Origin of the sequence: Magnetococcus sp. PR-3 (genome assembly GCF_036689865.1) — a bacterium.
Classification (GTDB): Bacteria; Pseudomonadota; Magnetococcia; order Magnetococcales; family Magnetococcaceae; genus Magnetococcus.
In genome coordinates, this window is sequence record NZ_JBAHUQ010000005.1 from 1 (window position 1) to 115,343 (window position 115,343).

The window sequence follows — 115,343 nt, forward strand, 5'->3', positions numbered from 1 at the left end:
TTCTTTTTCCATAGCGCATCGGTTTGAACGCCATAAATGTTTAAACATCTAGGGAACAGATCACTCCAATATCGCCACAGATAGACTGTTTTGATGGTTGAGTAGGCCGTGTCCACCGCCGCTGAAGGCTTTTGTCACACCAGCAAACGATCAAGGTTTTGTGATATCGATGGTACCCACGTGCAACCGATAACGCCGCCCTGAAAAGAGGGGGGGGTGTGTATCGCTAGGTGATCATTGTTCTGGGAGGTGAGCAGGACGATGAGGGACCCGTATGCCCTGCCATAGATCGAACGCCAGATCTATGAAAAGAGAGGAGTGTAAGAGGGCTTGGCTGGAACAGGGGATTACAGCTGTTCAATCACCTCTAACAGTCGGGCTTTACCCACTGGTTTACTGAGGTGCAGTGTACACCCAGCCTGCTGCGTCTGTTCCATATCGGCTTTCATGGCATGGGCGGTCAGTGCAATAATGGGGATCGGTTGTTTATGATGTTCTTTCTCCCAATTACGGATGGTACGGATGGCGGTGACCCCATCCATAACCGGCATTTGAATATCCATAAGAACCAGGTCAAAACTCTCTTCTTTGAATTTATTCACAGCCTGGGCACCATTTTCCACCATCACCAGTGTATGGCCTGTTTTGGCAAGAAATGCTTGAATTAAAAATCGGTTATCTTCGGCATCATCCGCCAAGAGTATATGCCGGATCTGACCGGCATGTTCATGGGGTTGATGTGCCGGTTTCTGCCGTTTTTTGGTGCTTGGTAGTTGTAGATTAAAAAAGAAACGGCTGCCTTGTCCAAGCTCACTCTCTAGGCGGATGTTACTCTCCATACCTTGGATAAGCCGTTGGCAGATGGTTAAACCTAGACCGGTACCACCGTACTGACGGGTTGCGCTTGAGTCAGCTTGGGTAAAGGGTTCAAAAATACGTTGTTGGTTTTTAGGGTCAATACCCACACCGGTATCCGAGACCGCAAAAAAGAAATGATCATGATCTCTTTGTTCAATGCTTAGTGTTACCCCGCCTACCGCAGTAAATTTAATAGCATTGTCCAAGAGGTTGATGAGAATCTGGCGTAGACGCTGTCCATCGGCCAATACAGCTTCTGGCAGGTGATTGTCTAAGGTCAGCTCCAGCTCAATACCCCGAGTTTTGGCAAGGTCGGACATCATGTCATAGACCTCGTTCGCCAGCTCTTTTAGGTCAACCGCTTGTTTCTCTAGTGCGAGCTCACCGGCTTCAATCTTGGAGAGATCCAAAACACTGTTAATCAGGGCCATCAAGCCAATACCTGCGCGTTTTAAGGTGGTCAGGTAACGCTGCTGTTGATGGCTGAGGTTGCTCTCTTCCAGCAGATCTCCCATACCGATAATGGCATTCATGGGGGTACGGATTTCATGGCTCATAGTGGTGAGAAATTCAGTTTTTGATAAACTGGCAGATTCGGCGTCTTCTTTGGCCCGTTGTAGGTTTTCAGCCAGACTCTCCTGGGCATTCCAGTGATCTCGGCTGTTGGCCAAATAGTGATTGGTGGTATGGGTCAGCAGCCCAAGCTCATCCTCAGCATGGCTGGGATCTATGGGCAGAGGTTTGGGCCGCTTAGGGTTCATGGTACCCACAGCTTGGGCCAACTGGTTAAGGGGGCGGGTAAGAATGATGTGGTAGGTGCTAAAGAGTAAAAGAACAAGCAGAAGATTACGTAGAATGCCCCCAATAATAATAAACTGAGCCCGATCCACAAAATCTACCAGGGCGATATCCCGATCCACCGTCACGGTAAGCGTGCCAGGTTTTTCCAGGGGTGTGTGGACGGGGTTAAGAGGTATGCGATACTTGGTCAATCCACCCGAGAAAGAGCGGGAGAGCCAGCGATGAGGGCTTGCTTGCTGACCTTTGCGCTGTTGGGTCGCCAAGACCATCTGCAGATCATCCAAAATGGTTGCGGCCTGAATAAAATCATACTCCAACAAGCCCTGCACCACCTCTTGAGCGAGGTCTGCATTGAGAATATGTACAGCGCGTGTGGCAGGATGCATGGCAACATCTAAAATCCGTTGAATATGGGCATCCAGCGCGTGCTCTTCGACCTGATAATCCCGGTAGACTTGAATACCACTTAAGATCAAGCCAAGAACAAAAGCTAGGATCACCCCAACCCGGGCCAGTTTAAACGAAAGCTGCTTGGTAAACGGAATGGTGGTCATGGTTGGGTGCCAGGCTGCGGGTTGCAGGCGGTGCTATCGCCTTGCCCATAGTGATCATAAATGCGCTGAAAGGTACCAGCTTGCCACAGCTGCTGAATGGCTTGGCTTAACTGAGGCGCCAAATGTTGCAGCTTAGACTGTTTGGAAATGGAGAGGTGGGTCTCCATGGTCTCCAATGGAATGGGTGTATCAATCAGATCTTGCCAGTTGTCGGGTAGTCGGGCATGGGTGGCTAACCCTTTGCGATACGCCCCCAAAACCGCCCCATTAATAATAAACCCATCCAACCGCCCCCGAAGGGTCATCTTTAACATAGATTCATTGCTGGGTACTTCAACGGGGATCAACCCATAATGGTGGGCAAATTTGATGTGAAAATAGCCACCGGTAATAAAGCCAATACGTTTACCTTTAAGATCTTTTAAGGTCGCAATATTGGCCTGTTTGTGGGGGATCATTAAGGCGGTTAAGCAACCGACATTACCTAAAAATTGAACCCCAGGTAGCATCTGCTCATCTTTATAGGAGATCATAAGATCTTCATGACCCAGGGTGACGGCCCGTAAGGCACGTGGAACCGGCATCAGTTTAACCTGGATGGGAAGCTTTGCCTGTTTGGATATGGCATGGATCATATCCACCATCGATCCAACCGGTTTTTGCGTGTGATCCAGACGGCCAAAGGGAAAAAAATCCAACAGCGCAAGAGAGAGGTTGGAGGATGCATGGGCCGTGGGGATAAGGCAGAGCAGAGCGATCAACAGACGCATGAATGGCAACGGATCCTCCTCTGCTTAGATAATGAATTCAATAATATGAGATCTGGTAGGCGCAAAGATGACCGATCGTCTCTCAGGGCCGGAAAGGGTAATTTACCATACTCCAGGTTCTCAACAACCCATCATTGTGATCTGTCTTTTTTTGTATCTGTTGAGATTGGAACCCTGCATTGATCAGCTCCTACCCACTCTTGGAGTGATCCACATAAAGGAGAGTTCAAAGAGAATGAAGGCTTGGTGATCGCCTAGGGTTGTATCCAGGGGAGGGCATGAGGCTGGGTTGCCGAGCAACCCAGCCTTTTGGGTATCTCTATGGTCAATAGCCTTTGAGATCATGTGGCGTAAAGGGGTGTCTGGGTTTTTGCCCCAGTATGGTTTGCAGTAGATGGTTCATACTGGGGGCATCATTATCAAACTGTCCATGTTGGGTTGCGGTGGTGTATTTGCTTGGTGAGGGGTGAATACGCATGCGCTGTGGGGGTTGGTGTATTAAATCTTCAATATCCTTTTCCATCCCCAATAGGGTCACTTTTTTGCGCTTATTCATAAAGGCGTGAGAGACAAGATAGAGCAGGGATTTTTGGTAGACCTTGGCAACATGGTCATCCTGCTCCTGTTGATCATTGAGTATGAGCAGCTCCAGCTTTTTTAAAAGACCCTGATGCAACAGAGGGGCATAGACCGTATCAAAGGTTTTACGTCGGCAAGCTGGGGCCATGAGGGTTAAGCTCTCAATGGGTGGCCCCTGCAGTGTTTGCCAACGTTTAAGCAGTTGAGCGTGCCACACGCCACCTGCACTATGGCCAGCTAAATGAAGTTTAGGGCGCTGGTTGGCGGGTAAGGCTTGATACCCCTGGAAAAGCCACTTCAAGGTTTGTGTACCTGCACCTTGGTTCTTAAAGGCATCCTCAGCATCGGTGAGCATCTCTTGCCAAACGGGATAACCCAGGGGTTTGGAAATCCGTTCAACCCATGCATCCCAAGACCAGTCGGCTAAAAAGCCAGCACGCTCCTGAGCCTGTTGTTTTTTTCCGCCTAGTAGATCAAAGAGTTCTGCGATCAGGCCGGTCTCCCAGATAAAGTGGAGGTCATAGACACCATTTTGCCCCATTTTGGACCGCCATTGTGCCACCCGCTTGGCTGAGCCCTTGACACTGTTTAGTCCCCCATGGGCAAAGAGAAGAATATGTTGGGCTTTGAGAGCTTGTTTAACCGCCGCTTTGGCCTCTTCAGGGGTGGTGCGGTAGGTACCGCGATCATCAAACTGGCCATCATCAATATGGATATAGTGTTGGGCAATGGCTGTACGTGGTGGGGCAAGTATGCGGCTTTCTGTGGTTTGTTGGTGACGTCGGTTAACGGCAGGGCGCAAATAGTTGGCCTGTTCAACTGGGCGAGCTCGGCGTACAACCCAACCATCGGTATAGTTGTGTTCAAAATCCTCATACTGCCAGATCGCAACCCCGGGTAGGTGCGTTGACCCTATCTTAAGCCCGCCCCACTTTTTGCCGTAGGAGTTCTGCACCAAAAAACCTGTATCGGTATAGCCCACCAGCGCAAAGGCATGGTGTCCCACACATTCACAGGTTGCATCATAGTCTATGGTGCCCTGGTGGGTTTGATCCCACCCCTTATGTACCCGTGCTGTTACCATCACCGCGCCGGTTTCTAACAAAGCTGCATGAAGATCGCTACGGTTGTGTTCAATACGGTAATAGGCACCAAGCGGGCGTTTGAGCGCATCAAGGTAGGCCCCTTTTTTAGGTGGGTTTATCTGTCTGGCTTTATAGGGCCAATAGTGCTCAGCACACACCCCGTTACGGTACCACCCTTTAATGGCGCCACGGGCGCTAGAACCCTCCATACCCTGATCATCTGGGAAGGCATCGTTGCGTTTGGCCTCTTCATACAGCATCCGGGAGCTAACCGGTGTTGTATCGCCCTCTTGGCGTAAGAGCAGATCAATAACCGCGGCCAGCGCAAACCCGGTACAGGCCCCCTCCTGCTTCTGGTTGCGGATATTCAACCAGGTTGGGTTGGGTAGGATCTCGCTTGGCAAAGGTGCCAGGGTGGGTTAATACATGCGATCTCGGATATCTCGAACATCTGGTGTCGCTGTGTAGGTGTACGGTGCTGGGGTCATGTTTTTTCCTCCTAATGATTAAAAGTAATTATAGAAAAAGAGTAAGCGAATGATGGGCTAAAAACACATACTAAAAATCTTTATGACACCATAATACGTATTAGAAAAAGGTGTTAATTCTTTAGTGCATGCTTTAAGTATTCAACGGTCAGTAAAGTGCTTTTTAAAGAGCGGTCGGTGGGGTAAGCATGCTCGATGATCTGGGAAATGGGCTCAGGCTGTGTGGTTAAGGGGTCTGTTGAGGTGCCTTTGGGTGTCAAACTGGGGGAGGCTATGCATAGATACGGACCAAAAGGGTGCGGCTTCTTACCCTGAAAGGTGCAGAGTGTTGCTTGGGTTGGTCTTAAAAGAAGAGCGTAGCCACGACATGGCCAGGTGCCATGTCGTGGCTGTGGTTTTAGGCTTAGTCTCGCTCTTTATGGTGTTCTACCGTTACGGTGGTGGTAATACCGCCACGTACGTTAAATGCACCTTGAACCTGCATATAGCGTGGATCGCAGGCTTCCACCAGATCATTCATAATCTGGTTGGTAACCGCTTCATGGAACGCACCCCGATCCCGGAAGCTCCACATGTAAATTTTTAGGGCTTTCAGCTCAATGCACTGTTCATCAGCCACATAGGTGATGCGGAAATCTGCAAAATCAGGCTGGCCGGTTTTGGGGCAGAGGCAGGTAAACTCCGGGCAGTGCATGTCAATTTCATAATCCCGTTCGGGATTGGGGTTGGGGAAGGTCTCCAGGATCGCTTTCTGGGGCTCTACCTTCTCAGGGCTGGACATGGCTTTTCCTTCTTCTAGATCAAGAGTATGTCAAACACACCCATCGGTGTGGGGTATCGGTTTTGTAAAGTGCCGCTATTCTAAAGCAAGGCCGCACGCTTTGCTAGATATGCTTATCACTGTCCATTGGCGATGTTTTCTACATTCACCTGCGTAGATTTGCACCTTAATCACGCAATCTTTCGTGGTAATAGATTTGACTTACACAAAAAATAGTGGATAATTAAGGCTCGGAAAAACATATCATCCAGGTGGTGTCCGTGGACTTTTGGCGGGATAAAAAGGTTGTCGTAGCGGTTAGCGGCGGCATCGCAGCTTATAAGTGTTTGGAGCTGATCCGCCGATTACGGGATAGTAGTGCGACCATCACTGGTGTGGTGGTGACACCGGCGGCCCTGAAATTTGTGACGCCACTCTCGTTGGCTGCCTTGGCAGAAGCTCCGGTCTATGATGAGCTCTTCTCTCTAACCCAAGAGCGGGAGATGGGTCATATTCGGCTGGCACGCGAGGCTGATCTGGTTATTGTTGCCCCGGCCACAGCAGATCTGATGGCCCGTATGGCACATGGGCATGGTAATGACCTGCTCACCACCCTGTTGTTGGCACGGCGTGGCCCTGTATTGCTGGCCCCAGCCATGAACAGTGGTATGTGGGAAAGCCCAGCCACCCAACGTAATGTGGCCCAGTTGGTGGCGGATGGTTTGTCCATGGTAGGCCCTGCATCGGGGGCGTTAGCGTGTGGTGAGACCGGGGTAGGGCGGATGTCTGAGCCTGAAGCGATCATGGAAGCCGCACGACGGGTATTGACCGCTCAACGTTTGGCGGGCCGGAAAATGTTGATCACAGCTGGCCCAACCCGGGAGGCCGTCGATCCAGCCCGTTATATCAGCAACCGTTCTAGCGGCCGTATGGGTTATGCCATTGCCCATGCAGCGGTACGTATGGGGGCCCAGGTTACTCTGGTGCATGGCCCCACGGCTTTAGTACCGCCAGAGGGTGTGCAGGCTATTGGGGTTGAGAGCGCCCAGCAGATGTATGAAGCTGTAACGGCGGTGTGGCCCCAAATGGATGTCGCCGTTATGAGTGCAGCTGTTTCTGATTACCGTCCCAAAACCATGGCCCAGCAAAAGTTGAAGAAGAAACACCAAAAAGGGCAATCGGTACAGTGGGAGCTAACGGAAAATCCAGATATTTTAGCCCATGTTGGTGCCCATAAAGAACCGGGACAATGGGTGGTGGGTTTTGCGGCTGAGACAGAGAATTTGTTGGAACATGGCCAGGAAAAACGTCAGCGTAAAGGGTGTGATCTGCTGGTGATCAATGATGTCTCCCGTGCGGATATTGGTTTTGATAGTACCCATAATGAAATTGTACTGCTTGGTCCGAGTGATGATGGTATTGAGCGTTGGTCCCGCACAGCAAAAAGTGAAATTGCTGAGCGGTTGATCTGTCGTATTGCCGACTGTTTGGAAGAGGGGACTCCTGATGAAAGGCGCTAGTGGTGGTACGTTACATATAGAAGTCAATGTACAGCAGCTGCCCCATGGTGAGGGCATGCCTTTGCCAAAGTATCAGACCGAGTTGGCAGCGGGTATGGATCTTATGGCGGCTGTACAAGCGCCTGTTACATTGGCGCCGGGTGAGCGGAAATTGGTACCGACAGGGTTAGCCATTGCTATGCCCCAAGGGTATGAAGCTCAAATTCGCCCCCGATCCGGTTTGGCCCTGAAACATGGGGTCACGGTTTTGAATGCACCAGGTACAATTGATGCGGACTATCGTGGTGAAGTTGGGGTGATTTTGATCAACCTAGGTCAGGAACCCTTTGCCATTGAGCGTGGGGAACGCATTGCACAGATCTTATTTGCCCCTGTGTTAAGGGGGGCTTGGCACCAAGCTGTCACGCTTAGCCAGACCGCACGGGGTACGGGTGGGTTTGGTCACACAGGGCGCTAGCCTCTGCGGGATCACCAGTTGAAAGAGATTAAGCAACAGATGTGTTGATGCGTGGGATCTGTTTGCTGGCTTTACCTGGATGATGGTACATACGGTCGGCTAAGAGATCTTGAGTAAGTTTTACGGGTCTGCCCAACTTTGGGCAGTGTGGTTACAGCCTTTGGGGTGAAACAGGCGGGAGGGTCGGTTTTTACCAGAGGGCAAGGCTGATAATAAGGAGTTTGGGCGTGCTGAAGTTTTCCAAGAAGCTGCTCTATGCCATGAGGCGGTGGTTGACATCGCTTACAACTCCGGCGGAGAGCCGGTACAGATTCGAGAGGTCACCAGTCGTCAAGGTGTACCTCAGCGCTATCTGGAGCAGGTAATGCAGCGGCTCGTTAAAGCGGGTATCCTCAAGGGCATACGTGGCCCTAAGGGGGGCTATCTGCTGGCCAAAGAGCGCTCAAAAATTAGTGTTGGTGATATTGCCCGTGTTGCCATGGATCTTGGGGATGAGACAGACCATGGTCTGCCCTCTGACGTGGCTACAGGTCCCATTGGGCAAGCTGTGATCCGCCCTGTTTGGGGCGAGTTTCAGGAAGAGATCCTGGTGATGATGGATAAAGTCACCGTGGAAGATCTGACCAACCGTGCATTCCGTAATGGTGTGCCCAGTGAGGTCTATAACCGCATCACCTACTCCATTTAACAACCTTGCCTGCTGAGTATAAGATACCTCTTCTTTTAGGGGCTGGCGGATTGGGTAGTGCCACGGCACTGGCACTGGGCGTTTTAGGTGTAAAACGCTTTATGGTGGCGGATGATGACCGGGTGGATCTATCCAACCTTCAACGTCAAGTGATCTATGACATGGCAGATGTCGGTCGTTTGAAGGTTGAGGCTTTAGCCGCGCAAATGGCCAGACGGTTCCCTGGCAGTGAGGTTATCCCTCTACCACAACGGGTTGAACCGGAACAGATGGGTGAGCTATTCGCCCAGCATACTCTGGTTGTGGATGGCAGTGATAATTTTGAAACCCGCTTTGCGGCCAATGATGCAGCCCTACAGGCCGGTGTTTCATTAGTACATGGAGCGATTACCGGTTGGCGCGGGCAGGTGATGAGTGTAACGCCGGGGCTCTCCCCCTGTTTACGCTGTCTGTTTGAAGCGCCCCCTCAAGAAGCGGGCCCAACCTGCCGTAATGCAGGGGTTCTGGGCAGTGGCGTGGGGGAAATTGGGGCGATCATGGCTGAAGAGGTGTTTAAGTTACAACAGGGTAGCTCAGATCCTCTGCACGGTGCCTTACTGACCGTCGATCTGCGACGTGGGGTACGGCGTTCCGTTTACTTTAAAACACGACTTGCGTGTCTCTGTCAGCAGGGTCACATTGAAGTGTGTTAAGTTTAACAGGTTGGGTTGAAGGTGTGGTCAACCCAGGTATTTACGCGCGATGGTCGTTTGCATATCTGCCATCGTAACCGTCAATAGGGTCGGAAATGGGTCGAATATATAACGATATCACCGAAACCATTGGCAACACGCCTTTGGTACGTTTGAATCGGATCACACAGGGCTTGGATGCAGAAATCCTGGTGAAGCTGGAGTACTTCAACCCCATGGCTTCGCTGAAGGATCGTATTGGCCTGGCCATGATTGAAGATGCGGAAGCCAAAGGTCAGATTGATAAAGATACCCTGATTATTGAGCCGACATCAGGCAATACAGGGATCGCGCTGGCCTTTGTGTGTGCATCGCGGGGCTACCAGTTGGTATTGACCATGCCGGAGTCTATGTCCATCGAACGGCGCAAGCTGTTTGAACTGCTGGGTGCCGAAGTGGTGTTGACCTCGGCAATGGACGGTATGAAAGGGGCGATTGATAAAGCCCAAGAGATGCTGTCTGAGACGGAAAAGGGCTTTATGCCCAACCAGTTTGATAACGCGGCCAACCCCGCAGCCCACGAGAACACAACGGCAGAAGAGATTTGGCAGGATACCGATGGCCAACTGGATATCTTCATGGCGGGTGTGGGTACCGGTGGCTCTTTGACGGGTGCCGCACGGAGCTTGAAAAAACGGTTGCCTGACCTGCGTGTGGTGGCAGTTGAGCCAGAATCCTCCCCTGTTCTTTCCGGTGGTATGCCCGGACCCCATAAAATTCAGGGTATTGGTGCAGGATTTGTCCCCAGGGTGTTAGATACTCAATTGATGGATGAAGTGTTACGCATTGGTGATCAAGAGGCTTTTGAGACCGCCCGCCGCATGGCACGAGAAGAGGGTATCGCCTGCGGTATCTCTTCTGGCGCGGTTGTTACGGCTGCCTTAAAGATGGCCAGTGATCCCCGTTTTGCGGGTAAACGCTTTGTCCTGATCTTAGCCAGCTTTGCCGAGCGCTATCTCTCCACCGAGCTGTTCCCTCATCAAATGCCCTAAACAGCGATCAGCTCTTGGATTTTACAGAGACACAGATCAACCGTTATGCCCGCCACATCATTCTTGATGGGGTGGGCGGCGGTGGCCAACAACGGCTGTTACAGGCACATGTTGTGGTGATGGGGCGGGGGCCCGCCTGGGCGAATGCGATCCTCTACTTGGTTGCTGCTGGGGTGGGGCGTCTGACGTTGTTGCAGCACCAACCTTTGCACACAATCACTTCCGTAGAAGCCGTGACAGGTCTGCCACCTGGTGCTTCAGTGACACAACTGCCTGAGCAGTTGGCACAGCTTAACCCAGATTGTACGGTATGTTTGCACGATCACGTACCCGATGATTGTGATGGTGTGTTGGGGTTTGATGGCGCACAGTGCACCCTTGGGCGCGTACCTTGGCAGCTGTGGGTTCAGCAAAAAGGGGCACAGGTTCTGTTATCCCCATCTCCGATAGAGGCGATCTGTTCAGACCCCTCCCCCTCAACATCTCCTTTGGTTGCACTGCATGGGCACCGTTTAGGAAGTGTGGCAGCCAGTGAAGCCATCAAGGCGTTGCTTATGGATCAACCACCTGGTGCTATCGAGCTGGCCCTATAACCCTGCGCGAACACGGGTGAGAGGTGGAGCTTAAGGGGTTTGAGCCTCTTCATCATCTCCAATGGACTCCCCGTTCTCTTCTTGTTCATCCTCATCATCCCACAGTAACTCCTCCTCATCTTCTTCCTGGTTTTTCTGCGCATGTTCAATGAGTAGAGTGTCTACCCAGTTGCCCAGCTGTTTGCTCTCCTGGCCAATCTCCTGCAATTTAGCTTGAATGGTCGGTTCCAGGTTGGGCTGTTTAAAGCGGATCATCTCTACCGCACGAAAAATACCACTGAGTGGCTGACGAAATTCATGGGAGAGTAGGGATAAGAAGGTGCGTTGACGGCGCCGAATACGCCGTTCCATCTGAAAGGCAGCAACAGCTTGTTGGTGGGTGCTTTCCAGTGAAATTCGAGCGGCGTCCAGTTCCAAGGAGCGCTGTTTAACATTGGCCTCCAACTCGGCTTCTGCCCGTTGGGTGGCTGTCAGGGCCTCCTGCTGTGCGTGTTTACGATCCTGTTGGATGGCGCGTAACCGATAGGCTAAGACCAGGGTAAAAAGTATGGTGTGGCTAAGGCTGCCAAATTGAAAGGCGTGTTGGGTCCAAAAATTGTGGGAAATTGAGCCTTCCAACATCATGCGATAGATGACCGCACCAATGGTTGTGGGCATAAATGCTAAAAAATAGAAAAGATAGATGCCATAGGTGCGGCGCCGCCAAGCAATGTAGAGTGCCAAGAGCATGGAGAGAAAAAAGGAAGCAAACGCCAAATTGATGATCTGTGGATTAATAATTTGAAACCAAGGGGTCAGAGAGAGGGGCATGCATAGCGCAACAAACAGAACAATATATTGATAAAATTTATAAAAAAAGGTGGTGTATTTTTTGAGCTCCAGCAGTTCGGACCAAAGTAAGTTAATGGATATTACAATGGCATAGAGGGCAAATGTGAGTACCCAATCATTAAACCATGGCCAAGCATTGGGGATAAGCATGACCAATAGGTTGGCTGTTGTTGCCTGAATAAGGGCCAAACTAAGCAGATAGAGGGCGTAGATACGCAAGGCACGATCGTGTGTCCAGTAGCCAAACAGGGTGTTGACCACAATGAGCAGGGTAAAAATGCCCAGATAGACCCCATAGATCAAATTATCCCGACGTTCATTTTCAATAAAGGCCTGTTCTTGCCAGAGTGTCCCAAAAAAAGTCATCAACTGCTTGGTCTGTAGTTTGAGATAGACCGTCATACGCTGCTTTTGCCCCATATCCACCACAGCAGCGTGTAAGCGACTCCCCAGTTCCCGTTGAGCGTAGGGATAGTGATCCCCTAGACTTTTTTTAAGATAAAGCCCGGTTTTTGGATCGGGATAATAGAGCTCTATGTCATCCAGAACCGCGGCACCGACCTCCAAGATCCACAGTTTAGAGCTGCCGGCATCGCGTTCAATATGAAACCGTAACCACCGTTCCTGTTTTTGATAACCGCCCGCGAGCTCCCAAGGTATGGGTTTAAACTGTTGTACCCAAGCGTGTTGCGTAACCTGATCAATGGTTAGTGGATGAGGCTGGGCGGGGAGCAGTTGCATATGTCCTTGAAGCCGGTGGTGGGGTGTGTCCGGCTGTAGAACGATCGGGGCATGGCGTAATTTGGTATCAGGCCCATTATGGGCAAGCAGTGGACCACTGATCAGACCAAACAGTATCAGCAAGCCAAGGTAACGTAGGGTTGCCATACCTAGCTTAAGCGGGGTTTTATGGTTGTAATTTGGAACAGTTCTGGCTGGTCTGTCGGTTGGGGGTCAGAGACAGGGTAGCCATCTTCCTTCAGGGATTGAGGGACGTTATCCAACGGTTCACCCTGGCGAAGTAAAATGGTGAGCTGCTGACCAGGCTGCATGGTTTCCAGGCGCAGTTTAACCTTTACATAGGTGATGGGGCATTGATCCTGGCTGATATCGATAAACAGTTCATTCATGGCTTGGTGATGTTATGTAGGGCGTGGATACGGGTGATAAAGGGGCGCTCGCCCATGGCCTTGGTAAAGGCTTCTCCCGCCTTTATGGCTTGTTGACGGGTTGCATATTTACCCATCCAGACAAAATACCAAGTTTCTTGATTGCTGTTTAGGTAGTGATTAAGCATGGTGTTATACCCCAGGGATTGTAAGCGATGCACCAGCTTGGTCGCCCGCCCCCTGTCTTGAAAAGCACCGACCTGAACGGTGTAAGCCTGAACGTTGGATTTTTTTTCAGGTGGGGTGGGGGGGGGTTGGGTTTGCTCTTGTGGTGGCGTTTGCACCTCTTCCTGGGGTTCTTCTCCAGGTGTGTGTAAAAAAGCAGGCAGCTCAAGATCTGATGAAAGGGGTATGTTATCGGCCCCATACATGGGGGTAGGGATCTGATCTTTAGGAGGAGATGCCAGCAGCAAAGGATTTTCCGGTGCGTCAGGAAAGGTCAAAAATGCGGTAGGTTGGGGTTCGAGAATAATCCATACCGCATCCCCCAAGAAGCGGTGTAAGCGGCGTTTCATCAGGCGCAGGGCCAAGACCAGATCCTGACTGTTAATATAACTGATTCTCTCTTGCCATAACGGCTTAGCCTGTTCACTGCTCCATATGGACAGTGCCACTTGACGGTAGGGGTTTTTAACCGTCTTCAGTAGCATGACATGATCAGCCTGTAGCCAAGCAATTTTCTCCCGCCCTTGCTCGGTCTTTGGGTTCAGTTGAGTCCAGTTTTCAGGTGCTGGAAGAGGTTGATACTCCAAAGAGCGTAAGGAACGTAGTTTTTTTACCCAGCGGCGCAGGGCATTACGTTCCGTAATATTATCTGCCTCAATAGGCATGGTCAGCAGACGGTAGGTCCGTGCTGGCGGTGGCATTTTTATAGAGGTTGGATCGGGGCTGGGTACACTCTTAACGGGTTGTGTACACCCACCGAGCACAGAGATAAGCACCAAGGCTACAATACCCATCCGTATAAGGTTGGGGTATGGCCTGGGGTGTCGGGTAAGTTGGTGGCCCATGGTGGCGACAGAGATCATATTGGTGGTCAGTAAGTTGAATTGAAATAAAGTGAATGACAGGCAGAATAGGCTGTTTAGGCAAAGAAGTACCATAGAAAAAATGATTCACCCCACTTATCGGGCAGGGTGAGTTGCAAGCTGGCTATGGTGAGGTTTTATATGGCAGGGGTTGGATCCCCTAAAAAAGCAGTTCCATTAGGGTGATATCATCCCAATGCATGGGCTGATGGGTGACCTTCTCCAAGGTATCTTTAAGAACCAGGAGGGATTGATCCTGCTGGCGTAGCTGCAGCAGTTGTTGCTCTAACCAGCGGTTGCGTTGGATCTCTCCCGCAATATCTAACCGATCGAACAGACCGTTGGAGTGGGCAAATAGACGGTCGCCCTGCGCCGTTGGTAGAACAACACCGCCCAGTGCTTGGGGTGGCGTGGTGGTATTCTCTTCTCCCAAAATGGGGCAGTTGCTGGGAATGGTTTGGATGATCTCTCCGTCACGAATCATAAACAGTGGTGGCATACCACAGTTCCAGAGTGTGATCTGCTGTCGCAGGGGGTCTTCCTCCATAAAACAGGCATGCAGCGGCATATGTTGTGGCAGGCGGTGTGCCAGTTTACGACGCATTTCCATAAGGATAATGGAGGCGGCAAAGCCTTTTTCTGTCATCTCATGAAAAATATCGGCAATCAATGGCGTACCCACAGCCACAGATAGACCCTGACCGGCGATATCCCCCAATAAAATATGGCGTACACCGTCAGCTCGGCGGGCAGAGAAAAGTAGATCTGTGGTGTGATTCTCCTCGGCATTGCTGTAGTAGCGCAGATTGGTCAGATCTTGCTCCATACGGCCATGCAGGTGAGATAAAGTCTGTGACAGCAGCGCCTGCTCATTCATCAATTGATTACGCTGTTTAAGAAGACGATGATTCAAGCGGTGCACACGATCCCAAGCCTGTAACCGAACCCGTAGGGCTGTTCGGGTAAAGGGCTTGTTTAAAAAATCATCCCCTCCTGCTTCCAGACACTGGATCGATACCTGTTCATCATCATCGCTGGCCGTAATAAACAAAATAGGGACAAACTGCTCTTGGGTGATCTCTTTAATTTCACGTGCCGCTTGTAAGCCGTCCATAAGCGGCATTTTAAGATCCATGAGCACCAAATCTGGCCGGTGTTGTTTAAAGGCGGCGATACCTTCATGACCATTCGTTGCCTCAATGGCTTGGTAGCCTTCCCAGGTGAGATAACGGTTGAGTAACTGCCGATTGTCCAGGTCATCTTCAACGATCAGAATTTTTTTCATGCCCGGGCTCCTGTCGAAGGGGTCTTTCTACCATGACTTATCTATAACCATAGCAATGAACAGGATTTGCAGGGTGTGTAAAATGATTATTCCGTTGGTTATTGATAGAAATGGATGTCGATTTTTTAAGGATAAAGATTGGAAAAATCGTGGCAATAGCGTGTTTTTTTCAGGATAGGGCTGTTGGGAGGAATGTTTCGTTATAAAGCAGGGCTATTGCTATCAACAAGGCCCAGGTTGTGTGTTACACTAGCGGCGTTTTTGACACGCAACGGTCAGAGCCCTGCAAGCAGGTCGGTGTTGGGCGCGTTACATCATTCTATTGATATCTGTGGGAGAGAGTGTATGCCCGGCAGGGGTTGGCGTTATCCATTGGATTGGATGCGCACGATGATACGTTTTCGACTGATCCGCCCCATGTTGCATGGGAGCCATCCGCCAGAATATGCCGCACGTGGAACCGCGATTGGGTTAGCCATTGCCATGACCCCAACCGTTGGGGTCCAAATTGCCTGGGTGATGGCATTATGGGCATGGGTGAAGGCACGTAAACCTGAATGGGATTTCAACCCGGTTGTCGCCATCGCTTGGACCATGATCACCAATGTGGTCACAGTTCCCCCCATCTATTTTACCTTTGTGGTTACCGGCCGCCTGATGACAGGTCATTGGGAGGGGCTGTCAGGGTATGATGAGTATACAGCCCGTATTGCCCAGGTGTTGTCGCCAGATGCTGGGTGGTTGGAAGCGATATGGATTCAACTGTACGAGCTCTTTTCCACCTTTGGTCTGCCGCTTATTCTCGGCTGCTTGCCCTGGGCCATTGTCTTTGGGTGGGGTGGGTATTTCTTTACCCTTCGGTTGGTGAAAAAAACCCGCGCAATGCGTGAAAATCGACGCATCAACAACTATGTTGGGCTCTATGAAAAGAGCCACCCTTATGCCCACGATGATAAGGATGACAGCAGCTCTTAGGGGTAACGCTTCATCGGCTGCCTGAGTTCGAAACGGTACAACACCTTGGGTAAGCGCCCCCCCAGCCATGTTTAGGTGCCATGGTTATCAATCTCCCTTTATGGTTTTTGTGCGTGTGATAAAAGGAGATTCTGATAAAAAGTTTCAGTTCCCCCCAGCCGATCATGGTAAACTAATTCCGAATGGTCCTGAATATGGTCATAACCTGCCGTTTTCACCTGGTTTATTCGGCTTATTGTCGATATTGGATGAAACCAAAGGTGGGCGGTAGAAATTTACCTTATAACGTGATGTTTTAAGCAATTTATTGTTGTGAGGCGAAAATGGGTGGTCAAAAGGAGAAACGGCAGCCAGATCAAGGGTTGATTGATCGGCTGAGAAAAGCGGCAGACCGTACCGGTGGGCCGGATGCGATTGCCCGTAAGGTAGATGTCTCCCGACGCACTTGGGGAAACTATCTACAGGGTGCGACGGAGCCAACCTCATCCACCATAAAAGAGGTCGCTAAGGCCGCTGGTTTGGATCCTTCGTGGATACTGACGGGTTTGGGGCCTATGGAGCCGCAACAAGGTGGACGCCCGAGTGCAGTGATGGATGATGTACTGCTCTTTTCTGTAATCTATGAGGTTGAGCACTTTCTACTGGGTGAAAACATCACCATTGCCTCCGCCAAAGATAAGGTGCAATTGATGAGGGCGGTGTATGAGTTGGTGCAGCGAGAGCAAGCCCACCAACCGGAAACATCCAGTGCAGCTTCAATTATTCAACTACCCCATGTGCAGGCTTTAATGCGACTGGCCGGTTAGTCTCCTAAACCGATCTTCAGCATTTTACCGTTAAAAGCGTCCTACGGTGTGCCATTGGTACAGAGGGCGCTTTTTTTGTGTCGGTAGCACCGGTAACCACCAAGCCACAACAGCTTACTCTCTGATCAGAACCCACAGGGGTAATGGCCGTGTGGTATCCATGGTTGAATGGGGATTAAAAAAGCTTTTTGGTGGGATGTCGTGACCTAAAGGCCCCTGTGCCCAGTTGCGCAATGGCCAGGGCTGTGTGGCGTGCCTAGTCATACCTCTGGAACCAAGTAGATGTGGGGTCAAAAAGGCGTAGCTTCACCGGTTGGTTCAGTTCTATCTCTTTTTATTCTTTTTGTTGGGGGGGGGGAGCCGCCAAGCTTTTTGAGTCAACATAGCAGGCCGCATACGAGGTGGGGGGCGGGGGCAAATAAAACGGGGTCTACCAGCTGGTAGACCCCGTTGTTGACTTATCCACCCATTTTTGAGGGATCTGGCAGATGCTTAAGGGCCTCTTCAATGGCGCTTTGAGGATAAGGATAATCCTCTAACTCCCCGGAGAAGAAACGGTCATAGGAGGTCATGTCAAAGTGCCCATGCCCAGAGAGGGTGAAGAAGATGGTCTCTTCTTTACCTTCCTCTTTACAGCGCAGGGCCTCTTCAATGGCACCCCGGATGGCGTGGTTGGATTCAGGTGCCGGGATAATACCTTCCGCCTGGGAGAAGGTAACCCCAGCACGGAAGGTATCCAACTGATCCACCGCACGGGCTTCAATAATTTTGTCATGCACCAATTGGGAGACCTGGCTGGAATCCCCATGATAGCGCAAACCCCCGGCATGGATACCAGGTGGGGTAAAGTCATGACCCAGTGTGTACTGCATCATCATGGGGGTCAGACCTGCCACATCGCCAAAGTCATAGGCAAAATGACCACGGGTCAGTGTGGGGCAGGAGCTGGGCTCCATGGCCAATAGGCGAATGTTTTTACCGGCGGCTTTATCCGCAATAAAGGGGAAAGCCGTACCCGCAAAGTTAGATCCACCACCGCAGCAGCCAATCACGACATCTGGGTAATCACCGACTTTTTCAAACTGTTTTTTAGCTTCTAAACCAATAATGGTCTGGTGTAGGCACACATGGTTCAACACAGAACCCAAGGAGTAGTTGGTATCGGCATCCTGCATCGCCAACTCAACTGCTTCAGAAATGGCAATACCCAAGGAACCGGGGCTATCTGGGGATTTTGCCAGGATATTACGACCGGATTCTGTACGGTCAGAGGGGCTGGCAAACACTTTGGCCCCCCAGGTTTCCATCATGGAACGGCGGAAAGGCTTTTGGTGATAGCTCACTTTCACCATATAGACTTCCACTTCCAAACCGAACATCTGCCCCGCAAAGGAGATGGAGCTACCCCATTGGCCAGCGCCTGTCTCAGTAGTCAGGCGTTTAATGCCCGCCTGTTTGTTGTAATAGGCTTGGGGTACGGCACTGTTGGGTTTATGGGATCCAGCCGGACTTACCCCTTCATACTTGTAGTAAATCTTGGCCGGTGTTCCCAGAGCTTTTTCCAGGCGGTGGGCACGGAACATGGGGGCAGGGCGCCACAAAGAGAGAATTTGACGCACCTCTTCTGGAATATCAATCCAGCGTTCATCGGTCATCTCTTGCCGCAAAATTTCAGGTGGGAAGATCATACCCATCATTTCCGGCGTAACCGGTTTGCCGTCTGGTCCCAGAGGAGGAGGGGGACGGTTAGGCATATCAGCGGTAATGTTGTACCACTGGGTGGGCATCTCTGACTCTTCAAGCAGAATTTTGGTTTGCATCTGCATATCCCTTTGTCTGAAGCGGGCAATAGGGGTTATTCGTTATGTAAATTGCAACCATAACGGAAACTTATAGCGATAAATCGGGCTGTGGGACTAATTTAAAGAGAACCGGCTTTGGCTGCAAGTCTCATATCTCTTTAGCCATGTATTGTCAGGTCTCTTGCAGAGGTTTAAGGTGGTTGTTGATGCAAATCAAACTCATGGGTAAAGGGAGAGTCTCACATGCGTAGTTTATTAAAATGGGCTGGGGTGGCCATGGCCGTGGTGTGGTCGGTGCCAGCCTGGGCCGCGATTCATGAACAGGAGATACCCTATAACGATGGTCAGACTCAATTGGCTGGGTATTTGGTTTGGGACGATCAATTTAGCGGTAAACGTCCCGGTGTTTTGGTGGTACATGAGTGGTGGGGGTTGAATGATTATGCCAAAAGTCGGGCGCGGCAGTTGGCAAGTATGGGCTATATTGCCTTTGCGGCGGATATGTATGGCAAAGGTCATGTGACCGAACATGCCAAAGAGGCAAAAGGTTGGATGAAGCAGGTCACCGCCAATGTGGCAGGGTGGCGTAAACGTGCCGATTTGGCGCTAAGTCAGCTTAAAGCTTCACCTTTGGTGGATGCTCAGCGGGTTGCGGCTGTGGGGTACTGTTTTGGGGGGGGGACGGTCATGCAGATGGCCTATGGTGGCTCAGACCTGTTGGGTGTGGCCTCTTTCCACGGTCCACTACCTCCACCGGAAGAGGCGGATTATCCGCAGATTAAGGCCAAAATTTTTGCGGCCCATGGTGATGCAGATACCTTTATCCCGGCCAAACGGATTGAGACTTTCCAGCAGCGTTTGAGTGCAGCCGGAGCAGATTGGCAGCTCTTACGCTATGGTGGTGTGGTGCACAGCTTTACCAACCCATCTGCCGATGGTAGCTGGATGCCCGTGGTTAAATATGATGAAAAAGCCGATCGGCGCTCCTGGGCAGCCTTTAAGCATTTTCTGGATGAGCTGTTTTGGTCTAAATAATAGCGGTGTATCAGAGGAGTGGGTCGCATGGGTGCGGCCCATTTTTTTGGCTAGCGGTACTGTTTGTAAAAGCGGATCACTTTACGCACGTAGTTTTGGGTTTCGCGGTAAGGGGGTATACGGTTACCGTAACGTCGAACGGCCCCTTCACCTGCATTGTATGCAGCGAGGGTGAGTTTAATGTTGTTTTTGTATTTACGCATCAGATAGCGCAAATGCCGACTACCTGCCTGGATGTTCTCTTGGGGGTCGGTACGGTCAGATACCCCATACATACGGGCTGTTTGTGGCATGAGCTGCATCAACCCTACGGCCCCTTTATGGGAGACCACATTGGGATCAAAATCAGACTCAGCACGGATGACCGCTTTGACCAAGCCGGCATCCAGACCATAGCGTTTGGCCATGTTGCGAATGGTGCTTTCAAAGCGTTTAGGATTGCCGCCACGGCTGGAACGTGCTGTAAACGTAGGGGTCGTTAGGCGTTGTCCATGCTTATTAATACGCATTAAACGCCGATAGCGGGGATCATTGGCACGGTCGGATAGGTGGATGACACCATTGGCATCGACAAAAGCGTAGATATCTGCCGCGGCGGGTGCGGCAGTGCATAGAACCATGAGAAGTGCTGAAAATCCCAGCAGGCGGATCATCGGTGTGTCACACCTCATGTTGGTGTTAGAGGTACCCGGGACCTACAATCCGATGTGGTCAGCTTGGGGGTTGGTACAGAAGCAAAAGGCTGGGTGTAATCCTTGCACCCAGCCTTTTACTATACCAGATCCTACACAACTGTGTGGCAAAACTGCCCAGACAGTTGCTGTAGATTATTCCTGGGTGGCTTTATTAATGAGGATGGGTGTAACCGGCACATCTTGGTGAAAGCCTTTGTTTCCGGTGGGCTGGGCAACCATTTCGTCCACCACATCCATACCTTCAATGACCTCACCAAACACAGCGTAACCAAAGTCACGACCACCATGGTTCAGGAAGTCGTTGTCGCTTACATTGATGAAGAACTGACTGGTGGCACTGTCGACAACCTGGGTGCGGGCCATGGCGATGGAACCACGCTTGTTGGTCAGGCCATTGTCGGCTTCGTTCTTAATTGGCTTGTCAGTTGCCTTTTCATTCATGTCAGCATCCATACCGCCGCACTGAGCCATAAAGCCAGGGATAATGCGGTGGAAGATGGTGCCATCATAATGGCCTTTTTTGACATAGTTCAGAAAATTCTCGGTGCTGATGGGGGCTTTGTCGGCATCCAACTGCAGTTTGATATCACCCATGGTGGTGGAAAGCGTCACGATCACAGGTTTGGCTCCTTTGGTTATATGCGTTGCCGCATTATCGGTGGTGTTCTTTGTGGTATTACCCGTTGCATTCTCGCCAAAGCAGGCGGTGAGCATAAGTGTTAAGCCCACCATCATCCACCAGGGAGAACGTTTGAAAAGTCGAGAGAAGAACATAGAGGTTCCTTTAGATTAAAATAAATGAATCCCTGATCTCTACAGGACTCTATAAAAGAGAGAAAGCACTATACCTTATCTGCCGGGATGCTCCAAGCGTAAGCGATATGACAACTGTGTGACATTATCAAAAGTTACGCAGTTGAACTTCACAGGGTGGATGAAATCCCGTAAACTCCGGCGCGGGTCCTGGTGGTTGAGTATCCTTGCCATTTCTGTTTGAAAGAGTAGCGTCGACCGTGAAATTTGCAGCGATTGATATTGGCTCTAATGCCGTTCGTCTTTTTATTGCCCATGTCTATGAGACGGGTCAGTCCATACCTATTGTGCGTAAGGATGATCTCTATCGTGTGCCCTTACGTTTGGGTGCAGATGCTTTTATCCGTGGTGAAATAACCCCACAAACAGAAGATCAGTTTGTGACGATCATGCAGGCATTTAGAAAGTTGATTGATTTTTTTCAACCAACGGATTGTATTGCTTGTGCCACCTCTGCCCTACGTACCGCCCGTAACGGTCGTGAAGTGGTTATGCGTGTCAGCCGTGAAGCCAACATCAATATTGAAATTATTGAGGGCCAGCGGGAAGCGGAGTTGATTGCACTTAACCGTTCCGATGGTCGATTTGATCAAGATGATTTTCTGTTTATTGATGTGGGTGGGGGTTCAACAGAGTTAACCTTGCTCTCCCAGGGTCGTCAGCTGGATGCACGCTCCTTTCCCATTGGTACCGTACGTTTGAAGGAAAATTTGGTCGACTCGGTGATTTGGGATGAGATGAAACGGTGGATTAAAGCCCAAACGGTCTCTTTCCCGAATCTTACCGCCATTGGTTCTGGGGGTAATATCAATAAACTGGTGCGCATGGGTGGGGATAAACGGGCCAAGAAAATGAAGCGGGATGAGATTAGTAAGGTGCTGAAAATGCTCAAGGGCATGACCTATGAGCAGCGTATGCGCGAGTTGGGTCTGCGTCCTGACCGTGCGGATGTTATTGTACCGGCCGGTGAGATTTTTGTCAGTGCCATGAAGTGGGCGAAGGTAAAGAGTATTGTCGTGCCACAGTTTGGTCTTTCAGATGGCATGGTCCACTACCTGTATCGGCGACATACGGAAGCGCAGGGTGGGCGGATTATTGACTAGTCTCGTTATGGGACGAGACCACAGCAGGGATTTTATCCGCCATAGGGTGTTTTTCAGCCCTTATCCCTACCAAAGGGGAAAGATGCTCCTCTTTCCCCCTATGCTTAAGCAACCCGGTGTTATGAGTTGACCATCTTCCAGGTTCCATCCCGTTTACGGCACGCACGCTGGGTGGCGGTTTCTGGGCGGCCATCAATCCACACCTTAATGTTCGCATCGCGGCAGACACGACCTCGCATGCGTTGGGCGGGTTTGGGGGTAACGGCATAGCGTCGCCCGGTATCGGGGTTAACCCACTTTGTGGTTTTATAGGAGGGGGTGGTCTCCAGGGTTTCATTCAGATGTAAGCGGTCCTGCTTATCCATCTCATTGCCAATACCATAGCCGATCAAACCACCCACAGCGGCACCGAGCAGGGCATTGCGCTCTTTATGTTTGCTTTGACCAAGCAGGCTGCCCGCCAAACCGCCCACCAGGGCCCCTGTTACGGCACCACTTTGGGCGCGGTTTTGCGGGGTTGCGCAACCGCTGAGCAACAAAAGGGCAGCCAGCCCCATGGTCATCCACTTAAACATGCCCTTATTGCTTTTCATGACGCTCACCTTTTGTAAAAACCGGCTCTTTTTCCCGGTGTACATTCAAAACGACTAGAAAATCACCCTAAAGCGGGTCACAACAACCGAATTTCACTTCCCATTGTCCCACGGATGCCGGAATATGACTCGATGGGTTCGATGCCCATACCAATAGGAAGCATAGTGGGATAGGAAATGCTTAGACCTTTTTTTGGCCAATGGCATTCTTGGTGTACTGTTTTTTCCCCTATGGCCTGTAACCGACTCTGGAAAAGCCCGGTGTAAACCGGTGGATAGCTGCAATGGACAGTGTGGACGATATCACCGTAGATCAAATCATGGAGCGCTATGACGAGCGTCGTTCGCTTTATGAGGATTTTAAAAACCGCCAGGTAACCCTGCTGACGGAATTTCTGAAAGAGAACGGCCCTCATGTCTTCTCTATTTCAGGAAGGGTCAAGGAGCGGGAGAGTCTGCGCCGGAAACTGAGCCGTCCCGGCAGCAAATATACCCGGCTGGAAGAGGTGCAGGATCTGGTGGGCATACGGATCGTGACCTTCTTTGAAGAGGAGGTTGACCAGGTTGCTGAGGTGATCCGCAAAGAGTTTAAGATCAATGAAGCGCATATTCTGGATCGTGGCGAGGCGCTGGATCCGGAGCGTTGGGGTTACCGTTCTCGCTACTACAATGTAGGGTTGCTGGATAACCGCCTGAAGTTGATTGAATACAAACGATTTGTGGGTTGTGCTGCTGAGATCCAGGTGCGCAGCTTGTTGCAGCACGCTTGGGCAGAAATTGAAACCCAGATGGGTTACACCAGTCGCGATACTTTTCCGAAAGAGCGCCGTCGTCAGTTTTCCCGGATTGCAGGTATGTTGGAACTGGCGGATCAAGAGTTTAATGAGACCAACCGTTTTCTTAAACCCTACCGGCAACGCATGGTGGAGCAGGTGGCGTCTGGTCACGATAATCCTCTTCCTGCGGATATGCAGCGTGACCCCATCGGTAACGATTCACTCACTCAGTTTATTCAGGAAAATGCGTTGGTCCGGGAGATGGACGCACGCTTGGCCCAGTTGATCAATGTCTCCTTGGAAGATAATGGTGATTTTATTGATGAGGTAGCCACCCACCTCTCTTATCTGAACCTTGGTACCATCACGGCACTGGAGAATGAGCTGCGCATGCAGCGCAAAACCATTCTGGGTATTGCCAAACAGATTTTTGATCGCCAGGGGAACAAGGAGTTCTCGGCGCTGTGGCGTGGTATCTCCATCTATATGCTGAGCTATACCCTATCGGCTGTGGCTGAAAAGTCCGAACCGCTTCTACACGGTTTAGATCGCACAGAAATTGGACCTCTTATGGCCCGCTCACCTTTTGATGATGATAGTGAGCTCGCCCCCTGGTAAGTGACGAGAGGCCATTGATGAGGGATTATCTAACCCCGAGGAAGCTACCTTCCTCGGGGTTTGTCTTTTCTACATAGATTCTGATCTTTTATAAAGATCAACAAAAGATGAGTAGAAAAATCATGACAAATCAAAAATATGTCTATCTATGGGCTCTATTGGGGATGGCGACTGGGGTACAGCCAACGATGTTGCTGGCCGATATTTATACCTGTAAAGAGCGTTCAGGTATCACGACGTTGCGTAATTCAGCCTGTCCAGATGGGCAGGTACAGATCGATCATATGTTTACATCCCCCGCTGTATTAACACCACCCTCTCCTGAGCCTGATCAGGGCAAGCCAGCCCCACTGGAAGCATCAGGTATGGCCCCGCAGCTCCCCCCCCAGCCAACGGGCCAAATGTTGCAACCTACAAAGGGTATGGGTGCGCAAATTCTCCAAAATCCAAGGTATTTCCAATCTCTTATGAGGTTAGGTGCAAACCCTGAGGTACAAAAACTGCTAAAAAATGCACAGTTTGTTAAGGCCATACAGAACAATACAGAACAAGTGCTTATGGGCCACTATGAGTATCGGGTATTGGCCAAAACCTATCCCAACTTACGGGCAAAACTGTTGCAGTTGATCGCAGGGCAGTGAGGCATGTGGTGAAAAAAAGGCTGCTTGGCCTGGTGATCGTTCTCTTTGTGGTGGTTGCTCTGTTCTATGGGTTACGGTATCTACCCCGGACAATCCATAAGCCTATGCCTAAAGCAGCCAAAGTTCTGGTACACAAGCAGGCGCGTACGCTCTCATTACTGGATGCTCAAAACCGCGTTATTAAGAGCTATACCATCGGCTTGGGTGATGCCCCTGTTGGGCATAAACAGCAGGAGGGGGATGAACGGACACCTGAGGGTGACTATGTGCTGGATTGGCGTAATGCCCGTAGCCGTTATCATCTCTCTTTACACATCTCCTACCCCAATGCAGAGGATCGTGCCCACGCCCAGGCCAGAGGCGTCTCACCCGGTGGGGCGATTATGATCCATGGCTTACCAAATGGTCTATCAGCTGCGGCAGATATGTTTGCCAACCGGGATTGGACCGATGGTTGTATCGCCGTCAATAATGAAGAGATTGAGGAGATCTGGGCATCGGTGGAGAACGGTACACCCATTCGCATCCTGCCTTAACCTGCTCGATATCTCTTTATCTTTCGTACTTGGAAGAGCCCATGACAGAAGTGGTTGATACATTATTTATCTATGACCAACGTGTCGATGCCCATTGGATCTGTGCAGAGCAACCCTCAGAGCATGCGTTGGTGGTGTTGGCTGAGTCTGGGTATAAAGGGGTGCTCAATCTAGGCTTGCATGAGGCCCCTTATGCCTTGGAGGATGAGGCGGCTTCGGTCACAAACCTAAAGATGCGCTATCATCACATTCCCGTCTCTTTTACCAACCCCCAGGTGGCGAGCTATGAGGCTTTTGCAGCATTTCTTGACACCATCAAGGGGCAAAAATGGCTGATCCATTGCGCGGATAATAAACGGGTTTCTATTTTTATGGCGCTTTATCAATTACAGCAGCAGGCTTGGTCGACACAAAAAGCGGTGTTGTGGATTGCACAAGCTTGGCAACCCGATCGTGTGTGGGCCGAGTTTTTGGGACAGGTACGGGAGCGTATGCTAGCGTGATGCGTGGCCTATGACCTGTTGTAGGGCATCGATGGCCATCTCAAACTGCTCTTCAACTTTGCTGAATAGAGAACCCATAGCTGGGCCTGATAGGGTGACCATTTGCCCATAAATACGAGCTGCTTCAGCCGCTTGGGCCAAGCGTAAAAGTCCCATATTACCTGCAGCCCCTTTTAAGGCATGCAGGCCACTTTCAAGGGCAGCATGATCGCCCTGCTCAAGTGCTTGTTGCATCTTGGTAAGATCTTGACGGCCGGTCCGTTCAAAGGTGGTGAGTAGCTCCCCTAAATTATCTGCCCCCAGGGTTTGCTTTAACATGGCCAAGGTATCCTCAGAGAGGATGGGTGGTTCATGGCTGGGCGCCGCTTGTGGGGCTGGCACTTCATGGGCCTGCTCACCACTGGGGAGCATTTTATTGAGGATCTTTTGTAGTTCATCCTTCTGCACAGGTTTGGAGACATACTCATCCATACCTGCTTCCAGGCAGCGCTCACGATCCCCTTTTAGCGCATTGGCCGTCATGGCAATAATGGGAATGGTAGCTTGTAGATTATCCTTTAGGCGGCGTATGGCTGCGGTTGCTTCAAAACCATCCATACGTGGCATTTGAACATCCATTAAAACCACGTCATAGGGCACCCGTTGGACCTGTTCCAAGGCTTCCTGTCCATCGGCAACCATATCCACCCGATGACCCAGGCTCTGTAACATACCCCGTGCGACCATTTGGTTAACCCGGTTATCTTCTGCCACCAAAACGCTTAAAGAGCGTGCGGTTTGTGCAGGTGCTGTGGTTTTTGGCTCAACAGGTTTGGCCATGTCATGCCGCAGACCGACGACTTCAGAGAGGGTATTAAATAGGGTGGATTGACGGACGGGTTTTAATAGATAGGCATCTACCTGTTTGCGCAGGGTTAGACCATGTTCAATGTTGGATAAAGGCATGGAAGAAGCCAGCACAACTTCAGGCCGATCGTCAGGGTGTTGCTGACTTAAACGGTCTAAAAAGAGCCGTCCATCCATTCCAGGCATATGCATATCCAGCAAAATTAAGGTAAAGGCACGGTCCGCCTTTTTGGCCCCAGAGAGCATATTCAGTGCACCTTCACCACTATCTGCACTGTCATAGTCGATCTTCCAACTGGCCAGTGTACGCTCAAAGATCTCCCGGTTCAGGGGGTTATCATCCACAATAAGTATCCGCTGGCGGGAGAGTGCGTCCCGTATAGCATCCGTATGGTAATGACCACCCGCTCCAATGTGTTTAAGTGGTATTTCAAACCAAAAAAGACTGCCCTGTTCGGGGTCACTTTGTAGACCAATTTCCCCACCCATGGCCTCAACCAACCGTTTACTAATGGCCAGCCCTAGGCCGGTACCCCCAAATTTACGGGTGGTGGAGGCATCTGCTTGGGTAAAGCTTTCAAAGAGTTTGTTTTGTACACGCTCAGGAATACCAATTCCGGTATCTCTGACTTCAAAACGGATGGTCTGTGTGGCAGAGGGATGGACAGTAACCGTGACGGTACCCCGTTCTGTGAACTTAATGGCGTTCCCCACCAGGTTCATCAAAATCTGCCGAAGGCGACCGGGATCTCCCTTAAAAACAGCATGTAGATCTGGGTGAATAAACTGTGCCAGGGTCAGCCCTTTGCCATGGGCACGGGGTGCCAGGATCTCAACCACCCCTTCCACAATTTCAGCCAGTTCAAAATCGCTAAGTTCCAACTCTAATTTATCGGCATCGAGTTTAGAAAAGTCTAAAATATCGTTAATAATCGTCAGTAACGCCTCGCCAGACTCCCGTATGGTACGGGTAAAATGGCGTTGGTCACTGTCTAGATCTGTCTCCATCAATAGAGTTGTCATACCAATAACACCATTCATTGGTGTGCGGATTTCATGGCTCATGGTTGCCAGGAAATCACTTTTGGCACGACTGGCCGCATGGGCCTCCTCCACGCTCTCTTCTAACGCACGGGTACGCTGCGCGACCAGATCCTCAAGATGTGTCAGGGTCTCTTGCAGTTTTTTATTGGCACCCCACAGCTCCCGGCTTTTTTCTTCCAGTAGCTGTTCAGCCTCTTCTCGTGCGGTACGCTCGCGTTGTAGGCGGCGTTTCCATCTCGCCTCATCACTCATGGGAGCGGTACACTCCTTAGGTGTCCAGTTTCACGGTAAAAACCATATCGTTTGCTTCCCCCTCATGACGAATGTGAGCGGGTTGGCCAAAATGTTCCACACACGCGCGGATCAAACCCAGCGCCAAAGGGGCCAAGGGACGACGAGATTGGTAGTGCATCTGCAGGGTTTGGTCATCGATGCGTGTACAGGTAAAGGTGGGTAGTTCAGCTTCAGGATAGAGCTTTTGAACCTCGGTATGGATGGTATCTTCAATACCCTCCAAAAAGGTTAGGCTGGAGTCTATGCCTTCAAAGAACTGCGCATAACGCTGGTGAAAAATGGTAAAGAGGTGTCCACCAAAAACTTCCACCAAATCCGGCACGGGAATACCACTATGTTTGCTCAATAACCCAACCATTTTGGCCAGATCTGCAAAGGGATAAGAACCCACAGCCGTAAAGGCACCATCATTATCTAAATTGGCTTCATCAAGGATATCGTCCAGCATATCCATGGAGAATTTCTCCTCCACCAGCTTTTCAAATTCAGAGAAGACAATCCCCAGCATAAAAGCCTCCGTTGGTAAAATTTCAATAGAATGAGAGTAGCATGTCAGAACGTTACAATACCATATGGATTGGTGGATTAATGATTCTGAAACATAAAAAAAAGGTGTGCCAGAGCACACCCTTTTTCAAAAAACCAGATTATATGCCCAGTTCTTAACGGCCCAGAGCGGCATCCAGTTGTGTTTTTAATTCACCGTTCTGATAGAGCTCACGCATGATATCCGCACCACCAACAAATTGGCCCTTAATGTAAAGCTGAGGAATGGTTGGCCAGTTGGAGTAGACCTTAATGCCCTCACGAATATCAGGGTTGGTCAGTACATCCACAGACATAAAATCATTCCCACTCAGTTCACATGCAGAGAGCATCTGTACCGCTGCGCCAGAAAAACCGCACTGGGGAAAATTGGGGTTGCCTTTCATGTAGAGCACAACGGTGTTGCCGTTAACCTGCTCTTGAATGGTCTGTTCTACGTTACTCATGGGTCGTGTTCCTTGTTCTGGCTGGATCAGCCGTTTTGCTCCGCCCATTTTTCGGGGGTATAGGTTTTCAGGGAAAGGGCGTGGATGGCCTCTTTCATATTTTCGCCCAGCACCCGATAGACCCGCTGATGCTGCTGAACCATGCCTGCATCATCCCGGAACTCGGGGCTGACAATGATCGCCTCAAAGTGACGGCCATCACCATCTACATGGATGTAGTCACAGGGCAGGCCTGTTTCGATGAGTTCTTTGACTTTAGCCACTTCCATCGTTGTTTAACCTATCTGGTGTGAGGTGTATCCCATCTGCAATGGGGTATAGGAGTCCTCAGGATCTGAAAAATTCCCGAGGGTGTGCATTTTATCTTCTCTTGTGCAGGGATGCCATAGCTTGAAACAACTTACTTGTCGCTTTCTGCGCACCGTTCATCCATCTAATCTTTCCAGGTATTGGGCACTTCGTCATTTTACAGGTGCTACTTTGCAGCCACAGGGTTCGTGTGTTAAGCCGATATGTCGCATCCCATCAGGGTGTGGGTCCGACAGAGATCCTGTATCGCAACGATTGAGGGCGGGTTTTCATCCAATAGAAACAGAGTGCTGGACCGCCATGATTAAACGGTTTTTTTATCAATAGGCTTGGTTGGTGGTCAAGCAAAGCAAAAGGGCCATCCGAAGATGACCCTTTGCAAACGATTACCGTCATCTAAAACTCAAGATCAGGAACCTTTTTCAGCGTCTTTTTTTTCAGCATTGCGTTTGTCAATAATACCGTTGTGGAGCGCCATGACACCCTGAACCTTCTTTAACATCTCTTTGTAGATGGTTAAGTCGGCCAGTGCTAAATGGTGTACGCCACTTTTGGTATAAAAATCCACCACCATCTTGTTGCCCGTTGCCATCTGTTCCATCAACGGCTTGGCCCGTTCAGGACCCAGCATAATGTTATTGGTTCCACGGGCAGGCACCACATGACGCTCGTGTTTATCGACCCCAATACGAATTTCAGTACTGTCGCGGAACTCCAGATAGGTGGCTAAGACAATACCCACCTGATCAGGGGCCCACGCAGGACCAAACTGTACAAAGTTCTTGCCACGGAACTCTGAGAAGGTCTCGATATAAAAGATACGGCAGTAGACTTTATCATCCGCAGGTACGCGGTCACAGGCTGCACGCCAAGGACCCGCCCGCTCCGTAAACACACTTACAGCTTGGGCTGACTTGAGGGGTACCCACAAGGCCAGCATCATCAAAACAGTAAACAACCAACGCTGCATGCTTAATCCTCCGTATTGGCACGGGCGCCGCGCAGTACCCAACCACTTACTTGTGTAAGCTGTTCAGGGCTTAGCTTGGTGTAACGGCGCATCTCTTTCAGGTTATTGGCCCAGTCTTGCTGGATAAACAGATCCCGCGTATAGGCGATATGGCACAAATTGCAGTCCAGCTTATAGAGCTTCTGTACATGGGTCCAGTAGGCTTGACTGTCTGCACCCAGAAGATCCCGTTTAATCCACCCTTTGATCGCAACTTGGCGCCATTCAGAACCATAATCTTCGTCTACTTTAATCTCACCTGCTTTGATCATGTCCATCCCATCAAAGCTCAGTTTGCCAAGCTCTACAGGTTGGTTAAAGTCGATGAACATCTTGGGTCCTTCATCGCGATCCCAAGCCTTAAAGGTTACTTCTACCCACTCACCCTGTTGGCGCTCAACCACCAACTCGCTACCGGCCAAAACATCGGCCAGCTTCATGGCACTCTCTTTGGTTTCGCTATAGAGCATCGCGCTTTTAAGAACCACAGCAGAACCCGCCAGTTTGGCTACTTTACCGGCAGAGACCAACTTATTTTCCATCTCGTTATAGATACGCTCCATCTGAGGAAGATTGTGCGCAATGCCCTTGTGGCAGTTAATGCAGGTCTGCTCTCCTGCCAACAATTTTTTATGCAGCTTTTGCGCTAGGGGGCTCTGCTTTGCCACCTTCATTTTGTCTGGCGTATGGCAGTTGCGACATTCGCGAGAGTCGGTCTTTTCCATGGAGCGCCATACATTTTGAGCCAGGTTGATACGGTGTTCTTCAAATTCCTCTGGTGTATCAATACTGCCCAAAGCCCAGTGCCACAGCTCATTACTGGCTTGGATTTTACGCTTTAGTTTGGCAACCCAAGGGCGGGGTACGTGGCAGTCGGAACAGATGGCCGGCACGCCTGATGCGTTATGGGCGTGGGGTGACTTTTCATATTCTGCCTGCACCACTGACATTTCATGGCAGCTGGTGCAGAACTCATACGTATTGGTGAACTCCATGAAGGTGTTGAATCCACCCCAGAAGATAATACCTGCAAAAAGGCCGGTCGCAAGTAGGATCCAGCGGGGGCCTTCACCATGGCTAAAGATCCATTTGAACATCCGTTTAATCATGACTGAACGTCTCCAACTTTTACTGATATTGGATGGTTACCCCCCACAGAAACCATCCGCCTGAGCACTGCCAAAATGGTAGTACTTGAACCAAAAACACATGCAAAAAAGCATGTTTAGGCTGAAAATTAAGAAAAAAAGGGGAGCCAGCCGTGGTGACTGGCTCCCGGGGGAATGTAGCGATTAAGGGTAGTAAATACCCAAGCTCGCTTTTACTTCATCTTTTTCATTTTCTTCATCTTAGCAATAGCTTCCAGAGCTTTCTTCATGAACTCCTGGTGCTCAAAGCTGTCCATCACACCTGGCTCAGCAACCTGTTTCCAGAAGTCAGGATCGAAGCGCTCTTCGTGACAACCCAAGCACACGCCGCTCTTCTCAATGGCGCCACGCTTAGCTTCAGGCAGAGGACCGGCCAGGGGCCAGTGAGAACCCACGGAGGTCAGCTGGTTGCCGTCTTCGTCGAGGATGGCGGACCAATCCCAAGTCAGGCCAGGAATACCCTGGATCTGAGTTTTGGCTTTCTTGGAGATGATCTTACCGTCAGAGGTCATCAGATCAACAACCATATCCTTGTCTTGCTTAAGCAGGAAGCGGTTGCCTTCAGTACCATAACCCAGTGCCTTAGGATTATCGTGGCAGCTTTCGCATCCACGGGCGCTACGGCCAGCGGTGTGAGGCTGTACAGCTGCGGTGTCGATACCAGGACCTTCAGGTGTATCCCAGATCTTGTTATTGACCAGGTTTTTGCCATCGGGGCCAATCACGGTGGTCACAACTTGACAACCAGGCATCATGGGGCTGACACGACCTTCACCATTCATACCGAGTACGGGAACTTCCCAACGCAGGTAGGAGCGGGTCTCAGAAACCTTACCAGGTGACTTCATGCCGTTGGTGCCGGGAGGGGCATCAGGGGTTTGACCGGTCTTAGGATCACGGTTGCTACCGTTGATCAACCAGTCTGTACCGGTCTTACCTTCGGAGTAATCAACCGTTACGTGACAACCGTAGCACTGAGGTACCCAGTCAGCATGACAGGCGTAGCATTCCATGTTGTTCTGATGCTGAGGGATCAGGAACATGGCCACTTTAGCCAAGGTAGACTTGAAGGTACCTTCTTCACCAATGGTCTTAAGGATTGGCACTTTAAAGTCCAGACCGCCAGCGGAGTGAACAATAACTTCATCACCCTTCTTGACGACGTTACCGAAGGGGTTACCGCGGGTTGTCAGCAGGTAGCCATCTTGAGCAGGATACTGTGTGGCATCCTTCATGAACTCAGGCCACTTGGTGCCTAGACCACGAGGTTCAGTATTGGCAGTCGGCAGACCATCTTTCATCTTACCGAACTCTTCACCACGACCCAGGGGAAGTTCCCAAGGAGCCTTGTTGTAGGTTCCGTGGCAGTCTTCACACTCAACTTCAACCTGTGCCAAGGTGGTACCGGGGATGTTGCCGTCACCGTGCATATCAACCGTGGTGTGGCAATCCTGGCAGAGCATACCGCCCTTGGGGTTGCCTTCCATGCTCTCTTGCTCATGGTGCAGGTCGGCTTTGATGTAGAGATACTTCTTGGTGTGGCTCTTTGGCTGTTTCTTACCATTCTCGTCAAAAGGAGAACCGTAAGGGAATTCCATCAGGCCCTGATAGCTTACACCCGCACGCTTACCACGGTTATGGCAGGATACGCAGGTCTCAACAGGAATACCGGAGTACTCAATGTCGTTATGCTTGATCTTGGTCTTACGGGTTGCCTGCATCTTGTGGGTCATCACATGACCGGCTTCCATCTTGTTGATGGTGGGGTCATTACCCTCATAGTAGCCTTCGTTGCTGTAAGGCACGTGACAGGCGGAACAACCAGCACCACGGTAGTCACCACGCTTGTCGCGACCCTGAACACCAACGTGACAACGCTGACAGTCATGACGGGAGTAGGTGATACCCGCGTGGTTGGGGTTCTTCTCTAGGTCAGCAAGATTCACTTGGGGGATCTGCTTCAAACGCTTAGGCATTTGATCAGGATGATCCTTAGTGAACTGACGCATGTACTTCTTATAGGCTTTGGTACCTACGGAAGGAACGGGACCATCTTCATCAATGATGTCGTAGTTGCCCCACTTAACCTTCATGTCCTTTTGCAGACCCCAAGACCAGAAGTTACCTTGCAACTTACCCGCTTCGGTATTCATCAACGCCTTATTCAGACGATCAAAATAACCAGCGTGGCATTGGCCGCAGGCTTGGTCATTCACAGGCATGGCGCCAGGATCGGGCAGGAAGTTCTTAGGACCACCTTTTTTGGCGATCATATCAGGCGTACCCATATGGGCCTTGGCCTTATCTTTCTCTTCAGCAGGATTACCACCATGACAGACGGTACAACCAGCAGGATCACCCACCTCGGCACCCATCTTCTCAATATCCTGCTGCATGGGTCCATCACTAAAGCGTTCAATACCTTCGTGACAGGCCAAACAGCCCTTGCCAGCATCTGCCGTTGACGCGAAGAAGAGTCCTCCCGCGGCAATGGCCACTAATGCCGACGCTACATATCTTCCCCAGCGTCTCATGACATTCTCCATGGTTTGAATGGTGTGCCCGTTTAAAGAATTTGCGCTCCGATTATGCTCTGCCAACCCATCCACATGGCACAACATACGTATAAATACGGATACGCGCTACGATGCACCATGGAGTATAAGTGCATAGCAGAGCAAGTAAAAAAAACTCTACAAAATAATATAAAAATAAGGTACCGATTAAATGAAAGCGATACGCATTAACACTACGTAAAAATACCGAGTCAAATATAAAGTATGATTTAACGTATAAGCTTAGAAAGTGTAACATTTGCTGGGTGACATGACAGAACAGGTGTTGATATACCAACGTCAATCAAGATCTGGCGAAGCATACATATTAAAAAAAGCACTGAAAAAGTACCCTTTTAAAGGATTATAAGATACAGAAAGCATAGGAGAAATAAGGTGTGTGTGAGCGAGGTTTACAAGGAGAAGAATAGACCGATAAAGAGAGCCGCAGTTAATCAAACAAAAGCTACATAAAGAAATATAAGAAGCGAAAACCTTACGTTCATCTGGCCATATCTTTTTATGCAAAGCAAAAATCGTCTTATCACTCACTTGATTCACATCAAGCGCAGGTGAATTAGGAAAATGTTCATAGAACTGAAAATTTTTATGTCAAACCATATGGAGGTTCATATTGGAATAATTGTGATTTTTCTTCCCTTGGTTGTGTGGCTTTGTCTCTCGTTAAACGCTCCCCACCGTCTAATCCTTCGCTCAAAAATAGACCTTCTGATTTCCGTGATAAGACAGAGAAAGCTAAACCCATTACAGGATAGCTAGATCGAGCTAGCCAGTGCTTTCAACGTTTAAATTGGTGAGACCAATGCGGGGAGGTTCGAGCTTGCTCCAACGGGCAGACATAAGAAAAGCCCCCTGCATTCATGCAGGGGGCTTTCTATAGAGCTGGTCTGACTTAAGCGAGACGCTTAGGGAATACGTGACCAGATGCGGCGTTTAACCGCGTACAGCATTGCGGTAAGCAGCAAGAGATAAAGAATAACCACTTTACCTGTGCTCTTACGCTTTTCCAGGGTTGGCTCAGCAGCCCAAGCCAAGAATGCGGTGACATCCTTAGATTGCTGCTCCAAGCTGGCGTGGGTACCATCCGCATACTCAACCTGATCTTCGGTCATAGGCTGAGGCATCGCAATGATATGCCCAGGGAAGAACTTGTTGAAGTTGTCCCCACCACCAATTTTAGAGACCGCTTCGCGGATCTTCTTCAGCTTGGCTTCTGCTTTGTCTTTACGCTTAATGACCTTCGCATCGGTATTGGCGGTTACTTCTAAAGCCAGATCCGATTTTGAGGGGGCAGGCATGTGCAGTGTGCTGGATAGTGCAATGGCTTCATCAACCGTGACACCATCTTCAGCAACTTCACTCACCTTATCCATCTCCTCATCGGTTAGATAACCGGTGAGAATGGCGTACAGGTAGTTTTCATAACCCTTACGGGCTTTGGTCATCAAAGAGAGATCCGGGGGCAGGGTACCATAGGTATCCTGTGCATCCTCTGCAGCGAGAGGAGAGTTCATAGGATCTTTCTTGTTGGCGTCGTTGGCGCCCGCCATCTCACTGACCTGTTCTTCCGTAAAGCCAAACTGACGGAGGTGGTCAAATTTGATGTATTTGATGGAGTGGCAGGACATGCACACTTCCACCGCAACTTGGGCACCACGCTTCAATTGGGCCTGGTCAAAGCGACCAAAAGGTCCGTGATGATTCCACTCTTCCTTGGGTAACTCCACACCAGCGCCACCCGCCGTGGCAGCCTGGGGGGCTAAAGCCAGACCCAAGACCAGAGCGGAGAGAGCAATTGCTTTCTTGAGATTCATGCGATTTGCCTCCGTTAACTTACAGGCTCTTGGGCACGGGTTTAGGTTTTTCAATATTCAGCGCAGTTACTAGCCACAACAAGAAGAAGTAGCCAAAGTAAATCGCTGTCGCCGCGCGGCCGATCAAGACGATGGGCTCACCGAATACTTCACGGTCAGCCGGGTTATAACCCACCCAGCCCAGCACGAAGCAGTCAATTACAAAGATCCAGAACAGCCCTTTACTGATTCCACGGTAGCGGAAGGAGCGCACTGGTGAGCGATCCAGGAAGGGCAGAATGAACAGAATGGCAATCGATGCAACCATGGCGATCACACCGGCCAGCTTGGAGTAGGTACCCAAGAAGTCGATGGAGCGCAAGACAGCATAGAAGGGCAAGAAGTACCATTCAGGCACAATGTGTGCGGGCGTCTTCAGTGGATCAGCGGGAATATAGTTATCCGCTTCCAAGAAGGCGTTGGGTGCAAAGAACACAAAGTAACTGAAGATGGTCAACGCAACGCCGTAGCCAAACAGATCCTTGATGGTGAAGTAAGGATGGAAAGGAATTGAATCCTTCTCTTCCAAATCAATACCGTCGGGATTGTTTGAATGCACCGCATGCAGCGCCCAAATATGCAGGACAACCAGACCCACCAGGACAAAGGGCAGCAGGTAGTGCAGGGAGAAGAAGCGATTCAAGGTGGGATCACCCACACTAAAGCCACCCCAGACCCAAACAACCAAGCCTTCACCTATAAGCGGTATGGCGGTTATCAATTTGGTGATAACCACGGCACCCCAGTAGGACATCTGACCCCAAACCAGCACATAACCGATGAAGCCGGTACCCATGAGCAGGAAGAAGATGATGACACCAATCCACCAAAGGATCTCACGGGGTGCTCGGTAGGATCCATAATACATACCACGTAGTATGTGTATGTAGATCACTACAAAGAAGAAGGTGGCACCATTTGCGTGCATGTAACGAAGCAACCAACCCCAGTTCACATCACGCATGATGTGTTCTACAGAGTCGAAAGCCAACATGGCATCAGGCTTATAGTGCATCACCAAGAAAATACCGGTGGCAAGCTGGATAATTAAAACCAACAGTGCCAAGGAACCAAAGTTCCACCAGTAGTTCAGGTTTTTCGGCGTAGGGTACTCAATAGCTTGAGTACGCATAAATTCGCTGATGGGTAGACGCTCATCCACCCATCCCATCATGGATTTGAACACGAGACAACCTCCTTTGACGTCGACCTATGGCCCTGTTAGCTCATTGCCTTACCGATAACGATTGTCTCGTCATCTTTGAACTCGTAGTAGGGCACTTCCAGGTTACGTGGAGCGGGACCTTTACGAATACGACCAGAGGTATCGTAGTGCGAACCGTGACAGGGGCAGAGGAAACCGCCAAAGTCGCCAGTACCTATAGGCTGAGGTACACAGCCCAAGTGAGTGCACGAGGCCATGACGATAAGCCACTCCTCTTTCTGAATACGATCTGCATCAGTTTGCGGATCAATCAGATCACTCGCACTGTCATCGTTTTTAGCCGATTCAATCTGCTCACCATTCCGGTGCAGAATGAAGACTGGTTTGCCTTGCCACAATGTGGTGATCATTTGACCTTCACCAATGGCACCCAAGCTTACCTCCGTGGTAGCTTGAGCCAGAACATCGGCTGAGGGGGACCAGGAATCGATGAAGGGCCATGCCGCACCAGCGACACCAACGGCACCCACCGCACCTGTGGCCATGATCAGGAAATCCCGGCGATTTTCATCGTGTTCGTTAACCGTGGACACAATCGACCTCCCGTTGGGGGGTTGAACGCTTGGATTCTCGAAAGAACCCGGGTAAAAAAAGCGACATCCCAACGGGGTGGCGCTTTGTTGATAGCCTGCAATATAACCAAATGATGATATTAAAACCCGCGTACTATGGCAGAAAGCTTGCCATGCGTCAAGATGATTCCCCAGATTTTAAATGTAAATGATGAGGGCCATGTATGAACCAAATATCTGAATCAAGCAATGTTGTGCAAACTGAACCTGTTACAGCGGAAGAGTTGCTCCATGTGGTGCTCTATCGGCCAGAAATTCCCCCCAATACAGGGAATATTCAAAGAATTTGTGCGGCTACGGGTGCCGTCCTGCATTTGGTGGGTCCGCTTGGTTTTCGCTTGGATCACGCTGCACTTAAGCGGGCGGGTATGGATTATCGCCAGTGGGTTGATGTGCAACGCTATGATAGTTGGGAAGAGTGCTTGGCAGCCCAGCCGAAGGATGCCCGGTGGATACCGGTGAGTACCAAAGCGACACAAGGGTACCATGAGATGGCTTTTAAGCCGGGTGATCGCCTGCTTTTTGGACGTGAGAGTGGGGGGTTGCCTGAGGCGCTTCACCAAAGCTATGGCCACAATGCGGTTCGAATTCCCATGACCCCACATGCACGCAGTTTAAATCTGGCCAACTCTGTTGCCATTGTGCTCTATGAAGCACTGCGCCAGCTGGAGTTTAAAACCCTCGGTTAAACGCATAGATGCCCCATGCGTAGGCTTTTTATACAATCGGTTGTCTCTTAGGCTCTTTTTTCCCATTTAGGGGTAAAAAAAGGGGGCAGCATGATGGCGTAGGGTGCATTCACGTTGGGTTTATTTTACTGTGGGCGCATCCCGCACTTTCACACTGTGATGAAGAGTGAATAGAAGATGACAAGCAAGGCCCCCGCAAAAAAGAGTCAAGAACGCAAATTTTTTGGTACCGATGGTATTCGGGGTATGGCCAACATCCATCCCATGACACCGGATATGGTCTTAAAATTGGGGCGGGCCGCTGGCCATGTTTTTCGTACAGGTGAAAAGCGGCATACGGTGATCATTGGTAAAGATACCCGGCTTTCTGGCTATATGTTTGAGTCAGCCTTATTGGCCGGTTTAACCTCTATGGGCATTCACTGTTTGCAAGTAGGCCCTTTGCCAACCCCGGCCATCGCTTTTTTAACCCGTGCCTTGCGGGCCGATGCAGGCATTATGATATCCGCTTCGCATAACGCGTATCATGATAATGGCATTAAATTTTTCGGGCCTAACGGTATGAAACTGCCCGATGAGCTGGAGCTTGAAATTGAGCGGGTTCTGCTTGCTGAACAGACGCTACCGTTACCCACACCACAAAATTTAGGGCGCGCACACCGTATTGAAGATGCGCTGGGTCGTTATATTGAGTTTGCCAAGAACAGTTTTCCGAAGGCCCAACGTCTGGATGGCCTGCGGGTGGTGGTAGATTGCGCCCATGGTGCGGCTTACAAAGTGGCCCCTGCTGTGTTGTGGGAGCTGGGTGCCGAAGTGGTGACCTTGGGTAACCAACCCAACGGAACCAACATTAATGAAGGGTTTGGTTCCTTACACCCCCAAGAGATGGTTAAAAAAGTGCAGGAGGTCCGGGCCGATCTTGGTGTAGCCTTTGATGGGGATGCTGACCGGGTTGTCATCTGTGATGAGAAGGGTGAAATCATGGATGGTGATGTGATCTTGGCCATGTCTGCCGTGGAGATGAAACGCATAGGTACCCTCCGTGGTGAGGGTGTGGTGGCGACGGTCATGTCAAACTTGGGCTTGGAGCGGGCGTTGGCCAAAGAGGGGCTCTCTTTAGCCCGCACCAAGGTGGGCGACCGTTATGTGCTGGAACATATGCTGGCCAATGGCTTTAACTTGGGTGGTGAGCAGTCTGGACATCTGATCTATCTGGATCACAACACCACAGGGGATGGGTTGATTTCCGCCTTAAGTGTCTTATCCCTTCTGTCTAGGCAGGAAAAGCCACTTTCAGAGCTGGCCAATGTGATGCAGCGGGTCCCACAAGTGTTGCAGAACGTCAGTATTGTACGGGGTGCCGACCCTATGGAAGACAGCCGGGTGGTGGACGCCATTGCCCAAGTAGAGTCGGAGCTGGGCGATCGTGGACGTATTTTGGTGCGTAAATCCGGTACTGAACCCTTGGTTAGGGTTATGGTGGAAGGGGATGATACAGCCCATATCACAGCCTTGGCCAGCGGCGTGTGTGAAGCCATCCGCCAAGCCAGTCATGCTTTTGGTTGAACCTCGTGACCAGAAAGTTGCCATTAAGAGAGCAACGGCAACTCAGCTGAAGAGTTGAAAAATAAGGGTATAGACCTTGTTTTTGCAGGGGTGAACAACCCGTTAGAGGGCGTGGGTTGCCCTTGACCTTTGTAAGTCAAGGGCGTATGATTTGCCACTTTTCTTCGTTTTGTACTTATCACGGCTTCCCGCCTCAGTGCAGGAGGCCGTGTTTTATCCAGGTGGACCATGGTAGAGATCTCACTTCCCGATGGCAGTCGCCGTTCTTATGATCAGGCGCAGGTAAGCTGCGGTGAAATTGCCGCTTCCATTGGCAAAGGTTTGGCGAAAGCGGCTGTTGCTGGTGTGGTGAATGGGCAGCAAGTTGACCTGACATCTCCTGTGCCCAATGGTGCTGAAGTTGCGATTATTACAGCCGACAGTGCAGAGGGGCTGGAGATTATTCGTCACTCCACCAGCCATCTCATGGCGCAAGCTGTGAAGGAGCTTTTTCCTGAAGCCCAGGTGACCATTGGTCCTTCGGTAGAAAATGGCTTCTACTACGATTTTGACTATGAGCGCCCCTTTACACCTGAAGACCTCACCGCCATCGAAAACCGTATGCGCAAGCTGGCCAAGCGTAACGAAAAGGTGGAACGTAAGGTCATGCCCCGCGATGAGGCGGTCGCCTTTTTTAAGGATATGGGTGAGATCTACAAGTCTGAGATCATTGGTGCCATTCCCGCTGGTGAGGATGTCTCTCTTTACAGCCAGGGTGCGTTCATAGATCTATGCCGTGGTCCCCACGTACCCAGTACCGGTAAGCTTAAAGCGTTTAAACTGCTGAAGGTGGCCGGGGCCTACTGGCGTGGTGATGCCAGCAATAAGATGTTGCAGCGTATCTACGGTACGGCTTGGAGCAACGAAAAAGATCTAAAAGCCTATCTAACCCAGTTGGAAGAGGCTGAAAAACGCGACCATCGCCGTATTGGTAAAGATCTGGACCTGTTCTCTATTCAGCAAGAAGAGGCGGGTGGTGGCTTGGTGTTCTGGCACCCCAAGGGTGCCCGTATTCGCCGGGTGATTGAAGATTTTTGGAAAGATCGCCATGTTGAGGCTGGGTATGAGTTTCTCTATACCCCGCATCTGGCCAACCGTGAGCTGTGGAATACCTCTGGCCACACCGATTTTTATTCGGACTCCATGTTTTCGCCCATGGATGTGGATGAGCAGGCTTACCAGATCCGCCCCATGAACTGCCCCTTCCATATCCTGATTTATAAGGATCGTCGGCGCAGCTATCGTGAGCTGCCCATGCGCTGGGGCGAGTTGGGTACCGTCTACCGCTATGAAATGTCTGGTGCTCTGCATGGCTTGTTCCGGGTGCGTGGCTTTACACAGGATGATGCCCATATCTTCTGTACCGAAGGGCAGATTGAGTCTGAGATCCAACAGATTTTGGATCTAACACTGGATATTCTGCGGACCTACGGCTTTAAAGATTTTGAGATCAACCTCTCTACCCGTCCTGAAAAGTCGGTGGGTAGTGAAGATATCTGGGATAAAGCTACCGAAGCCTTGCGTAATGCCATTATCTCCCGCAATCTAGACTATGTGGTGGATGAAGGTGGCGGTGCTTTCTACGGTCCTAAGATTGATGTCAAGATTACCGATACCATTGGTCGTAAATGGCAGTGTTCCACCGTTCAGCTCGACTTCAATCTGCCTGAGCGCTTTGACATGGACTACATTGGTGAAGATGGGGAGAAACATCGTCCTATCATGATTCACCGGGCCTTGATGGGCTCCCTGGAACGCTTCTTTGGTATCCTGGTTGAGCACTATGCCGGATGGTTCCCCTTGTGGTTGGCCCCGGTTCAAGTGGCTGTATGTACCATTACAGATGCGCAAAATGCATATGCTCAATCGGTGGTTGATGGACTGCTAAAAGCGGGTATCCGAGCAGAAATCGACGTGCGAAATGAGAAAGTGGGTTATAAAATCCGCGAACATACGTTAAAAAGAGTACCTTACCTTTTGGTTGTTGGTGATAAGGAACGTGAAGAGGGCACGGTTAATGTGCGTCTTCGTTCCGGTAAGAACCTGGGTAGTTTGCCTTTAGATACCGTGATTGCACGGCTTCAACAGGAGACTTCCAGTCGCGCCCTTGCTGCATCTGAGGATCAGGAAGAGGCGTAATATTTGCGGTTAAGACCGGGGTGGAATTATCACCTTTTGGGTGTCTGAACCGATAAGAGAGCCGTTTACCGCACTCATGCGGGAGGCTCGCGCCATCTCATAGGAGATATTGTCATAAGCAGGAACATGAGATTCGATCGGAGTTTGCCCCAGAACCAGGACAGCACACGCATCAATGATGCGATCCGTGTGCCAGAGGTTCGCCTCATCGATGAGGAGGGTGAACAGGTCGGCGTGGTTTCACGAAACGACGCCCTGTACCGTGCACAGAATGTAGGTCTCGATCTTGTGGAGGTGGCCCCGGAGGCCAAGCCCCCCGTATGTAAGATCATGGACTACACCAAATACAAGTACCAGAAGTCGGTACGTGAGCGTATGGCGCGGAAGAATCAGGTGCGTATTGATACCAAGGAAGTAAAATTCCGTCCTGGTACCGATACCCATGATTATGAAGTGAAACTACGCAACATCCGTAAGTTTCTGGAGGGTGGCAACAAGGTCAAGTGCACCATGCGCTTCCGTGGGCGTGAAATGGCCCACCAGGAGCTGGGCTTGGCCATGTTGAAAAAGGTTGAGGGTGAGGTGACAGATCTAGGTAAGGTGGAGCAGGAGCCTAAGCTTCTGGGCCGTCAAATTACCATGATGCTGGCCCCCAATGGCCTGGTGAAGAAATAATCTTTCTAACAGCTTAAGTTAGAAAGTCGATCCCTTTTGGTTGGTAAGGCCAAAAGGGGTCAGAGGGTTCGCCTTTACAGACCTTGATCGATGCAAGCGTCCGCAGGTTCCACCCGAACCGCAGGGGATTTTTATGCCCTGCGGTTTGTCTGTTGTGGATGTTTGGGTCCTTAAGGTGTGCGCTGGTAGGCAACTGTATGGGTGAGGTAGACACCGTAGATTTGTAGGAGCTTGAAATGCCCAAGTTGAAGACCCATCGTGGTGCTGCAAAGCGGTTCAAAGCAACCGGTAGCGGTAAAATTCGCCGTAGTAAGGCGTTTAAAAGTCACATTCTGACCAAGAAGAGCGTCAAGCGTAAGCGCGGTTTCCGTGCTGGCGGTCTTGTTGATGCGACGGATGTGGCAGCTGTACGTAAGATGCTGCCTTACCTCTAAGCTGATCTGCTTAGAGTGTGTTTAAGGTTTTAAAGTGAAAACGGCAACATGTGGACGACCTGACACCGAGGGTAGTCCCACCTATTGAGTAGAAGTGGAGTAAGATCATGCCGAGAGTAAAACGTGGTGTAACGTCGCAAGCGCGACACAAGAAAGTTCTGAAGCAGGCTAAAGGCTATACCGGACGTAACAACAGTTGCTTCCGCATTGCCAAGCAGAAGGTCGAAAAAGGTTTGCAGTACGCTTACCGCGACCGCAAAAACCTGAAGCGTGAGATGCGTCGTCTGTGGATTACGCGGATCAATGCTGGTGCCCGTCTGCATGGTATGTCATACAGCCAGTTCATGAACGGTTTGAATAAAGCGGGTATCGAGCTGGATCGTAAGGTTCTGTCCGAGCTGGCGATTAGTGAGCCGGAGAGCTTTGGTAACCTGGTGGAACAGGCCAAGGCTGCGCTGTAAGCGTTAGGAATCGGAACCATAGGTGTCGTCTACCTTACCAAATAGGGAAGAGGGTCCGAATGGACCCTCTTTCTTTTTATAAGCGGTTCAAGACGGTCGTGAGACCGCGTAAAGGCTTGATGCAGCGCGTGCGTGATGGGGATAACCCTACGCAGGCGGATAAACGCCTGTAGGCCCCCTGTTTAATCCCTACAAGACTTTAAGAGGGGCTAAGTGCCGTGACACGGTTGTCTATGTTTGCTAAGCCACGACCCAACCCAGCCTGTTCGCCGGATACATTCTCATAAGGAAGCTCTTTTTTTAAGGGATCTCCACCCGCCTAGTGGCTCACTCAAATTAGGTAGGTGTCGGCAAGCCGGCAGGAGACAGATAAGACCTGCGGTGATTTTTTTTACGTAAAACGATAACTTTCTGGATTACACAAAGAACCCCTGGGGCATGCTGTATTTCGCTTGAGCCCCAAACTACCATCCCATCTTGATGGATGTTCTTCCTTGAGATGCGATGGAAAGCCTGTGTACGCATTGGCTGCAGCAGGCCAACTTTAATAACCCTATACAACGGTCAAAACCATGCGCGACGTATTGCAAAAACTGGAACAAGAAGCCACAACCGCCATCTCCAGCACCGAGACCCTTAAGGATCTTGACGACGTCCGTATTCGATTTATGGGGAAAAAAGGCACCATTACCCAGCAGTATGGGATGATGAAAACCTGTCCCCCTGAGCAGAAAAAAGAGCTGGGTAAATGGCTTAATCAATTAAAACAGGCCTTCACTAAGGCCTTTGAAGTGCAGCAAGAGCTGTTAAAAAAAGCCGAACTCAATGCGCGCTTGCAAGGTGAGCGTATTGATATCTCCCTACCTGGGCGCCAAACTTCGACCGGTGGCATTCATCCCGTTACACGGGCGATTGAAGAGATTGCGACGGTTTTTGGATCCATGGGTTTTGAAGTAGCCTCAGGTCCTGAGATCGAAAGTGACTGGCATAACTTTGAAGCGTTGAATATTCCAGCAGATCACCCTGCTCGGGAGATGCATGATACCTTCTACATTGCCGATGATCCTAAGGGTGGACGCCGGGTTTTACGTACCCATACCTCTCCGGTACAGATCCGGGTAATGGAAAACCGTGAGCCACCACTGCGGGTGATTGCACCTGGTAAGGTTTACCGGTGTGACTCCGATGTAACCCACACCCCCATGTTTCACCAAGTTGAGGGTTTTATGGTGGATAAAGGGGTGCACTTTGGTCAGCTCAAAGGGTTGTTGGAAGTCTTTCTGAAAGATTTCTTTGAGCGGGATCTGCCCGTACGCTTCCGTCCCTCCTTCTTCCCTTTTACTGAGCCTTCGGCCGAAGTGGATATGGCTTGTCTGTTCTGTAACGGTAAAGGGTGCCGTATCTGTAAGGGCACCGGCTGGTTAGAGGTGTTGGGGTGTGGCATGATCCACCCTGAAGTGATGAAAAATGTGGGTATGGATACCGAGATCTACTCGGGCTTTGCCTTCGGTATGGGGGTTGAGCGCTTGGGTATGCTCAAATACGGTATCAACGACCTGCGCACCTTCTTTGAGAATGATGTGCGCTTCCTCTCCCGACATGCGGTGTCGTCCTAAACGGGATTGAGGTACTGGGTCGGGGCCTAAGCCCTAAGCAGAAAAGACCGGTGGAAACACCGTTTTAAGATAAGAGAGTAGAGAGCATGAAATTCACCGAACAGTGGCTACGTGAACAAATTGATACCCGTCTGACCCGTGATGAGATCAGTAAAACCCTGACCATGGCCGGTCTGGAGGTTGATGGGGCTGAAGATCTGGGTAAAGGGCTTGATAAAGTTCAGGTTGGTACGTTGGAAGTGGTGGCTCAGCACCCCAATGCAGACCGTCTTACCTGCTGTAAAGTGCGGGTAGGTGATGCGCTGTTAAATATTGTCTGTGGGGCCAAAAACCATAAACAGGGCGATAAAGTTGCGGTGGCTCGGGATGGTGCAGAGCTGCCCAACGGCTTAAAAATCAAAAAAGGTAAGCTGCGTGGTGAACCATCAGAAGGCATGCTCTGTTCCCTGACAGAGTTGGGCATGGCAGAAGCCTCTGAAGGGATTATTATTCTTCCACCTGAGGCCCAAGAAGGGGCCACCATGGTGGAGATCTTTGAGCGCAATGATATCTGCTTTGAGCTGGGCATTACGCCCAACCGTGGTGACTGTTTGGGGGTACGTGGTATTGCTCGGGATCTGGCTGCGGTAACGGGTGAGGCGCTAACACCTATGGCGGTGGCTATCGCTGAAGATACTTCCGTCGCGACGGTTGAGGTGCAGATTGAAGATGGCGAAGGGTGCCCACGTTACGCAGGGCGTGTGGTGGAAGGGGTTAAGGTTGGTCCCAGCCCAGACTGGTTACGGAACCGTTTGGAGTCTGTTGGGCTACGTAGCATCAATAATGTGGTGGATATCACCAACTATGTGATGTTGGAGCTTAACCAACCCATGCATGCGTTTGACTTAAGTACCCTGGCTGCACCCATTGTGGTGCGTCGCGCCGCGGCGGGTGAAAAACTCACCACGTTGGATGAGGCTGAGCGTGAGTTAACCGATCAAATGACGCTCATTGCCGACCAAAAGCGTGGTTTGGCTGTCGCCGGTGTGATGGGTGGCTTGAACTCAGGTGTAACCGAGCAGACGACCACAATCTTTTTAGAGTCTGCCTATTTCAACCCTGTTCGTACGGCCCGTACAGGACGCCGTTTAAACCTTATTACCGACTCCCGGCACCGGTTTGAGCGGGGTACCGACCCCATGGGTGTGCAACTGGCCTTGGATCGTGCCACACAGTTGGTGCAAGAGCTGTGTGGGGGTAGCGCGGGTGTGACAACGTTGACCGATGCGGGCACCTGGACCCGGAATGCCCCGGTTGCTTACCGTCATGTGCGGTGTAATGCACTGAGTGGTATGAACCTGGAGCAGCCCCAGCATGAGACCTATTTAAAGGCCATTGGCTGTGTGGTGGTTGAAAAACCAGCCGATGTTGATGAGGTAGAAGGTGCGGTCTGGTATCTGCCCCCCACCCACCGTCATGACCTGGTCCGGGAAGAGGATTTGGTGGAGGAGGTTGTTCGCCTGTTTGGCTATGATAACGTACCCACCGAACTGCCCAGTGGCGCGGTGGCCAGCCATCAAGACAGTGCGGAACGGCAACTGGCCAAACGTATGCGCAAAGCCTTAACAGGTTTGGGTTATCTGGAGGCGGTTAACTACGCTTTTGTGGCACCAGAGGTTCAGGCACGCTTTGATGCAGGGGTTGAGCCTGTTGCTCTCGTTAATCCACTGTCTGAAGAGCAATCGCGTATGCGTACCTCTATTATGGCAGGTTTGGTTGAAGCGGTTCGTCGCAATATCAGCCGTGGTAATGATGGTCTACGTCTGTTTGAAATGGGCCATATCTTCCTGCTGGACGGAGAAGGTCAGGTCCAGGAAGAGGAGCGGTTGGCGCTGGTCTTGGCCGGTAGTGGCACGTCGCGTATTTGGCATACCGATCAGCGTGTATGGGACTTCTTTGATCTAAAAGGTGATCTGCAGACCCTGGTCAGCCGTTTGGAGTCAGCTGAACCCCGTTATGTGCCCGGTGGGCCTGAGTTCTTGCACCCTGGTCGTAAGTCGGAGATCCATCTGCGGGGCAAGGTGGCGGGCTGGATGGGTGAAATGCACCCCTCTTTGCGTGAAGCGTTGGATCTGGATCAGCCCGTATTGATGTTGGAGATCCGTAGTGATGCGCTGGCTGCTGTGGCCAAGAAGGGGGCTGCGCAGGTCAGTAAATTCCAGGCGGTTACCCGTGATTTTGCCTTTGTGGTGGATCGGGATACCCCTGCCTCCTCTATTTTGGATAGTGCCCGCGGTGTGGCCAAACAACTTGTACGTGACGTGCAGTTGTTTGATGTCTATACCGGAGAGCATGTGGCAGAGGATAAAAAGAGTATCGCCTTTGGTCTGGTGTTGCAGGCGGATGACCGCACATTGGAAGAGGCCGAGATTAATGATGTCATGGCCAAAGTGACCGCTAAGCTGGAGAAACAGTTTAAGGCTGAACTACGTGCGGGCTAACCTGGCCAAGGTTGATCGGGTCGATATCCGTCTGATACATAGCGCCTGTTGACGGGCTTGCTCGGTTACATAATTTACGTATAAAAACCCCCGTTATCCTTAGATAGCGGGGGTTTTTTATAGAGTGTGGCAGCCTGCTCTCTCGCACTATGGTAGAGCCTCAGCGGGTTCCTGTGCCTGAAGCAGTGCGGTAATCTCGTGGGCAGGTTTGGGTTTGCTATACAAGTAACCTTGTACCTGTTGGCAGTGTTTTTCCTTCAGAAAGTCGGCTTGTTCCTGGTTTTCAACCCCTTCTGCAATCACCTCTAGCCCCAGGCTTTGAGCCATGGAGATCACCGATGTAACGATGGCGGCATCGTCTGAATCGGTGGTGAGGTCACGGACAAAGGTTTGATCGATCTTTAAGGTGTGAATGGGGAATTTTTTTAGATAGGTCAGGGATGAGTAGCCGGTACCAAAATCATCAATAGAGATATGGACACCCATGTGGCAGATTTCATGAAGCAGGCTGACCGCTTGTTCGGGGTCTTCCATCATCATGCTTTCTGTAATTTCTAACTCAAGTCCATTGGGGTCAAGCTGGGTTGTATGCAGAATGTCATGTACCAGCTGGGCAAGTTGAGGTTGATGAAACTGCCGAGCTGAAAGATTAACGGCCACCCGGTAATGTCCCATAGTGAGCGCTTGCCACGCTTTGCTCTGTAATGCGGCTGTGCGTAGTACCCACTCACCAATGGGGACGATTAAGCCGGTCTCTTCAGCAACAGGTATAAAATCAGCGGGAGAGATCATACCTTGTTGTGGGTGCTCCCAACGAATAAGGGCCTCCATGCCGACCATGTCACCACTGTGCAGCAGATATTTGGGTTGGTAGTACAAGACAAACTGATCCAGCTCCAAAGCTTGGCGTAAGTGGCGTTCTAACGTGATCCGGCGTACCGCTTTTTCGTTCATTTGACGGCGGAAAAACTGATAGTTACCGCGTCCTTGTGATTTGGCATGGTACATCGCCGTATCGGCATGCCGGGTTAAGGTTTCTACATCGGTACCGTCAACCGGATGGATGGCAATACCAACACTGGCCCCAATAAATCTCTCTTGCTCCATAAGGATAAAGGGCTTGGCCATGTGTTCAATAATTGTGTTGGCGACATGGGCGGCGGCTTCATCACTGGTTAGGCTGGTGAGTATGATGGTAAATTCATCCCCACCCAGTCGGCAGACGGCATCGGTTTGACGCAGGCAGTTGTTGATGCGTTTGGCCGCTTCAACGAGCAGATCATCCCCACATTTGTGGCCTAAGGTATCATTCACATCCTTAAAGCGGTCCAGATCGACAAACATCAAAGCCAGCTGTTTTTTCTCCCGGTCACAGTGCGCCAGCTCTTGTTCCAGTTTTTCGCGGAAAAAGGCTCGGTTGGGTAACTGCGTTAAAGGATCATAGAAGGCCAGTTGCTCCAACTTTTTCTCGGTGGCTTTTAACTCAGAGATATCGGTGAAAATGCCCACATATTTAGTACTCTGTGCATGACTGTCCTGAATGGCGGTGATGGAGAGCCATTTTGGGAACACATCACCATTTTTACGTCGGTCCCAGATCTCTCCGTGCCATGTACCTTCTTCTTTAAGCGTTTTCCACATCTGTTCATAATAGGTTTGGTCGTGATGACCTGACTGCAGCTTGTTGGGGTTGTGTCCTACCACCTCTTCTCGGCGGTAACCGGTGATGGTGCAGTAGGCATCGTTAATATCCAGGATAATACCCTGGGTATCGGTCACCACAATGGCTTCCTTAGCACTATCAAAGATCAACTGAGCCATATGTAGGCGGGCTTCAGACAGTTTACGTTCGGTGACATCAACGTTAAGGCCGACCATCCTTATGGCCTTACCTTGGGGGCTTAAAACCATGCCCCAAGCTGCAAATATATGGCGGATCTCACCATTGGGCTGGGTAATGCGGAACTCGACCTGTTCTTTGGTCTGATGATCAATGGCCTTCTGTAGAACGGCTTCTGCCACGGGTAAATCCTGGGGTAGTACCTGTTTGGCCCAAAAATCATAGCTTACGGTGCGTTGTTTGGGTTGGGCATAGATCTCAAACATTCGATCATCCCACACCACCTCATCGGTATTTAGATCCCAGTCCCAAACCCCCATAGAAGCGGCTTGGGTTGCCATACTTAGGCGCTGTTGACTGGTGATCAACTGCTCTTCATGGCGTTTGCGTTGGGTGATATCTTCCCCCGAACTTAGGGTGCCGATAATGCGTCCCTGTAGATCCCGAAGGCAGGCGTTACGCCATGCAAAAAGCCGCTGGCTTTGATTCCGGCAGAGGATACGGTTTTCAATATAATTATTGGCTTGGGTCTGACCGGTCATCAGTTTATGAAACACGGGATAGACAATATCCATCCCTTCAGGCTGGGGAAGGCAGACTTTGAACCAGTTTTTACCAAGCAGTTCGGATTCGTCATAACCCATAATCCGACACCCTGCTTGATTGATCATGGTGATGTGACCTTGAGGATCCAAGGCAACCATCATGGTTTGTGCGGTATCCAAATAGCTTTGGGCCCGTTGCTGGGCCTGTTTAAGGGCCTGTTCATCTTGCATGCGTTGGGTGATATCTTTGATAAAGCCAACCATGCGCTGGGTGGTATGGTTTTGGTCAATATGGAAGCGGCCACTATCTTCCACCCACGCATACCGTCCATCCTTGCGTTTAACCCGGAATATGAGTTGTGCGGGTTGGTAATGTTCACTAATACGGCTGATCTCCTGATCAAAAATAATCAGATCATCCGGGTGGATCAGGTGACGCCACTGATCTAAGTGGCTGCCCAGTTCCGCAATGGTATAGCCGAGTATTTGCTCAGAAGCACCGGCATAGGTCACGGCGTTGGTGGCGGAATCCCAGTCATAAAGTAGGTGTCCAGAGGCATCGATGGCAGCCTCATAGCGGGCATGCCACTCTTGAATAATCGCTTGAGCTTTTAGATCCTTTAACAGTGGGTTGCTGATCCGGTAAAAGAGCCAACTGGTTACCAAAACTGAGATTAAACCCAGCAAGGCAACCACGCTTGCCGTTTCAATAAAGGGTGCTCGGATCTCTTGCAGATCAATTTTGGCCACCACACCTAAATTAAGGACCGCGACAGGTTCATATGCGGCCAACACAGTTACCCCACGATAGTCCGGGCCAACCACTGTGCCGGATTGCCCTTGTACGGCACGTCGCATCGGCTCGGCCGGTCCATGATCTAAGGGCCAGCGCTGGGGTTGATCCATCACTTCATGGCGGTGACGTAACAGCAATACCACACGGTTTTTCTGCTTCTGTCCCACGGTAAATTCAGCGGTACGGCCCAGTTTGGGAAAATGTTGAAAGGCCTCTTTAATCTGAGCAAAGGTGGTATCAAAGGCGGCCTTTTGGCTCTCTGTCGTTTGATGACGATCAAACCGGGCAATAGACTCCATGAGGCGGGCTTGGCTTTGGGCGGTGAGTTGCAGCCGTTGGCGCTGTTCTTCAAACGCGGTGTGGTATAGGGTTCCTACCGCTAAACTGCCAATGAACAGAGCGACAATTGCCATCAATGTGGCCATTAGGATAATGCGCTGCTTACTAGGCATACTCACCCCCAAATGGGTTGGTGTCTTGGCAAACAGAGAGTGTGGTGGGGGAATAACGTCTCTTTATCCTAACGGATATTGGGGCATAAGTGTGACTTTTTGTAAGAAATGAAGAAGCACAGATGGGTGACGGATCTATGAGGTGTAATAGGGATGATACCTTATGGATGCATGCTATTCATGCATGGCCGATAGAATCACGGCATACCGTATGGTCTGTTCTTGGATATCACCAATGGATGAAATACGTATGGAGCATGGGGATGTCAGGCCATCTTTATGATGCAGCTGAACAGGGCCTTGCCAATGCCCCTGGGTCTGAAGTGCTTGGGTAATGGTGGTTTGTTGTGTATTTAAAACCCAGAAATAGGGTGTGGTCTGAGCCAGTATCTCTTGGTGTGTATAGCCAGTAAGTTGGCAAAAGGCTTCATTCATATCAACAGCTTGGTGCTTTATATCGGTAACCAGAATAGCAACCTGGGCATGCTCAAAGATCAGTTGACTAAGGTATTGGTGGCTCTGTGCCTGCTTCTGTTCCGTAACATCCATATTCAGGCCCGCCATACGCATGGGTTTGCCTTGGGGGCTGAGCATGACACCCCAAGCGGAAAAGATATGCCGAATTTGGCCATCCTGTCGCTGGATACGAAAGTGACATTGAACTTCGTTATGGGTATCCATGGCCTGTTGAATGACAGCCTTAACCCTGGGTAGGTCTGAGGATACCACACACTTTTCCCATCTCTCATAAGAGATGGTGGACTGTTTGGGCAGGGCATAAATCTCAAACATTCGGTCATCCCATGTGATCTCATTTTGGCTAAGATCCCACGCCCAGATTCCCATGGATCCTGCACGAATGGCCATAGAGAGGCGTTGTTCACTGGCGGTTAACTGCTCTTCATGGCGTTTGCGTTGGGTGATATCTTCCCCGGAGCTCAATGTGCCAATGATTTTTCCCTTATGGTCACGTAAAGGGGTGTTGCGCCAAGCGATTAAGCGTTGGCTTTGGTTTTGGCAAATGACATGGTTCTCATGATAGAGGCATGTTTGTGTTTGATCGGTCAGGAGCTGTTTAAAAACAGGAAAAACCTGCTGTTGACCTTCGGGCTGGGGAAGGCAGACCTCAAACCAGTTTTTGCCTAACAGTTCTGAAGCTTCATACCCAAGCATGTGGCAGCCCGCCTGATTGATCATGGAAATATGACCTTGGCTATTGAGTGCGACCATCATGGTTTGGGTGGTATCCAAATAGCTTTGTGCTCTGTGTTGGGCCTCCATTAACGTCTGTTCATGCTCAAGACGTAAGGTGACATCCTTGATCATGCCTGCTAGGTGAGAGGTTGATTCTGTTGCCTGTAAAGGGTAGGCACCGCTATCTTCCACCCAAATGATGCGTCCATCTTTACGGCGCATTCTGTAACATCTGGTGGCGGTGGTGGCCAGTTCTTGGGGGTTGGACTGGTAGTCAAAAATGGCCAGATCATCCGGGTGGATTAAGTTCCGCCAAACAGACGGCTGAGAACCGAGCTCCTCAATACGGTAGCCTAAGATATCTTCAGAAGATCCCGTATATTGAATGCTATTATTGGTGGTATCCCAGTCATACAACAGGTGCCCAGAAGATACTATGGCATGATCAAAGTGCCGCTGTTGGGCCTGCCGGCGTTTCTGCTTATCCAGTGTCTCGAACAGGGGGTTGGTTATATGGTAAAAAAGCCAACTACCGGTGAGAATAGCAACAATAGCCACTAAGCCAGCCACCATGGCCCCATGAATATACGGGGCCCGTAACTCTTGAATATCAATCTTAGCGACAATACCCAAGTTGAGAATGGCAATGGGCTCATAGGCAGCCAAAACCTGTACGCCTTTATAATCTGGTCCGACCACCGTGCCTGACCGACCTTGTACAGCACGACGCATGGGCTCCGCAGGTCCAGCTTCCAGTGAAAGTTGCTGAGGTTCGCTCATCTCCTCATGGCGATGGCGGAGCAGAAGAATAACCTGACCGGCTTGCTTTTTGCCCACGGTGAACTCAGCAGTGTTACCCAGTTTGGGGAACTGCTTAAAGGCTTTTTTAATTTGTGCAAAGGTGCTTTCAAAAGGGTGTTTATGGTGGGTGCGATCAAAATGCGCCATAGACTCAATTAAACGTGCTTGGCTTTGGGCAACCAGGTGTAAACGATCCCGTTGTTGTTCAAAGGCCGAAAGGTAGAGCGTACCAATGGCCACACTGCCAACCAGCAGGGTGGTTAGCACTAGAATAGCAATTAAGTGCAATACCCGTTTACGTTCGGCCATGCTGGTCCCTTCATATACAAAGTGAATACACGGTTGCGTCTACCGGGCACTCATGTGGTATCCATCGCAATCTTAGCTGACCCGGTGGGGTGCAGTATGATTAGATCATATGTCATTAAAATATTTAACCCTAAGATATTCCATAAAAAAATTTCTATGCCACGGACATAATAACTCAAGTGTAAGCTGGTCTCATAATCGATCTGGGTCAAAGCTTCTTTAGGAAAAGGCGAGACCCTTATGTTTGATTTTTTAAACAGGCTACCATCCATATTTGACGTAACGTGCGTTCCAATTGACGGGTAAAGCCCTGCTCATCCCTGAGTGGGGAGTTTTCGATCTTTTGACGGATCGTCTGACGCAGGGTCTTGAGTGGTGCATCCGGTTGAGCCAGGGCAACGACGCAAGATAGGTAGTCTTCTGGACGGTGGGTCACCAGTTCAGAAAGCCCGACCTGATGGAGCAGAGAACCTCCCACCCGGTTGACATGATGGTTACCCTGCATGGTCACTACCGGAACCCCCATCCACAGGGCTTCACAGGTTGTGGTGGTGCCGTGGTACGGGTAGGTATCCAGGGCAATATCCAGCTGATTATAAAGCTCTAAGTGCTCTTCAAAGCTCTCTGTTATGCCGAGGAAGGTAATCCGGTTAGGATCCACACCCAACTGGGTAAAACGGTGACGATAATCGGTGACCACATCCGCAATACCAAACCCCCCATTTTTTAAGGTTAGGGTGGCATCGGGTAGGTGTTTAAGGATCTCTGCCCAGAGCTTGAGTATCTCATCGCCCATTTTCGCCAAGGTATTAAAGCTGCCCAAGCGTATGCCTTGGCCCGTGGATCGAGGTTGGGGGTTGACCGCTGGCGCGGTAGAGAGTGGACGGTAACAGTGAAAACCTTTTTCCATATGAATCGGTTTTTCCGACATATAGCGGCCTTCACCTTCTGGGTCACTGATCAAGTCTGTCAAACGGTAATCCACGGCATCTAGGCCCGTGGTATCGGCATAGCCAAGCCAGCTTATCTGGACAGGGGCAGGTTTTAGGGCAAATAGGGGCAGGCGGTTCCCGCCGGTATGTCCATTAAGATCAATGAGAATATCAATACCATCCTGTTGAATCTGTTCGGCAGCTTGTGCATCGTTCAAGGTGTGGATATTACACCAACCCTCGCTCCAGGCCTGGAGTCGTTGGCTGACTTTGTCCATGGTGGGACTGTTGCTGTAGAGATAAAAAGCAAACTGTGTTCGATCATGATGTTCCATGGGGGCTTCTAAAAAAAAGCTCACAGGATGTGCGCGTAAATCACTGGAGACCAAACCAATACGTAGTGGTTTATCGGGGTCTTGGCAGGGGGGGTGAACCGGTTGGTGGGCTTGTAGCGGCACCTCAACCTGTTGATGATAATGACGGTGTATGGCGTAGAGCTGACTGGGTTCCACCGGTAAGTAGTGCAGGGCAAAAGCCAGATCACTACATAACCCCCGATTTTGGGGTTGAATGGTAATGGCCCGTTTAAGGTGCTCAATGGCCAATGGTATTTTACCGAGATCCAGCAACGTGGTGGCGTAGCCATAAAGGGCGGTAAAATAGTTGGGATCCAGAGCAATGGCCCGTTGAAACATAGCCCGTGCATCGGTACGGCGGTTATGCTCCCGCAAAAGCTGGCCACATAGGGTAAGTATGGGTAGGTGGTTGGGGTTTTGTGCGGTTAAGGGTTCGATCAAGGCCAGTGCCTCACGGCTCTGACCCAGACTCTTTAAGGCATTGGCCATGCCAATGGCCCCTTGCAGGGTGTGGGGCTGCAGGGTGTGAGCCTGTTGAAAATGTTCCAGGGCATCTACCCACGCCCCTTGTCGGTTGAGAAGGTTGGCGAGGTTGAGATGAAACCCTGCCTCTTCCGGGTGCAAGGCAACCGCTTTTTGATAGTAGGTTAGGGCCTCTGCCTCTTGGCCCAAGCCCGCGAGGGATACCCCTAGATTGAATAAGAGAAAGGGGTTGTTCGGTCGGTGTTCTAAACCTTGCTGAAACATCTGTGCAGCTTGTTGCAGCTTGCCCTGTCGTTGATAGAGAGCCCCCAGTGCGTTCAAGATATCGATACGCCCCGGCGCTCTTTTTTCCGCTTCCAGAAAAAGGCTCTCTGCTTTGGGGAGTTGTCCTACGGTTAAAAGCAGTTGCGCCAGCTGATACCATGCATCTGCTTGCTGTGGCTGTTGGGTAATGGCCTGTTTCAGGGCTTCAATCGCCGCTGCATGGTTACCGTGTTGTTGGAGCTGTTTTCCGCTGTTTAAAAGGCTTTGATACGCCTTGTCAGGGATATCCATGGGTACTCCTTCCAACTTGGTTTCCAAGGGGTGGCGTGCTATGTTACGGGCAGAAAATATGACAGACACCCTGCCTGGAGTTGCCTCAATGGCCCCCCCTCTACGTGAGCCAGTTGCACTCTCAAATATATTTGGTACCCAATATGATAAGAAGGTTGCATTGGTCTACATTACCATGCCCTTCGCCAATAAAAATATCCCACCTTGCCATCCCAGCTTAGAGACCTGCACCACCATGGCGCGGATTTTATCTCTAAAGGGATACAATGTAGATGTTATCCACTATTTGGCGGTCAAAGCACCCGATATTAATGGGTATGACCTGATCGTAGGGTTTGGCTACCCCTTTGAAAAGAGTTTTAATAAGCCCTTTGCCGGTAAGCGTATTTACTTTGCCACGGAGACGACCACCTTTCAACGGAATGGTTCTGAGATGGAACGCCTGCGGCAGTTACGGCGACGTCAGGGGGTTGCCTATCCTCCCCACCGGTTAAAACCGTTTCCAGACTACGCCTCTATCCTGCACAGTGATGCCATTTTTTGTACCGGTAATCAGTGGACCATGGATACCTACCGGGCACTCTGTGATGTGCCTATTTATAGAACTCAAACACACTCTTATGCCTTTTTTCGTGAGCCTGATCTCTCCAGGGATTGGCACCAGGCAAAAGATCATTTTCTCTTTATTGGTGGCGCCGGTATGATTTTAAAAGGTCTCGATCTGGCCATTGAGACCTTTTTACGTAATCCCCAATGGTCTTTACATGTGTGTACGCCACCCATCGACCCCACTTTTAAAGCCATTTATGGTGAGGCCTTGGAACAGGCCCCTAATATTCACTTTCATGGATTTTTAGATCTTTCTACCGATGCTTTTAAACAGCAGCTTGCCCAGTGTGGCTTTGTGTTCTTTCCATCAGCTTCAGAGGCGGGTGGTACCAGCTGCTTGGATGCCATGGTTGGGGGGCTGATTCCCATAGTGACCCAAGAGGCCAGTGTGAATGTGGAACCCTTTGGCTTTACCCTGCCTGGGGTAGAGATTGCGCAGATTGAAGCGACCCTTCACCATGCACTGCAACAGAGTGAAGCCGATTTAAAATTGCGTTCTGAAGCCAGCTATCTCGCCGTACGAAATAATCATTTAATTGAACATTTTATCCAAGCTTTTTCAGGGGCGTTGGATGCGGTGTTATCATCGTAGATAACGGATCCCTTCACATCTATCTGACACAGGTCACCATGGATATCACGTTAACACCCGAACAGAAGCAAAAACTCATTCGTGAACTGTGTGAGAAATATGACTCACGTGCACCGCTGACCTCGCTGTTGATGAAAATTCAGAATGTGGAGCGGGTTGTGGTACGGCGTGCCTTGGGGGAAGCTTCGATCCCTGAAGCCCAGCGGCCAGAGCTTGAAGTGACCTTTCCGGCCAATGATCAGGTTATATTTCCCCTGTTTGGGGTGCTGGGTGTGTGGGAGTTTATGGAGGTCGATTTTTTATTTCAAACCATGGCGGCACATCCGGGCGCTTATACGCTGCTGGATGTGGGGGCCAATGTGGGTATGTTCACCCTGCAAGCCTTTAAAGCACAGCCCTTTTTTCCTCAAACAGCCAACTCTACGCTGGAACACGCTTTACTGTTTGAGCCACAACCGCTGGTTCGCCGCTGTTTGCAAGACAACATGTTAAACAATGGTTTGCAAGAGTGTACAACCCTGTTCCCCATTGGCTTGGGCCATCAAAGTCAAAACAGTACCTTCTTCTGTGATGTGACCAACACCGGCAATAACTCGGTTTTTGCGGATGCCATGCGGGGCCATGATAGCCACCAAGTGGAGATTGAAATTCAACGCTTTGATGATCTCCTTCCCAAGTTATCACCCCAACAGCAGGGACAGAATCGGTTTTTAAAATGTGATACCCAAGGCATGGAACCTTCGGTCTTGGCTGGTTTTCCTGATCACTACCTGCAGGGTATTAAAGGGATGGTGTTGGAGGTGTGGCCTACCATGCTTCAACAGAGCGATCCGGCCCTGGAAGAGGGGTTACATCACTTGATTGCCAGTTTCCCCAAGCTATGGATTGATCGTCCCATTTTTGACCAACCCGCCGGACAGCTGAATGCCCTGGACTTTCATACCTATTTGGAACTGGTGCGGGAGGTTCAAAAACAGGCCAAGGGTCAGGTTAATCGTGCAGAGTTTAACCTCTATGCCATGCGCTAATGGATCGCTACCCTCGTTTATGAGGTAGGCTTTTGATGGAACATCTCTATAAGACAGGGGCAGTGCGCTTGGGTGCCTCTGATTGTGTGTGAGCACGCTGGAGCGATACCGCAACGGTTCGCTGAAGATCGGTTGGTGGAAAACAAGGCCTTACCCATACACCCTTCGCATCGCAACATGCGGCTTCATGGATTGGCCAGACAAGGTGAGGGGGACGATGCCACTTCGTTGCCCCATCAAGGTAAGCTCAAGGCCACAACAGGTCACAAAAAAGCCCACCATGGTTACCATGGTGGGCTTTTTATATACCAGGTTTGGGTGATTTAAATCACTTAAACCTTAGGTCCAGCTCCTTTGATGGCATCAGAGACGCGATCAGCAAAGTTGGCAAAGTTCTCATTGAACTGGCGGGCCAGATCTTTAGCTTTGGCGTCAAAAGCATCCGCATCTTTCCACGTTGCACGTGGTGTTAGGCGAATGGTCTCCACACCTTCAATGGTAGCAGGGACAGCCAGACCAAAGACAGGATCTTCATTGGTCTCCACACCGTTCAGGTCATTGGCCAGAATGCGGTCAATGATGGCGCGGGTCTCTTTAATCGGCATACGGTGACCTTCACCATAAGGACCTGCGGTCCAACCGGTGTTAACCAACCAGCACTTAGCCCCTGTCTCACTCAGTCGCTTACCCAGCATCTCGGCATAAACCGTGGGGTGGTGCACCATGAAGGGGCCACCGAAGCAGGCCGAGAAGGTAGCCTGAGGCTCTTTAACACCACGCTCAGTACCGGCCAGTTTGGCGGTATAACCTGAGATGAAGTGGTACATAGCCTGTTCAGGGGTCAGACGGGAGACCGGCGGCAACACACCAAAAGCATCGGCGGTAAGCAGAATAACATGGTCAGGATTACCACCCATACCGTCAGGCTTGATGTTGCCGACTGAGGTCAGGGGGTAAGCTGCACGGGTATTCTCGGTCTTGGCGTCATCATCCAAGTCCAGGGTGCGTGCCTCTTCATCCATCACCACATTTTCCAGCACAGTGCCGAAAGTTTGGGTGCAGTTGTAGATGACAGGCTCAGCTTCAGCACTTAGACGGATGGTCTTGGCGTAGCAGCCACCCTCAAAGTTGAAGACACCCTTGTCAGACCAACCGTGCTCATCGTCACCAATCATACGGCGCTTAGGATCGGTTGAGAGGGTGGTCTTACCTGTGCCAGAGAGACCGAAGAAGATGGCAACATCATCTTCAGAACCAATGTTGGCACTGCAGTGCATGGGGAACACACCCTGCTTAGGCAGCAGGTAGTTCATGATGGAGAAGATGGATTTCTTCATCTCACCCGCATAGGCCGTTCCACCTACAATGATCTCGCGCTGGGCGATGTTCATGTAGATAAAGGCTTCAGAGCGGGTGCCGTCCAATTCAGGATCTGCTTTAAAGTCAGGGCAGGCGATGACGGTGAAGTCAGGAGGAACCACTTCGGCATCAACCGTTTCAGGCGTAATGAACAGGTTGCGGGCGAACAGATTTTGCCACGCTTTAATGTTCACCACACGCACACGGCGTTGGAACTGAGGATCGGCACCGACGCGGACATCCTGCACAAACAGTTCTTTGTCTTGCAGGAAGGCCATTAGGCGGCCACGCACCTTGTTATAGTTCTCTTCGGAGACAGGACGGTTTACCGCGCCCCAGTCCACATCAGCCTGACTGGTGGACTCTTCGACGATAAACTTGTCTTTGGCCGAACGACCGGTATAGACGCCGGTCTCTACCACCACTGAGCCACCATGGGCCAGTTGGCCTTCGCCACGGGCAATGATGTTCTCATATAGCTTAGGGGTGGGTAGATCTAGGTTGACAGCGCTGGGGTTGCTGATGCCCCGTTCGGCCAACTGTTTGGTAACGGCTGCGACGCGTTCTTCATACGTCATGGTGCTGGACATGGGTGGAAACCTTTCTACGTAGCGATCATATGTGCGTACACGCCAAATCATGGCACGAAAAGGGCTTCGGTCATCCTTGATGATCGAAAAAGGATGACCTTGTCATTTCCCTAGGGATTACATAACCCCATCTTCGGGTTTCATTCCATGGTTGTGGGTTGTTTAATCAACCATCACAGACCACATACGCACCAACCATCCCTGACGCTCTGTCTGAGGGTAGGCAGGTGCGAACCTAGCGAGCTACCGATGGTTTGCCCTGTGGGGCGCACCAAGAAAGTAGTTCCCTATGGAATGCCATGCGGTTGGTAAACCATCCAGCACAGCCAGCCCCTGTTGCATCGTGTTTGACAGGCCTAACTTTATCAGTCAGCGACCCAAACCGGAAAAACAGGTGGCACATGATTTCGATTTCTAGGGGGTATTTTGCGGATCTAGACGACAAAAAGCCAGTGTAGAGTTTTGATGATGGGGATAAATATCAGTTATGCACGATCAGAACTAACACTCTACAACAACACGTGATTTTATACCCGTCATCACTTAGAAAGATACTTTAGTGGATTCAGTGGCTTGATGGGCTTGCGAATTTCAAAGTGTAGGCGGGGTGATCGAACACGTACCCCGGTGTTACCCACCCGGGCAATCATTTGACCCGCACGAATTTTTTGTCCACGCTCCACTAAGTTCACATCATTGTGGGCATAAAGGGTCTTAAAGCGCCCTCCGTGGTTTACAATAATGAGATTTCCAAAACTGTCATGACCACCCACATAGGCAACCACACCAGAAGCGGGTGCGACCACAGGTGTCCCTTTTTGCGCGGCGATATCTATGCCGGGATTAACCTTGGCACCCCGTTTACCAAACCGGGCAACCACTTTACCTTTAACAGGCCAACGCCAACGCCGTGGGGCCGGTGCCTTTTTGATATTAGACAGGTTGGCTTTTGCGGTGGCTGTGGTGACCTTTTTGGGGCGGGAGATAATCCCTTTTTTGTGTTCACTACCATCCACACGCACGACGATCCGTCGTTGTTTGGAGGGTGGTTTGGTTTTAGAGCGCTTTTTTTGGATGCCACGACTTTTAGGCGGTGGTGCGGCCTTGCCCATGTTGGTGACAGGAACAACCTGGGCGATGGTGTTCTTTTTACCCTTCGATGAAATGACCGCCTGATCCACCTTACGGCTGGTGGGCAAAATAAAGGATTTTTGTTTAATAAACCCACCACTGTGGCCCAAACCCATGGGGTCAGGTTGGGCAACTACAGAAGGTTGCGGTAGCCGCACAGTACGGGTGGGCTGTGTTTGATCCACAATAATCGCTTTACTCTGGCTCCCTTCGTCCATGACATCTGGCCCCGTTTGGGGCAGGGGTAGGTGTGGGGAGCGTACATAAAGAGGTTGTCCCACCACCACCTTATCGGGATCATCGACATTGTTCCAACGGGCCAGATCAAAAATATCCACATGATGGGCCATGGCGATCGACCATAGGGTATCGCCAGGTTGAACCCGGTAGGTGGGTGTGTTGCGTTGTGTTTTGTTTGGTGTGTGTGGGGTTGGTGCTGGGGGTTGCCAACCCAGCGCAGGGCCACGGGCCACCCGTACATTGGGGGCCGTTGGTTCTTTGCCCATCAGGGGGTCCATACCAACACATCCACTCAATAGCATAAGTGTCAGTAAACAAACCAACCGGTATTGTAAAGTCATACGATCCATTTCATGACCACCACAATGCCAATAATCACCACCACCACGGCGATGGTAAGAAGATCCAGGTGACGTTCTACCAGGTGACGCAAACGGTCACCCCCCCATCGCAATAAGGCTGCAACCAGGAAAAAACGTGCGCCACGGGAGAGCAGGGACATCAACATAAAGAGTGCAAAATCGGCGTGTAGCGCCCCGGCCGTAATGGTGAACAGTTTATAAGGAATGGGACTAAAGCCTGCCAGTGCCACAATCCAGGCACCATGGGTATCAAACAGCGCGGCCAAGTCGGTATAAGCATCCATTTTGCCATAAAAGTTCAAAATGGGTGTGCCGATGTAATCCCATGCCAGATAGCCAATGAGATAACCCAATGCACCACCCACTACAGAACCTACGGTGCATAGTGCGGCATAGATAAAACTGCGCATGGGCTCGGCCAAAGACATGGCAATGAGCAGCAGATCGGGCGGAATAGGGAAAAAAGAGGACTCAGCAATCGCAACGATAAATAGAGCAGGCATCGCTTTGGGGTGCATCGCCCAATGCATGGTCCAATCATATAATCCACGCATAACAGCCATTATTCCCACCCCTGCTGGCCGACCAGCGGTACAAAACGGCATGCCTCCAGCACCTCTCGGTGCCAGCTCTCCTGACCGGTACGGTGGATACGGATCATCTGTTGGTTAGCCTTGCCCCCTTCGGGGATAATCATTTGGCCACCAATTTCCAGTTGGCGCATCAACCGTTCTGGTACAGCAGGCGCACCGGCTGTCACAATAATCCGTTCAAAAGGACGTGGTTCCGGCCAGCCCAAGGTGCCATCTCCAACCCGGTAACGTACATTGCTTATGCCCATGTTCTCCAAACGCATACGAGCTGTCTGCGCCAAAGTGGGAATACGCTCAACGGTATAGACCCGACGGCACATGGCCGAGAGCACAGCCGTTTGATAACCAGAACCGGTACCGATCTCCAAAACATGCATACCATACCCTAACCCCAGGGCCTGACTCATCCGGGCCACCGTATAGGGTTGGGAGAGGGTTTGACCTTCTCCAATCGGTAGAGTGGCATCTCCATAGGCATGGCCAGATAGGGCTTCATCCACAAAATCGTGTCGTGGAATAGAGCCCATCACTTCCAGTACCCGTGGATCGGTAATGCCCCGTTCCTGGAGTGCGTTGAGCATGCGTGTACGGGCCCGGTCCCCACTGGCTGGTGGTGGAGGCGTTGTGGGCATTTTTAACGAAACAGCGACCATGCCTTCAATCTTTCCGTGGCGTGAGGATGGCGGAACATACATTGTAATGCGGTTACCGATGGGTGCCCCTGTTTCAGGGTCTCCTCATCGGTGGGCAAGTCGGCCTCATCTTCCCTGGGTATGGGGATGGTGGGGTCCCAAAAGGCCGGATTTCCCGCCTTCGTTACAGGGGGAGGGGGCCAGCGAAAACGCATACCTTGCCGGGTAGGCTTAGGATTTTTTAATTCATACTCCGGCACGTTGGGTACGTTCACATTTAAGAAGGTACCCGGTGGCAGGGGGTTTTCCAGCCATTGGCGTATGAGAATTTGTGTAACTTTGATGGCACTTTCAAAATGCCAGGTATCGCCCTCTCCACATAGGGAGACCGCAATAGAAGGAATACCTGAAAGCGCCCCTTCCCAAGCTGCACCTGCTGTGGCTGAGTAGCTTAGATCTTCCGCCAAATTGGAGCCCATATTAATGCCAGAGACCAGCAGGTCTGGTGGCCGACGTAACACATGCCGTAGGGCAGCCATGACACAATCGGTGGGTGTTCCACTGATGGCAACTTCATTTTCAGCCACACGGGTCAGCTTAATATCTTCTCCCCGAGAGATGGCGTGGGCTGTGCCACTCATATCCTGCACAGGGGCCAGGGTGACCACATCGTGGCGTTCGGAGAGCGCCTCTTTGATCGCCTTCAGGCCAGGGGAGGCAATGCCATCATCATTGGTGAGCAGTATCAACATGAAACACCCGATCCATGGGAAAAATATCTGATCCAGACCCAAACAATGCAAATTTGAAACCAGAGAATTGGTCGTTAGAAAAAACCACTTTATATAATGAATAAATAGCTGAAGGCATGAGAGAAAATCACACTCTGATAGAGGTGCTCTACCCGTTATGTCGGGGGGGAGACCGCAGCTTTTCGGCAAGCTTTGCCCCATAGCAGGTGGTGGGTTGCCGGACGAAATGCACCCAGTTGGGCGGATGCCGTAGGGTTGGTATCCGCCCCGTCATCACCCTTGTATCAGCCGATCTGTTTGGACCAGGGGGGGTGGTTACTGGTCTCTCTGTTCGGTCGTGCGCGCGTTAGCTCAGGGGATTAACGCTGTTCCCCACGGCTTGTTGGTGAAGGATACCATGTGGGGCTAGCGAAGAGAGGAAGGGTGTATAATCACGCCCCCCCTTAGCGTGCCAACCAGGGGGGCGTGGGTTCTGTTTATGGTTGTGCGATTAAGGCTTGGTATTGGGCACTCTCTTTAAGCCCTTCGGCCACATAGAGCGGAAGCTGAAAATACTCAGGCCGGTCCGTGCGCTTAAGGGTGTAGCGCTTGGTGGCTGCATGATAGCCCAATTGATAGGTTACCGGTGCTTTGCCTTTGGGGGTCACCGTTGCCTGCCAGACCGGTTTTTCCAGCCCATATTCAGGTTTGGCCTGCAGACCTAACACCTCTTCAATACGTAGATTGGCCAATTTGTTGGTCAAGCTCTCTAGGGCTGCAAAGTTAACCTGCTCACCCGCCTTCATGCCTTCTACCTGCCAACGGGGTTGGGGTGCTTGGGTTTGCTCATCGACCGGGTTGCGGGTGATGGTTAAACCGTGGGTCTTAATTTGGGTGATCTCAGGGGCGGGGATTTGCAACAGTGTTTTGTCTTCCCACGCTTTGGCTGTTTGTGGCACCTGATGAAGGGCTATGGTGACACTGTAAATGTTCTGTTCCCCCTCTAACCTAGCGGTACTGCGACGGGTGCCTTGACTGTTTCCTAAATAGAGTTTAGCCAGCTCTGTTTGATTCTGCTTAAGGGTAATCCGTCGATTATAGGCGGTATCGGATACCTTAAAGCGTGCTTGAGCCCCCGTAGTTGTCGCCATAGGGGTGCCGTGGTTGAGCCCTTTCAGTTGATTAAGTAGTGCGGTGACCTCACTGGCTTGAGCGGGATAGAGGTGATGGTTGGGTAGCACCCAGAGACCATCTTGTTGTTTTAAGATGACCTGCTGGTTCTCTTCCCCTTCAATGAAGATTTCATCAATCTGAGCATCTTGGAGCATGAACAGAGGCGCATTGGGGGTAACCGCTTTAAGGTCAGGACCGTTGCCCCATAACACCAAAGCCAAAATCAGTTGAGCCACCAGGGCCAGGGTGAGTAAACGGATAGGACGTGTCATGCTTTATACCTCCGCAAGAATGGCATGATGATGGGCCAACTGCTTAAGCCGGACCTGCCGACGCCACAGCCAAATGGCCAACAATCCCAACAGCACCAGGGCATAGTTCACATATTCAATCACGGCTCGGCTGCCATCGCTCATGGGGAGTAGGGTGCGGGCAAACTGCACACGACCACGAATTTTCATCAAAGCGGCATCTTGCAACGACCAATCAATACTGTTTTGTAGAAGCTCCAGAGGTTTGTTGTAGAGGGTGCCAGCCCCTTGTGAGGCAAGGGATAGCACACCATCTGAGGCAAAACCGTTGGAGGCGATGAGAATTAACCGCGCTTCAGGGGCTGAACGCTCAATAATGCCCCCAAAACGGGGTTTTTCATCGGCCTCTTTGGGCTTATGCTTGTCTCTCTCTGCGGGGGTATCCCCTTTAAGAAGCGGTGAATCCTTACCGGTGAAGAAGGAGTCAAAGCGTCCCTCAACCGCCATCGCCAGCAGGTGCGGTTTTTGGGATGGAGGTTTGGGAAAACCGTAATCAGGATAGGTCTGATAGTTAGGTAGAATATTTAGGGCGTCCGATGTCCAGCTCTCATCCGAGCTGTGTAGCAAAGGGGTGATACGGCGCGCCTTATTTTTGGCCTTATCCACCACAATGGGTGAGGCCCAGTTGATGGTTAACTGTCCTAAGCCAGCGGTAATGGGCGCATCTGGGTTCAGGCTTTCTCCCCGTAAGTCTGGGAAGTGAGGGTAGGGGAACTGCTGAATCTCCTCCACCGCCAGCGGGCCAATATACCGGGTGACCGGAACCGGTAGTGAGGCTTTTTGGTGATCAAGCACCATCTTCTCTTCCATAGAGATGCCGTGGTGCGCCAGCCATGCTGTCAGTCCCGCATCGTGTTTATTGGCCACACTTAATGATCCCCCTAGATCAACATCATAGGGGGAGGTCGCTAAGATCACCGTGCCGCCCTGCATAAGAAACTGATCCATGGCAAAGAGCTGTTTTTCATCCAGCTTATCTGGGCCCATGACCATAAGTAGATCGGTTTGAGCAGGAACCTGACCTTTATCCAACGTGCTGCTGGTTATTTTTAAAGACTCACCCAAGGTCTCTTGCAGCAGGCTGTAGCTTTTACCCCGGGGTGGCTGCATACCCCTCATACCTGGGGTTGCAGGGGTTGCCGTGGTCAGGGTGACATGTTTCATAAAGCCAGGGGCCATACGTTGCAAGGCGGCTTCGATGGTGCGCTTAAGACCCTGTTGAGAGATATCTTCCGGCAGGGGAATGGGAATGCCCTCTTCCCCACTTTCCAACACCATGTAAAACCAAAATGGGGTGGGGTCCAGTAAACTGGCGATCTGGGGTTTAAAGCCGTAGCTTTCCACCAACTGTTTGGTCAACGTTGGGTTGGTGCTGGGATCCTTAAACTGCACGGAGAATTTATTTTTGCCTTGAACTTTCAACTCAGCCAATGTGGCTTTCAGGTGTGCTTCGACTTGATCAAGCCCTTTAGGCAGGGGCTGCGAAAGATAACCGGTAAACGTAACAGGCTGGGTGAGGCTCTCAAATGCATTACCACCGGATTGATAGGCATGCATCACTTTACGGATGGATTGGGTAATGGCGTATTCAGGGTTTTTAAGAATAACATCCAGTTCACGGCTGCTTTTAGCTTTAACCTCAATAAGATCGGCATAACCCAGTTTGTGATGTTGGTCACCATAAGCAATGACCAGATCAAAATAGGCGTTGACCACAGAGGCCTGATGGCGGCTGGCCATCTGGAACGGAACAGGACGAATGCCATAGCGGCTGGTTGCTTCTTCCTCCAACGACGGGCTGCGTTGTGGATCGATAAACTCTACCTGTACACGGCCATGGCTGATCTGGGCATACTCTTCGAGCAGATCACGAATCTGAGGCACCAACGGTGCCAGCAGGGGGTGGGTCTTGGCGCTGAAGTAGCCACGAATCTGTAACGGTTCCTGCAGCTGGTTGAGCTGTTGTTCGGTGGCTTCAGAAAGGGAGTGTCGTTGGCCAGCGGTCATATCAGCCCGCATCCAACCAATAGATCCCAGCCACAGATTGCCGGCAACAAAGTTGGCCACCAAAAGGGTGGTGAGTATGGCCCAGCGCTTATGCCGTTGTGTGGGGGGGTTGCCGGCCCACTTTAGTCGTTCCAGGGTTAACAGGTTAAGTGCTAGAAAAACCCCAACGACTGAGAGGTAGTAGTAGAGGTCTCGCAGATCCAACACACCCCGCGTAATGGATTCAAACCGGGAACCGGTACCCAGTTGCGCCAAAAATGCGCTCACTTCATGACCAAACAGGTTGGTTAGGGTAGGGCTGCCGATGAGATAGAACAGACCACAAATGGCGGATGTCAGGATCAACGCCACAATGGGGTTATCGGTACGGGCACTGGTAAACAGCCCAATGCTGACATAGGCTGCGGCTAAAAATAGGGTGGCGATATAGCCGCCCATAACCGGCCCCCAATCCAAAGGGCCCAATAGTGCAACGGTTAAGGTAAAGGGTAGCGTCAAGGCCAGACCAACCATCACCAGCGCGACACCGGCCAGGAACTTACCCAGGATAAGATCTAAAGGGTTAACTGGGCTGGTAAGCAGGGTCTCTAGGGTGCCGCTCCGCCGTTCTTCAGACCAACTACGCATGGTTAAAGCGGCCACCAAAAAAATCAACAATAGGGGCATCCACTGAAACAGTGGGCGTAGATCGGCAATGTTACGGGCAAAGAAGGTCTCTACCCAAAAAACAATGAACAGTGTGGCTGCCAGAAAAGCCCCCAAAAATAGAAAAGCTGCAGGAGAAGCAAAAAAGCTCTGAAACTCCTTTTGGGCGATAAGACGAATTTTATCCATGGCTGCTCTCCTGCAAAGCTGTTTGGTTCAGTTGGCTTACCTGTGCAAACAAGCTCTCCAGATCCTGTTTTTCAAAGTACAGACTATGCAGGCCCAAGTTTGCCTCAACCACGGCTTGGGCAATGTTGGGTGCATTATCTGCAGTTGTGGTTATGGCATAGTGGTGCTGATTGGTGCTGGCAGGGAGAATTTCTATTTTTCGAATATGGGGTACTTTAACCAGTGCGGCTTGGGCATCTTCAGTGGTGGTCAGGCGTAGCTTGCCCCCTTGTTGTAGTTCATCCAAGGTAGCATCCACCGCCAATTTACCTTGGTTGAGAATCAACACCCGTTCACAGACAGCTTGTACTTCTTGCAGGATATGGGTTGAGAGGATCACCGTTGCATCCTGGGCTAATTCACGAATGAGATCGCGCATTTGGCGGATCTGGGTGGGATCCAGCCCATTGGTGGGTTCATCCAAAATAATAATATCAGGGTTGTGTAAAATCGCCTGTGCCACACCGACCCGCTGACGATAGCCGCGAGAGAGGGTGGATATGGTGTCGAGTGCTTTCTCTTTAAGCGCCGTGCGGCGAATGGCACGGGCGATGGCACGGGGTTTTTCAAGTTCAGAAAGACCCCGCAGATCGGCGTGGTACTCCAGATACGCCATGACCGTCATCTCAGGCCATACGGGGCAGTTTTCTGGTAGATAGCCAATACGCCCTTGAATAGAGGTGGTCTCGCGGCCTAACGCCAGACCATCAATATGAATGGTACCGGAGGTAGGCTCCAGAAAGCCGGTGAGCATTTTCATAATGGTGGTTTTACCCGCACCGTTATGGCCCAACAGCCCGACGACCTCACCACGGTTAATGGCAAAGCTGCAATCCTCAACGGCCTGAAAGCTACCGTAGACGCGGTTTAGGTTGGAGACTTCGATCATCCAATCCCTCCCATAATTCCAGATATCAATAATGGTTTGAGTTTTTAAACGTCCAAATCCCGCTTTTCCTTCGCCATAAGGTTGGTTCAGAAGAAAAGCTGCCAACTATGTAAGCATGGTTGGCAAACGTTGCAAGGGGTTGGGTTAAAAAAAGGGTTCAAGCCACTGTATTATTATGATGTTCATGGGCGTGGTCGATATGAGGTGTTTTGTTTATTATGCCATCGCCGTTCTAAAGAATAAGGGGGGCATGATGATATGTTCAAACACAGACCATGGCCTTGTAGGCTATACCTCACCCTTCATGGCTTCTCACAAAATAGGGGCATCATGTTCTAAAAGGGGTTGGTTTGAAGATAAGATCTTATGGAGGGGGGGAATGCGATGGGGGCATAGGATGACCCTGTGGAGAAGGGGGGCATTCACCAAGCCTGAACCACAATAGGATCCTGCGACACGTTCTACTTCACCCCACGGGTATGTTTGGATACTGCCCATCTATACCCATGTTTCACATGCTTTCGCATAAAAGGTCGTATGCCAGAGCGAGAAAGCGTATGCGGAAAATGGCTTTGTAGCCTGTGGTTTAAATGCAAGGTTACCCGCAAAGCATCAACTTCGGTTCAACCGCATAATTTGCCGTGTAAGGGCTTGTTGCCACGCTGGTGTCTTGGTCGTGGCATAACTTTCATCCCCTACCGATGCGCTGCTAAAGACGACATCCGGTACAAAGTTTTGCAGTTTCTCTAGACTTTCGGCAAGAACTTTGGCGTTGCCGCCATCTTTTTCAATCACAATGGTCGACCACTCTCCATGGTTCAAATAAAAGCTGTCACCTGTAAATAAATAGCGTTTGCCATGTGGTGAATCATAGAGATAACACAGCCCACCACGGGTATGCCCAGGGGTGCGAACAATATATAGATCTTCAATTATGCCATCGTCAGGGCCAAAGGTGATGTCGATCGTGCTCTGTGCTTCCATCGCCTCTGCTTCCCATGCATCACAACAGAGTTTTGATCTAAACCGCGTCCGTAGTTCGGCTATGTTTTCACCATACTCATGGCGGTGACTGAGCAGTTGATGGGTAAATCCGCCTAACTGCTCCATATGGTCCAGCTCCTGGGGATGTGAGCTGTTATAAATAAGCAGATTACCCTGGGGGCGCTGTAATAAATAAGCGTGGGTGTTGAGATCAGAAAACGGATTTTCAACCTGGGTTTGCCAGAGATCTGGATATAGCTGTTGCATGAGACACCCCAACTCAGAACAAAAGTGAATATATCGACGGATAAAGTAGGCCACCCTTATTGTAGTGTACTGGGTTCAACTAAAAGTCGATACACCTAGGCTGAATACCGTGGGCCTTTCTATGGTGCATTTATGGGGTCATGTTCGGTCTGTTCGGTAGAGTGCTTCTCATGATTGCTAACTGTAAACACGCTTTTTGGGTCTATGAAAAAGATCAATCTTGGTTGATCGGGTTATCTAGGCCATACCGGAGATAAGCTGTGCGTGGCTGAACCGCTTTGTCGGATTCAAACCAACAATGAATCTGCAGGGGGCATGACCGCTGATCCAGCAAAGGTCATAAGCCGTTAAGAGGGTTCTTCTTGTACGATCGCCAGGGAGTGCCGTGCTTACGGGTAAACATGTATCGTTGGGATCTGGCTGTTTAACCATGGCCTCTGAACCTGCAAGTCTGGGCGTGACGGGTAGCTTATTGAGGGGCCAACCGACCGTTTTGTCCGAGGGGGCTCAACATCTCTACCAAAGCCGCGCATCAGTACCCCGGCAAGATCAGCGTGGAATATCCCCTCGATCGCCCTGACATGTGAGGGATGCTCGGCTTAAAAACAGCGTATCGTGGAGGGGGGGGATGCCTGTGTGGGCGATAACGGATGGCATGTGACCATGACCCTCGACCAAGGCTTTGCCCTGGACCCACGGGGCGCTGCCCTCGACCCGCCAGAGGCCGCGGCCCCTGGACCCGCAAGTCTGGGTGTTACGGGTAGCTTATTGAGGGGCCAACCGACCGTTTCGCCCAAGGGGGCTCAACATCTCTACCAAAGCCGCGCATCAGTACCCCGGCAAGATCAGCGTGGAATATCCTCACGATCGCCCTGACATGTGAGGGATGCTCGGCTTAAAAACAGCGTATCGTGGAGGGGGGGCTATAAAGGATGGTTTGTGACCATGACCCTCGACCAAGGCTTTGCCCTGGACCCACGGGGCGCTGCCCTCGACCCGCCAGAGGCCGCGGCCCCTGGACCCGCAAGCTTAACGGCCATAAAAAACCCCCGTTGCCATAGACAACGGGGGTTTTCTTTCATGCAGCTTGTCTAAACAAATTTAGCTCTTACAGGCCTCTTTGATCTTATCCAGAGCAGAGGCATCTTCAATCGTCGGCAAATCACCAGGATCACGACCCTCATTGATCGCCACAATCGCACGACGCAACACTTTACCCGAACGTGTCTTCGGTAGAGCCGTCACAACACGCACAAAATGTGGACGGGCCACAGGACCCAACTCACTACCCACATGGGTTTTTAGATCCTTCTCAGTCGGCTCATCCACACCCGTGGTAAGAACCACAAAACAGCTAATAGCCTGACCACGCAGCTCATCTTTAATACCAATCGCCGCAGCTTCAGCTACCGCAGGATGTGAGCAGAGTGCCTCCTCAATTTCCCGCGTACCCAAACGGTGACCCGCAACGTTAATAACATCGTCATCACGGCCCATGATGTAATAGTAACCATCATCATCATACACCGCAGAATCAAAGGTTGCGTACATCGGCTCCTTCATCCGGCTGAAGTAGGTCTGTACAAAACGCTCATCGTCACCCCAAATGGTGCTCAAGTTACCAGGAGGTAGAGGGGGGCGGATCATTAAGGAGCCTTTGGTGTTTGGCTCCGCAGGCTTTTGGGTCAGATCATCAATCAACACCACATCATAACCATAAGCAGGACGGCAGGGAGAACCAAACTTGGTCTCCATTAAACCCATACCTTTAAAGTTGGTCAAAATGGGCCAGCCCGTCTCGGTCTGCCAGTAGTTATCAACCACAGGTGAATTCTTCAAAGCACTGGTGACCCAACGGTGGGTCTCACGATCCAGTGGCTCACCCGCTAGGAACATGGATTCCATACTGGTTAGATCATATTTCCAAATCCACTCTTCACCAGACTTCTTAAGCAGACGAATGGCTGTGGGGGAGGTAAAGAGGCAGTTAACCTTATACTTCTCAACCAGTGACCACCAAACACCTGGATCTGGACGGATGGGTAGACCCTCATAGACCAAAGTAGTTGCACCCGTTAACAGAGGTGCATACACAATGTAGGAGTGACCAACAACCCAGCCCACATCCGAGCCCGCAAACATTACCTGACCAGGCTCAACACCATAAATATGCTTCATAGAAGCACGCATGGAGACCGCATGGCCACCGGTATCCCGCTGCACACCCTTAGGTTTGCCCGTGGTGCCGGAGGTGTAGAGAATATAGCTTGGATGGGAAGATTCAACCCACTCAGGATCAACCACAGCACCCGCATGCTTGGCAATTTCCGTCGCAAAATCATAGTCGCCATCACCCATTTTTAGATCGGGATCCAGCTCACGATTAATCAGGAGTACTTTAGGACGCTCAACCTCAATCTGGGCAAGGGCCTCATCCAGCAGCGGCTTGTAAGGGACCACTTTGCCACCACGAATACCGGCATCAACTGTCACCACCAACTTGGGTGAAGCATCATCAACACGAGAGGCCAGGGCCGTACTGGCAAAACCACCAAACACCACAGAGTGAACAGCCCCAATACGCACACACGCAAGCATGACGGGAATCACTTCAGGAATCATCGGTAGGTAGACCAGTACACGGTCCCCTTTACCCAATCCCATATCCTTCAGCAGTGCGGCATACTCATTAACCTGACGATAGAGTTCGTTATAGGTGGTGGTGGTCTCTTTATCCACTTCTGTAGAGACCCAGATAATCGCATTCTGGTCACCACGCTCAGCAACATGACGATCTACCGCGTTGTAGCACAGGTTGGTGGTGCCATCAGGAAACCAGTTGGCAAAGGGGGGCTTGTCGTATTCCAAAACCGTTTCAAACGGTTTTTCCCAATGAATCAGCTCGGCTTGCTCTTTCCAAAAGCCGTCGCGGTCTTCGATAGAGCGCTTGTGAAACGCTTCGTACTTTTCGCGATTTTCCATACTGGTCATCTCCTAAGTACCTGTGATGCATCCCATAACGGGTAGGTTAAGTTTTGGGTTTAATAGCCCGGAAGGGTTTCCTGTGTTGCCCAGGTTTTCCATATGTTGAGCTTCCAGACTGTGCCCCTCTACGCCTAAAACAAAGGTATGAGGGGGGCAAGGAGAGACCTGCTCTGGTCCCCCCTCGGTTTTCTGCTTAGAGTGATCCATAACATGCACACCTAGAAACAGCGTATTTACATCAGTAAGTGTTTGCTTTAAGGGTAAATATACGGCTCTAACAGTTCTAGGTTCTACATGTTTGGCCAAAGGTCCCATGGTGGTTGTGTGCAACCACCATGGGCTGTTCTTTAGGCCTGTTCCAGTTCGACCAATGTTCCGCAGAAGTCTTTGGGGTGCAGAAAAATGACCGGCTTACCATGGGCGCCAATTTTAGGCTCTGTACCCAATACCCGTGCCCCTTCTGCTTTCATTTTATCCATAGCTGCATGGATATCTTCCACTTCATAACAAACATGATGCATGCCGCCTGAAGGGTTTTTCTCCAAAAACTTGGCGATAGGGCTGTTCTCTCCAAAGGGGTGTAACAGCTCAATATTGGTGTTCGGTAAACGTACAAAGACGGTGGTTACACCATGCTCTGCAAGATCTTCCCGTTCACTCAACGTACCCCCTAAAACATCGCGATATTGTTTTTCAGCCGCATCTAGATCCGCCACCGCAATGGCAACATGGTTTAAGCGTCCAATCATCATGTGCTCCTATTACTCAAAGGTCATGATGACACTATCGGCCTCAACCGCATCACCAGGCTCAGCCTCAATGGTTTTGACGATCACATCCTTCTCCGTGCGCATGATGTTTTCCATCTTCATCGCTTCAAGTACGCAAACCGCTTCGCCAGCAGAGATCTTATCCCCAACTTTAACATTGATCTTAAGAACCAAACCGGGCATGGGGGTGATGAGCATTTTGGAGGTATCGGGTGGTACCTTCACCGGCATCAACTGAGCAAGCTCATGTTGATGTGGGGTGCGCACAGCAACTTTGACCTGACGCCCCCCGCGGGTAATCAGATACCCCTCTTCCAGCTTCTCCACACCAAAGGTGCAGGCATGGCGTGCAATATGGAACGTGACCTTTTTGGCGCCGGGTTGGTGAACACCAGCAACCTCAAAGGTTGGGCCATCTTCAAACGCAACAAGATCTTCACCATCAACCTCTTTAAAGGTTAAGGGAACAACCTCATCATCAACCGACACAACCCATGCTTTTTCTGGGCCCAGGTCCATGAGCAGCTCTTGCTCAGTCTGCTCAATGTAGCTACCCGCTATGGCAAACAGTTGAATATCCGCCTTGGTCAGGGGTGCCCCTTCAAAACCATCGGGATACTCCTCCGCAATAAAGGCGGTGGTGATATTGCCTTTGATGAAGCGGGGGTGCTTAAGGACGGCATTGAGGAAATCAATGTTATGACCGGGACCCTCAATAAGGTAGGCGTCCAAGGCATCGCGCATATGTTCAATGGCTTCACCACGGTCTTTACCCCAGGTGATCAACTTGGCGATCATGGGATCATAAAACAGGGACACTTCCCCCCCCGCAAAGACACCGGTATCCACCCGTACATGGGCACTCTCTTCCGGTGGTGTATAACGGACCAAACGTCCGACGGATGGCAGGAAGTTACGGTAGGGGTTTTCTGCATAAACACGGCTCTCAATGGACCAGCCATCGAGCTTAACATCATCCTGGCTAAAGGAGAGTTTTTCACCCCGAGCAACACGGATCATTTGCTCAACCAGATCCAGCCCGGTGATATACTCAGTAACAGGGTGTTCCACCTGCAAGCGGGTGTTCATCTCCAGGAAGTAGAAGCCTTTGTCGGCACCCACCACAAACTCAACGGTACCGGCAGAGACATAGTCTACAGCTTGAGCCAAGGCAACAGCCTGTTCACCCATGGCTTTACGCATGGCGGGATCAACAAAAGGTGAGGGGGCCTCCTCAATAACCTTCTGGTTTCGACGTTGAATAGAGCACTCACGCTCATTCAAGTACACACCATTACCGTGGTCATCGCACAGCACCTGAATCTCAATATGACGGGGGCTCTCAATAAACTTCTCAATAAACACCCGGCCATCGCCAAAATAGGAGAGACCTTCGTTGGTCGCCGTTTGCCACCCTTCTGCGGCCTCCACATCATTGGTGGCAATACGCATACCCTTACCACCGCCACCCGCACTGGCTTTGATCATAACGGGATAGCCAATTTTTTGGGCAATACGTACAGCTTCATCGGCATTTTCAATAATGCCCATATGGCCAGGAATGGTGCTGACGTTGGCATCCTGAGCCAGCTTCTTAGAGCTGATCTTATCTCCCATGGCATCCATCGCATAGGGCTTTGGACCAATAAAGGTAATGCCTTTTTCTTCTAAACGACGGCCAAACTCGGAGTTTTCGGAAAGAAAACCATAACCGGGGTGCACGGCATCTGCGCCGGATTTCTCAATCACTTCTAGGATTTTATCCATCACCAGATAGGATTGATTACTGGCTGCTGGGCCGATCAAATAGGCTTCATCCGCCATGCGCACGTGTAGCGCTTCTGTATCGGCTTCAGAGTAAACGGCCACGGTCTTAATGCCCATTTTACGGGCGGTTTTGATCACGCGGCAGGCAATTTCGCCGCGGTTGGCGATGAGAATCTTCTGCATGACTGTCCGCTCCTTACAGGGGCATGTTGGCGTGTTTTTTCCAAGGATTTTCGACATTCTTGTCCTGCATCAGACGCAGGCCCCGAATCACCCGATATCGGGTGTTGTGAGGCATGATGACATCATCGATAAAGCCCTTGTTGGCAGCAATGAAGGGATTGGCGAACTTTTCGGTATACTCGTCCGTCTTTTCCTTCAGCTTGGCCTCTGGATCCTCTGCATCTTTGATCTCGTTACGGAAGATGATTTCCGATGCACCCTTGGGTCCCATCACCGCAATCTCTGCATTGGGCCATGCATAATTTAGATCACCACGTAGATGCTTAGATGCCATCACGTCATAAGCGCCACCGTAGGCTTTACGGGTAATGACGGTAATCTTGGGTACGGTACACTCCGCATAGGCATAGAGCAGTTTTGCCCCATGTTTAATAATACCGCCCAGCTCTTGTTGGGTACCGGGCAGGAAGCCAGGAACATCCACAAAGGTGACAATGGGAATATTAAAGCAGTCACAAAAGCGTACAAAGCGCGCAGCTTTAATGGCGGAGTTGATGTCCAGGCAGCCGGCCAGTACCAGAGGTTGGTTGGCGACAATACCGACAGAACGACCTTCCATACGGCCAAAGCCGATGATGATGTTCTTGGCATAGCCCTCCTGCACCTCCATAAAGTCGTTGTTATCGACAACCTTCTCGATCAACTCCTTCATGTCATAGGGTTTGGTGGCATCGTTGGGTACCAGATAGTCCAGGGTCTCATCCTGTCGTTGCGCTGGATCCTTGGTCTCAACGATGGGGGCTTCTTCGGTATTGTTAGAGGGCAAAAAGCCCATCAGGCGGCGTAACTGCTTGAGCATGCCCATATCGTTATCAAAGGCAAAGTCTGCAACACCAGATTTGGTAGAGTGGGTAACGGCTCCACCCAGATCTTCGGCGGTTACCTCTTCATGGGTCACGGTTTTCACCACATCGGGCCCGGTGACGAACATGTAAGAGGTATCTTTGACCATGGCAATAAAGTCAGTCAGGGCTGGGGAGTAGACGGCACCCCCTGCGCAAGGACCCATAATGGCCGAAATTTGTGGAATAACGCCGGAGGCCATCACATTCCGTTGGAACACTTCCGCATAACCAGCCAAAGATCCCACACCTTCGTGAATACGTGCCCCGCCAGAATCGTTCAAGCCAATGACCGGTGCGCCAACCTTCATCGCCATATCCATGATTTTACAAATCTTGGTGGCATTGGCTTCAGAAAGTGAACCACCGAACACGGTGAAGTCCTGAGAGAAGACAAAGATCGGACGACCATTAATGGTGCCATGCCCTGTAACAACACCGTCACCAGAGATCTGTTTGTCTTCCATACCAAAGTCGGTACAGTTATGGGTGACAAACATATCCAGCTCTTCAAAGGAGCCTTCGTCCATCAATACTTCAATACGTTCACGGGCGGTAAGTTTACCCCGTGCGTGTTGGCTATCAATACGTTTCTGACCACCACCAAGGCGGGCTTGGCTGCGCAGATCGTCAAGTTTTTGAATAATTTCCTGCATGGCGAGGATATCTCCCGTAGGAAAATGGGGGCTTTTGCCCAGGTTTTGTTATCACGTGTATGTACGTTTTGCCCCTTATCTCATCTCACGCAGGTAGCCTTGGGAGAAAGATAAGCGTGCTGGGGTTGAGACCATTGGCTCACACCCCATTTAATGTTCCTACCTCTAAGAGCTTAGGGTGCTTTTGTAAAACGATCCAACAGCTCTTCAGCGGCGCCAACCGCGGTGGTTTTGCCAGCTACAACATCAGATTCTAAATGCGTAAGAATCTCTTGTACCTCAGGGTGGGCCATAAACCGCTGTTTCAAACCATCCTGTACCAGATCCCACATCCATGCTTTTGATTGCTCTTGGCGCTTGTGGGTTAAGGCTCCAGACTCTTTCATGGTTGTTTGAAAGCGGGACAATAGCGCCCACACATCATCCAAACCGCTCTGTTCAAAGGCACTCATGGTGGTGACTTCAGGATCCCAACCAATAGAACCCCCATGCAACAGCTTTAGGGCAGAGCGAACCCCCGCAGCGGTCTGTTGGGCTGCATCAACAAAAGCACCATCACATTTGTTGACCAACACCACATCGGCCAACTCCATGATGCCCCGTTTCATCCCCTGCAGCTCATCCCCTGCATTGGGTAAAGCGACCAAAGCGAATAGGTCAACCATGCCCGCAACGAGGGTCTCACTCTGTCCTACACCGACGGTTTCAATGAGTATGATATCAAAACCTGCGGCCTCTAGAATTAACTGAGACTCCCGTGTACGACGCGCCACCCCTCCTAAACTACGCCCTGCAGGTGAAGGGCGAATAAAGGCCTGTTTGGCCCCGGTTAGCTGTGCCATCCGGGTTTTATCACCCAAAATGGAACCCCCACTCCGGCTGGATGATGGATCAACCGCCAACACCCCAACCTTGAGCCCTTGTTCAATGAGGTAAAGGCCGAATACTTCAATAAAGGTGCTCTTTCCCGCACCGGGCGGGCCACTAATGCCCACCCGCAAAGCCCCACCTGTATGGGGCATCAGCCGGGTGAGTAGGGCACGTCCTAATTCGGCATCCTGGGGGCGGGCGCTCTCTACCAGCGTAATCGCCTTGGCCACCATACGCCGGTTGCCATCCAGCACACCTGCAACGAACTCATGGATTGTATGCCGAGCCATGGATATGTCTTAACCCCGAGCGGCGCGAATAGCTTTCAGGACGCGTCCGGCAGCATCCACAACAGAGGTGCCAGGGCCAAAGATCTCCGCAACGCCTGCGGCCTTAAGCTTTTCATAATCCTGTTCAGGGATGACACCACCGGCCACCACCAAAACATCTTCCGCTTGTTCTGCTTTCAATGCGCTAACCAGAGCGGGAATTAAGGTGTGGTGAGCACCAGCCAGGGTTGAGACACCCAGTACATGGACATCGTTTTCAACCGCTTGCTGCGCTGCCTCCTCCGGTGTTTGGAACAAGGGGCCTAAATCCACATCAAAGCCTAAATCTGCAAAGGCACTGGCAATCACCTTGGCACCACGGTCGTGGCCATCTTGCCCCATTTTTACCACCAGCAGGCGGGGGCGTCGGCCCTCTTCCTCCGTAAAGGCATCGATATCTTTACGCAGGGCAATCCACGTTTCATCTTCTTCCCACACTTTGCCATATACCCCTGTGGTTGCCTGACCTTTATCCTTAAAGCGGCCATAGACCTTCTCCATCGCCATGGTGATCTCTCCACCGGTGGCGCGGGCTTCGGTTGCTTCAATGGATAGAGCCAGGAGGTTGCCTTCACCCGATTCGGCAGCTTGGGTAATGCGACCCAGAATATCCGCGACCTTGGCGTCATCTCTGCTGGCCTTGATCTTGGCCAAACGTTCCAGTTGTGATTTACGCACCGCTTCGTTATCCACCACCAAAACATCCACAGGATCTTCTTCAGGTGGGCGGTATTTGTTGACCCCTACAATGACATCCAGGCCTTTATCAATACGGGCTTGACGTTCAGCAGCAGAGGCTTCAATACGGCGGCTGGGCAAGCCGGCGGCAATGGCTTTGACCATGCCACCTTTCTCTTCCACTTCTTCAAAGATCTCCCACGCTTTGTCGGCCAGCTCTTTGGTGAGAGATTCCATCATGTAGGAGCCAGCCCAAGGATCAACCACATTGGTAATGTGGGTCTCTTCCTGCAAAATCAGCTGGGTGTTCCGCGCAATACGGGCAGAAAAGTCGGTGGGTAGAGCCATGGCCTCATCCAGGGCATTGGTATGCAGCGACTGGGTACCCCCAAAAACAGCGGCCATGGCCTCAATGGTGGTACGAACCACGTTATTATACGGATCTTGACTGGTCAGCGACCAACCGGAGGTCTGGCAATGGGTGCGCAGCATGGAAGAGCGGGGGTTGGAAGGGGAGAATCCTTCCATAATGCGGGTCCACAGCAGGCGGGCCGCGCGTAACTTGGCCACCTCCATATAGAAGTTCATGCCAATACCAAAGAAGAACGACAGACGAGGTGCAAAGTCATCGACCGACAAACCTCGAGAGATGGCCGTTTCCACATAGGCTTTACCATCCGCCAAGGTATAGGCCAGCTCCAGGGCGGCATCGGCACCAGCCTCTTGAATATGGTAACCAGAGATGGAGATGGTATTAAACTTGGGCATATGCTCTGAGGCATAACCAATGATATCCCCAATAATGCGCATGGAGGGCTCAGGGGGGTAAATATAGGTATTGCGGACCATGAACTCTTTGAGAATATCGTTCTGAATGGTGCCGCTCAGTTTATCTGCCGAAACCCCTTGCTCACGGGCTGCCACCACATAGCCAGCCAAAATGGGCAAAACAGCGCCGTTCATGGTCATGGAGACCGATACTTTATCCAGTGGAATATCATCAAAGAGGATTTTCATATCCTCAACACTGTCAATGGCCACGCCAGCTTTACCTACATCCCCTACCACACGGGGGTGGTCAGAGTCATAACCACGGTGTGTGGCCAGATCAAAGGCCACAGAGACCCCTTGACCACCCGCAGCGAGTGCGCGCTTGTAAAAGGCGTTGGACTCCTCCGCAGTGGAAAAACCGGCATATTGTCGGATGGTCCAGGGACGGCTGGCATACATGGTGGGGTAGGGGCCCCGGGTATAGGGTTCCATACCGGGCATACTATCAGCCTGCCACGTATCACCAGGGATGTCCGCTGCGGTATAAAGAGACTTAACCTCAATACCTTCTGCGCTTTGCCAGTTTAGGTTTTCCAGGGGTTTGCCCTTTAAACTTTTACTTGCCAGTGCTTGCCAATCCGCGACCGTGGGCTTGCTGTCAGCCATGTACTATCCCCCTTGTTAATGCTACTTACTGGTGTGGTTTTTACAGACCTTAATGGTCTGGTTGCCTTAGGCAAATATTCCACACGACCAGAGTCGTAAAGCCGTATGGGCCTTCCCATTTTCTGGTTTAACTTACATTTGTATGATCATCTATCCAATCACCATATATGAAACGATTGGAATTAATCAATACCCTGATTTTACACTATTTTTAAGGCTTATATCGGGTGTTGACGTATGTGATATTGATCGAGTTTTATATACCTGAAATAAACTGTGTTTTGCTTTGCATAATGTGTATGAAAGATGTGATGATTTTGATAATCATCGGATTTTATGCGCTGCAAAAACCTGGATGATTATTTAGTGAATGAATGTATGGCAAAGGCTATTTTAGAGAAAAAATGAGATGATTTTTTTTCACTTTTTTTCCTCTTAATCTCCTGAAATGTCCGATACCGCACTCTTTTTCACCCTTTTGCCCCATGTTGGGTAGAGGGTATTTTTATAGGATATATAAAAGCGTGTATAAGCGCCTTCCTCATCACCCTGAAAAATGGGTACAGAAATGGTCCAGTTGGTAAGGGTGTGGATATGGGATGAAGTGATATAAAAAGGGTCTGTCATGGTATGAAGACTTGGGTCACCCCCTTCCCTTGGTTATGCTGTCGGTAGCCCATGAAGGGGTGAGATCAGGATTACCGAATTGGAACACACATGCGTCTTTCGTTTCTTTGTCATGAATTCCCCCCAACAGGCGGTGGCGCGGCCTCTGCATTGGATCATTTTACCCGCGTTTTGGCCACAAGGGGCCACCAGGTACAGATCCTAACCATTGGGTTGGGTGGTCAAACCCAACGTGAGGCCCTGCATGATCGGCAAGTTATCCGCTATGGCGTGGGGCGCAAAAACCTGCTTTCGCCAACGGTTTGGGAGCTGCTGCGTTCCTACTGGGCATTACGTTTTCGTAGTTCAAAAGATCTTAAAGCCTTTAAGCCAGACTGCTCCGTAGCTTTTTTCGCCTTCCCCGCTGGGCATGCCATACTTAAACAGCGTCGGGCCATCACGGGCCCCATTGCAGTCTCTATCCGTGGTTCGGACATTCCTGGTTTTTCCAAAAAACGGTGGGGGCTATTCCAGATGTTACAACCCTGGCTGACCCATCCGGTGTTACGGGGTTCGGATCGAATTTTTGCCAATGGTGAGACCTTGGCCGGTTTAACCCGTGCCTTTGAACCGGATGTGGAAGTGATGAGTATTCCCAACGGTGTTGATACCACACTCTTTCATCCTGCGCCTGGCATGGTGGGGGCGCACGGGGGCCCATTAAAGGTATTATCTGTCGGGCAATTAATCGCCCGTAAACGGGTGACGCAGCTGTTGGAAGGGGCGGCCCATGTGGCTAAGCAAGGGCGCAAGTTGGAGATCACTATTGCAGGGTCAGGGCCGTTGGAGCAGGCGCTGAAAGCACAAGCGGCACAGCTGCCGGAAGCGATTAAAGTCTATTTTTCCGGGCATACCAGTCGTGAGGCCATGCCACAGCTCTATCGGGAACATGATCTGCTGGTGCATCTATCGGGGGCAGAAGGGGTCTCTAATGTAGCGCTGGAGGCTTTAGCCAGTGGCCTACCCATGATTGCCACCCCGGAAGCTTTGGGGCCAGAGTTTATGGATGGAGAGGGAACCTTGGTGGTGGAGAACCCCACTGGTTCTGCCATAGGGGATGCCCTGTTGGTGCTGGATGGTGATCATCACAAACTGGCCCACATGCATTCAGCAGCCCGTCAACAGGCCGAGAGCTTTGACTGGAACCGTGCCTGTGGTCTGTTTGAAGCACAGATGAGCCGTATGTGGTTGGCCTAAGCTGTGTAAGCGATGGTCTGTGGGGGGAGAGGTTCAGAGCGTAGGGAGATCCCTGGTTTTACCCCAAAGAGGTCTTGGATCCAGGCTATAGATGATGGCTCAGGCTTGATCGGTCAGCCCGTTTAAAGCCAAGAGTATCAAGCCATGCGCTAAGCATGACATATGAAGGTGTGAATAGGGTGCACCCCATGGGTGCACCCTATGCTTTGACCGTTAGGATCCGCTGGCGACCTTGGTCAAGGTTTCAGCAATGGCATCGGGTGCGCTGGAGATTTCCATAAAGGTTCCCATCCCTAGGTCTGGAAAGCTTTGGGCGATGCGAAACTTACCATGCAGCATCAGTACTTTTCCGCCACTGACCAAAATATCATAAGGAAGGTGAGCGGTATGTTTCATCTCACCTTTATCAATGATCTTCATAATCGCTTGGTCTGCAGCCTCACCTTGCTTGCAGGCCACCCCAAACAGGCTCTCTTCTTTGCCGGGAATATCAATACGGTAGATTTTAGCGGTCCCACCCATGCCTTTGAGTAGACCAGCCTCTACAGCCGCTAAAGCGGAGGCATGATCACCATGTTCTGCCAGCTCCACTTGATCGGTAAAATCAGGCATAAAGATCATATATTGATACTTGCGCAGACGATCTTTTTCGATACCAGTAGCCGAACCAAAGCTGTTCTGGTTGCCTAAAGCTGCCGTGAGTCGGTTAAGCAATGGGATCCCATCACTCTCCAGCCGGTAGATGTGTGACATCCAGCGGGGGTCGGTATAGGCAATTTGTACGGTACCGTTAACAGCTGTCACGGATATCCGTGTGGCCACACCAAAGCCACCCTGTTCACTTTTTGTAGCCAGCGCTTTTTGCTCACGGCTGGTGGCGATAAGTACCTTCGCTTCCTTATGCACTTGGTAGTGGCCGGCAATCTCAAAACCTGCCGCCGTCAATCGGCTACTCACCTGTTTAATCCCATCATCCACACTCTGCGTTGGAATGTTGGCTAGAATATAGGGAAAATACATCTCAGCGTGTGCTTTGGGGCTGGCTATAAAAGTGGTGAAACAGAGCGCAAACAACAGGGACCACAAGCGGTTTTGCATGCTAATCTCCATGAGAATGGTGTTTTTTATGGGCAATTCCTTGATACGGACCTGTAGAAAATAAAGCAACCAGAATATATGCATGGCGGCATGTGCTCTGAATGATGAGATGAAAGAATGAGAGAATAGGTGGGGCAGAAAAATAGAATAATCTGATAATACAAAGATATGGGTCGTAGGTGCGGGAAGATTCTTTAGGGTCATGTTCCGCTGTAGGGTCGATACCCTATAGTCAAGGATGATGGCAGGTTTTGTAGAGTTTAAGCGCAGACGTATGGAGGTTTGGGCCCTGTTTCTGAATCTTCAGCCAAGGGTTGAGCGGCTTGGTGTTGGTCGAACCCTAAAGCACAATCCCATGATCAAAGCGAAGGGGTCTTATCCCGTCTCAGGTAACCGTAGCCTGCGGCTTTTCTCATGGCTGAAGACACTGTGTAGGGTTTGGCTCTATGGGTGTAAAACCCTTGGTGGGGGCCGGGCTTTGGCAAAAAAAAAGGGTGGGCTCTGTGCCCACCCTTTGCTGTCTGTATACCTTTTAACCCCAGCGTCTTAGATCCAGAGTATGGGGGAACTCGCCACTACGTTCTGGCAGAGGCGGTGTGGGTTTAAGGTCCTTGCTGCCTTCAGGCACAAACTTACCAGGGCCAGCTGGCGTTGGTGTGGGGGTAAAGGCGCCAATGGTATGCCCATGATCCCAGAACTGGCTAATACGGCGAGACTCAGCCTCATACGCATTAACGGGGAAGGTGGGGTAGTTGCGCCCACCGGGGTGGCCTTCATGATAGGTACACCCCCCTAAAGAGCGGCCATTGCGTAGATCCACAATATCGATCACCAGCGGCGCATGCACACCGACCAGAGGGTGCATGGCTGACCAGGGTTGCCATGCCTTATAACGAACACCCGCGACATATTCACCATTAATACCGGTACTATGTAAGGGGAGACGGTGACCATTGCAGACCACAGTGTACTGGTCGGGGCGTAGGCCATTGACTTTGATCTGCATGCGTTGGAGTGAGGAGTCGACAAAACGGGTTGTGCCGCTCTGTCCTGCCTCTTCGCCCAGTACATGCCATGGCTCCAACGCGGTGCGCATCTCCAGATAGATATCACCGACCTGAATTTCACCCGTTTTCGGGAAACGGAACTCAAAGAAGGGCTCCAGCCACTCCATTTTGAAAGGAAAACCTTCACGGTTTAGATCTTCAACCACCTCTTGCATATCGCTGTGTACGTAGTGACCCATTAAAAAACGGTCGTGTAGATCGGTACCCCAACGGATGAGGGGGTGCTGATAGGGTGATTTCCACATCCGTGCAATGATGGTACGTAACAACAACATCTGCACCAAAGACATACGGGCGTGGGGTGGCATTTCAAATGCCCGTAACTCCAAGAGGCCTAAACGTCCGGTTGGTCCATCGGGGGAGTAGAGTTTATCAATACAGAACTCTGTGCGGTGGGTGTTGCCAGTCATATCCACCAAAATATTGCGCAGCAGACGGTCCACAATCCACGGTTGCACAATCTCGCCTGCGGGGAACTGGTTTAAGGCTAACTCCAGCTCATACAGGGCATCATCTCGTCCTTCATCCACCCGTGGGGCCTGGGAGGTGGGGCCAATAAACAGACCAGAGAAGAGATAGCTTAAACCAGGATGGTGCTGCCAGTAGGTAATCAGGCTGGCTAACAGATCCGGGCGGCGCAACATGGGGCTGTCGGCGGGTGTCAGGCCACCAAGGGTGACGTGGTTACCACCACCGGTACCGTTGTGGCGGCCATCGAGCATGAACTTTTCCGTGCCCAGACGGGACTGGTGGGCCAGTTCATAGAGAGCTTCAGTGCTCTCAACCATATCCTTCCAGTTGGCGGCAGGATGAATGTTGACCTCAATCACCCCAGGATCCGGGGTGACATAGAACTTTTTAAGTCGGGGATCTTCGGGTGGGGAGTAGCCCTCAATCAGAATACACACCCCTAACGCTTCAGCTGTGGCCTCAATGACAGAGGTGAGAGCGAGGAACCCTTCAATATGGGTAATGGGGGGTAAGAAGATATAGAGTTTACCCTCCCGTGCCTCCACGCAAAGTGCGGTCTGCATGCCCGTTTCGGCTTCAGGGTGGGGGGGGATAAGCTCTTTCTTCTTCTTCTTTTTGGTGCTGGGGCTGGCCTTTTTAACCAGCTTTTTATACTTCGGTAGTTTCCCCAGGGTATCAAAAGGATCCTGTTCGGCCTGTAGGGGGCGTTCAGACTCAGGCACATGGAACAGGCTATCTAAAGGTAGGCGCAGACCCATGCTAGAGTTACCTGGCACCAGGAACAGACGGTCACGACGGAAGGACCATTTACAACTATCCCAACAGTTATCGTAGGGGTTCCAGGCCAGGGGCAGGGCATAGCCAGAAGGGCTCTTTAAACCTTGGTTTAACACCTCGGCCATTTTTTTGCGTTCCATGCCATCTTCCAGATCAAACTCAAAAGGATCTAGATTGACCGGCAAGTTGGCCTCTGACCAGACATAGTAGAAGGGGTCTTCATAGCCGGTACTGACAAATTTACCCAGATGACCTAAGCGACGGGCCAGTTCACCCATAAATGCTTCTGCTTCATCCGGGCCATAATCATAATCCACCGTGGGAAAGCCCAGTAGATTAGGGTCCGTCCACAAGGGCTGACCATCTGCCCGCCAGTAGCAGCCATAGCGCCAACGGGGAATGGGCTCTCCAGGGTACCACTTGCCTTGGCCAAAATGGTAAACCCCACCAGGGGCATATTGGCTGCGCATGCGCTTAAGCAGATCTACGGCCCGTTCACGCTTGTGGGGGCCATCTGCCGCTTCTGTCCACTCTTCAGACTCAAAATCATCCACCGATACAAAGGTGGGTTCTCCCCCCATGGTCAGGCGTACATCACCCTCTTCCAAGACTTCATCCACCTTGTCACCTAAGGTTAGGATCTCAGTCCACTGTTGGTCGTCATAGGGTTTGGTGACCCGGGGATCTTCATGAATACGTACCACCGAGTTGTCATATTCAAAGGTGGTTTCGCACTTATCCGTTGCACCGGTTACCGGGGCGGCTGACGCAGGGATGGGGGTACAGGCCAGGGGAATATGCCCCTCACCGGCAAAGAGACCAGAGGTTGGGTCCAGCCCAACCCAGCCAGCACCTGGAATGTAGACTTCGCACCAAGCATGGAGATCGGTAAAATCCTCCTTGGGGCCAGAGGGACCGTCCAGGCTTTTGACATCCGGGGTAAGCTGGACCAGATAACCAGAGACAAACCGTGCAGCTAAGCCTAAGCGGCGCAGGGCCTGTACCAGTAGCCAGCCTGTATCCCGGCAGGATCCCGTACCCCGTTTAAAGGTCTGTTCACAGGTTTGAACACCCGGTTCCATGCGGATGGTATAGCCAATGTCCTGGTTAAGCTTGGCGTTGATATCCACCAGAAAATCTACGGTTCCTTCACGACCTTCAAAATCCTTTAGCCACTTCTTTAAAGAGGCGCTCTTCTCATCGGTTTTCAGATAGGGTGCCAAATCCTTGCGCAGCGCTTTTTCATAGGTAAAGGGAAAGGTCTTGGCGCTATCTTCCAAGAAGAACTCAAAAGGGTTGATGGTGACCATTTCTGCCACCACCTCGACATCCACTGTCAGGTGGTCTGTCATCTCCTGAAACACCAAGCGGGCCAGATAGTTACCAAAAGGATCCTGTTGCCAGTTGATAAAATGGTTTTCTGGCGAAATTTTTAAGGAGTACGACTTAATAGGGGTTCGGCTGTGGGGGGCAGGGCGCAGCCGGAACACATGGGGTGAGAGGTTGACCATCCGATCGTAGCAATATTTGGTATGGTGACGAATAGCAACTTGGATGGACATAACCGACTCCTGAATTCGATAAACCCATGGCATTCATTCCCCTAAGGGCATGAATCACGTAGACTGTGCGTTATATGGGCTGGTATAGATACCCCATCCGCCCATGGTACAGGGTGATCACCCTGTTTTCTATGCCTGAATCATCAGAACTATCAAAGATTTGTAGCGTACTATGACGCCTAATTCTATACCACTTGCCTCAGGGACCAATGCTTCGGTCTATGATGAGGCATTTGAACAGCCCGGTCGACCCCGTTCTCATTGGCGGCAATACCTCGACCACCTCTATAGCCGTGGCCCCCAATTGCCTTTGCAGCTGGAGCGTGATGCTGACCGCCTGATGCGAGAACTGGGCGTAACCTATAACCTGCATGGTGGTTCAGGCCGTCGGGGTCAGCCCTGGCCCTTTGACCCCATTCCCCTCATTCTAGACACCAACACTTGGGGGGATCTAGAGCAAGGGGTTATCCAGCGACACCAGCTGCTGAGCTTACTGCATCGGGACCTGCATGGTAAGCAGGATTGTATCCGTCAGGGATTAATTCCAGCTGAGCTGGTTTATGGCAGTGGCTCCTACCTGTTTGCCGCGCATGGTGCCACACCAGATGATATGCCCCCCCTACCGCTCTATGCTGTAGACCTGATGCGGGATCAGGATGGTAGGCATAAGGTGGTGAGTGACCGTACCGCTTCACCATCGGGCCATGGCTATGTCTTACAGAACCGGCGGGTGATGAACCGGCTCTATGCTGATACCGAACAGTTTAACAATGTTCCGGTGCTGTTGCCCTTCTTTAAAAACATGCGCAGCCAATTAGCGGGTTTAACCCCCTATGCCAAACAGGATGCCCATGTTGTTCTGCTCACCTCAGGCCCAGCCAATGAGATCTATGTAGAGCATGCCTTGCTGGCCCATTATTTGGGGCTGATCCTAAGTCAGGGTGATGATCTGACGGTACGTAACGGACGTTTGTGGATTAAATCCCTCAGTGGTCTGCTGCCGGTCGATGTCATTCTCCGTAAAGTGGATGAAGCCTACTGTGACCCCCTGGAGCTTCGGGATGATTCTCTACTGGGGGTGGTGGGTCTGACCCAGGTTGCCCGTTCCGGGCGTTTGGCCCTGGCCAATGCATTGGGTACGGGCATTCTTGAAAATTTGGCCCTGCATGCCTATCTACCACGTCTGGCCCGCTTTTTTCTGGATGAACCGCTCCAGTTGGAGAGTCCTCTTACCCTTTGGATGGGGGATCCCATGCATCGGCAACAGGTGGCGGATGAACCGGATCGCTATGTCATTCTACCCGCTCGCCACGATCCAGGTACCCCTTTAAATGGTTTAAGCCGTGATGAGGCGTTGGAACAGGCCCTGGGGGAAAAACCCCACGCTTTTGTGGCACGTGAGCGGCTCGAGCCATCTCGGACCCCTTCGGTACAGCGGGGGCAGATTACCAGTCAGCCTGTGCAGATACGCCTATATCTCAACAGTAACGGTCAAAATAGTCAGGTTATGCCCGGTGGTTTGGCGCGGGTTTCTCCTCAGGCCGATCGTTTGACCTTCTCACCCCGTCAAGGGGGGCTGAGCAAAGATATTTGGTTGATGCACGATAAAGCCATTGAGGATCGTGGGGGGGTTATTACCGCTACTTCCATCGATCCTGCCCCCATGGTGGGGGTGCCCAGCCGGGTGGCAGAAAATCTTTTTTGGTTGGGGCGCTATGTGGAGCGGGCGGAGAGTGCCATTCGCCTATTCCGTGAGCACCTGATGCTACAGACGCAGGAGACCGGGTTAGGGGTGCGCCAGCGTATTCACTGTCGCAACCGTTTTTTGGTGGCTTTTACCCGTGTTACCGGTACCCGTCCAGGCTTTGATGGGGAGGAGGGGGCTCAAAATCTGGCCAATCCGGCCCCTGAACTCCGTTCGGCATTGCTGGATTCTGACCGGCCTGGATCTTTGGCTTTCTCCCTAAGGGCGATGATTCAAAACGCCTTTTCCGTGCGGGACCGTCTCTCAGCAGATACTTGGCATGTGGTAGATGATATTGCCACGGTGCTAGACCGGTTGCAGCAGGATCCGGATAAGGATCTGCAAAACCTGTTTTGGGAGACCGGGCCCCTGCTCCAAGGCTTAACCGCTTTCTCAGGGTTGATCTGGGAGAATATGTACCGGGATTTAGGTTGGCGTTTTTTGGATATGGGGCGGCGCATGGAGCGTGGGCTCTTTTTAACGCACCTGCTGGAGACCACCTTAGGCGAACATGCGGATGATCCTTTGGAAGGGGCGGTGCTGGAGCGTCTGTTGGCGCTTAATGACTCCTTGGCTGCCTTCCGTATGCGTTATCGTACCCAGCTTGGTATCCCCCAAGTGTTGGAAAAACTGCTGCAGGATGAGACCGATCCGCGCTCCCTGGTCTTCCAGTTGGAGTTGATGGAGAAGCATGCTCGCGCCGTCGCTGCAGGTTCTGATGAGAGTTTTTATAAGACCCACCTTGGCCGTGTGGTCTTTGAAGCACTGGCTGCGGTCCGGTTGGCCACACCTGAGGCCCTGGCTGGGCTGGATGAGTCATCTAACAGCCGAACGGAGTTAATTAACCTGCTGGAGCGAATGAAACAGTTTTTGCCCCTTTTCTCAGAGTCCGCTTCCAACAGCTATTTCCGCCATGGTAGCCCCACCCATTTGCTGTTTAAAACCGGGAGTGCCTGATGGAATATCGTATCAAACACACCACCCGATATAACTATACAGAGCCGGTGACGCTGTGCCACAACCGCGCCATTCTTATGCCGCGGGATGACCAGAGCCAGCAACGTCATGATTTTACCCTCAAGGTGGAGCCTGAACCCTCTTTGATGGAGTCGTATCAAGATGTTTTTGGCAATATGGTGCACTATTTTGAGATCCACGAACCCCATACTGAGCTGGTTATTACCGCCAGTGGGCATTTAACCCGTACCCCACTGCAACTTCCGATGCGCATGGAAGACTCCGTGCCGTGGGAGTCTGTTCGTACCCAATTTGAAGGGGCTGATTATGGGGAAGAGATGGCAGAAGTCGCTATGTACCGGTTGCCTTCTCCCATGATTCCCGTTGTGCCAGCACTCGCCCAACTCACGGACCCCATTTTTACCCCAGGTCGCCCACTGTTAGAGGCTGTTTTGACCTTTACCAAAGCGATCTATACCGACTTCAAATATGATCCTGAGGCAACCAATATTGCCACACCGATCCTGGAGGTGCTGGAGCAACGGGCCGGTGTATGCCAGGATTTTGCCCATATTGCGGTGGGTGCCCTGCGCCAGTTGGGGCTGGCAGCCCGTTACGTTAGTGGGTATTTGGAAACCCAACCCCCGCCGGGTCAAGAGCGTATGGAAGGGGCAGATGCCTCCCATGCTTGGTTTTCCATCTATCTTCCCGGTGTGGGTTGGGTGGACTTTGACCCCACCAATGGCTGTATGCCTGAGTCCCACCATCTGGTGGTCGCGGTTGGTCGGGATTATGCCGATGTACCACCGGTAAAAGGGGTGGTTATGGGGGGGTGGGAGCACTCTTTGGATGTGGCGGTGGATGTCTTGCGGCAGCAGGATAAGGATGTTTAAACGGGTTAACCTTTTGACCCTAAGCGCGATGGCAGTGAAGTGATGGCAAAACTAAAAATAGTGGTCGCTACGCGGGTGAGTGAAGCGGATTTCCATACCCAGACGGCTACCGGTCGTTCGTTGCGGTTTTATAATGACCCTGGTGTGGAGCTGATGCTGTTTCCAGAGAACACACAGGGGCTATCCACGGTCTACAACCGGGCGATCGATGCGTGTAAGGATGATCCTGCCATTTTGGTTTTTGCCCATGATGATCTTCACCTGACCAATTTTTTCTGGCGGCATGAGCTGGACCAAGGGCTACATCACTTTCCTATTGTAGGTATTGTGGGCAATCGACGACGGGTGGCGGGTCAGTCCTCCTGGGCTTTTGTGGATGACCGTTTTACCTGGGATGAAAAACGCCATTTCAGCGGTGTGGTGGGACATGGCCAGCCCTTTACACGACCCTTAAGTGATTTTGGCCCGAGCTGTTGTGAAGTCAAGCTGCTGGATGGCCTCTTTATCGCCGTGCATAGCCAAACACTTTGGCAACACGGTATCCGTTTTGATGAGCAGTTCCAATTCCACTTTTATGATCTGGATTTTTGTCGGCAAGCGGAGCAAAAAGGGGTGAAGATGGGCACCTGGAAGATTGCCATTTTTCATGAAAGCCCCGGTAACTTCAGCTCCGATGGATGGCGACAGGGTTATGCCCAATACATGAATAAGTGGAAAGGATAACCCATGCAGCAGACCCCCATGCATGATCGCCCTAATCCCGATTTGCTGGCGATGATCCCGCCCCATGCCCAACGTATTCTTGAGGTTGGCTGTAGTTCCGGTGCTCTGGCTAAAGCCCATGTGGCCCAACATCCCCAGTGTGATTATGTGGGGTTGGATGTCGACCCAGAGTATGTACAGGTTGCCCAGCAGTTTTGTCGGGAAAGCTATGTGTTGGATATTGAGAAGGCCGATGCCTTTTTTTACAAACACTATGCCGATCGAGAGTGTTGGATTTTTGGGGACGCCCTGGAACATTTGAAAGACCCCTGGGCTGTGCTGCAAAAAATCCGTGGGGTTATACCTCAGCAGGGGTGTGTATTGGCCTGTATCCCCAATGCCCAGCATTGGAGTTTACAGTTAAAACTGGCCACAGGTCAGTTCCACTATCAGCCGCAAGGGTTGTTGGATCGCACCCACCTTCGTTTTTTTACCCGTCAAACCATGGTGGAGATGTTTGAGTCAAGCGGGTTTCAGGTGGCCCAGGTCGTCCCCAGAATTTTTCCAGAACCTCAACGGCAGACCGTCCTGCCTATAATCGGCCAACTGGCTGCATTAACTGGTCAGGATGCCCGCCAAGCCATGGAAGCGGCTACCCCCATGCAGTATATCCTCAAAGCGGTTCCCCAGGTGTAAGGGGTTAACCCTGCGCCTTCAGCTTGGCGGCACCATCCACAAAAAAATGCTCTGAAAAACCGTTATGGAAACAGTTTTTACAGAAGTCATTGTTCAGCCGAACCTGCGCCAGTTGATCCAGATTCTGCACCGATGTGAGTGGATCATCCAAGACCACTTTGGTGGCACAGCAGGTCAATAGGCGCCCATCCACATGGTAAACCAGATCATGCAGTAAACGGCAGCGATTGGGGGTAAGGGATGCCTCAATGGCCTGACGTGCATCCTGTGCAGACTCAAAAATGGGGTCCCAAATAGAGGGGTCCACCAGCTCGGGGGTATCGATCAGGCGCAGAATATCATCAATGGCGGTAATGTAATAACGGGTTGGCACAAAGGAGATCCCACGGGCTTCACAATAGGCGTGAATATCTGGGGCTTCATGGCGGTTAAAACGGTTAACACCAAACAGCCAGATAAACTTGGTTTGACTGCCCATCTTCTGCTTTAAGGTGAGCAGGCGATCCAGGTTTTCCAAGACATCCGCAATCTGCCCCCCCTTATGATAGCGTTCATAGACCTGTTGGGTCAGGCCACTGGCTGAGACAGAGAGAATATCCGCATGCTGCAAAATGGCTTCAAGCACCGGATCTTTGACCTTAATGGTCAGGTTGGATGAGAGCATAACCCGGAGTTTAAAGGATTGAAACAGCTCTAAGAACTGGGGCAGCTCCTTATGCAACAGGGGTTCCCCCCAGTTGAATGGGTTAACCAGTTCAGCGCCCAGCTGTTTGGCATGGGTCAGGATCGTCCGGCAGGTTTCCAGCGTCATGCGTTGACCACTGCCACCGTATACAGAGTGGTAGCAGGATGGACATTTAAGATTGCATTGATCAATGAGATCAAACGTGACTTTTTTCAACAGTTTCTCCAGGGACTGAACGTAGGGTACCCACACTTACCATGAAGGGTCCAACCGGTGAGGTCAAGAGAGGATGGATGTGATACGGAGGGGTGATCATCGAGGATGGTCCGGCACACCAAACATCAGGTGTGCCGGATCGGTCTACCTATTGTATTTTGGTGTGTTTGCCCTGGGGGCTTGCCGTGGGTAGCTCACCTTCCACTTCATGAAAATGGAAGTAGGTGGTAACCACTCGGTCGTGCAGTTCCCCAAGCTTAACCTGAAGATCATCTAGGAAGTCATGCAGACCCTTTTTGGCCAGATGATCGACATCGGCCCGGTAGAGTGCTTTTTCCAGATCACCCAGGATCACTTCAACCTCTTGTCCACGGCCCAGTTTAACCAAGCGATCCCGAACACCATCCAGGCAGTAGCGGAAGGCACGGGGAAAATGCTTATCTTTGAGCACAAAGGCCAAGGTTTGCCCGCCACGAACCCGAGGTTCTACCTGCTTACGGTACATTTGATCACCAGAGAGTGAGCGCAATACCGTGGTCCAGACCGCATGCTCGACAGACACTTCCATCTGCTCACCAAGCACACCGGCCCCCTGCACATCCAAAATACGGGTGGTCATATCGGCCCGTTCGAGCAGCTGACCTAAACGGAACATCTGGTAGGCATCATCCCGGCTCATGGTGGAGATCAGTAAGCCTGACATCTGTAGACAGCTGCCGATAATGCCCTCTAAAAGATCCTGACGACCCGAGCCATGTAGGGCGAAATCAGGCACATGCTCCACACGTCGTCTCAGTGCATTAATCTGCGACCAGGTTTCACGAGGAAAGGCATCCCGTGTAATCCGCAGGTTCTCTTTGGCCATGCGCATGGTGTTGTAGATCGAACCGGGGTTGCGCTGTGATGCGAGTAAAAAATGTACGATCTCGCGCTCTTCAAAGGTGTGGTGATGTTCATTATAGATGGGCAAGCCACCGACAATAAGCAGCAGCTGTTCCCAGTTAACCGGTTGTTTGCCCGGTACCGCCATCAACTCCAGGGTGGCACCACTGGTGGCCATGATCAGACGTGCGGTATCTTCAGCGCGCTCCATATAGCGGCCTAACCAGTAAATATGTTCTGCAACCCGTGCCAGCATTAGGAACGCCTCCCCGCTACAATCCAGGTATCTTTACTTCCCCCGCCCTGGGAGGAGTTGACCACCAATGAACCGCGCTTCAGTGCCACGCGGGTTAACCCCCCGGCAGTGACATACCCTTGTTTGCCCATCAAAATAAAGGGGCGTAGGTCCAGGTGGCGAGGCTCTAACCCCTCTTCAACCAGTGTGGGACAGGTTGAAGGGCTTAAAATGGGCTGGGCAATGTAGTTGCGGGGATCTTCTTCAATCCGTGCGGCATAGGCTTCGCGTTCGGCACGGGTGGCCCGGTTTCCAATCATAATACCGTAACCGCCCGACTCATTGGCGGGTTTGATGACCAGCTTAGCCATGTTTTGGATGACATGTTTACGCTCTTTGGCATCGGTACAGCGGTAGGTGGGCACATTGGGTATTTTGGCATCCTCACCCAGATAGTACTTGATGATCTCTGGCATGTAGGAGTAGACCACTTTGTCGTCGGCCACACCTGTACCCGGTGCATTGGCAATGGCCACATTGCCTTTTAGCCATGCCTGGATAATCCCAGGAATACCCAACAGGGAGTCTGGTATAAAGACCGTGGGGTCCATATACAGGTCATCTACACGACGGTAGATCACATCCACCTGCTCTAGGCCATGAATGGTCTTTTTAAAGACCTTTTCATCATCCACCACCAGATCACCAGACTCTACAAGGTCTACCCCCATCTGTTGCGCCAGATAGGCGTGTTCAAAGTAAGCTGAGTTGTAAATACCTGGGGTCAGCACCACGATGTTGGGTTTTTCTTCTCTGGGGTGCAGAGAGGCGAGTACATCGTACAGTTGTGAAGGGTAGTCATCCACCGGTCGAATACGGTAGCGTTGGAACAGTTCGGGAAAGACCCGCTTGGTCAGCTGCCGGTTCTCCAGCATATAGGAGACGCCAGAGGGCACCCGTAGGTTGTCCTCCAACACATACATCACCCCATCCTTATCTCGGATCAGATCACTGCCGCAGATATGTGCCCATACCCCATAGCGGGGTTTGGCACCCACCAGTGCGGGCAAAAAGTTCTTAGACTTATCCAGCATTTGCCCCGGGAACTTTTTGTCCTTAATGATTTTCTGATCGTTATAGAGATCATCAATAAAGGCGTTGAGGGCATGGCTGCGCTGGATCAAGCCTGCCTCTAGCTGTTGCCACTCGGTATCTGGAATGCAGCGAGGAATGATGTCAAAAGGCCAGGAACGGTCAATATTCTGGCCTTCGGAATAGACCGTGAAGGTGACCCCCAAACTCTCAATGGCCAACTCAGCACCACTTTGCCGGGTTCGTAGTGTCTCCAAGCCCATATCCAGTAGGTGAGGAAGCAGATCACAGCCGTTATTACTCTGGGCGTAGTGAACAAGCTCATCAAACAGTCCTGGTGCTTCATAGTTCAGGACAACTTTGGGCAAATATTTGGCAGCCATAAGACGCCACTTCCCTCTAATAAGCAGGAAAAAGATGAAAACATAGGCGCTGGTGTGGAAAAAGCGCGCACTATGCATGCAAAACGTGCACAAAAGTCGTATTTATGTGCCAACGTAAGGTGTTTATGCCTGATGAGCAAAGCCAAGGCCAAAGTGGCGTGAAACACCCAAGAATATTAGCCTATAACCGTGAGTTTTAGTGAGTCCTTTTTTCCTGCAAAAGAACAAAATGCTTGGGCTGTGCCGATGATTCTAAGATCCCAGACGTGGTGAAAGGTATCGTGCAAATAAAGCCGTTACCTCTAAAAGAGAGACTAGAAGATGATCTCTCACGTGGTTTTTAGATGCACAAAAGCTGGGTAAAGATCCGACCTGTTGGGCGATGATGTTTGATTTTGGTGCATTCAAGACCTATCGCAATGGTGATTGATAAATAGCCTATACCATACCAATGGTAAGTCTGTGGTGAACGCATCTCTGCCAGATCTGTATCGTATCTGCGCCCTACAATGGGATGCCGTCGGAGAGCCTTACCCGTGTAACCTGAGAAAAATCTTCATGCCATGGATGGTGAAGTGACCCTTTTATCAGGGCTGGGCTTAATATTTTTTTGAGCTTGGTTATGAGGAAAAATCTCAATAAGTAAAGCTAGCCAAAGGATAAAAAAGCGCGAGATATTCATGCGCTGGATAAAATAATTCTATCGTACCTCTTATAGCATCTGTTTTTTTACTGACCCTTTCACAATAACGCGCTATCCTAGCGTTATTACATGCAGGTAACCAGTGTAGGATCAATGCCTTAACACATGTATATGTGTGTGTTTGGATTTGCATAAAAAGTTAGGTATAGCACTGTATACTTGTAAGATTTTGTCACCGGTATACCGGTAAAGACGAGAGGATCCATCATGCTACTGTCACAACTGGCGCAAGAGCTGAAATCATTGGTACGCCCAAATATGCGTGTGCTCTACGCCGAGGACCATGGCGAGATGCGTAAAATAGTTACAGAGCAGTTTTTTAAGCCACTGGGGATTCAAGTAAAAGCGTGCAACGATGGTTTTTCAGCCGCCCAGGCTTTTACATCGGGCCATTTTGATATGATGGTGACCGATTTTGATATGCCCAACATGACCGGTACAGAGTTGTATAAACATGTACGCAAAAATAATACGCGTATGCCGGTTATGTTCCTGACCTCTTTGGCCACACTGGAAGTGATCCGGTCCATCAGTGATGAACAGGTATTTGTGCTGCCCAAGCAGGAGTTCAACCGTTTTGTTGATGAATCAAAAAGGGTTGATGCTCAGGAAAAACGTGACAGTGCTAAAAAGACCCTTGTGCAGTTTTTGGAAGCATCCGGGGCTGTAAAGCCTGGTACCATGGGGGGGCAAACCTATAAGCCTGCCCCAACAGCCAAACTGGTCCCTTCTGAAGAGCAGGCACTTAAGAAAGTGGGTGCGTCAGGTCCTTGTGAGTTCCCCATGTTGGGTGTCTCCTTAATCGACCAGCAGCACCGGCAGCTCTTTCAGTTGATGTACGCCCTGCATAACCAGATTGAAGCACGGAACGCCAAGGTGGATCTGATGATCATGGCGCTTAATAATTATGCCAACAAACATCTGGCCGATGAAGAGGCACTGCTGCAGCGCCATGGTTATCCTAAACTGGCCTCACACCAGAAGCTCCATGTCGCCCTAAAAGCTGACCTGAGTGAAAAAGCCAAAGCGGTTAGCTCGGCACCGAGTGAGGATGTGAAGTTTAAGAAAGCCGAAGAGTTACGCGATTTTGTGAAAGATTGGTTGATCAGCCACATTGGACAAGAAGACCGCCAACACTGTGAGTTCCTGCGTAGCAAAGGGGTGGAATAATCTAAAATAAAGCCCAGATTAATCGGCTTTTATGGTGAATCCTGTTTTTATGTTGGTTTTAAGTGCTCAGAGAGACGGCGTTTGGTGTAGGCTTACACCAAACGCCGTTTTTTTTCTGAAATGAATACACTTGGATTGCGGCATGCTTTCTATCCTGCATACTTTTTCGATCTATCTATGTATAGCCTTCTGCTTTATCACGGTTTTTAGTTCAACAACTAAAGCAGAAGGGTTGCCACTGCTTATTGGTTTATCCGCGGATCTGAGTTCAGGTTCGGCTAAATCGGGCATGGCCATACGGCGGGGCGTGCAACTGGCACTGGATGAGGTGAACCGTGCGGGGGGCGTATTGGGTCGTCCGCTAAAACTGCACGAACTGGATCACCGAGGAAATCCCCAACGCGGTATTGAGCATATTCGACAACTGTCCAAGCTGCCGGATTTGGTGGCCGTCATGGGTGGTCTACATACGCCCGTGGCACTACAGCAACTGCCGATGATTAAGAAAAAGAATCTGCTGTTTCTGCTACCTTGGGCGGCAGGCACTCCCTTGGTGGATAATGGTTTAAAACCCAACCCCGTTTTTCGTATTTCGGTACGCGATGCCGATGCAGGACCCTATTTAGTAGAAAAAATGATGGAGCGTGGCTTCCGTCGACCTGCTCTCTTGTTAGAACGGACAGCTTGGGGACGATCCAACCGACGTGCCATGTTAATGGCCATGGCGCGTTTGGGTATAGAGCCTGTTTCCATCCGTTGGTTTTTATGGGGTAGCCGGGAATTTTCGACACAGCTACAGGAGATCCGTAAAGTCCATGCTGATGTGATTCTTATGGTGGCCAATGCACCGGAGGGTAGCGCTATTACACGGGCTATGGCCGAACTTCCTAAAGAGGAACGTTTGCCCATTCTTTCTCACTGGGGCATTACGGGTGGGCGTTTTTATCAGCAAAGTGCCGATGTGTTGGATCAGGTTGATTTACAGTTTCTACAAACCTTCTCCTTTTTAAACCCACCTTTTGAGGGGCGTGCCACCAAGTTGGCTCACGCTTACCGAAACCGTTATGGGCTGGCTTCGTCTGATCCTATCCCAGCCCCTGTGGGTACGGCCCATGCCTATGATCTAACCCACCTCTTAGCCAAAGCGATTAGCCAAGCGGGGGATAGTCAGGTTAGTGCGGTACGTCAAGCGCTCGAGTCCCTGGAGCGCCATGAAGGTGTGGTCAAAAACTATATACCACCTTTTACCCCGACCCAGCGTGATGCGTTAGAAAGTCAGGATTATCAGCTGGCAGTGTTTGGAAAAAATGGGGCAATTATTCCTGTGGAGCGTACATATGAGTGACAAAAAACGTCGCTCTCTCCTGGCGCAAAGCCTGTTACGGGTTTTTCCTATTGCCCTTATCTTAATGGCCCTGGTCTGGTTCACCATCATACTGTTGGGGGAGCAGATGTTGCGGGATGAACATGCCACTTGGCTGGATCAGCACACTGCCCGTATTCGACAAGCGGTGCAAATTCGTCTGCAAGAGATGACAGCGACCCTAGAAGGGCTGGCTGCAAACCCACTGTTGGTTAGTGGTGTGATTATGGGGGAACAGGAGCGAGAGGTTTTGCATCTGTTTTTTCAATCGTTGCGTGCTGGCCGTATGGTCGGCCGGTTTATCATTACCGATTTTCAAGGGCAGGTTCTGGCCCGCCAACAAGGGACCCGTTTAGAGTTACGGGGCGCCCCTTGGTTGGAAGGCATGATGATTGACCAGGGCAAGAACCATTTGGAAATTGGTACGCACGGTCTGCTGCTGGCTGTGCCTGTGCGTTACAATGGTCTGCCAGAAGGGGTTTTAGCCCTGCATATCCCCTTAGAAAACTTAGCTGAACTACTGCCAGCAGAACCAAAACTACGCCTGGCCATTCATGATGCAGGGGGAAAAGTCATTCTCTCTAACAGTGTTGATGCATTGACCCATGTGGATGAGCTCATGCAGGCCGCTTGGATGTGGAACCGGGTTGGTTTGATTAATCCGGTACACCGTTTTCTCTTTGTGGGGGTGATGGAAGAGGATATACCCCGTTCTTTGTGGCTCTTAAAAATAGGCCTGATTATCGCGTTTATTTTGGATATGGTTGTTTTGACCATTGGTATTGTGTTGGTGGTGCGTTCAGTACGTAAACCGTTGCGTCAACTCAGTGAGGTCTTGCGGCAGGTGGAGTATGCAGGGGACACCACCTTGGAACTAAAGGGTAACCCCCCTCATGAAGTGTATGCTTTACAGGCGAGTTTTGAGGCACTGAATGCCAACCTTTCAGAAGCCCGTAGCCGTATTGAGTGGGATGCATTGAGTATGGCACGACAGGAGCGACTGGCCACATTAGGGGCTTTAACAGCCGGGGTGGCGCATGAAGTGAACAACCCTCTGGGGGTTGCGATTATGGCAACTTCAGAGTTGAAAACCCATCGCCAAAACCTCCTGAAGATTATGGATGAAGAGGGGTTAAGCGAAGAGGAGTTCCAAGAGTTTATGGAGCAGAGTGGGCAGTTGACCGACCTGTCCATGCATAACCTGCAACGGGCTGCTGAGCTGATCCGAAGTTTCAAGCGTGTGGCGGTGGATCAAACCAGTGTGACTGAGCGTATCTTTAACATGCGCGAACAGCTACAGGCGGTTATTGCCAGTCATGGTTATGCCTTTAAGCGGCAAAATATTGAAGTGGTGTTACACTGCATAGATGATCTGGAGTTTCAGGGTGCACCTGGACTGTTCAGTCAGATCTACACCAACTTTATTACCAACTCATTGGCTTATGCCTTTTCACCCCAGGGTCCTGGCCGTATTGAGTTGGAAGTGGCTGTGACAGAAACACAGGTCGCTTTGAGTTATCGGGATAATGGTAAGGGCATGTCTGCACAGCAGGTTAAACAGATCTATGAACCCTTTTTCACCACAGGTCGTGAGCAGGGGGGGAGTGGACTGGGTATGCATATTGTGCATACCATTGTCACTCAAGATCTACAGGGGCAAATCCAATGTCATAGCTTGCCGGGGCATGGGGTTAATTTTGAAATTCGTATACCTGCCGATCTGTTACGTCCAAAGCAGGGTTAATGGTTGTGAAGCTGCAATCAGGTGGAGTGGTTATGAGCGGTCAAGATAGCAAGAAAAAGATGGTGTTTAAGCAGAAGGCCAAACCGGCTCAAGCTCAGAGCGATCGGCCCCCCTGGCTGCTGGGGGTGGTTGATGACGAACCCCATCTACATGAAGTCACAGAACATGTCTTGCGTAACTTCACCTTTGAAGGACGCCGGGTCAAGTTGGTGCAAGGTTACTCGGGTGCGGAAGCCAAACGGCTGGTGGTCGAACACCCGGATATGGCAGTGCTGCTGTTGGATGTGGTGATGGAAAGTGACCATGCCGGGCTTGATGTGGTGGAGCATGTGCGGGGTGTGGTGGGTAACCGTGCCTTACGTATTTTGTTAAGAACCGGTCAGGCAGGGTTATTCCCTGAAGATGAAGTTTTTGAAAAATATGATATTAATGACTATTTAGATAAGGCTGAGTTATCGGCCCACCGCATGAAAATGGCTCTAAAGGCGGCTTTTCGCTCCTATGGCACCATGCGGGATCTTGAACGGGCCCAGCAGCGTGAACAGTTATTAAGACAGGCTGCAGAGGAGGCCAGTCAGGCCAAGAGTGATTTTGTCGCCTCCTTAGGTCATGAATTACGTTCACCCACCCAATCCATTATGGGTTTTAACAGCCATATTATGGATGCGGTGAGTGACTCCAATATAGAGCCGGAGATCAAAGCTGAAATTGCCCAGTTTATCCGCTATGCCCAATCCAGCTCTGAGCGTTTGGCAGGATTGATCAATAATTTATTGGATCTTTCCAAGTTGGAATCTGGCCGGATGGAGTTTGCCATTGAGCCGCATAACATCTGGGATGCTGTTAGTTTTGTGCGCATGGAGGTTATGCCACAGTTGCAGCAGAAAAATCTGACCCTAGAGCTGCCTGAGTCTGAGCAGCCATTAACCCTACAGTTTGATATGGGTAAAACCATTCAGGTATTGGTTAATCTGTTCACTAACGCCATTAAGTTCACCCCAGAGGGTGGGACCATACGTATGGAGACCCAACCTGATGGTGAAGCGCGTATGTGGGTCTCGGTGGTGGACTCAGGACGGGGTGTGCCTGAGCAGGAGTTGGAGCAGATCTTTGGTCGCTATCAGCAAGCCAGCAGTAATGGTCTTGAGGATGGTGGAACAGGGCTTGGGTTGGCGATTTCCCGTGAAATTTGCCAGCGCCATGGGGGTTCCCTAAAAGCGAGTAATAATGCCGATGGGGTTGGGGCCTGCTTCAGTTTTTCCCTCGCGCTTTAAACAGCTTAATCTTGTAGACGGTGGAGGACAGCCTCCACCTCCCGACGCAGATGCAAAAGGTGCCCAACCAGCTCTGGATCAAACTGGGTGCCTGCATGATCCCGGAAGTAGTCGAACACTTCAGGCAGCGGCCACGGTTCTTTGTAGCACCGTTTAGAGGATAAGGCGTCAAAGACATCGGCAACCGCAACAATCCGCCCATAGATATGGATCTTCTCCCCTTTTAGACCTTGTGGATACCCCAAACCGTCCCACCGTTCATGATGTTGTAGGGCGATAATGCTGGCGGCTTGCAAGAGAGGCCGCTCCGAGTGGCAGAACATCTCATGACCCCACTGAGCATGTTGCTGCATGATCTGGCGCTCGGTATCGGTTAATGGTCCAGATTTGTGCAAAATGGTATCTGAAATACCAACTTTGCCAATATCATGCATGGGGGTGGCATCCCGTAACCAAACACATTCCGCGGGGGATAGGTTGGCGGCTTGTGCCAGCAAGAAGGCAAACTCTGATACCCGCTCAACATGTTTTGCGGTCTCTTTGCTGCGGGTTTCCCCCACATAGCCCATGGTGTGAATAACCTCTCTTTGTGTGGCCTCAATCTCCTTATAAAGCTCTTGTAAAGATTGGTTTTTTCTTAAAACTATATCATTAAAGGCGTTGATCTTATCTGCAAAATAGTCCAGCTCTATGGATTCAAATAGGTCCAGATCAATAGGAATATGTTGGGTATAGCTGTCGCGGGTTTTTTCAATTAACCCTTCCAGGGGCTCTTTAATGGTACGGTCAATCACCCGAAAGAGGGCATACGTGATCACCACTAAAATGCCAAGAAATAGAATTAACAGGGTATAGAGATAGTGTGTTGAGAGGCCCAGGTAATAGTCCAGGTCGACTTCAAAATCAATAACCGCCAAAACGGTACCCATGGCTACCTGATGACAATTTAAACAGTTGATAGAGGCTGATGCGCGGGCCCGATAAGGGTAGAGAACCCGCATGCGCTGATGGGGGCTATCGAGTTCAGGGGTTATGAACTGGGCAAGGCCCGTTGTAAAGACCTGAGCGACCAGGGGGTCCTTTTGGGCGTGGGGTTGGTGCGGTAAGTTAAACTGCGCATTGACCAGATTACTACGGATAATCTGCAGGTTTTTAATCCGGTTAAGATGCTTTACTCGTTGAACTAACAGTTGTTTTTGTTGGCTAGACCGCTCAATCATGTGGGATGTAATGCCCACCTCAACCGATTGGGCCAGGGTGGTGGCTTTATCGATCATGGCTTCCACGATCAATGCACGAAAATTAAAGCCGATTAAGACAAGGATCAACGCAACAAACAGAAAGGCTAAGCCAATGAGTTTTTTTAGGGTAATGGTTTTGATGCTGGGTTTGCGATCCATGGCCACGGCAACCTATTCTCATGCAGAATACAAGCTATCCAGCTTAGGTTGTGTCTGACATTTTGTCAGTGTTAAATGGTGTAGCTGCACAAAAAATACGGCTTTAGATTAAGCCAGAGGGGGCCGTGAAATGCTGCAGCCTATGATTAGGCCACGGGGAAGCTGACACAGAAGCGTGTACCAATGCCTGGTTCACTCTCACAGTAAATGGTTCCTTGGAGCTTTTGAACCACCAGGGAGTGCACAATATGCATACCGAGGCCACTGCCGCCACTGTCGCGCTGGGTGGTGAAATAGCGTTCAAAGATTTTGTCTTGGGTCTGTTGATCCATACCTTGCCCGTTATCGGCAAAGTCTAGGGTGATTTGATGATCCTGGTCGGTGACGGTCAGGGTAATGATGCCGCTATCCCCTTCTTGAAAACCATGTTTAATCGCATTGCTGATCAGGTTGGTTACAATCTGAGAAACTGCACCTGGCAAGCTTTTAATCTCCAAACCTTGGCGACAGTTGACCTCCATTTGGATGGCCCGTTTTTTAAAGAGGTAGGAGAGTGATTGAACTACGGCTTCAATCTGTTCATCCAGTTTAAAAATATGTTGGGCTTCATCAGATTGGTCGACGGCGACCCGCTTAAAGTTCTGTAGGAGCTCACCTGCCCGTTTCAGGTTGGTCACGGTCAGTTTTAACAGCTCTTCGTTGCGTTGAATAAAGCCATCAAACTCCTCTTCACTAATGCCTTCTGCTTCATAAAGCTTGCGGAAAAGAGCAACCTCTTCCTGTAGCTCGCTGGAGGCCATAACACCAACACCCAGCGGCGAGTTCACTTCATGCGCCACACCCGCAACCATGGTGCCCAAGGTGGCCATGGTTTCCGTTTCTACCAACTGTCGTTGTAGGCTCTGCACATTATCCATACTCTGTTCAAGATCCCGGGTCCGCTTTTGTACACGGCTCTCCAGTTCCGCATTCATCTGCATGATTTTGCTTTCAAACAGAACACGGTCGGTAATATCCACCATGGCGGCAACCAAGCCCGCAAGGCTACCGTCTGCATTGTGGAAAGGGGCTTTAAAGAAGTGCAGTAATCTTTCTTGCCCTTCTCCATTACGAATTTGTCCTTCGTAATCTTGTAAGCCACCCTCTTTGAGCAGCTGCATATCCTTATCGTGATAACGGGTGGCCATCTCTTTAGGAATAAGCTGAAAAATACTACGCCCTACAATCTCCCACTCCGGCAGGGCCAGGAGTTTACAAAAGGCGGCATTGCAGCCCAGAAAGACCCCTTCGGTATCTTTAAAAAAAACAGGAATGGGCAAGGTGTTGAGCAAAACACGTTGAAAATTGATCTCATGGCGCAGGTTACGTTCCAGCCGTTTACGCCGGGTGATGTTTTGCAAGGTAAAGAGAATAGAGGTCTCAGCCTGTTTACCACTGCGGAAGGGGGTAATGGTGACCCGTTCGTACCCTAGCTCATCACTAAAGGTGCTGACCTCTACTTCTGCGGCCCAGGGTTGCCCCAGTTCGGTATGTTTGCGCCAGGAGTGATCGACATCTTCAGGAAAGCCAAGTTGAAAATCACGAATATGAGATCCACTTTTGATCCGGTCCTGTCCACCGGCTGAAGCTCGGAAACGGGCATTGGCATAGAGTAGATGGCCATCTTTGCTTAAGATGGCGGTGGCAATGGGACTGGTATCGATGGCATAAGAGAGCTGTTGATAGGTCTGGTAGTGGCTCAGTTGCTCCAGTAGATCCTGGTGGACCTTCTCCATGCTTTGGCTCAGGCTAATCACCTCCCTGGGCCCTGAAACTTCCAGTTTGGTCGATTGTGATCCGGCCACCACCCGTTCCGCCAAATCGGAGAGCTGGCGAAGCGGTCGGCTGATCCAATTGGCGGCGAACAGTGCCACCAACACCATCATGAACATCACCCCTGCCCAAATAATAAAAGACTTTTGGAGCAGTTCCTGAAGACTCTTATCCAATGTATCCAAACTTAACGAGGCCCCGAGCATATAAATACGCCCATGGCGGTCCAGTTTGGGGACCAGGATCATGCGACCTCGGCCCCACTCATTGGTAAAGGTGCTGTAGGTGGGGGCCATGGCCGCCCGGGTTTCAGCAAAGGCCTGTGGATCACTATGCTTATCAAAAAAACGGGCATAATCCCCCCGGTGGGGGTCTTTGCTGGTCGATGTGCTGGTTGTAAAGTAGACCTGATTACCCATCAGGAGAACACTCCACAAGTATTGTAGATCCAGCTCCAGGCAGAGACGATTGTATTGGTGCAGAATATCTAAATGTTGTTCGGTGGAGACGGACTCTTTGCTTTCAATCCGGTCATGATAGCCAGGGGGCAGGGTTTGGGCGACCATGGCGGCAGAGGTCAGCAGCTTTTGATCAATGCCCTGCATGATGGCTGCCGAGGTGCGGGTATAAAGAAGTAGGGTGTAGAGTCCTGCGGTGATAAGGGTTACCACCAGAAGAATACTCATAATTTGGGTACGAATGGACATATACGGTCGTTATCTTCCCGATGGTTTACCTATCCTACACCATGTTTGCATACCTCATTCTAATGGGTTTGAGAGGGGAAGGTGTAACATAATTTTATCCAACACCTTTTTCCTCATTTTCTGTTGTCGGTTCGGGTTTGAAAAAATGATTACTGGGGCGTGCCAAATGGTAGCCTTGTAACAAGGTTATACCGGAGTTGCGGCACTCATGGGCAATGGCCCCATTTTCCACAAACTCCCCGACGGTTTTGATCCCCAAATCCCTGGCCAGAGTGGCCATACTGCGTACAAAGGCAAGATCTTTATCATCTTCCAGCATGTGGGCGATGAACTCCCCTTCAATCTTAAGATAATCGATGGGAAAGCGTTTAAGGTAGTGAAAGGAGGAGAAACCAGAGCCAAAATCATCAATGGCAAACTTATAACCTTCACCATGTAGATTGCGGATAAAGAGCTCCAGGTTTTTTAAGTTACGTACGGTATCCCGCTCGGTGATCTCAAAGACAATGTTCTCTTTTTTAAGGCCAGATGCCTCGATCATTTTTTTAACGGTGGGGAAAAACTCGCTCAGCACCATCGCTTTGGGGGACATGTTGATAAAGAGCAGGCCATCGTAGTTTTCCCGGCGGGCCTGTTCAAACGCTTTTTCCATACCGACATAGTCAAGTTTGTGTACAATCCCAAGCCGTTCTGCAATTTCAATAAATTCACTGGCACTGTAGAGACGGTCATCGGGAACTTGAATACGGCAGAGGACCTCATGGGCGACCGCATGGCCATTATGGCTGTCAAAAATCGGTTGAAAGAACGGTTCAACCCACTTCTCTTCAATGGCACGCATCACCAGCGCACTTTTTTCGCCAATCTCTTTAAATGCATCAATGACATCTTCTTCAGAAGGTATGGTAAAGGGTTGTTTACCTTCTGCTTTAGCCTTGTACATCATCGTGTCGGCAAAGAGGAAGAGATCCTTGGCATTGGTGGCATGGTCCGGGAAAATGGCGACCCCAATGGATGCACTAATGCCCACCGTTTTACCATTGGTGGTTGTTACCTGAATGCTCTCCGTGGCTTTAAGGATGCGCTCAGCTGCGGCAAAGGGGACCCCTTCTTCCACTTCAGGTAGCATAATGACAAATTCATCACCGCCATATCGGCCCAACACATCCCCTTGTCGCAGGGTGGATCCAATATGATCAGAAAAGGCGATGAGTAGATCATCCCCAACGGCGTGACCGTGGGTGTCATTGAGGGTCTTAAAATTATCCAGATCAATTAAAAGCAGCGCAAATTGGTGGTTATGACGGTTAGCCCGCTCAACTTCCGTCCGTAACAGCTCCCACAAGATTCTCTGATTATAGAGCCCCGTTAAGGGATCTCGTGTGGCATAAAACTCCAGATCACGGGTGTATTTAGAGATGGCCTTTACCGATCCGACCACATTGAGCAAGGTGGAAAGGGTGCTCTCCATGACCAAGACTCGGGTGGGATCTCGGGTAAGGTCAACATGCACCCCAATACCAACAATACCGCCAATCTTGGGCAGTTCCACCACCAGAGACTTGATCTGTAGGCGGAACTCCTCAGGATTAACCGTCATTTCAGGTGCGTCTGGTCGGGCAATATGGTGATTGATGCGGGTGACCGAACTGTCGACGGTAAAGCTGTTATTTTTTTGCAGCTCACTGCAAATAATCGCCTCAATACCATTGCGTGTGTCATCGCAAGGGGGGTCCCGCCAAAAAATCTCCAGATCAAATTGCTCTTCTTCCACCTTAAAAATGGAAAATAGGGCATAGGTGTTCATGACCTGATTAATTTCCAGCAGCAGCTGTTTGACATAGTTTTGCCAATCTTTCACCACATCTGAGGTGATGACAAAACGTTCAAGTAGGCGAATTTCAAACTCCAATAGCTCTTTATCCACCGCAAAGCTCTGTAAACGGGTGGAGAGGCTGTTGACCTGATCAAGAATGAGCGTTACCTCATTAAAGGTCTTAGGGGGGACGCCCTCTTGAAGCTGGGTTAGATCACTGACCTTATTAATCCGTACAATACGCTCTTGAAGATAGTCCAGTGCACCGACCAGCCGTCCATGGATCCACAAAGCCACAAAAAAGGCCGCCAGTAGGGGAATGGGCGTGATCCAAAGCAGGGTGTTGATAAATTCCTGTCGGGTACGTTTAAGAATGGGCACCAAATTTTGGTGGACATCTATAATGCCAAGTACATTGCCAACATCTGCATTGGAGTGGCATTTGAGGCACTCTTCGCGTGCTTTTAGCGGGTAAACCAACCGCAGACTATCCGGTTCATCCACCAAAATACGTTCACCGGTACCAATCGCTTGGCCTATGGTTTCATCACGTGGGGGTTGATCAATGGTCCCATACAGGTCTTCCACCATGGGCGCACGCAAAACATCAAGGCGGTAGTCCCCACCTTCAACGCTGGTACGCAGCGCTGTAATAAAATCTTCGACATCATCACGGGTCCACCCTTTACGCATGACTTGATACATGGACTGGAACGTCTGTTCCGCCATTAGGGTGGCGACTTTCCGGGCATCGCTACGCACGCTACGTTCGTAGATATCGGAGATAACCGCATAAAGAGAGAGGGTCATAAACAGTGTGGCGCCAACCGCAATCGCAAGAATAAACCCCTTGATTGATTTTAGGGGGTTGGCTGTGCTGGTTTTGGTCATTATGGCGTCACGATACCTTAGTTTTCACCGAGCTGTAGCGATGGTGATGATGATGTGTTGAGTGATATAATTGGTGATTATTTCACATAACGTAACAGTAAGGAAAGCTAATTGTGGTCGGGATATTTGCCCCAATGAGACCTGACAAACCTATATTTGAGCCATGTTAAAAAAAGAAAGTTACCAGTCGTTTGGATAAGGAACATGCAAAAGTGCTTGGAGTAAATAAGGATTTACTTATTTCGTGGTTGACGTAAGATAAACAGGTGGCTCAATGAATGGGCTGAATCATGTGTGGTAATAGCGGTGTTTGGGAAATATAACAGATGGATGTATTGCAACAAATTAACCATGGTTTGCAAAGCGCCAAGCTATCGCCACAGCGTATTAGGGAGCTGTTGCACCCTGGTGGCCATGATGATCATTTTAGCCGTCATCGGGCGGATGTCATCATCAGCCGATTACGTATGGCGGGTTTAGGTTTTGGTTTGCTGACGCTGTTGTGGATTCCGCTGGATGCCCTGTTGCTGCCTTGGCCTGCCTGGGGTTCACTGGCTGTGCAACGTTTGATCTCCGCCTTTATCTTTTTTGCCCTGGCCTGGCCGTGGAAAGTGCCAGCAACGCATGGGCGGGCCATGGTCGAGCTGCTCATTCTGCTCCTTAACCCCATGCTCTTTTTTGCGTTGAGTCAGTGGTTGCTGTTGTCGATGGAACTGGGGTCAGCTGGACAGATTTTAATGGGGTTATATACGCTCTTACCGTTTGTGGTACTGGCGGGTTTAAGCTTGTTCCCGCTCACGGCAATAGAGTCCATTCTGTTTGCTCTGCCCATTGTTGGCTTGAGTGCGGTGGGGCCCTTGATGGCAGGCAGCGTGCCCATAACCGAAATTATTTCAACCGCATGGATTATGCTGTTGGCGGTTGGTGTCTATGCGTTGGCTGGGGTTATTCAGCTGCACTATATGCTCTCATTGGTTAACCGGGTCATGCAGGATGCTTTAACAGGAGCCTTTACCCGGCACACTGGGCAAGAGCTGGTTGATTTATATTTTTTGATATCTATTCAGCATGATACTTCGCTTTCTCTGGTGCTTATTGATCCCGATAATCTGGGGCAGATTAATGAAGCCTATGGCCAACAGGCGGGTGATGAAGCCATGCGGGAGGCCGTAACCTGTATGAGCCAAGCGTTACGCCGCAGTGATATGGTGATTCGTTGGAGTGGTGAGACGTTCCTTGTTTTGATGGCCAATACAGATACCAAAGGCGTTAAGCGGGCCTTACAGAAAATTATGGCTGATCCATGGTTGGGCAAACGCCCAGATGGTAAATGGCTAACCGCCAGTATTGGTGTCAGTGAGCGTATTGAGGATGAGATCAGCGATTGGCCACAGATGGTAGAGCTGGTGCATGAACGGATGTGGCAAGCGAAAAAGGGTGGTAAAGGGCAGGCTGTGATCAGTGGTGGTGAGGTCATGAAACCCCAGTAAACATAAAGGCCTGACAGGTCATAGATTACACCAGAATATGCAGTTTACACCTGTAATTGTCTTAAGGGTGGCAGTGGTGAAAACCGCCTAAGGGAAGGTTGCGTTCTCTCTTCTGAGAGGGGCTTTTTTCTATTTCAAAATAACAATCTGCACATTTCACCTTTTAGAGCAAATCTGCTATCTTTTCTGATTCCCAATTCACCTCCTCACAAGTGAGTTTCAAACGTTATGGAAGCCTCTACCGGTACTGCATTCCAAACCGAACCCACCCGCGAAATGGCCGCAGAGATTGAAACCCGTCTGCAGTTGAATCCTGACTATGCGCAACGGATCGGAAATTTTGGCTTTTTGGAACTGGAAGAGAGTTGGGGGGATGAGGCGACCATTATTAACACCGCCCGTATCTCCACCACCAATAAACGGGTACAAAACCTGGAAGATTTCACCGACCGGGAACGCACCCTGTTGCACTATCTGCTGTCCCATAACCATGGCACCCCTTTTGAAACCGTGCATTTCCGGTTTCGTGTTGTGGCACCGATTTTTGTGCTCCGTCAATGGATGCGCCACCGGATCTGTTCCTTTAATGAGTTCTCTCAGCGTTATCGCCGACCCATCACCGCGTTCTATGTGCCCGACCAAGAGGCTTGTACGGTTGATGGCTTTGAAGTGATGACCCAGGAGTCGGTAGAGCGCTATTGTGAGTTGGTGGAGTCCATGCACCGCTTTTACCATGACGAATACGAGCGTATTTGCACACGTATTGGGGATGCTGAAGAGGCGGGAGAGATTGAAAAAACAGCGGGGGGTCGTAACCCCTATCGTGCCCGTGCCCGTGAACTGTTGCGTAACGCCATGCCGGTTAGTACCTACTCCGATCTATATTGGACCATTAACTTCCGTGCATTGATGAATTTCTTTGATCTGCGTCGTAAACCCAATGCGCAGTATGAGATCCGTGCTTATGCCGATGCCGCGTACCAGATGTTCTGTAAAAAAATGCCTCTCCTTGGCGAGACCATGAACCGTGTTTTGGATGAGCGCGCCAAGATGGGTCTGGAAGAATGAGTGACCTTACCACCCAGCCGGTGGCAAATCGTGCGGATGATGTGGATGAAGCGGAGCTTAAACGGCGTCGTTTTAAGACCCATGGCCGTAAAAAAGGCAAGGTCAATGATAACCGCTTGGCCAGAATTGAGCAGGGATTGGCCCAGCTTGAACTGAAAGCAGGTAGTGAGACCCGTGAAGAGCTCATTACCCATTTGGGTGGGGATGCACAAACCCAGCGTGTGGTGTTAGAAATTGGTTTTGGTAATGGCGAAACCCTGGCCACCCTGGCTGGGCGTCACCCGGAAGACCGCTTCATTGGCATTGATGTCTTCTTGGAGGGGGTCGGTACGCTGCTCAACCGGCTGGATAAAGCAGATATTTCCAATGTTCGTTTGGTGTGCCAAAATGCTTTTCAGGTACTTTTGGAGCGTATACCGGATGAGAGCCTGGATTGGGTGATTATTAACTTCCCTGACCCTTGGCGCAAAAAACGTCACTTTAAACGGCGTATTGTCCAGACGGCATTCCTAGATGCGCTGGCGCCCAAAATGCGTAGGGGTGCAGATCTGACCTTAGCAACGGACTGGGCCAATTATGCTGAGTGGATGGTAGAGCATATTGAACCCCATGCTGCCTTTGCCAATCAATCCACCGAACCTCCCTATGCGCCACCTCCTTCCTGGTGGATTGAAACCAACTTTCAGCGTAAGGGTATCGCTGCAGGGCGTATTATCCGCCATCTGCATTATAAACGCAGTTAAATGTCTGGTGGTTGGCTCGCTTTTAATGGCGTAAGTTTGTCATACTTGCCATGGTGGGCTCATACCTTAGGCATGGGTGGTATGTCGACATATTGGAAGTCATGTCCGCCCCAGTGAATGATTGCGTTAGGGATGATCATTCACTTAACCCTGAACATGAAATATGGTAAAGTTCTCGGTGTAAATACGTAGAAAATGCAACCCTATTGGAGTAATAGGTATGACTTTGAAACAGGTCGGGATGGCAGCTTTAGTGATGATGGGACTGGGAGCCGGACAGGCCATGGCCGCGGCAGATTGTGCACAACTACCCACCCGGCAACAGGAAAAGCTTCATTATGAGCGGGTCTATGAAATGATGGCCTATGAAACCATGACCCTCTGTTCAACCAAGCATCCCTATTTCAAAGAGATGGATGATAAAGAGTGTAAGCTCTACCGAAAAAACCTCTCTGAAGGTGTGGTGCGTATGAACTCAATTTTGGGTGGTATTAAGTTTGCCGACCCAAAACTTCGGGCGATCAGCGAGTTTTCTGCAAATCTTAAAGGGTGCAGTGAACCCTTTATGGCTCAAAAGAAAATTCTTAAAGCTGGTACTGCAACACTACTGAACTCCATGCATAAATTGGAAGTCCAGGCCGATGAGTGCCGTGAGGCCCATGAACGGTTAGGCATTTGGTGTGATAAACAGGAACTAACCTTGAAGCATAAGGGTAAAGTGCCAGTGACTAAATAGTTATCTGAGCTGTTTATGCGACCCCGTTGCACAACAGATCAAGCCAGGGATTTTTCCCTGGCTTTTTTATTGGGGGGGGCTGGGTTGGGTGATCTTGTTGTGGGTTTACACCATGGTGTGTACGCAGTGTGGTAGAGATTTTAGGCCATGGGGTGCGTCAAGCCAGGTTGTACTCTCCTTGCTGTACGTGCCGATCTCTATCGGTATGGGCCGCTTGGTTTTAAGTGCATAGGGTGGCTGCTATGGTGGGCACAATCCAGACCCTATGGGATAATCAGAGTAGTACCGTATCGGTTGAAACGGTTTAAATAGGGTGGGTTAAGGATAAACAGACCAGCATATGTCGACCACTTGATCTCTTGTTAACGCTTACGGCAAAAGGGTTGCTGAATAAGGGGCTTGTGAACGTGGTGCAAGCGATTTTTTTAAATACCCTTTAGGGTGTCCTTGCTTGGTTGCGTCCATGAATCAAGTGCGCCGATGGATGTGTTGTATCGCATGGTAGAGATCGCTTTACCCATAAAGATAAAGCTCTGTATTTTTGAGCATGTTTCCAAACCGTATGGATTACTCACACCCTACCATTCAACCAATCTGGATGTGTTGGAGAGATGAGCGGCCGCCTGAATACCCCTCCTTTGAGATTAAGGTGCCTATAAAAAAAGGCAGGGCAGGGGTCCCAATGGTGGGTACCCCGTGCCTGCCCATATAGACTTTTAACCGTGTGTGGTGGTTATAGCGCGACGCACGGATCGTGGCGCATTAAAAAATTAGAAGCGTTGGTAGTCAGAATCACTGCCATCATCCACATCCAGATCCAACTCAACCCCGTTGCTTACCGCTTGTCGGGGGGGGGCAGCCTGGGCTACCGGTTTGGGGCTATGTGGCAGCGCTCGTGCCATGACCGGTTTGGCTTGTGCTGTGACCTGTTGTTGCCCCGTACGCATGCGCTGCCTATTGGATGTTTCCATGCTGAAGAAGGAGACAGAGTCTTGTAGTTGAGAAGCCTGCCCTTGTAACTCACTGGCTGTCGCAGCCATCTCTTCTGAGGTACCCGCATTTTGCTGGGTCACGGTATCTAGCTGTTGAATGGCGCGGTTGATCTGCTCCACCCCCTGGTTCTGTTCCATAGAGGCGGTGGTGATCTCAGAGACCAGCTCAGCGGTTTTTTGAATATCCGGCACCAGCTTGTTAATAATGGTACCAGCCCGCTCTGAAACCTCTACGGAAGAGGAAGAGAGCTGGGAGATTTCACTGGCCGCTGTTTGAGAACGCTCTGCGAGTTTACGGACCTCAGCCGCAACCACGGCAAACCCTTTACCATGTTCACCAGCCCGCGCCGCTTCAATGGCGGCATTTAGGGCCAGAAGGTTGGTTTGCCGCGCGATCTCCTCAATAATAGAGATCTTATCGGCAATCTCCTTCATCGCAGTCACGGCACTGACGACAGCTTCACCCCCTTCACGGGCATCTTGGGAAGCTTGTTGAGCAATGGATTGGGTCTGTTGGGCATTTTCTGAATTTTGGGCAATGTTACTGGCCATCTGCTCCATGGCAGAGGAGGTCTCTTCGACACTGGCTGCGGCTTCGGTTGCCCCTTGAGAGAGTGTATCTGATGAGCTGGACATCTCTTGTGAGCCACTGCCCACACTATCAGCCGCCAGTTTGACCTCACCCACCACATTGCGCAGCCGGTTAACCATGTTAGCCATGGAGGCCATTAGGCTTTCTGTATCCCCAGCCTTAGTTTGTACCTGAACATTCAAATCTCCTTCGGAGACACGGGTTACCAGGTCAGCCAAGAAAGAGGGTTCACCCCCTAATGGACGCAAGACCAGAC

86 protein-coding genes (1 of these 86 running past the window's edge) are annotated in these 115,343 nt (G+C 50.8%); 37 read left to right on the top strand and 49 right to left on the bottom strand.

All coding sequences use genetic code 11. The features are described 5' to 3' along the window. Nucleotides 1-347 precede the first annotated feature (347 nt). The 4 genes from V5T57_RS04985 to queF all read right to left on the bottom strand — a co-directional run bounded on the left by V5T57_RS04985 (nucleotide 348) and on the right by queF (nucleotide 5,916). A complete protein-coding gene (locus tag V5T57_RS04985) occupies nucleotides 348-2,213 on the bottom strand; it encodes an ATP-binding protein (RefSeq protein ID WP_332890065.1) in 1,866 nt (621 codons plus the stop codon). Beyond that, on the bottom strand, nucleotides 2,210-2,983 hold the full coding sequence (locus V5T57_RS04990) for a substrate-binding periplasmic protein (protein ID WP_332890214.1): 774 nt from the start codon (nucleotides 2,981-2,983) through the stop codon (nucleotides 2,210-2,212). Before V5T57_RS04990 ends, V5T57_RS04985 begins: the two co-directional genes overlap by 4 nt. A gap of 325 nt (nucleotides 2,984-3,308) precedes the next feature. Next, entirely contained in the window at nucleotides 3,309-5,051 is a 1,743-nt protein-coding gene (locus V5T57_RS04995; RefSeq protein WP_332890066.1) for a C1 family peptidase, read from the bottom strand. Between the two features lie 487 nt (nucleotides 5,052-5,538). After that, nucleotides 5,539-5,916, bottom strand: coding sequence for a preQ(1) synthase (gene queF / locus V5T57_RS05000; protein ID WP_332890067.1), 378 nt, complete (start codon nucleotides 5,914-5,916; stop codon nucleotides 5,539-5,541). 260 nt (nucleotides 5,917-6,176) lie between these two features. On the opposite strand from queF, the gene coaBC reads away from it, so the two are divergent. The 6 genes from coaBC to V5T57_RS05030 all read left to right on the top strand — a co-directional run bounded on the left by coaBC (nucleotide 6,177) and on the right by V5T57_RS05030 (nucleotide 10,876). Further along, nucleotides 6,177-7,415 carry a bifunctional phosphopantothenoylcysteine decarboxylase/phosphopantothenate--cysteine ligase CoaBC gene (gene coaBC / locus V5T57_RS05005; RefSeq protein WP_332890068.1) on the top strand — a complete coding sequence of 413 codons (1,239 nt, stop codon included), beginning with the start codon at nucleotides 6,177-6,179 and terminating at the stop codon, nucleotides 7,413-7,415. After that, entirely contained in the window at nucleotides 7,402-7,872 is a 471-nt protein-coding gene (dut, locus tag V5T57_RS05010) for a dUTP diphosphatase (RefSeq protein WP_332890069.1), read from the top strand. Before coaBC ends, dut begins: the two co-directional genes overlap by 14 nt. 268 nt (nucleotides 7,873-8,140) lie before the next feature. Beyond that, nucleotides 8,141-8,560 carry an RrF2 family transcriptional regulator gene (locus V5T57_RS05015; protein ID WP_332890070.1) on the top strand — a complete coding sequence of 140 codons (420 nt, stop codon included), beginning with the start codon at nucleotides 8,141-8,143 and terminating at the stop codon, nucleotides 8,558-8,560. 5 nt (nucleotides 8,561-8,565) lie between these two features. Further along, the gene (locus V5T57_RS05020) at nucleotides 8,566-9,252 is read left to right on the top strand and encodes a HesA/MoeB/ThiF family protein (RefSeq protein WP_332890071.1); all 687 of its coding nucleotides are present in this window, start codon (nucleotides 8,566-8,568) and stop codon (nucleotides 9,250-9,252) included. Nucleotides 9,253-9,347: 95 nt separating this feature from the next. Beyond that, nucleotides 9,348-10,283 carry a cysteine synthase A gene (gene cysK, locus V5T57_RS05025; protein WP_332890072.1) on the top strand — a complete coding sequence of 312 codons (936 nt, stop codon included), beginning with the start codon at nucleotides 9,348-9,350 and terminating at the stop codon, nucleotides 10,281-10,283. A gap of 14 nt (nucleotides 10,284-10,297) precedes the next feature. Continuing rightward, nucleotides 10,298-10,876: a HesA/MoeB/ThiF family protein gene (locus V5T57_RS05030; protein ID WP_332890073.1), complete on the top strand. Its 579-nt coding sequence runs from the start codon at nucleotides 10,298-10,300 to the stop codon at nucleotides 10,874-10,876. Between the two features lie 30 nt (nucleotides 10,877-10,906). On the opposite strand, the gene V5T57_RS05035 is transcribed toward V5T57_RS05030, so the two are convergent. The 4 genes from V5T57_RS05035 to V5T57_RS05050 all read right to left on the bottom strand — a co-directional run bounded on the left by V5T57_RS05035 (nucleotide 10,907) and on the right by V5T57_RS05050 (nucleotide 15,189). Then, entirely contained in the window at nucleotides 10,907-12,595 is a 1,689-nt protein-coding gene (locus V5T57_RS05035) for a 7TM diverse intracellular signaling domain-containing protein (RefSeq protein ID WP_332890074.1), read from the bottom strand. A gap of 2 nt (nucleotides 12,596-12,597) precedes the next feature. Further along, the gene (locus V5T57_RS05040; RefSeq protein ID WP_332890075.1) at nucleotides 12,598-12,837 is read right to left on the bottom strand and encodes a sulfurtransferase TusA family protein; all 240 of its coding nucleotides are present in this window, start codon (nucleotides 12,835-12,837) and stop codon (nucleotides 12,598-12,600) included. Next, nucleotides 12,834-13,904 (bottom strand): SPOR domain-containing protein, encoded by a 1,071-nt coding sequence (locus V5T57_RS05045; protein WP_332890076.1) that lies wholly within the window; start codon nucleotides 13,902-13,904, stop codon nucleotides 12,834-12,836. The genes V5T57_RS05040 and V5T57_RS05045 overlap by 4 nt, the downstream gene beginning before the upstream one ends. 160 nt (nucleotides 13,905-14,064) lie before the next feature. After that, the gene (locus V5T57_RS05050) at nucleotides 14,065-15,189 is read right to left on the bottom strand and encodes a response regulator (RefSeq protein ID WP_332890077.1); all 1,125 of its coding nucleotides are present in this window, start codon (nucleotides 15,187-15,189) and stop codon (nucleotides 14,065-14,067) included. 390 nt (nucleotides 15,190-15,579) lie between these two features. Here V5T57_RS05050 and V5T57_RS05055 point away from each other — a divergent pair, with 390 nt between their 5' ends. Then, complete coding sequence (locus V5T57_RS05055; RefSeq protein WP_332890078.1) at nucleotides 15,580-16,164, top strand: DUF2062 domain-containing protein; 585 nt, start codon at nucleotides 15,580-15,582, stop codon at nucleotides 16,162-16,164. 323 nt (nucleotides 16,165-16,487) lie between these two features. Further along, nucleotides 16,488-16,970, top strand: coding sequence for a helix-turn-helix domain-containing protein (locus tag V5T57_RS05060; RefSeq protein ID WP_332890079.1), 483 nt, complete (start codon nucleotides 16,488-16,490; stop codon nucleotides 16,968-16,970). 458 nt (nucleotides 16,971-17,428) lie between these two features. On the opposite strand, the gene V5T57_RS05065 is transcribed toward V5T57_RS05060, so the two are convergent. Then, nucleotides 17,429-18,790, bottom strand: coding sequence for a TrpB-like pyridoxal phosphate-dependent enzyme (locus tag V5T57_RS05065; RefSeq protein ID WP_332890080.1), 1,362 nt, complete (start codon nucleotides 18,788-18,790; stop codon nucleotides 17,429-17,431). A gap of 225 nt (nucleotides 18,791-19,015) precedes the next feature. Between V5T57_RS05065 and V5T57_RS05070 the strand changes: the two genes are divergently transcribed. Further along, the gene (locus V5T57_RS05070) at nucleotides 19,016-19,807 is read left to right on the top strand and encodes a dienelactone hydrolase family protein (RefSeq protein WP_332890081.1); all 792 of its coding nucleotides are present in this window, start codon (nucleotides 19,016-19,018) and stop codon (nucleotides 19,805-19,807) included. Nucleotides 19,808-19,857: 50 nt separating this feature from the next. Here V5T57_RS05070 and V5T57_RS05075 read toward each other — a convergent pair whose 3' ends face one another. Beyond that, complete coding sequence (locus V5T57_RS05075; protein WP_332890082.1) at nucleotides 19,858-20,460, bottom strand: lytic transglycosylase domain-containing protein; 603 nt, start codon at nucleotides 20,458-20,460, stop codon at nucleotides 19,858-19,860. A gap of 174 nt (nucleotides 20,461-20,634) precedes the next feature. After that, a complete protein-coding gene (locus V5T57_RS05080; protein ID WP_442918167.1) occupies nucleotides 20,635-21,216 on the bottom strand; it encodes a peptidylprolyl isomerase in 582 nt (193 codons plus the stop codon). Nucleotides 21,217-21,515: 299 nt separating this feature from the next. Here V5T57_RS05080 and V5T57_RS05085 point away from each other — a divergent pair, with 299 nt between their 5' ends. Beyond that, nucleotides 21,516-22,418, top strand: coding sequence for a Ppx/GppA phosphatase family protein (locus tag V5T57_RS05085; protein WP_332890083.1), 903 nt, complete (start codon nucleotides 21,516-21,518; stop codon nucleotides 22,416-22,418). 119 nt (nucleotides 22,419-22,537) lie between these two features. Here V5T57_RS05085 and V5T57_RS05090 read toward each other — a convergent pair whose 3' ends face one another. Beyond that, entirely contained in the window at nucleotides 22,538-23,011 is a 474-nt protein-coding gene (locus V5T57_RS05090; protein ID WP_332890084.1) for an RT0821/Lpp0805 family surface protein, read from the bottom strand. Between the two features lie 284 nt (nucleotides 23,012-23,295). Here V5T57_RS05090 and V5T57_RS05095 point away from each other — a divergent pair, with 284 nt between their 5' ends. The 4 genes from V5T57_RS05095 (at nucleotide 23,296) to V5T57_RS05110 (ending at nucleotide 26,085) form a co-directional block, all read left to right on the top strand. Continuing rightward, nucleotides 23,296-24,405 carry a GTP pyrophosphokinase gene (locus tag V5T57_RS05095; protein ID WP_332890085.1) on the top strand — a complete coding sequence of 370 codons (1,110 nt, stop codon included), beginning with the start codon at nucleotides 23,296-23,298 and terminating at the stop codon, nucleotides 24,403-24,405. 122 nt (nucleotides 24,406-24,527) lie between these two features. After that, nucleotides 24,528-25,046, top strand: a complete 519-nt coding sequence (locus V5T57_RS05100; protein WP_332890086.1) for a hypothetical protein — start codon at nucleotides 24,528-24,530, stop codon at nucleotides 25,044-25,046. A gap of 8 nt (nucleotides 25,047-25,054) precedes the next feature. Beyond that, a complete protein-coding gene (locus tag V5T57_RS05105) occupies nucleotides 25,055-25,582 on the top strand; it encodes a L,D-transpeptidase family protein (protein WP_332890087.1) in 528 nt (175 codons plus the stop codon). Between the two features lie 41 nt (nucleotides 25,583-25,623). Further along, entirely contained in the window at nucleotides 25,624-26,085 is a 462-nt protein-coding gene (locus V5T57_RS05110) for a protein tyrosine phosphatase family protein (protein ID WP_332890088.1), read from the top strand. On the opposite strand, the gene V5T57_RS05115 is transcribed toward V5T57_RS05110, so the two are convergent. The 10 genes from V5T57_RS05115 to petA form a co-directional block, all read right to left on the bottom strand. Continuing rightward, on the bottom strand, nucleotides 26,077-28,227 hold the full coding sequence (locus V5T57_RS05115; RefSeq protein WP_332890089.1) for a response regulator: 2,151 nt from the start codon (nucleotides 28,225-28,227) through the stop codon (nucleotides 26,077-26,079). The genes V5T57_RS05110 and V5T57_RS05115 overlap by 9 nt on opposite strands. A 16-nt stretch (nucleotides 28,228-28,243) precedes the next feature. Next, nucleotides 28,244-28,777: a heme NO-binding domain-containing protein gene (locus V5T57_RS05120; RefSeq protein ID WP_332890090.1), complete on the bottom strand. Its 534-nt coding sequence runs from the start codon at nucleotides 28,775-28,777 to the stop codon at nucleotides 28,244-28,246. 154 nt (nucleotides 28,778-28,931) lie between these two features. Then, complete coding sequence (grxD, locus tag V5T57_RS05125; protein WP_332890091.1) at nucleotides 28,932-29,261, bottom strand: Grx4 family monothiol glutaredoxin; 330 nt, start codon at nucleotides 29,259-29,261, stop codon at nucleotides 28,932-28,934. Between the two features lie 26 nt (nucleotides 29,262-29,287). Then, on the bottom strand, nucleotides 29,288-29,530 hold the full coding sequence (locus tag V5T57_RS05130; protein WP_332890092.1) for a BolA family protein: 243 nt from the start codon (nucleotides 29,528-29,530) through the stop codon (nucleotides 29,288-29,290). Between the two features lie 449 nt (nucleotides 29,531-29,979). Next, the gene (locus V5T57_RS05135) at nucleotides 29,980-30,540 is read right to left on the bottom strand and encodes a hypothetical protein (protein WP_332890093.1); all 561 of its coding nucleotides are present in this window, start codon (nucleotides 30,538-30,540) and stop codon (nucleotides 29,980-29,982) included. A gap of 2 nt (nucleotides 30,541-30,542) precedes the next feature. Next, complete coding sequence (locus V5T57_RS05140; protein ID WP_332890094.1) at nucleotides 30,543-31,688, bottom strand: NapC/NirT family cytochrome c; 1,146 nt, start codon at nucleotides 31,686-31,688, stop codon at nucleotides 30,543-30,545. A gap of 212 nt (nucleotides 31,689-31,900) precedes the next feature. After that, entirely contained in the window at nucleotides 31,901-34,261 is a 2,361-nt protein-coding gene (locus V5T57_RS05145) for a multiheme c-type cytochrome (RefSeq protein WP_332890095.1), read from the bottom strand. A gap of 947 nt (nucleotides 34,262-35,208) precedes the next feature. Further along, a complete protein-coding gene (locus V5T57_RS05150; RefSeq protein WP_332890096.1) occupies nucleotides 35,209-36,117 on the bottom strand; it encodes a cytochrome c1 in 909 nt (302 codons plus the stop codon). Nucleotides 36,118-36,136: 19 nt separating this feature from the next. Next, nucleotides 36,137-37,342 (bottom strand): cytochrome b, encoded by a 1,206-nt coding sequence (locus V5T57_RS05155; RefSeq protein ID WP_332890097.1) that lies wholly within the window; start codon nucleotides 37,340-37,342, stop codon nucleotides 36,137-36,139. 35 nt (nucleotides 37,343-37,377) lie between these two features. Then, complete coding sequence (gene petA / locus V5T57_RS05160; RefSeq protein ID WP_332890098.1) at nucleotides 37,378-37,914, bottom strand: ubiquinol-cytochrome c reductase iron-sulfur subunit; 537 nt, start codon at nucleotides 37,912-37,914, stop codon at nucleotides 37,378-37,380. A 203-nt stretch (nucleotides 37,915-38,117) separates the two neighbouring features. Between petA and V5T57_RS05165 the strand changes: the two genes are divergently transcribed. The 8 genes from V5T57_RS05165 to pheT all read left to right on the top strand — a co-directional run bounded on the left by V5T57_RS05165 (nucleotide 38,118) and on the right by pheT (nucleotide 48,052). After that, nucleotides 38,118-38,642, top strand: a complete 525-nt coding sequence (locus V5T57_RS05165; RefSeq protein ID WP_332890099.1) for a tRNA (cytidine(34)-2'-O)-methyltransferase — start codon at nucleotides 38,118-38,120, stop codon at nucleotides 38,640-38,642. A gap of 177 nt (nucleotides 38,643-38,819) precedes the next feature. Further along, a complete protein-coding gene (gene glmM / locus V5T57_RS05170; RefSeq protein ID WP_332890100.1) occupies nucleotides 38,820-40,208 on the top strand; it encodes a phosphoglucosamine mutase in 1,389 nt (462 codons plus the stop codon). Nucleotides 40,209-40,436: 228 nt separating this feature from the next. After that, nucleotides 40,437-42,386 (top strand): threonine--tRNA ligase, encoded by a 1,950-nt coding sequence (gene thrS / locus V5T57_RS05175; RefSeq protein ID WP_332890101.1) that lies wholly within the window; start codon nucleotides 40,437-40,439, stop codon nucleotides 42,384-42,386. A gap of 126 nt (nucleotides 42,387-42,512) precedes the next feature. Beyond that, nucleotides 42,513-43,061, top strand: a complete 549-nt coding sequence (gene infC / locus V5T57_RS05180) for a translation initiation factor IF-3 (RefSeq protein WP_332890102.1) — start codon at nucleotides 42,513-42,515, stop codon at nucleotides 43,059-43,061. Nucleotides 43,062-43,297: 236 nt separating this feature from the next. Continuing rightward, nucleotides 43,298-43,495, top strand: a complete 198-nt coding sequence (rpmI, locus tag V5T57_RS05185) for a 50S ribosomal protein L35 (RefSeq protein WP_332890103.1) — start codon at nucleotides 43,298-43,300, stop codon at nucleotides 43,493-43,495. A 107-nt stretch (nucleotides 43,496-43,602) separates the two neighbouring features. After that, nucleotides 43,603-43,956: a 50S ribosomal protein L20 gene (gene rplT, locus V5T57_RS05190; protein WP_332890104.1), complete on the top strand. Its 354-nt coding sequence runs from the start codon at nucleotides 43,603-43,605 to the stop codon at nucleotides 43,954-43,956. A 572-nt stretch (nucleotides 43,957-44,528) separates the two neighbouring features. Beyond that, nucleotides 44,529-45,572, top strand: a complete 1,044-nt coding sequence (gene pheS, locus V5T57_RS05195) for a phenylalanine--tRNA ligase subunit alpha (RefSeq protein ID WP_332890105.1) — start codon at nucleotides 44,529-44,531, stop codon at nucleotides 45,570-45,572. A gap of 86 nt (nucleotides 45,573-45,658) precedes the next feature. Beyond that, the gene (pheT, locus tag V5T57_RS05200; protein WP_332890106.1) at nucleotides 45,659-48,052 is read left to right on the top strand and encodes a phenylalanine--tRNA ligase subunit beta; all 2,394 of its coding nucleotides are present in this window, start codon (nucleotides 45,659-45,661) and stop codon (nucleotides 48,050-48,052) included. Between the two features lie 147 nt (nucleotides 48,053-48,199). On the opposite strand, the gene V5T57_RS05205 is transcribed toward pheT, so the two are convergent. The 3 genes from V5T57_RS05205 to V5T57_RS05215 all read right to left on the bottom strand — a co-directional run bounded on the left by V5T57_RS05205 (nucleotide 48,200) and on the right by V5T57_RS05215 (nucleotide 56,315). Further along, nucleotides 48,200-51,685, bottom strand: a complete 3,486-nt coding sequence (locus V5T57_RS05205; RefSeq protein WP_332890107.1) for a sensor domain-containing protein — start codon at nucleotides 51,683-51,685, stop codon at nucleotides 48,200-48,202. Between the two features lie 174 nt (nucleotides 51,686-51,859). After that, the gene (locus tag V5T57_RS05210; protein WP_332890108.1) at nucleotides 51,860-53,989 is read right to left on the bottom strand and encodes a PAS domain S-box protein; all 2,130 of its coding nucleotides are present in this window, start codon (nucleotides 53,987-53,989) and stop codon (nucleotides 51,860-51,862) included. Nucleotides 53,990-54,227: 238 nt separating this feature from the next. Then, nucleotides 54,228-56,315: an O-linked N-acetylglucosamine transferase family protein gene (locus V5T57_RS05215; RefSeq protein ID WP_332890109.1), complete on the bottom strand. Its 2,088-nt coding sequence runs from the start codon at nucleotides 56,313-56,315 to the stop codon at nucleotides 54,228-54,230. Between V5T57_RS05215 and V5T57_RS05220 the strand changes: the two genes are divergently transcribed. Beyond that, nucleotides 56,314-57,516, top strand: coding sequence for a glycosyltransferase (locus V5T57_RS05220; RefSeq protein ID WP_332890110.1), 1,203 nt, complete (start codon nucleotides 56,314-56,316; stop codon nucleotides 57,514-57,516). The two genes, V5T57_RS05215 and V5T57_RS05220, sit on opposite strands and share 2 nt — an antisense overlap. A 38-nt stretch (nucleotides 57,517-57,554) precedes the next feature. Then, nucleotides 57,555-58,544, top strand: a complete 990-nt coding sequence (locus tag V5T57_RS05225; protein WP_332890111.1) for an FkbM family methyltransferase — start codon at nucleotides 57,555-57,557, stop codon at nucleotides 58,542-58,544. A 332-nt stretch (nucleotides 58,545-58,876) separates the two neighbouring features. Here the strand turns inward: V5T57_RS05225 and pckA are convergent, their stop codons facing one another. From pckA to scpA, 15 genes are all read right to left on the bottom strand, one after another. Next, nucleotides 58,877-60,493 carry a phosphoenolpyruvate carboxykinase (ATP) gene (pckA, locus tag V5T57_RS05230; protein ID WP_332890112.1) on the bottom strand — a complete coding sequence of 539 codons (1,617 nt, stop codon included), beginning with the start codon at nucleotides 60,491-60,493 and terminating at the stop codon, nucleotides 58,877-58,879. A 539-nt stretch (nucleotides 60,494-61,032) separates the two neighbouring features. After that, entirely contained in the window at nucleotides 61,033-62,142 is a 1,110-nt protein-coding gene (locus V5T57_RS05235) for a peptidoglycan DD-metalloendopeptidase family protein (RefSeq protein ID WP_332890113.1), read from the bottom strand. 59 nt (nucleotides 62,143-62,201) lie between these two features. Then, a complete protein-coding gene (locus tag V5T57_RS05240; protein WP_332890114.1) occupies nucleotides 62,202-62,780 on the bottom strand; it encodes a YqaA family protein in 579 nt (192 codons plus the stop codon). Between the two features lie 8 nt (nucleotides 62,781-62,788). Beyond that, a complete protein-coding gene (locus V5T57_RS05245) occupies nucleotides 62,789-63,472 on the bottom strand; it encodes a protein-L-isoaspartate(D-aspartate) O-methyltransferase (protein WP_332890115.1) in 684 nt (227 codons plus the stop codon). Then, nucleotides 63,454-64,203: a 5'/3'-nucleotidase SurE gene (surE, locus tag V5T57_RS05250; protein ID WP_332890116.1), complete on the bottom strand. Its 750-nt coding sequence runs from the start codon at nucleotides 64,201-64,203 to the stop codon at nucleotides 63,454-63,456. The genes V5T57_RS05245 and surE overlap by 19 nt, the downstream gene beginning before the upstream one ends. A 476-nt stretch (nucleotides 64,204-64,679) precedes the next feature. Further along, nucleotides 64,680-65,627, bottom strand: coding sequence for a DUF4340 domain-containing protein (locus V5T57_RS05255; RefSeq protein WP_332890117.1), 948 nt, complete (start codon nucleotides 65,625-65,627; stop codon nucleotides 64,680-64,682). Between the two features lie 3 nt (nucleotides 65,628-65,630). After that, nucleotides 65,631-68,507: a Gldg family protein gene (locus V5T57_RS05260; protein ID WP_332890118.1), complete on the bottom strand. Its 2,877-nt coding sequence runs from the start codon at nucleotides 68,505-68,507 to the stop codon at nucleotides 65,631-65,633. Next, nucleotides 68,500-69,435, bottom strand: coding sequence for an ABC transporter ATP-binding protein (locus tag V5T57_RS05265; RefSeq protein ID WP_332890119.1), 936 nt, complete (start codon nucleotides 69,433-69,435; stop codon nucleotides 68,500-68,502). Before V5T57_RS05265 ends, V5T57_RS05260 begins: the two co-directional genes overlap by 8 nt. 612 nt (nucleotides 69,436-70,047) lie before the next feature. After that, complete coding sequence (locus V5T57_RS05270) at nucleotides 70,048-70,686, bottom strand: MBL fold metallo-hydrolase (RefSeq protein ID WP_332890120.1); 639 nt, start codon at nucleotides 70,684-70,686, stop codon at nucleotides 70,048-70,050. 1,101 nt (nucleotides 70,687-71,787) lie between these two features. After that, on the bottom strand, nucleotides 71,788-73,668 hold the full coding sequence (locus V5T57_RS05275) for a propionate--CoA ligase (RefSeq protein ID WP_332890121.1): 1,881 nt from the start codon (nucleotides 73,666-73,668) through the stop codon (nucleotides 71,788-71,790). A 350-nt stretch (nucleotides 73,669-74,018) separates the two neighbouring features. Then, entirely contained in the window at nucleotides 74,019-74,420 is a 402-nt protein-coding gene (gene mce, locus V5T57_RS05280; protein WP_442918168.1) for a methylmalonyl-CoA epimerase, read from the bottom strand. Between the two features lie 12 nt (nucleotides 74,421-74,432). Beyond that, on the bottom strand, nucleotides 74,433-76,391 hold the full coding sequence (locus V5T57_RS05285; protein WP_332890123.1) for an acetyl-CoA carboxylase biotin carboxylase subunit: 1,959 nt from the start codon (nucleotides 76,389-76,391) through the stop codon (nucleotides 74,433-74,435). A 13-nt stretch (nucleotides 76,392-76,404) separates the two neighbouring features. Continuing rightward, complete coding sequence (locus tag V5T57_RS05290; RefSeq protein WP_332890124.1) at nucleotides 76,405-77,949, bottom strand: acyl-CoA carboxylase subunit beta; 1,545 nt, start codon at nucleotides 77,947-77,949, stop codon at nucleotides 76,405-76,407. Between the two features lie 173 nt (nucleotides 77,950-78,122). After that, a complete protein-coding gene (meaB, locus tag V5T57_RS05295; RefSeq protein WP_332890125.1) occupies nucleotides 78,123-79,109 on the bottom strand; it encodes a methylmalonyl Co-A mutase-associated GTPase MeaB in 987 nt (328 codons plus the stop codon). Nucleotides 79,110-79,118: 9 nt separating this feature from the next. Then, entirely contained in the window at nucleotides 79,119-81,263 is a 2,145-nt protein-coding gene (gene scpA, locus V5T57_RS05300) for a methylmalonyl-CoA mutase (RefSeq protein ID WP_332890126.1), read from the bottom strand. Nucleotides 81,264-81,980: 717 nt separating this feature from the next. Here scpA and V5T57_RS05305 point away from each other — a divergent pair. Continuing rightward, nucleotides 81,981-83,126, top strand: coding sequence for a glycosyltransferase family 4 protein (locus V5T57_RS05305; RefSeq protein WP_332890127.1), 1,146 nt, complete (start codon nucleotides 81,981-81,983; stop codon nucleotides 83,124-83,126). 213 nt (nucleotides 83,127-83,339) lie between these two features. Here the strand turns inward: V5T57_RS05305 and V5T57_RS05310 are convergent, their stop codons facing one another. Both V5T57_RS05310 and V5T57_RS05315 read right to left on the bottom strand, forming a co-directional pair. Continuing rightward, the gene (locus V5T57_RS05310) at nucleotides 83,340-84,224 is read right to left on the bottom strand and encodes a hypothetical protein (protein WP_332890128.1); all 885 of its coding nucleotides are present in this window, start codon (nucleotides 84,222-84,224) and stop codon (nucleotides 83,340-83,342) included. A gap of 532 nt (nucleotides 84,225-84,756) precedes the next feature. After that, nucleotides 84,757-88,101 carry a transglutaminase family protein gene (locus tag V5T57_RS05315; RefSeq protein WP_332890129.1) on the bottom strand — a complete coding sequence of 1,115 codons (3,345 nt, stop codon included), beginning with the start codon at nucleotides 88,099-88,101 and terminating at the stop codon, nucleotides 84,757-84,759. A gap of 172 nt (nucleotides 88,102-88,273) precedes the next feature. Between V5T57_RS05315 and V5T57_RS05320 the strand changes: the two genes are divergently transcribed. The 4 genes from V5T57_RS05320 to V5T57_RS05335 are packed head-to-tail and all read left to right on the top strand — an operon-like array spanning nucleotide 88,274 to nucleotide 93,093. Next, complete coding sequence (locus tag V5T57_RS05320; protein ID WP_332890130.1) at nucleotides 88,274-90,802, top strand: circularly permuted type 2 ATP-grasp protein; 2,529 nt, start codon at nucleotides 88,274-88,276, stop codon at nucleotides 90,800-90,802. Further along, nucleotides 90,802-91,695, top strand: a complete 894-nt coding sequence (locus V5T57_RS05325) for a transglutaminase family protein (RefSeq protein WP_332890131.1) — start codon at nucleotides 90,802-90,804, stop codon at nucleotides 91,693-91,695. The genes V5T57_RS05320 and V5T57_RS05325 overlap by 1 nt, the downstream gene beginning before the upstream one ends. A 42-nt stretch (nucleotides 91,696-91,737) precedes the next feature. Then, nucleotides 91,738-92,418, top strand: coding sequence for a glycosyltransferase (locus V5T57_RS05330; RefSeq protein ID WP_332890132.1), 681 nt, complete (start codon nucleotides 91,738-91,740; stop codon nucleotides 92,416-92,418). A 3-nt stretch (nucleotides 92,419-92,421) separates the two neighbouring features. Then, the gene (locus V5T57_RS05335; protein WP_332890133.1) at nucleotides 92,422-93,093 is read left to right on the top strand and encodes a class I SAM-dependent methyltransferase; all 672 of its coding nucleotides are present in this window, start codon (nucleotides 92,422-92,424) and stop codon (nucleotides 93,091-93,093) included. Nucleotides 93,094-93,097: 4 nt separating this feature from the next. Here the strand turns inward: V5T57_RS05335 and V5T57_RS05340 are convergent, their stop codons facing one another. The 3 genes from V5T57_RS05340 to V5T57_RS05350 all read right to left on the bottom strand — a co-directional run bounded on the left by V5T57_RS05340 (nucleotide 93,098) and on the right by V5T57_RS05350 (nucleotide 96,586). Further along, complete coding sequence (locus tag V5T57_RS05340; RefSeq protein WP_332890134.1) at nucleotides 93,098-93,994, bottom strand: radical SAM protein; 897 nt, start codon at nucleotides 93,992-93,994, stop codon at nucleotides 93,098-93,100. A gap of 148 nt (nucleotides 93,995-94,142) precedes the next feature. After that, complete coding sequence (locus tag V5T57_RS05345; protein ID WP_332890135.1) at nucleotides 94,143-95,132, bottom strand: alpha-E domain-containing protein; 990 nt, start codon at nucleotides 95,130-95,132, stop codon at nucleotides 94,143-94,145. Next, on the bottom strand, nucleotides 95,132-96,586 hold the full coding sequence (locus V5T57_RS05350; RefSeq protein ID WP_332890136.1) for a circularly permuted type 2 ATP-grasp protein: 1,455 nt from the start codon (nucleotides 96,584-96,586) through the stop codon (nucleotides 95,132-95,134). Before V5T57_RS05350 ends, V5T57_RS05345 begins: the two co-directional genes overlap by 1 nt. A gap of 910 nt (nucleotides 96,587-97,496) precedes the next feature. Between V5T57_RS05350 and V5T57_RS05355 the strand changes: the two genes are divergently transcribed. The 4 genes from V5T57_RS05355 (at nucleotide 97,497) to V5T57_RS05370 (ending at nucleotide 102,840) form a co-directional block, all read left to right on the top strand. Then, the gene (locus tag V5T57_RS05355) at nucleotides 97,497-98,459 is read left to right on the top strand and encodes a hemerythrin domain-containing protein (RefSeq protein WP_332890137.1); all 963 of its coding nucleotides are present in this window, start codon (nucleotides 97,497-97,499) and stop codon (nucleotides 98,457-98,459) included. Nucleotides 98,460-98,601: 142 nt separating this feature from the next. Further along, the gene (locus V5T57_RS05360) at nucleotides 98,602-99,804 is read left to right on the top strand and encodes an ABC transporter substrate-binding protein (protein WP_332890138.1); all 1,203 of its coding nucleotides are present in this window, start codon (nucleotides 98,602-98,604) and stop codon (nucleotides 99,802-99,804) included. Continuing rightward, nucleotides 99,797-101,566: a sensor histidine kinase gene (locus V5T57_RS05365; protein WP_332890139.1), complete on the top strand. Its 1,770-nt coding sequence runs from the start codon at nucleotides 99,797-99,799 to the stop codon at nucleotides 101,564-101,566. Before V5T57_RS05360 ends, V5T57_RS05365 begins: the two co-directional genes overlap by 8 nt. Nucleotides 101,567-101,598: 32 nt before the next feature. Next, nucleotides 101,599-102,840, top strand: coding sequence for an ATP-binding response regulator (locus tag V5T57_RS05370; RefSeq protein ID WP_332890140.1), 1,242 nt, complete (start codon nucleotides 101,599-101,601; stop codon nucleotides 102,838-102,840). Nucleotides 102,841-102,845: 5 nt separating this feature from the next. Here V5T57_RS05370 and V5T57_RS05375 read toward each other — a convergent pair whose 3' ends face one another. The 3 genes from V5T57_RS05375 to V5T57_RS05385 form a co-directional block, all read right to left on the bottom strand. Next, nucleotides 102,846-104,240 carry an HD-GYP domain-containing protein gene (locus V5T57_RS05375; protein ID WP_332890141.1) on the bottom strand — a complete coding sequence of 465 codons (1,395 nt, stop codon included), beginning with the start codon at nucleotides 104,238-104,240 and terminating at the stop codon, nucleotides 102,846-102,848. A 146-nt stretch (nucleotides 104,241-104,386) separates the two neighbouring features. Next, the gene (locus tag V5T57_RS05380; RefSeq protein WP_332890142.1) at nucleotides 104,387-106,759 is read right to left on the bottom strand and encodes a PAS domain-containing protein; all 2,373 of its coding nucleotides are present in this window, start codon (nucleotides 106,757-106,759) and stop codon (nucleotides 104,387-104,389) included. A 94-nt stretch (nucleotides 106,760-106,853) separates the two neighbouring features. Beyond that, complete coding sequence (locus V5T57_RS05385) at nucleotides 106,854-109,466, bottom strand: putative bifunctional diguanylate cyclase/phosphodiesterase (RefSeq protein WP_332890143.1); 2,613 nt, start codon at nucleotides 109,464-109,466, stop codon at nucleotides 106,854-106,856. A 326-nt stretch (nucleotides 109,467-109,792) separates the two neighbouring features. Here V5T57_RS05385 and V5T57_RS05390 point away from each other — a divergent pair, with 326 nt between their 5' ends. From V5T57_RS05390 to V5T57_RS05405, 4 genes are all read left to right on the top strand, one after another. Further along, a complete protein-coding gene (locus tag V5T57_RS05390) occupies nucleotides 109,793-110,956 on the top strand; it encodes a GGDEF domain-containing protein (RefSeq protein WP_332890144.1) in 1,164 nt (387 codons plus the stop codon). A gap of 228 nt (nucleotides 110,957-111,184) precedes the next feature. Next, nucleotides 111,185-112,024: an FAD-dependent thymidylate synthase gene (gene thyX / locus V5T57_RS05395; protein WP_332890145.1), complete on the top strand. Its 840-nt coding sequence runs from the start codon at nucleotides 111,185-111,187 to the stop codon at nucleotides 112,022-112,024. Next, entirely contained in the window at nucleotides 112,021-112,767 is a 747-nt protein-coding gene (trmB, locus tag V5T57_RS05400; protein ID WP_332890146.1) for a tRNA (guanosine(46)-N7)-methyltransferase TrmB, read from the top strand. Before thyX ends, trmB begins: the two co-directional genes overlap by 4 nt. A gap of 220 nt (nucleotides 112,768-112,987) precedes the next feature. After that, nucleotides 112,988-113,503 carry a hypothetical protein gene (locus tag V5T57_RS05405; protein ID WP_332890147.1) on the top strand — a complete coding sequence of 172 codons (516 nt, stop codon included), beginning with the start codon at nucleotides 112,988-112,990 and terminating at the stop codon, nucleotides 113,501-113,503. A 770-nt stretch (nucleotides 113,504-114,273) separates the two neighbouring features. On the opposite strand, the gene V5T57_RS05410 is transcribed toward V5T57_RS05405, so the two are convergent. Next, nucleotides 114,274-115,343 carry the 3' portion of a HAMP domain-containing methyl-accepting chemotaxis protein gene (locus V5T57_RS05410; RefSeq protein ID WP_332890148.1) on the bottom strand. It continues 955 nt past the right edge of the window, so 1,070 of the gene's 2,025 nt are visible here — the last part of the coding sequence; its start codon lies off the right edge, out of view — the gene reads right to left on this strand; its stop codon occupies nucleotides 114,274-114,276.

Bases quoted from the DNA above. Each gene is read 5' to 3' on its own strand.
- infC (WP_332890102.1), top strand. From the start codon at position 42,513: ATGAGATTCGATCGGAGTTTGCCCCAGAACCAGGACAGCACACGCATC.
- V5T57_RS05095 (WP_332890085.1), top strand. From the start codon at position 23,296: ATGGACAGTGTGGACGATATCACCGTAGATCAAATCATGGAGCGCTAT.
- pheT (WP_332890106.1), top strand. From the start codon at position 45,659: ATGAAATTCACCGAACAGTGGCTACGTGAACAAATTGATACCCGTCTG.
- V5T57_RS05130 (WP_332890092.1), bottom strand. From the start codon at position 29,530: ATGGAAGTGGCTAAAGTCAAAGAACTCATCGAAACAGGCCTGCCCTGT.
- V5T57_RS05080 (WP_442918167.1), bottom strand. From the start codon at position 21,216: ATGCTCACCGCCTGCTTTGGCGAGAATGCAACGGGTAATACCACAAAG.
- V5T57_RS05310 (WP_332890128.1), bottom strand. From the start codon at position 84,224: ATGCAAAACCGCTTGTGGTCCCTGTTGTTTGCGCTCTGTTTCACCACT.
- V5T57_RS05055 (WP_332890078.1), top strand. From the start codon at position 15,580: ATGATACGTTTTCGACTGATCCGCCCCATGTTGCATGGGAGCCATCCG.
- V5T57_RS05145 (WP_332890095.1), bottom strand. From the start codon at position 34,261: ATGAGACGCTGGGGAAGATATGTAGCGTCGGCATTAGTGGCCATTGCC.
- V5T57_RS04985 (WP_332890065.1), bottom strand. From the start codon at position 2,213: ATGACCACCATTCCGTTTACCAAGCAGCTTTCGTTTAAACTGGCCCGG.
- V5T57_RS05380 (WP_332890142.1), bottom strand. From the start codon at position 106,759: ATGTCCATTCGTACCCAAATTATGAGTATTCTTCTGGTGGTAACCCTT.
- V5T57_RS05285 (WP_332890123.1), bottom strand. From the start codon at position 76,391: ATGCAGAAGATTCTCATCGCCAACCGCGGCGAAATTGCCTGCCGCGTG.
- V5T57_RS05385 (WP_332890143.1), bottom strand. From the start codon at position 109,466: ATGACCAAAACCAGCACAGCCAACCCCCTAAAATCAATCAAGGGGTTT.
- V5T57_RS05040 (WP_332890075.1), bottom strand. From the start codon at position 12,837: ATGAATGAACTGTTTATCGATATCAGCCAGGATCAATGCCCCATCACC.
- surE (WP_332890116.1), bottom strand. From the start codon at position 64,203: ATGTTGATACTGCTCACCAATGATGATGGCATTGCCTCCCCTGGCCTG.
- queF (WP_332890067.1), bottom strand. From the start codon at position 5,916: ATGTCCAGCCCTGAGAAGGTAGAGCCCCAGAAAGCGATCCTGGAGACC.
- V5T57_RS05240 (WP_332890114.1), bottom strand. From the start codon at position 62,780: ATGCGTGGATTATATGATTGGACCATGCATTGGGCGATGCACCCCAAA.
- V5T57_RS05215 (WP_332890109.1), bottom strand. From the start codon at position 56,315: ATGGATATCCCTGACAAGGCGTATCAAAGCCTTTTAAACAGCGGAAAA.
- pckA (WP_332890112.1), bottom strand. From the start codon at position 60,493: ATGTCCAGCACCATGACGTATGAAGAACGCGTCGCAGCCGTTACCAAA.
- V5T57_RS05390 (WP_332890144.1), top strand. From the start codon at position 109,793: ATGGATGTATTGCAACAAATTAACCATGGTTTGCAAAGCGCCAAGCTA.
- V5T57_RS05120 (WP_332890090.1), bottom strand. From the start codon at position 28,777: ATGCTGGGGATTGTCTTCTCTGAATTTGAAAAGCTGGTGGAGGAGAAA.
- V5T57_RS05220 (WP_332890110.1), top strand. From the start codon at position 56,314: ATGGGTACTCCTTCCAACTTGGTTTCCAAGGGGTGGCGTGCTATGTTA.
- V5T57_RS05135 (WP_332890093.1), bottom strand. From the start codon at position 30,540: ATGCAGCGTTGGTTGTTTACTGTTTTGATGATGCTGGCCTTGTGGGTA.
- V5T57_RS05315 (WP_332890129.1), bottom strand. From the start codon at position 88,101: ATGTCCATCCAAGTTGCTATTCGTCACCATACCAAATATTGCTACGAT.
- V5T57_RS05355 (WP_332890137.1), top strand. From the start codon at position 97,497: ATGCTACTGTCACAACTGGCGCAAGAGCTGAAATCATTGGTACGCCCA.
- V5T57_RS05375 (WP_332890141.1), bottom strand. From the start codon at position 104,240: ATGGATCGCAAACCCAGCATCAAAACCATTACCCTAAAAAAACTCATT.
- V5T57_RS05035 (WP_332890074.1), bottom strand. From the start codon at position 12,595: ATGGCAACCCTACGTTACCTTGGCTTGCTGATACTGTTTGGTCTGATC.
- meaB (WP_332890125.1), bottom strand. From the start codon at position 79,109: ATGGCTCGGCATACAATCCATGAGTTCGTTGCAGGTGTGCTGGATGGC.
- V5T57_RS05060 (WP_332890079.1), top strand. From the start codon at position 16,488: ATGGGTGGTCAAAAGGAGAAACGGCAGCCAGATCAAGGGTTGATTGAT.
- V5T57_RS05255 (WP_332890117.1), bottom strand. From the start codon at position 65,627: ATGACACGTCCTATCCGTTTACTCACCCTGGCCCTGGTGGCTCAACTG.
- V5T57_RS05325 (WP_332890131.1), top strand. From the start codon at position 90,802: ATGGAATATCGTATCAAACACACCACCCGATATAACTATACAGAGCCG.
- thyX (WP_332890145.1), top strand. From the start codon at position 111,185: ATGGAAGCCTCTACCGGTACTGCATTCCAAACCGAACCCACCCGCGAA.
- rplT (WP_332890104.1), top strand. From the start codon at position 43,603: ATGCCGAGAGTAAAACGTGGTGTAACGTCGCAAGCGCGACACAAGAAA.
- V5T57_RS05335 (WP_332890133.1), top strand. From the start codon at position 92,422: ATGCAGCAGACCCCCATGCATGATCGCCCTAATCCCGATTTGCTGGCG.
- V5T57_RS05320 (WP_332890130.1), top strand. From the start codon at position 88,274: ATGACGCCTAATTCTATACCACTTGCCTCAGGGACCAATGCTTCGGTC.
- V5T57_RS05305 (WP_332890127.1), top strand. From the start codon at position 81,981: ATGCGTCTTTCGTTTCTTTGTCATGAATTCCCCCCAACAGGCGGTGGC.
- V5T57_RS05115 (WP_332890089.1), bottom strand. From the start codon at position 28,227: ATGAGTGATGAGGCGAGATGGAAACGCCGCCTACAACGCGAGCGTACC.
- V5T57_RS05360 (WP_332890138.1), top strand. From the start codon at position 98,602: ATGCTTTCTATCCTGCATACTTTTTCGATCTATCTATGTATAGCCTTC.
- V5T57_RS05065 (WP_332890080.1), bottom strand. From the start codon at position 18,790: ATGCAAACCAAAATTCTGCTTGAAGAGTCAGAGATGCCCACCCAGTGG.
- V5T57_RS05265 (WP_332890119.1), bottom strand. From the start codon at position 69,435: ATGATCGAAGTCTCCAACCTAAACCGCGTCTACGGTAGCTTTCAGGCC.
- V5T57_RS04990 (WP_332890214.1), bottom strand. From the start codon at position 2,983: ATGCGTCTGTTGATCGCTCTGCTCTGCCTTATCCCCACGGCCCATGCA.
- pheS (WP_332890105.1), top strand. From the start codon at position 44,529: ATGCGCGACGTATTGCAAAAACTGGAACAAGAAGCCACAACCGCCATC.
- V5T57_RS05110 (WP_332890088.1), top strand. From the start codon at position 25,624: ATGACAGAAGTGGTTGATACATTATTTATCTATGACCAACGTGTCGAT.
- V5T57_RS05205 (WP_332890107.1), bottom strand. From the start codon at position 51,685: ATGCCTAGTAAGCAGCGCATTATCCTAATGGCCACATTGATGGCAATT.
- grxD (WP_332890091.1), bottom strand. From the start codon at position 29,261: ATGAGTAACGTAGAACAGACCATTCAAGAGCAGGTTAACGGCAACACC.
- trmB (WP_332890146.1), top strand. From the start codon at position 112,021: ATGAGTGACCTTACCACCCAGCCGGTGGCAAATCGTGCGGATGATGTG.
- V5T57_RS05330 (WP_332890132.1), top strand. From the start codon at position 91,738: ATGGCAAAACTAAAAATAGTGGTCGCTACGCGGGTGAGTGAAGCGGAT.
- V5T57_RS05090 (WP_332890084.1), bottom strand. From the start codon at position 23,011: ATGAAAAGCAATAAGGGCATGTTTAAGTGGATGACCATGGGGCTGGCT.
- V5T57_RS05075 (WP_332890082.1), bottom strand. From the start codon at position 20,460: ATGATCCGCCTGCTGGGATTTTCAGCACTTCTCATGGTTCTATGCACT.
- V5T57_RS05235 (WP_332890113.1), bottom strand. From the start codon at position 62,142: ATGGACCCCCTGATGGGCAAAGAACCAACGGCCCCCAATGTACGGGTG.
- V5T57_RS05365 (WP_332890139.1), top strand. From the start codon at position 99,797: ATGAGTGACAAAAAACGTCGCTCTCTCCTGGCGCAAAGCCTGTTACGG.
- V5T57_RS05405 (WP_332890147.1), top strand. From the start codon at position 112,988: ATGACTTTGAAACAGGTCGGGATGGCAGCTTTAGTGATGATGGGACTG.
- glmM (WP_332890100.1), top strand. From the start codon at position 38,820: ATGACAAGCAAGGCCCCCGCAAAAAAGAGTCAAGAACGCAAATTTTTT.
- V5T57_RS05210 (WP_332890108.1), bottom strand. From the start codon at position 53,989: ATGGCCGAACGTAAACGGGTATTGCACTTAATTGCTATTCTAGTGCTA.
- V5T57_RS05070 (WP_332890081.1), top strand. From the start codon at position 19,016: ATGCGTAGTTTATTAAAATGGGCTGGGGTGGCCATGGCCGTGGTGTGG.
- V5T57_RS05290 (WP_332890124.1), bottom strand. From the start codon at position 77,949: ATGCAGGAAATTATTCAAAAACTTGACGATCTGCGCAGCCAAGCCCGC.
- V5T57_RS05165 (WP_332890099.1), top strand. From the start codon at position 38,118: ATGAACCAAATATCTGAATCAAGCAATGTTGTGCAAACTGAACCTGTT.
- mce (WP_442918168.1), bottom strand. From the start codon at position 74,420: ATGATTGGACGCTTAAACCATGTTGCCATTGCGGTGGCGGATCTAGAT.
- V5T57_RS05270 (WP_332890120.1), bottom strand. From the start codon at position 70,686: ATGCAACAGCTATATCCAGATCTCTGGCAAACCCAGGTTGAAAATCCG.
- V5T57_RS05140 (WP_332890094.1), bottom strand. From the start codon at position 31,688: ATGATTAAACGGATGTTCAAATGGATCTTTAGCCATGGTGAAGGCCCC.
- V5T57_RS05225 (WP_332890111.1), top strand. From the start codon at position 57,555: ATGGATATCACGTTAACACCCGAACAGAAGCAAAAACTCATTCGTGAA.
- thrS (WP_332890101.1), top strand. From the start codon at position 40,437: ATGGTAGAGATCTCACTTCCCGATGGCAGTCGCCGTTCTTATGATCAG.
- V5T57_RS05245 (WP_332890115.1), bottom strand. From the start codon at position 63,472: ATGGTCGCTGTTTCGTTAAAAATGCCCACAACGCCTCCACCACCAGCC.
- V5T57_RS05345 (WP_332890135.1), bottom strand. From the start codon at position 95,132: ATGCTGGCACGGGTTGCAGAACATATTTACTGGTTAGGCCGCTATATG.
- cysK (WP_332890072.1), top strand. From the start codon at position 9,348: ATGGGTCGAATATATAACGATATCACCGAAACCATTGGCAACACGCCT.
- V5T57_RS05150 (WP_332890096.1), bottom strand. From the start codon at position 36,117: ATGAATCTCAAGAAAGCAATTGCTCTCTCCGCTCTGGTCTTGGGTCTG.
- scpA (WP_332890126.1), bottom strand. From the start codon at position 81,263: ATGGCTGACAGCAAGCCCACGGTCGCGGATTGGCAAGCACTGGCAAGT.
- V5T57_RS05370 (WP_332890140.1), top strand. From the start codon at position 101,599: ATGAGCGGTCAAGATAGCAAGAAAAAGATGGTGTTTAAGCAGAAGGCC.
- V5T57_RS05350 (WP_332890136.1), bottom strand. From the start codon at position 96,586: ATGGCTGCCAAATATTTGCCCAAAGTTGTCCTGAACTATGAAGCACCA.
- dut (WP_332890069.1), top strand. From the start codon at position 7,402: ATGAAAGGCGCTAGTGGTGGTACGTTACATATAGAAGTCAATGTACAG.
- V5T57_RS05100 (WP_332890086.1), top strand. From the start codon at position 24,528: ATGACAAATCAAAAATATGTCTATCTATGGGCTCTATTGGGGATGGCG.
- V5T57_RS05275 (WP_332890121.1), bottom strand. From the start codon at position 73,668: ATGGAAAATCGCGAAAAGTACGAAGCGTTTCACAAGCGCTCTATCGAA.
- V5T57_RS05050 (WP_332890077.1), bottom strand. From the start codon at position 15,189: ATGAAAAAAATTCTGATCGTTGAAGATGACCTGGACAATCGGCAGTTA.
- rpmI (WP_332890103.1), top strand. From the start codon at position 43,298: ATGCCCAAGTTGAAGACCCATCGTGGTGCTGCAAAGCGGTTCAAAGCA.
- V5T57_RS05260 (WP_332890118.1), bottom strand. From the start codon at position 68,507: ATGGATAAAATTCGTCTTATCGCCCAAAAGGAGTTTCAGAGCTTTTTT.
- V5T57_RS05045 (WP_332890076.1), bottom strand. From the start codon at position 13,904: ATGATCTCTGTCGCCACCATGGGCCACCAACTTACCCGACACCCCAGG.